At 42.5% G+C, this 94582-nt stretch carries 56 protein-coding genes (1 of these 56 running past the window's edge); 14 read left to right on the top strand and 42 right to left on the bottom strand.

Translation table 11 applies throughout. The annotated features are described in order from the left end of the window. Positions 1-849: 849 nt before the first annotated feature. Entirely contained in the window at positions 850-1338 is a 489-nt protein-coding gene (locus DXB58_RS08535) for a hypothetical protein (protein ID WP_122136534.1), read from the top strand. A gap of 195 nt (positions 1339-1533) precedes the next feature. Beyond that, entirely contained in the window at positions 1534-3243 is a 1710-nt protein-coding gene (locus DXB58_RS08530; protein ID WP_117936519.1) for a DUF5597 domain-containing protein, read from the top strand. A 54-nt stretch (positions 3244-3297) separates the two neighbouring features. Here DXB58_RS08530 and DXB58_RS08525 read toward each other — a convergent pair whose 3' ends face one another. The 4 genes from DXB58_RS08525 to dapB form a co-directional block, all read right to left on the bottom strand. Then, positions 3298-3933 (bottom strand): WbqC family protein, encoded by a 636-nt coding sequence (locus tag DXB58_RS08525; protein ID WP_122136533.1) that lies wholly within the window; start codon positions 3931-3933, stop codon positions 3298-3300. A 66-nt stretch (positions 3934-3999) separates the two neighbouring features. Further along, on the bottom strand, positions 4000-4941 hold the full coding sequence (lepB, locus tag DXB58_RS08520; RefSeq protein WP_117936417.1) for a signal peptidase I: 942 nt from the start codon (positions 4939-4941) through the stop codon (positions 4000-4002). 42 nt (positions 4942-4983) lie between these two features. After that, entirely contained in the window at positions 4984-6468 is a 1485-nt protein-coding gene (lepB, locus tag DXB58_RS08515) for a signal peptidase I (RefSeq protein WP_122136532.1), read from the bottom strand. A gap of 35 nt (positions 6469-6503) precedes the next feature. Next, positions 6504-7268 (bottom strand): 4-hydroxy-tetrahydrodipicolinate reductase, encoded by a 765-nt coding sequence (dapB, locus tag DXB58_RS08510; protein ID WP_122136531.1) that lies wholly within the window; start codon positions 7266-7268, stop codon positions 6504-6506. Positions 7269-7351: 83 nt separating this feature from the next. On the opposite strand from dapB, the gene DXB58_RS08505 reads away from it, so the two are divergent. Both DXB58_RS08505 and DXB58_RS08500 read left to right on the top strand, forming a co-directional pair. Beyond that, on the top strand, positions 7352-8641 hold the full coding sequence (locus DXB58_RS08505) for a DUF2851 family protein (protein ID WP_122136530.1): 1290 nt from the start codon (positions 7352-7354) through the stop codon (positions 8639-8641). Between the two features lie 75 nt (positions 8642-8716). After that, a complete protein-coding gene (locus DXB58_RS08500; protein WP_004313843.1) occupies positions 8717-9277 on the top strand; it encodes a hypothetical protein in 561 nt (186 codons plus the stop codon). A gap of 72 nt (positions 9278-9349) precedes the next feature. Here the strand turns inward: DXB58_RS08500 and DXB58_RS08495 are convergent, their stop codons facing one another. The 5 genes from DXB58_RS08495 to DXB58_RS08475 are packed head-to-tail and all read right to left on the bottom strand — an operon-like array spanning position 9350 to position 17683. Next, on the bottom strand, positions 9350-9865 hold the full coding sequence (locus DXB58_RS08495; RefSeq protein WP_081353364.1) for a DUF1573 domain-containing protein: 516 nt from the start codon (positions 9863-9865) through the stop codon (positions 9350-9352). Positions 9866-9905: 40 nt separating this feature from the next. Next, positions 9906-12059 carry a DUF4838 domain-containing protein gene (locus tag DXB58_RS08490; RefSeq protein ID WP_122136529.1) on the bottom strand — a complete coding sequence of 718 codons (2154 nt, stop codon included), beginning with the start codon at positions 12057-12059 and terminating at the stop codon, positions 9906-9908. Next, a complete protein-coding gene (locus DXB58_RS08485; RefSeq protein ID WP_122136528.1) occupies positions 12034-15003 on the bottom strand; it encodes a hypothetical protein in 2970 nt (989 codons plus the stop codon). Before DXB58_RS08485 ends, DXB58_RS08490 begins: the two co-directional genes overlap by 26 nt. Before the next feature lie 26 nt (positions 15004-15029). Next, the gene (locus DXB58_RS08480) at positions 15030-16505 is read right to left on the bottom strand and encodes a glycosyltransferase family 2 protein (protein ID WP_122136527.1); all 1476 of its coding nucleotides are present in this window, start codon (positions 16503-16505) and stop codon (positions 15030-15032) included. A gap of 11 nt (positions 16506-16516) precedes the next feature. Continuing rightward, the gene (locus DXB58_RS08475) at positions 16517-17683 is read right to left on the bottom strand and encodes a HEAT repeat domain-containing protein (protein ID WP_008649008.1); all 1167 of its coding nucleotides are present in this window, start codon (positions 17681-17683) and stop codon (positions 16517-16519) included. A gap of 325 nt (positions 17684-18008) precedes the next feature. Here DXB58_RS08475 and DXB58_RS08470 point away from each other — a divergent pair, with 325 nt between their 5' ends. The 3 genes from DXB58_RS08470 (at position 18009) to DXB58_RS08460 (ending at position 23294) form a co-directional block, all read left to right on the top strand. Beyond that, positions 18009-19379: an LruC domain-containing protein gene (locus tag DXB58_RS08470; RefSeq protein ID WP_115485242.1), complete on the top strand. Its 1371-nt coding sequence runs from the start codon at positions 18009-18011 to the stop codon at positions 19377-19379. A gap of 115 nt (positions 19380-19494) precedes the next feature. After that, positions 19495-20187, top strand: a complete 693-nt coding sequence (locus DXB58_RS08465) for a DUF6250 domain-containing protein (protein WP_122136526.1) — start codon at positions 19495-19497, stop codon at positions 20185-20187. Positions 20188-20222: 35 nt separating this feature from the next. Next, on the top strand, positions 20223-23294 hold the full coding sequence (locus DXB58_RS08460) for a chondroitinase family polysaccharide lyase (RefSeq protein ID WP_122136525.1): 3072 nt from the start codon (positions 20223-20225) through the stop codon (positions 23292-23294). 417 nt (positions 23295-23711) lie between these two features. Here DXB58_RS08460 and DXB58_RS08455 read toward each other — a convergent pair whose 3' ends face one another. From DXB58_RS08455 to DXB58_RS08345, 23 genes are all read right to left on the bottom strand, one after another. Beyond that, on the bottom strand, positions 23712-24989 hold the full coding sequence (locus tag DXB58_RS08455) for a DcaP family trimeric outer membrane transporter (protein WP_122136524.1): 1278 nt from the start codon (positions 24987-24989) through the stop codon (positions 23712-23714). A gap of 54 nt (positions 24990-25043) precedes the next feature. Continuing rightward, positions 25044-25988 (bottom strand): tRNA-dihydrouridine synthase family protein, encoded by a 945-nt coding sequence (locus tag DXB58_RS08450; protein ID WP_122136523.1) that lies wholly within the window; start codon positions 25986-25988, stop codon positions 25044-25046. Between the two features lie 144 nt (positions 25989-26132). Next, the gene (locus tag DXB58_RS08445) at positions 26133-27233 is read right to left on the bottom strand and encodes a DUF5017 domain-containing protein (RefSeq protein WP_122136522.1); all 1101 of its coding nucleotides are present in this window, start codon (positions 27231-27233) and stop codon (positions 26133-26135) included. 30 nt (positions 27234-27263) lie between these two features. Next, positions 27264-29036 (bottom strand): RagB/SusD family nutrient uptake outer membrane protein, encoded by a 1773-nt coding sequence (locus DXB58_RS08440; RefSeq protein WP_122136521.1) that lies wholly within the window; start codon positions 29034-29036, stop codon positions 27264-27266. 27 nt (positions 29037-29063) lie between these two features. Further along, positions 29064-32222, bottom strand: a complete 3159-nt coding sequence (locus tag DXB58_RS08435; RefSeq protein ID WP_122136520.1) for a TonB-dependent receptor — start codon at positions 32220-32222, stop codon at positions 29064-29066. A 159-nt stretch (positions 32223-32381) separates the two neighbouring features. Next, a complete protein-coding gene (locus tag DXB58_RS08430; RefSeq protein WP_122136519.1) occupies positions 32382-33917 on the bottom strand; it encodes a sulfatase-like hydrolase/transferase in 1536 nt (511 codons plus the stop codon). 292 nt (positions 33918-34209) lie between these two features. Continuing rightward, the gene (locus DXB58_RS08425) at positions 34210-38268 is read right to left on the bottom strand and encodes a two-component regulator propeller domain-containing protein (protein WP_004310358.1); all 4059 of its coding nucleotides are present in this window, start codon (positions 38266-38268) and stop codon (positions 34210-34212) included. A 195-nt stretch (positions 38269-38463) separates the two neighbouring features. Further along, the gene (locus tag DXB58_RS08420; protein ID WP_122136518.1) at positions 38464-39759 is read right to left on the bottom strand and encodes an acetylxylan esterase; all 1296 of its coding nucleotides are present in this window, start codon (positions 39757-39759) and stop codon (positions 38464-38466) included. A 5-nt stretch (positions 39760-39764) separates the two neighbouring features. Further along, positions 39765-40835: an endonuclease/exonuclease/phosphatase family protein gene (locus tag DXB58_RS08415; protein WP_004310360.1), complete on the bottom strand. Its 1071-nt coding sequence runs from the start codon at positions 40833-40835 to the stop codon at positions 39765-39767. 22 nt (positions 40836-40857) lie between these two features. After that, positions 40858-42630 carry a RagB/SusD family nutrient uptake outer membrane protein gene (locus DXB58_RS08410; RefSeq protein ID WP_008776112.1) on the bottom strand — a complete coding sequence of 591 codons (1773 nt, stop codon included), beginning with the start codon at positions 42628-42630 and terminating at the stop codon, positions 40858-40860. A gap of 11 nt (positions 42631-42641) precedes the next feature. Beyond that, complete coding sequence (locus tag DXB58_RS08405; protein ID WP_122136517.1) at positions 42642-45674, bottom strand: SusC/RagA family TonB-linked outer membrane protein; 3033 nt, start codon at positions 45672-45674, stop codon at positions 42642-42644. 12 nt (positions 45675-45686) lie between these two features. Beyond that, positions 45687-47525 (bottom strand): RagB/SusD family nutrient uptake outer membrane protein, encoded by a 1839-nt coding sequence (locus DXB58_RS08400; protein ID WP_122136516.1) that lies wholly within the window; start codon positions 47523-47525, stop codon positions 45687-45689. 19 nt (positions 47526-47544) lie between these two features. Next, complete coding sequence (locus DXB58_RS08395) at positions 47545-50784, bottom strand: TonB-dependent receptor (RefSeq protein ID WP_122136515.1); 3240 nt, start codon at positions 50782-50784, stop codon at positions 47545-47547. 28 nt (positions 50785-50812) lie between these two features. Next, positions 50813-52561, bottom strand: a complete 1749-nt coding sequence (locus DXB58_RS08390; RefSeq protein ID WP_122136514.1) for a hypothetical protein — start codon at positions 52559-52561, stop codon at positions 50813-50815. A gap of 37 nt (positions 52562-52598) precedes the next feature. Then, positions 52599-56108 carry an alpha-galactosidase gene (locus DXB58_RS08385; RefSeq protein ID WP_122136513.1) on the bottom strand — a complete coding sequence of 1170 codons (3510 nt, stop codon included), beginning with the start codon at positions 56106-56108 and terminating at the stop codon, positions 52599-52601. Continuing rightward, entirely contained in the window at positions 56105-58204 is a 2100-nt protein-coding gene (locus DXB58_RS08380) for a glycoside hydrolase family 36 protein (RefSeq protein WP_122136512.1), read from the bottom strand. The genes DXB58_RS08385 and DXB58_RS08380 overlap by 4 nt, the downstream gene beginning before the upstream one ends. A 12-nt stretch (positions 58205-58216) precedes the next feature. After that, the gene (locus tag DXB58_RS08375; RefSeq protein WP_122136511.1) at positions 58217-59371 is read right to left on the bottom strand and encodes a sugar MFS transporter; all 1155 of its coding nucleotides are present in this window, start codon (positions 59369-59371) and stop codon (positions 58217-58219) included. A 136-nt stretch (positions 59372-59507) separates the two neighbouring features. Beyond that, entirely contained in the window at positions 59508-61109 is a 1602-nt protein-coding gene (locus DXB58_RS08370) for a hypothetical protein (protein ID WP_008998210.1), read from the bottom strand. A gap of 22 nt (positions 61110-61131) precedes the next feature. After that, entirely contained in the window at positions 61132-61710 is a 579-nt protein-coding gene (locus DXB58_RS08365; RefSeq protein ID WP_122136510.1) for an SIS domain-containing protein, read from the bottom strand. Between the two features lie 5 nt (positions 61711-61715). Continuing rightward, positions 61716-62684 carry an ROK family protein gene (locus tag DXB58_RS08360; RefSeq protein ID WP_122136509.1) on the bottom strand — a complete coding sequence of 323 codons (969 nt, stop codon included), beginning with the start codon at positions 62682-62684 and terminating at the stop codon, positions 61716-61718. Positions 62685-62689: 5 nt separating this feature from the next. Beyond that, on the bottom strand, positions 62690-65092 hold the full coding sequence (locus tag DXB58_RS08355; protein ID WP_122136508.1) for a glycoside hydrolase family 2 protein: 2403 nt from the start codon (positions 65090-65092) through the stop codon (positions 62690-62692). Between the two features lie 122 nt (positions 65093-65214). Then, complete coding sequence (locus DXB58_RS08350; RefSeq protein ID WP_122136507.1) at positions 65215-67851, bottom strand: family 78 glycoside hydrolase catalytic domain; 2637 nt, start codon at positions 67849-67851, stop codon at positions 65215-65217. A 125-nt stretch (positions 67852-67976) separates the two neighbouring features. Then, entirely contained in the window at positions 67977-68987 is a 1011-nt protein-coding gene (locus DXB58_RS08345; RefSeq protein WP_117936471.1) for a LacI family DNA-binding transcriptional regulator, read from the bottom strand. 187 nt (positions 68988-69174) lie between these two features. On the opposite strand from DXB58_RS08345, the gene DXB58_RS08340 reads away from it, so the two are divergent. Then, on the top strand, positions 69175-69816 hold the full coding sequence (locus DXB58_RS08340; protein WP_122136506.1) for a carbohydrate-binding family 9-like protein: 642 nt from the start codon (positions 69175-69177) through the stop codon (positions 69814-69816). Between the two features lie 84 nt (positions 69817-69900). Here the strand turns inward: DXB58_RS08340 and lpxA are convergent, their stop codons facing one another. The 6 genes from lpxA to DXB58_RS08310 all read right to left on the bottom strand — a co-directional run bounded on the left by lpxA (position 69901) and on the right by DXB58_RS08310 (position 80759). After that, positions 69901-70671 carry an acyl-ACP--UDP-N-acetylglucosamine O-acyltransferase gene (gene lpxA, locus DXB58_RS08335; RefSeq protein ID WP_008641754.1) on the bottom strand — a complete coding sequence of 257 codons (771 nt, stop codon included), beginning with the start codon at positions 70669-70671 and terminating at the stop codon, positions 69901-69903. A gap of 18 nt (positions 70672-70689) precedes the next feature. Then, positions 70690-72081, bottom strand: a complete 1392-nt coding sequence (locus DXB58_RS08330) for a TolC family protein (RefSeq protein WP_122136538.1) — start codon at positions 72079-72081, stop codon at positions 70690-70692. Between the two features lie 11 nt (positions 72082-72092). Continuing rightward, positions 72093-75521: an efflux RND transporter permease subunit gene (locus DXB58_RS08325; RefSeq protein WP_117936475.1), complete on the bottom strand. Its 3429-nt coding sequence runs from the start codon at positions 75519-75521 to the stop codon at positions 72093-72095. Between the two features lie 16 nt (positions 75522-75537). Beyond that, positions 75538-76713 (bottom strand): efflux RND transporter periplasmic adaptor subunit, encoded by a 1176-nt coding sequence (locus tag DXB58_RS08320; RefSeq protein ID WP_122136505.1) that lies wholly within the window; start codon positions 76711-76713, stop codon positions 75538-75540. A gap of 183 nt (positions 76714-76896) precedes the next feature. Beyond that, the gene (locus tag DXB58_RS08315) at positions 76897-80004 is read right to left on the bottom strand and encodes a glycoside hydrolase family 2 TIM barrel-domain containing protein (RefSeq protein WP_122136504.1); all 3108 of its coding nucleotides are present in this window, start codon (positions 80002-80004) and stop codon (positions 76897-76899) included. A 275-nt stretch (positions 80005-80279) separates the two neighbouring features. Next, positions 80280-80759 carry an HU family DNA-binding protein gene (locus DXB58_RS08310; RefSeq protein ID WP_117936481.1) on the bottom strand — a complete coding sequence of 160 codons (480 nt, stop codon included), beginning with the start codon at positions 80757-80759 and terminating at the stop codon, positions 80280-80282. Between the two features lie 363 nt (positions 80760-81122). Between DXB58_RS08310 and DXB58_RS08305 the strand changes: the two genes are divergently transcribed. Next, the gene (locus DXB58_RS08305) at positions 81123-82067 is read left to right on the top strand and encodes an Rpn family recombination-promoting nuclease/putative transposase (protein WP_117936483.1); all 945 of its coding nucleotides are present in this window, start codon (positions 81123-81125) and stop codon (positions 82065-82067) included. Between the two features lie 118 nt (positions 82068-82185). Here DXB58_RS08305 and DXB58_RS08300 read toward each other — a convergent pair whose 3' ends face one another. Next, positions 82186-82797 carry a DsbA family protein gene (locus DXB58_RS08300; RefSeq protein ID WP_122136503.1) on the bottom strand — a complete coding sequence of 204 codons (612 nt, stop codon included), beginning with the start codon at positions 82795-82797 and terminating at the stop codon, positions 82186-82188. 337 nt (positions 82798-83134) lie between these two features. On the opposite strand from DXB58_RS08300, the gene DXB58_RS08295 reads away from it, so the two are divergent. Both DXB58_RS08295 and DXB58_RS08290 read left to right on the top strand, forming a co-directional pair. Next, the gene (locus tag DXB58_RS08295) at positions 83135-85051 is read left to right on the top strand and encodes an Ig-like domain-containing protein (protein ID WP_122136502.1); all 1917 of its coding nucleotides are present in this window, start codon (positions 83135-83137) and stop codon (positions 85049-85051) included. Then, the gene (locus DXB58_RS08290) at positions 84996-85871 is read left to right on the top strand and encodes a DUF3108 domain-containing protein (protein ID WP_122136501.1); all 876 of its coding nucleotides are present in this window, start codon (positions 84996-84998) and stop codon (positions 85869-85871) included. Before DXB58_RS08295 ends, DXB58_RS08290 begins: the two co-directional genes overlap by 56 nt. Before the next feature lie 69 nt (positions 85872-85940). Here DXB58_RS08290 and DXB58_RS08285 read toward each other — a convergent pair whose 3' ends face one another. The 3 genes from DXB58_RS08285 to DXB58_RS08275 form a co-directional block, all read right to left on the bottom strand. Further along, positions 85941-86351, bottom strand: coding sequence for a PaaI family thioesterase (locus DXB58_RS08285; protein ID WP_122136500.1), 411 nt, complete (start codon positions 86349-86351; stop codon positions 85941-85943). A 34-nt stretch (positions 86352-86385) separates the two neighbouring features. Then, positions 86386-87378: a FecR family protein gene (locus DXB58_RS08280; RefSeq protein WP_122136499.1), complete on the bottom strand. Its 993-nt coding sequence runs from the start codon at positions 87376-87378 to the stop codon at positions 86386-86388. A 101-nt stretch (positions 87379-87479) separates the two neighbouring features. Beyond that, the gene (locus DXB58_RS08275) at positions 87480-88076 is read right to left on the bottom strand and encodes an RNA polymerase sigma-70 factor (RefSeq protein ID WP_122136498.1); all 597 of its coding nucleotides are present in this window, start codon (positions 88074-88076) and stop codon (positions 87480-87482) included. A 406-nt stretch (positions 88077-88482) separates the two neighbouring features. On the opposite strand from DXB58_RS08275, the gene DXB58_RS08270 reads away from it, so the two are divergent. The 3 genes in view from DXB58_RS08270 to DXB58_RS08260 are tightly spaced (at most 57 nt apart) and all read left to right on the top strand, a layout consistent with a single transcriptional unit that may run on beyond the window. After that, positions 88483-90207, top strand: a complete 1725-nt coding sequence (locus tag DXB58_RS08270) for a hypothetical protein (protein WP_117936497.1) — start codon at positions 88483-88485, stop codon at positions 90205-90207. Between the two features lie 57 nt (positions 90208-90264). Beyond that, on the top strand, positions 90265-93765 hold the full coding sequence (locus tag DXB58_RS08265; RefSeq protein ID WP_122136497.1) for a TonB-dependent receptor: 3501 nt from the start codon (positions 90265-90267) through the stop codon (positions 93763-93765). 20 nt (positions 93766-93785) lie between these two features. After that, positions 93786-94582, top strand: the beginning of a protein-coding gene (locus DXB58_RS08260) for a RagB/SusD family nutrient uptake outer membrane protein (RefSeq protein ID WP_369907095.1). The gene runs 1036 nt beyond the window's last position; only the first 797 of its 1833 coding nucleotides appear in the window; it begins with the start codon at positions 93786-93788; its stop codon lies beyond the right edge, outside the window.

The raw sequence follows: 94582 nt of genomic DNA, 5'->3' as shown, positions 1-94582 counted from the left end.
ATGAAAAAAGGGCGACAAGATAGAATCGCGGAGACGCTTACTCACACTCTTCACCGTTCTTTTTATATGCTATAAGCTAAAGTAAATATGCTATAAGCAAAAACGAATATGCTATAAGCTAAAATTAATAAGCTCATAGCAAACGCTCCATCAAGTATTAACATTTGAGCTATCGGCTATTAATACTTTATATTTAGGCTATTAATACTTGAGTTGTTGGACATATATACCCAAGACGCAGGATATATATATCCAACATGCTGGCTATATATGCCCAATACATTGGATATATATACCCAACAAATTGGATGTATAGACACTTAATCTATACGATATAAGCATTTCCACGATGCTATATTGTCATTTATTTCTCTGCATTTTATCTTTGTGAAAGAGGTGAAGGATGGTTCTTTATTTTTTTATGTACCTCTTTCACCATAAACATCTGGTCTATAACTATTCAGCTAACGGTGAAACCGGTGAACTTTCCAAATGAATCTTATAGTAACAAGTAGGCTTTAGGAAGTTCTGCTTTAATTTATTACTGTAAACTTCTATTTATACTGATTTTCTTTTCTCTTTTCTGATTTTATATTCTATCTTTGTAATGCATTCCATTTTAAACCACGGCGGAGAACCTGCCGTATCAATGTGACGGGCTTTTTTATGTCCGTCCCATTAATCTTATATGGCGGTTTCGCACCCCCATGTAGGATGTTAGTGCACCTACTGCTGTCGTGGATAGTGGAATGCAATGGGACAGGCGGAACCGCTTCTTTTATTTCTTAAAACTACCCTTCTGTATCGCCCCATTGAACTTAATTTATTCACCATCTAATTAAAATTCTTATGGAAGAAGTTTTAAGCAACCAGCAGGCTCGTCTGGGGGACGCGACGCAACTCATGCACGTTATCTTTTCATCCGATGATGAAATGATGGATTTTTATCTAACCTTCAATCGTTTTATGAATCCTGAAAGCTATCTAGTGGAACGAACAGATCGAAAGAGATTGGAGGATTTAGCTAGTACGCTTTGTAGTAATGTGGCGGCCTTTGAAGCCATCCGTAATTATAAGTCGATAAGTGTGAAAGAGGTGATTAGAGGATTCGGGGCGCACATGATGAATACGCTAATCTCCAATACCAATCGTTTCCAAAGTGCCGATGCCGTGGGAACGTTAATGAATTGCATACTGAATACCACTAAAAACAGTTGGCAGTTTAAGAAAATGGATCGGAATAACGATATACATCTTCAAAATGTACGCTATTTGTTGAATCGGCTGGATGCGGCAGAATCTAATGAAGAGAAGAATTGTGAAGAAGTAGCGATATAAACAGTTTTCTCTAAAAATTACTTAGGAAACGCAAATAGAGGGTATAAGAACCGGAGATAATGTATAGATAAAGGCAGATGTAACGTAACATAAAGCATCTGTAACCTGCCCGATAGAAAAGGAACACAAGACGTTGTGCTCCTTTTTTATATTGTTGTAACTTTGCTTTCAGATAATATGATAAAGCTGATTGTTATGAGAAACACACTTTTTGGGATTCTATTCCTTTTTATTTTGCCTCTTCAGGCACATCAGAAACTTCCGTATTTGCAGAAACAGGGAAGTACCACACAACTTATGGTAGATGGAAAGCCATTCTTAGTGATTGGCGGTGAATTGGGAAATTCTTCAGCTTCCTCTATTGAAGATATTGAACGTATATTCCCGAAATTGCAGCGTATGGGGCTGAATACGGTACTGGTTCCTGCATATTGGGATTTAACAGAACCACAGGAAGGTAAATTTGATTTTACCCTGACGGATAAAGTGATTCAACAGGCCCGTGCGAATGATTTGAAGGTGGTTTTCCTTTGGTTCGGTGCTTGGAAAAACTCAATGAGTTGTTACGCTCCGATCTGGTTTAAGGAAGATTATAAGAAATACCCGCGTGCCTATACGAAAGTAGGGAAGCCCCTCGAAATAGCCAGTTCCTTTTCGGAGAATGTGTTTCAGGCGGATAGCCGTGCTTTTTCCCAATGGATGAAACATATTGCTTCTGTGGATAAGGAAGAGGGAACGGTTATCATGATTCAGATAGAAAACGAAATCGGAATGTTGGAAGATGCCCGCGATTATTCCAAAGAAGCGGATAAACTGTTTTATGCACCAGTTCCGCCCCTTTTCATCGACTATTTGCAGAAGAACAAGAGATCTCTGCATCCCGAAATGCTGGCAAAATGGGAGAGCCAGGGATTCAAGAAGAAAGGTACGTGGCAGGAAGTGTTTGGTGCAGACGTGTATACGGATGAAATTTTTATGGCCTGGTCGTATGCGCAGTACGTAGAACGAATGGCAAAGTTAGCACGTTCTATTTATGATATTCCGTTGTATGTCAATGCAGCAATGAACAGTAGGGGACGGAAACCGGGAGAATATCCGTCGGCAGGACCATTGGCTCATTTGATAGATGTATGGCATTATGCAGCACCCAACATTGATTTTCTGGCTCCGGATTTATATGATAGAGGTTTCGTTGATTGGGTGGCAAAGTATAAACTGCACAATAATCCTCTCTTTATACCTGAAATCCGGTTGGAAGACAATGATGGAGTGCGTGCTTTCTATGTGTTTGGTGAGCATGATGCGATTGGCTTTTGTCCTTTTTCTATTGAAAGCGGTTCGGATAGAGCAGATACACCTTTGGTACAGAGCTATATTAAATTGAAAGAACTGATGCCTTTATTGACAAAATTTCAAGGCAAAGGAGTGATGAACGGTCTTTTGTTTGATGAAGAGAATAAAGAACGAATACTTTCATACGATGATTTGGAGATTACCTGTCGTCATTACTTCACTCTACCATGGGACCCACGTGCCCGGGATGGCAGCGCATGGCCTGAAGGGGGAGGTGTCTTGCTGCGTCTGGCTCCCAATGAGTATATCGTTGCCGGCAGTGGCTTGGTACTTGAATTTAAGAAACAGGGGGAAAAAAAAATGAAAAGTTCACCAGCGTTGGGCGAGGATGGTTTTGTCAGTGTGGGCGGAAAGGCACCAAAAACGGAAAATAGCTGGCAAGGTGGTATGAGAGCCGGTATTGGTTCTGTAGATGAAGTTAATGTGAACAAAGATGGTTCACTGAAATATATCCGGCGCCTGAATGGCGATCAGGACCATCAGGGAAGGCATGTACGTATTCCTGTCGGAGAATTCAGTATTTTACACGTAAAGCTGTACGAGTATAAATAATGTGACGACATGGTTCACCTTTGTTGGCTATATGCGTATAGAAGAGTGGAGTTATTACTTGCCTAGTACCAACAGACTTTCCGGTCCCATATTGAACAACAGGTCTATGATACTCAAATTAGGTAGAAAACCCAGTTTGGACTCGAAAACCTGATAGTAAGGTTGTGGAACAAACTCTGTATCTACTTCCCGGAAATCTTTTTTGGGATGGATGACTTCCCGAAAATCGAATTCTCCGGAAGCAAACTCCATCTTATATTCGCTAGTACGCTCCATAGTGGGGTGAATATCTATCAATTCACAGACCATCCGGCATAGTTCTTCGTTGAAATCGATTAAAAACTCGTATTTCTTTTCGTAGAAGGGACGGAAGTCGTCCTTGTAATATTCAAAGAAAGGAGTACTGTTGTAGGCTGATTCGATGGCATTCCAGTGCAGATGTCTCCAATTGCCGTGGTCGGAAATGCGGATATCCTTCATTGGACATTTCAATGTGTCGGGTTTTACGGTTGGGATAGAAAGAGCTAATTCGCCGGATGGGCCGGCAATGGTGCACCGGTTACGATAGGTTTGTTTGATATAGTGGTCGTGTTGCTCTACAAACACTTTGTCATAAGCCAGAAGTTTGGTATAATATTCGACGGGGGCGAGATAAGCTGAAGATAAATAAGCTATTTTCATTTCTTTCATTTTAATACGTTTAGGAGGCTCTTAATCTATTATTAGGAAGTAGTTATTACTTTTATGATCCGGAGATTATTTCACTGTTCTGAAAAAACGGTTCCATCGGTATCCGTCAAACAGTCCTGTATCTTTTTCTTTGGAGAACCAGATGACGGAGGCTTTTCCGATGACATGGTCTTGTGGGACAAATCCGAAAAGACGCGAGTCGGAGAAGTTGATGGTGTTGTTAGACCCCATCCAATAATAATCTTTTGTGAAATAACAGTGTTTCGTGGGCTTTCCGTCCACGTAGAGGGTATCGTTTTTTATCTCTGCCTGTTTGCCTTCGTGCATCACGAGCGTATTTCGTAGCAGGGTTATGTTCCAGGGATAGACACGTATAAATTGCCCCTTTCCGGGAACAATCAGCGGATTCGGATCAGTGTTTTCCTTGTTCGACAGAGGTTGAACGAAGCACTCTTTTCCATTCATCGCCTGTTCCAGCAGATAGTATTCATAACGGCTGAAACTGCGCACGTGGGTACTGTCATTGCTTCCCATCAATCCGTCGTTGGTGATGGAAAGAGTATGCATCAGTGAGGTTATCAGATTTTCTTTTGAGGCGGGGTACGAATAAAGTCTTTTCTTATCCGGGTTGAACTGTGCCTCGGGAGAAATAACGGAGAAAAGGGAATCAACAAATAAGGTGTCACCCGGCATTCCGAGGCAACGGCTGATATAGATTTCCCGGCGGTCGATGATGGGTTCCCGGATTCCGGCCGGATTATTGAACACTACGATATCTTGTCGCCGTACAGGACTTTCGCACCAACGATGATAGGAAAAGAGCGACATGAAAGGAACTCGCAACCCGTAACTCCATTTATTCACTAAGATACGTTCACCTTGGAAAATGGAGTTTTCCATACCGGTGGAAGGGATAAGGCAGGACGTAAAAGCAAATCCCCGGAGCAGAAGCACTACGACTACTGCTCCGGCAAATGCTAGTATCCATTTGAATTTACGAATGTTCATTAATATTTATCACCTTATCACTCTATTCTATCCGTACACTTATCAGTCTACCCACTTGAAGAGGCGGTTCCAGCGAATCTTACCGTCAAACCATCCACGGTCTTTGTCAAGCGACAGCCATACGACAATCGGTTTGCCCACTACGTGATCTTCGGGTACAAACCCCCAATAACGGGAGTCGGCAGAGTTGTGACGGTTGTCACCCATCATCCAGTAATAATCCATTTTGAAGGTATATTCATTGGTCTTTTCACCGTTGATGTAGATACCGTCCGGTTTCACTTCCAACTTGTTGCCTTCGTAGGCTACGATGCAACGCTCATAGATAGGCAGGTTGTCTTCTGTGAGGGTAATGGTAGCTCCTTTGGCAGGAATCCAGATCGGGCCGTAATTGTTGCGGTTCCATTTGGTATAAAGGTTCAGCGGATACATCTGTCCGGCGTATTCTTCCGGTTCCATTACTATTTTGCTGATTAGCTTTTTATTGCCAAGGAGAGTGTCATACATCTTTTTAGTCAATGGAAGATGATATACCGGATTCAGTTTGCCTTGTGCATTCCGGTTGTCCAGTCCCATATCCAATAATCCGCCTTCCCAGCCAGAGTCTTCTATCAGCATGGTGTCATCTTTGCTGATGCCTAATTCGCGGAGCATATCTTCCGGAATGTACGGACCGGTAGTCTGTACGAAGTAGTTGAATTGCAGGTTTTCGGGGTTCTCAATCGCCTTACCGTCAATCATTACCTGTCCGTCTACAATTTGCAATGTATCACCGGGCAAGCCGACACAACGTTTCACATAATTCTCGCGACGGTCTACCGGACGCCACAGTACTTCACCGTAAGTACGCGGATTGTTTAGAATCTGTTTACGTCCGGCGTCATAGTAGAGGTCATAGATTGCACGTTGCTGTGAACGTGTCAGGCTATCCATTTCAATCTGTTTGGAGTAGATGCGTTGTCCTTCACCATAAGCCAGCGTATAGAAGTCCGTTGTCTGTTGGTAGTTCACTGCCACCGTATCTCCTGCCGGGAAGTTGAAAACCACAATGTCATTCAGCTTCACTTTGCCGAAGCCCGGTACCCGTTTGTATTTCCATTGTGGCCACTCAATATACGATTTAGTATTGAAGACAGGCAGCGTATGTTGTGCCAACGGCATAGAAAGGGGAGTGTTCGGTACGCGGGGACCGTAGCTCATCTTGCTTACATACAGGAAATCGCCTACCAGCAATGATTTTTCCAGCGAAGAGGAAGGAATCTGGTAATTCTGGAAGATGTAGATATTGACGAAGTAGACGGCAACCAACGCAAATACGATGGCATCCACCCAACTCATCACACTGCGGACAGCCGGATTCTTCGACTTCTTCCAAAAAGACCAAGGTATTTTCTTTGTGATATAAATATCGAAAATGAAAGGAACAACAATCAATCCCCACCAACTCCGTACCCAGAGAAGGAAAGTGAGGTAAAGTAGAATAGCAATGGCACATTTGATCCATTGTGCGCGTGTGGCTTGTCTCATAATGTTATATTTGTTTAGAACTAGCTTCTGAAATCTTAGTCGTTCAAGAATGGGAATAAATCACTCATGCCCAAAAAACCTTCGTGTGTGGCAGTATATTCGGCTGCCAGTACGGCTCCCAATACAAATCCGCCACGGCTTTTAGCATCATGCGTGATAGTTATGCTGTCTACATCAGATTCATAGCGAATGGTATGAAGGCCGAATACTTCTCCTTCGCGGATAGAGGCGATAGGAAGTTCATTAGGCGCGCAATCGTTGGTTCCGCTAATGGTTCCGTCCGGTGCAAGGAAAGTTCCTTCCACCCATTTGTCCTTACGGTCCATCTTTTCCAGAATACCTTCTGCCAGTGTGATGGCTGTTCCGCTAGGAGCATCCAATTTATGAATATGATGTGTCTCGCTCATGGTGACATCATAAGTGGGGAACTGGTTCATAATTTTAGCCAGATACTTGTTGACAGCAGAGAAAATGCTGACTCCCAGACTGAAGTTGGACGACCAGAACAGTGTTTTGCCTCCTTCAGTGCAGAGCTTTTTGATTTCTTCGCCATGCTCGGCCATCCATCCGGTACTGCCGGATACCAATTTCACACCTGCTTTGAATGCTCTCATATAATTGCTGTAAGCTACCATCGGATTGGTAAACTCAATGGCTACATCGGCCGATTTGAACGCTTCCGATTCGAAGTCATCCTGATTATTGATGTCAATGATGCAGACGATTTCATGTCCGCGACTACGGGCAACCTTTTCTATCTCTTTGCCCATCTTTCCGTAACCGATCAGTGCTATTTTCATTGTTTTCTGACTTATATTCAAAATAATAGTCGCAAAGATAAGATTTTTATTACATTTGCAGCGCACATTAACGTCTTGTTAACATGGAACATCTTCTCCACTACGTGTGGAAGCATAAATTATTTCCTCTGAAAGTACTGCAAACCACCAACGGCTTACCGGTAGAAGTGATTGATTCCGGTCTGCAAAACCCGAATGCCGGTCCCGACTTTTTTAACGCGAAACTAAAGATTGATGGCGCCTTATGGGTAGGGAATATAGAAATACATACACACTCTTCCGATTGGTTTCGTCACGGGCATAATTGTGACAAAGCCTACGATTCTGTAATTCTCCATGTGGTGAGCGAGGTGGATACGGAAATAACCCGTACCAACGGTGAACAGATACCACAACTATTGCTGACTTGTCCGGAAAATGTGCAATCCCATTATCATGAACTTTGCGTAGCCGATCATTATCCGGCTTGCTATCCCATCCTTGCCTCTCTTCCCAAACTTACCATCCATTCCTGGTTGACCGCTTTGCAAACAGAACGTTTGGAACAGAAGGCACAGTTAATCATGCAGCGTCTCGAACTTTGCAACAGTAATTGGGAAGATGCTTTCTTTATCACCCTTGCCCGTAATTTCGGTTTTGGCTTGAACGGAGATGCTTTTGAAACGTGGGCGGGATTGTTGCCATTTCGTGCGATGGATAAGCACCGGAATGATTTGTTTCAGATAGAGGCTTTCTTCTATGGTTTGGCAGGGTTATTGGAAGAGACATTTCTGAAAAAGGAACAGGAAGACGAGTATAGTCTTCGTCTTTGCAAAGAGTTTCGTTATTTGCAGCGAAAATTTGAAATCGGGCAGGGGATGGATGTTACTTTATGGCGTTTTCTCCGGCTTCGTCCGGAAAACTTTCCTCATATTCGCCTGGCGCAGTTGGCCTATCTCTATCAGAAAGGAGATAAACTGTTTTCACGTTTACTGGAAGCGGATACTCTGACGGATGTGAGAGCTTTACTGGATACACGTACGTCTTCCTATTGGGAGAATCATTATTTATTCGGGCGACTGTCTTCACAAAAGGAAAAGACGATGGGAGAGCGTTCCAAGGATTTGATTATCATTAATACGGTGGTTCCTTTTCTTTATACTTACGGTTTGCACAAGGCGGATGAACGAATGTGTGAACGTGCCGCACGCTTTCTGGAAGAATTGAAGGCGGAGAGTAATCACATCATTCGTTCGTGGAGCGATGCCGGACTTCCGGTAGTTAGTGCGGCGGATAGTCAGGCACTGATACAGTTACAAAAAGAGTATTGTGATAAGCGGAAATGTCTGTACTGCCGCTTCGGTTATGAATATTTGAAACATACAAATATTTAGTTCTTAAAATAACCAAGATGCCAAACTTGTCATTATCTTTGCGCCGTCAATTAAACTCTTAATTTATATAGTGTTATGAGAGCTAAAAAGTTTGTATGCTGCTTGCTGGCTATGATGCTGCTCGCAGGTGTTTCGTTTATCTCCTGCGGTAATAGTTCCAAGGCAAAAGCCGATAGTGAACTGACTACACAAGACGGTGAAGATTTCAAATCCTTTTTGGATAAATTTACTTCCAGTGCAGCCTTCCAGTATACTCGTATCAAGTTCCCATTAAAGACTCCGATCACTTTGTTGGCAGATGACGGAGAAACCGAAAAAACATTCCCTTTCACTCGGGAAAAGTGGCCGTTGCTGGATAGCGAAACAATGAAGGAAGAACGTATCACCCAGGAAGAGGGAGGTATTTATGTTTCCAAGTTTACGTTGAATGAACCGAAGCATAAAATCTTTGAGGCAGGCTATGAAGAATCCGAGGTTGATTTGCGTGTCGAGTTCGAGTTGCAGTCGGACGGGAAATGGTATGTGGTAGATTGCTATACAGGTTGGTATGGATATGACTTGCCGATTGGAGAGTTAAAGCAGACTATTCAGAATGTGAAAGAAGAAAATGCCGCATTCAAAGAAATACATCCTTAGAAAGGAGAAATAAGTATTAAGTATTAACCAGTCATTTGATGTTAATACTTAATACTTAATACATGATATTGATTACGGTTCTCCGACATAATATCCCAGTTCAGATTCTTTTCCATCCACCATCTCTCTGACAATACCATTTTTGGTGTTGAACTCTTGATAGAGTTCTTCATAATCACGTGTATAGTCTGCATCGGGGACTACGTTAACATCAAATTTAAGTTCGGCTCTTCCGTCGGGGAGCATATTACCGAAAATCCGGATGCGGTGAACCACCTCGCCTACATTCTTAATACTATTGTAGGTTGCCTTGAATTGTCTGATTCCGTCTTCGGGAATGATGATATGCGAACTTTTATCCAGAATGATACAGCCACAGGAAGGCTGCATTTCTGAAATGATTAACGGAGCATCTCCTGTATTGGTGATAGTAAACATGATATCGAGCTGCTGACCTTGCTTGATGGGGTAATAGTGCCTGATCGAGTCCTTTATCGTCATACTTGTGGGACGTACTTCCTTCCTGCACCCTGTTAAGCAGAGTGGAAGTGCCGTCAGTAGGAAAATATAGAATATAGATTTATTCATAGTTGCCATTTATTTTTTTGTTATGTCACTTTTCCAGCGTTTAGGGGATGAATGCAATTTCATCGATGCCCATTTGCGTTCCCGGTTTCTTTAAACAACTGATTTTGATGCTTAATTGTTCTGCTCCGTTCAGGTCTGCCGAAACGGTGGCTTTTATCATTTCCCCTTTTTCCGGGGCGTCTTCCGGTTTCAGGCCTATTGTTTTATAAGCTATTCCGTCTTTCAACAGTTGAATTTGCTGTGGAGCATAGATGCGATGCCGGGGAAGATTCAGGAAACTGATATAGAATGTTCCTGATGCGTTGATACCTTTCACCGGCAGGTTGATGGTACATTCTTCTCCCGGAATGATTACCCAACCGCAATGATAGTCTCCGGGTAAACCGTGAGTGCCATCAGTCAGTTTCTTGGAATCAATTTTATTCAGTTTAGGAGTTGCTGAAGGATTGAGCCCTAAAAATAAGCTTTTCTTGATGTCGGAAGCAAGTAGGTATTGTTCCCATTCCTTTATATAATAGTCGATCTCATAGGCTGACTCATTATAATATTCCATTCCGGTAAATGCTTTGTGTTCTTTGAGCTGGGTGATCCATTTTCGGGCTTGGGGAACCGGCTGAATCTCTTTTCCATTCCGTTTGGCATATCCGTAAGCATCAAAGCCGTGGTCACGTCCTAATTCCAGGCGTGTGAAAGACAAAGCAGTCTGAAGTTCGTGCAGTTTTTTACGCTCTTTTCCTTTTGCTTCAGAAACAAAATCTCCCATTTCATCATAGAATTTGATGAATTGATCCGGATAGAGGAATGCTTTTTCTGATTCTCTGATACCGGCATAAAGTCCGAGCCGTTTTCCGGATTGGGCGTTGTTCTCCAATTCAGTGTAGTAATCGTATAGCCATTTTTTTGATACTGGATATTCCTGATTAAAGTAACTTCTGATTAAGTCATCGACCGGGAGTTCCGGGTTGATAAGGAGGGAGGATAGTACAAAAGTCCTCATTTCATCGAAAGAAGAATAGCTATATCCACTTCCGTTGAAGAATATACCACTGGCTCCATGTTGTTTGAAGAATTGGAGTCTTTGTTGGGCTATCTTTAATATGGGAAAAGGAGTGAGGTAGTCGTCAAAGTTGTTGATATAGTCCCATATATAGATGTTATTCGTCACTTTCTTCCAGTTGTCGAGTTGGTCGGCAAATTTCTTGTCTTGCTCATCCTTGCCGTCTGTCCGGCGAAGTGGGTAGTCGATGGCACTGACGATTACTCCGGTGTTGGCGGGGAGCTGTTTGTCGGTGACCTGTTGTGTGGTCAGATAAGAAGTCGTAAAGAAAAAATGCTTGGGAAAACGTTGTGAAAGGCGGATGATAAGTTCCGTAACAGCCGGAGTGGCATTCTTCTCTGTGTTTCCCAGCGCGGTGCAGGTGGTGCACGTGCAGGCATACGGAGCATCATCCGGGGCTATTACAAAACGGGAATTCCCCTTTTCACCGAAGTTATCTACAATATAACTTTCTATCTGGCGGTACATGTTCTCGGAAGAGAAACATAGTTGTGAGTCATCTGTTTTTCCATGAATGGTGGCGTATACTTTTTCCGCTTCTTTCCCCAATACTTTCCGCAGGTTGTGTCCCCATATTCCCCAGCTGTCGTCGAAGTTGTTTAGTCCGATTACCCCTGTCTGATCGGGATTCAGACCGTATGGGGAATAAATGCTTTGGTAGTCAAATGCAAAGGTTCCGCAAGTATCTTTAAGATTGATAAGGGCGGGAGGAAGATCGGAACCGTCTATGCGCGGGTCTTCTTTGCTGATTTTCTTGATTAGTTGGTATTGTAGCCAAAGCATTTGCTTGTCGTCACTTGCTGTCAACCTTATGTCAGAACCTTTGCAGGCTACTTTGAATCCTCTTTCTAATGTTGGGTCTATCTGTATGATGATGCGCCACATGTCCATTTCGGAAACGCCAAAAGCTACCATTTCATCGTCGTTTGCACGCTTCTTGAGATGCTCGTACAGGTATTTTGCCCACCGGGTGTCTCTGTCGGTCGGATCCTCACCAATGGTGACGAGATACCCTTCTTTAGATGGGAACATCTCCGTGCGTGCCTGCATACGGCAGCCGGATAAAAGGCAGCAAATACATATCATTCCTGCCAATACAGGGCCAAGCGTATCAGAATGAAATATAAACTTGTGCATAGATGTTATATAAGTTTTTATAACGTGTCGATATGGATTCTATCTGGTTGGACGGACTTGTCCCTCTCACCGTATTGGTTTGGTTATAATAGGTGTTCCAGGTACCCATCAAGCCTATGGTAATGTTAGGACTGACCATATACTGGCCTCCCAATCCCACCATAGTATTGGTGTGAGAGAAAGAGCCGGGCAGCGCATAGTCCAGTACGGCCGTTTCCGGTGCCGATCCGATGCTTGCCATGGCGTTGATATTTGTCTTTCCGTCATTAGCCGGGAAGTACTTGGCGCCAATCTGAGCATTGTAATAGAAGTTGGAGTTGAAGAAGTGCATATCTATCTTCGTGTTGAGACGAACCACTTCAATGGTCTTGGCTAATTCTCCGCCTACAGTGAGTAGGTTAGTCTTTGACTCATTCCAACCCGTAAACAGATAGCCATTGTCTCCGGTGCCACCTGCAAAGAATTCATCGTTCCATTCATAACGCTTTGTGTAGGCGGCTACCCGTCTATAACCCACATGCGCACCTATTTCCCAATCATTCTTGAGATAATGCCGTAAAGCGACATCAGCCGTTATGTCCGGGAAGTATTTGGTCGCAAAGGCTGCATTGGCCGTGAGGCTCCACTTCGGTGAGAAGTGATGCGTCCACTCACCTTGTACCTGAATGCCGACTCCTCCCGGTGTCTGCTCTTCCGCTTCCATGCTGTCGCTTGCCGAGCCACTTCGCCCTGCATAGTTGAGACGTCCCGTATAGCTGTTCTTCTGGCCTTTTCGGGTATATTCGGCTGTTGCAACAGAGGTAATGATATCTTCTTCTCCGTAGCGTGCACGGAGATAGGTCAAAGCAATCTCATTCTTGAGCATCATGCTTCTAAGACCCGATAAATGTCGTTGGAAAGAGCGATATTCCATGATGGATGGCTCGTAGTACTTTTGGTAATAATAGGCTGAATCCGCTTGACGGTTGGCTTCATATACCACTCCCTTGGTGTACTTCAATGATTTGTTCTGACTGTCATAAAGCAAAGCTGTATCAAGAACAGCGAGAGCCTTTTCCGGTTCTTTGGCCTTTGTCAGTTGCAGGGCACGGTATTCACTGCTCTGTGAGAATGCGCCTATAATCTCTTTGTTGCTCGGGTATTTATTGAGTATCGGCTTCAGGAATTCCAAAGAAGCTTCGTATCTCTTGTCACGTTCAAGCACGGTAGCTCTTTTTGCCTGATAGAATGGTTCTTCAGGATAATAATTGATTCCTTGTGCTGTATATTTCTCGAATTCATCGTATTTTCCGAGTAAACCGGACGAATTGATGGCATACCGTAATCCGAGATCACTCGATGGATTCAGGCTAATTAGCTTAACAGATTCCTCGTATGCTTTCTTCGTAGCTCCGGCTTCCATACATTTCTTGATGTAGGGCACTGCCAGTTCCTCGTATCCGATAACATAGAAAATGCGCATATCCTCATCACTCTGCTCGATGGCAGATAGATACAGTTGCAAAGCCTCTTCGGTTTTATCCATTTTATCGAGAATAAATGCCCTTTTCAACGTGCCGTTTTCGTAATCAGGGAAGTGAAGAGTGATGGTGTCCAATGTTGCAAGTGCTTCATTGTAACGTTTCATATTGATATAGCAACTCAAGGCTTTTTCCCATGCGGCACCGTTCACTTCATTGTCGTCTACATGTTTTTGAGAAACGAACAATACGTGCGGCAATGCTTCTGCGTACAGACCAAGTTCCATCAGTTTTTCAGCTTTCTTCATGTGTTGTGCGCTCATGGCAAGCGTAATATCATAATCATCAGGATACATCTCATACATCTTTTTCAGCGTTGAATAGGCAAGATCATCCTCATTCATCTGGCGATAAAGCATATATTCTTTATAAAGAATTCCTTTATCATTGTTGCCATATTGTTTTTTAGCTTCTCTGATATAGAAGAGTGCGTCATCGGTATATCCCCGGGTGACGGAAGTGTTCAGCAGGTAGTCTAATGCTTCCTTGTTCTTATTACCTCCTTCGTAGGCCATGCCATATAATACATAAGGATCCCGCTGCTTCTCTGCTCGGGCAGCCTCCATTAACAGGTCGTTATACATACGCCGTATGGCAGGGCTGTTGTTTCTTCGCATTTGCTCGCGTATAAACACCAGAGCTTCCGGATAACGTGCCAATTCACTAAGGATACTCGCCCTTTTGACGATAAGCGCACCGCTTCCCGGTATGGCAGCCAAACCGTTGGATGACCAGCCTAGAGCAGCTTCCCGGTTTCCTTCCTGTAAATGCAGGTTAATGATGTCCAGATAATATTCTTCGTTTTGAGGAGATACTTTGATGAGCTCCGTCAGCTTTTCGATAGCCTCTTTTCGGTTACCACCTTTTTTCATTTGCTGGTAGCCTACCTCCATGCTGTAGATATAATCCTTCCTTAGAATCGTATCGTTCGGGTAAATCTGATTGATTCGTTTCAACAGACGGTCTGCTTCCACATCGTTGTTCTGCTTGCGGTACAGTTCAATCTTTCTTCGCCATAAACCTCTCCAATACGGATTCACTTCCAGCAACTCATTAACGTAACAAATAGCACTGGAATAATTCTCGGTGATATCTTCTACGTCTACCAGCAGATGTTTGGCATTGACGTTGTTGTAATTGTCATCTATCGCTTTGACAAGATGATAACGCGACTGGTCATAGTTCTTTTCGTGGAACCAGTATTTTCCCATGAGCCATTCAAGGTCAGAAACATTCGGGTATTTCTGAAGGCCCTCCTCCAACAGCTCTTTCCCTGCTTCCCATTCCTCGTTCGCAAAATGCTCCTGTACAATCTGGGCATATTGCTCCGGTGTCTGGAATCCGTTGTCGGTCCCGGAGGAAGAGGTTATCAGTAAAAACAGACAACCTAATATGGTGATCTTATGGAGAAATTCTCTGTTCATTCTATCTTGTCTTTAATCTTTCTTGTTTAAATCGTAGCAGGTTCGGGCTTCATTGCCGTTATATCAGTACCGTCTGCACTTTCTTCTTTCTGCTTGAATCCTTTCCGTTCCATGTTCTTCCACTTGAAGTCTCTATTGGTCAGATAACTGAGGTATCCTCTCAATGAACAGAAAGTGATGATGGGATGATAGAAGATGGGCTCCAATATGGACGCAATGATAATCCACAGGTATTCATATCCTCTTTTATATAGCATCCCGACATAGTAGTCGTAGGTAATAACAACGATGGAAAGGAACTGGCAGAACGTATAGATCGTCAGGTAAATCATCCATGCCGTGTTCCAGTTGACTGCTCCTGTAAAGGCCAGATAGATAAATACTATCAAACCGACGAGCTCGATGATTGGCGCCAGAAACTCAAAAACGAACATATAAGGCAGAGTTAACAGTCCCATCTGCTTATACGTCTTTTTGAAAATCATCTTACGATGGATATTAAGTGTCTGGAACAATCCCCGTGCCCAACGGGTACGTTGCCGGTAAAGCATTGCCAGGTTGGGAGGTCCTTCCGTCCAACAACAAGTATCAGGAATCTGTACGATCTTATAAGGACGGGAGAAGTCGCACATATATCCTACCATGCGGGTGATGAGGTCCATGTCTTCGGCAAAAGAGGGGGCATCGTATCCTCCGGCTGCAATCGCTACCGAACGGTCGAAAAGACCGAATCCACCGGAAACATTCGGCATACCATTGATTGCGGACCATCCCATCTTACCAATCAGATAGGAACGCATGTATTCCAGATTCTGGAAAAGTGGAATCGGTGTACGGGGAGTTCTAACGTCTATGATTTGTCCGTCTTTCACGACGCATCCGTTAGCCATCAACATCGTTCCGCTGACTGCAATTACTTGTTTTTCTGAAGATATAATGGGCGAGATACAACGATAAAGAGCATACTTTTCCAAAATGCAATCCACATCCGTGCAGATAAAATAAGGATGAGAAGCAACGTTGATACCCGCATTGGATGCATCCGCTTTGGTTCCTCCATTTTCTTTGTCTACAACGATGAGTCGGCTGTATTTCGGGTTGGAGGATTTGAGGAGTCTTCGGAACGGTCTGGTTTTGATTCGCTCGATATAAGCATAGGGCACTTCTACCAGTTCATAATATTCGGTCATCTTTTCCAATGTACTGTCCGTACTTCCATCATTTACAATAACCACCTCGAAAAGCGGATATTCCAATGCAAGCATGGAGTTCACATTATCAATGATTGTCTTTTCTTCATTGAAGGCAGGAGCAATTACCGAAATGCCCGGTGTATAGGGGGATTCCTTGATTGTTTTCCGCATATAGCTTTCCACATAGTAATCCTTTCTCCGTTTTAGAGAAATGAAAGAGAGGAAGGCGAATGTGACGAGGAATATCGCCAGCATGCTCGTATAAAAGAATACGAAATAATTGAAGAATGTAAATATTATATCTCTCATGTTCTCTAGTTTTACTGGTTGATTAACGGATGCTTGGTGTGGGCAAACAATATAGCTGTGTGGGAATCTGCTTTTCTTTCCAATTGATCGAATGTTTTCCTTCCCATTGCACTATACTCATAGAGGGCTTTGAGTATGACTCTCTTGGTTCCCCAGTTATCTGCTTCATCATAAGCATTGTAAAGAAATCCTAAAGCCTTATCGGTCTTTAGATCCGCAATAGCCGAAATGATTTGTCGTTTGACTTCTTCCGGTTGTACATTATACATTTCAATCAGCTTAGGTTCAACCTCTTTGTATTTTAGTTTACCTAAAGTCTTGATCGCTTCACCTCGTATTTCCACAGAACGGGCATTGAGTTGCTTCGCGAGAATTGGGGCACTTTCGGTTTCATTATATAGCCGGATTTCGTTGATAAAGAATATCTTAACGTTTTCTTCAGCTGAAGTATTCACCCATTTAATAAAGGTGGGTGTGTTATATCCCACTTTCTTACGGTGCTCCAAGATAGCGTGTAACTCCATCATGTCCCATTGCCTTAACTTCATGCCGATGTCTTCGTCGAAGAAGCGGAACGGGTCACCCTGGCTTAACCACATATAAGTATAGCGTGCCGAGTTTCTTAGTTCTAGTTCACGATGATAGAGGAAACGCACCAATACCGCTTCAGAGGCATAGCCATTGATGGACTGAATAAGTTTCAGAGCTTGTATCTTTGATCTTTTGGAACCGAATTGAAGTTCGCGTTCAAGGAAACGTGTGATTTGGAATACGGTTTGAATCGTTTGATAGTTTAGTTCATTGATCTCATCTTCATGCACACTCTTGATTTCTGTTAATAGTTGAGTGATAATGCGTAACTCGTTAGGTTTCGGGCGCTTTTTCGTATCATATTCTAATCTGTCAGCTATCTCTTCTTCACTCAATGTGTTGGAATCTAGTGAGATAGATTTCATTTCTTCATAATACTTATCAAATGCTTTATTGTATTTCCGCTTCTCTTTTCGCCTTTTAAATATACCATATATAATATGGAATAGGAGAAATAAGTACGCAATAATACAAAACATTACAGCAATTGAGCATATTCTTATGATTAAAGGATAGCCAATAAACTTGTAATATATCCAATAGAAATAATATTCTATGTAATCTATACCATACAGTACTTGATCCATTTCCCTTGATATATTTATATATAGAACTTGTATATTCGGAATAAAAGCTCTATATTTGTTGTATTGAATGTTCTGTCTAATGCAAATATACGAAATAACTTGTATATATTATCCAGTGTTCATGAACAGGCCTTTTGAGCCCTATTTTAGCTCTTGTGATTATTCTCGATGGAAAGGATTGAAATTACAAATAAAGGCAAGCAAAAAGCTATTAGGAGTTAAATATATTTTTGATAAGTTAACAAATGGAGCCTGGAAATAAGTGTGATAAGCCAGGTTCTCATGCGAAACAAAAACAAACAATAAATTTAAAAATTAAATTAAGATGAAAATTAAAAGTTTGGTGTATGTCCTTATGGGGACAATGTTGGTTACTACTTCCTGCTCTGATAATGAGTTGGAAAAAGGTAACGATGGTTCGGGAACTGTTGACCCGGTAAATGCTTCTGCACTTGTGAATGTATATTCCGATAAAAGTGGTTCTGAAGCGAGCCTGCTTGTGGGAGATGTATTAGTGAAAGATTCCCGTACTCTTACGTTGAATGTTCCTGCTGCTTGCGAGAAAGTGTATATGAAATACAATACAGTTTCGGGAACAGAAGCTACAAAAGAATTTGCTTTGTCTCCTGTTAGTCGTGGTGTAGATCAGAGTACTGGTTTCAATTTTGAAACAAACCGTCTGGCATCGGTAACTCTTGCGCTTCCTGAAGATGCAGTGCAGCCGACAAATGAAACGGACCAAGGCTATCTTTTCTATCATAACACAGGTGTGGTGATGTTCGAAGATGGTTGGCCTATTCAACTGGATTCATGGTATGATGAAGATTTCAACGATGTTGTATTCGAGTATGACTTGAAGGTGACTGAATGTCATAGTCAACAGATGATGGAGACTGTAGGAGGTAAAGAAGAATTGTTGTTGACTTTGGATGTTCGTGCTGTAGGTGGTATATACCCGACTGTGTTAGGTGTTGTACTGGATGGTTTGAAAAGCGAGTATGTTGATCGGATTACTGCAAGCCTTGTACTAAAAGGTGGTCAGGGAACAATGACAGACTTAGCTAAAGAGGAACTTTCTACAAAAAATATAGTGAAAGTTGAAAATAAAAATTGGAATTGGAGTAATGATACTCGCAAAGAACCGCGTTTCGCAATATTGACAGTGGATAAAGCACAAGCGGAAGGAACTGTTATTACACTGGATGGTTTAACTTCTTTGATGGATAATAATCAGGATATGTTTCAGGTAACACAAGGAAAAGTAAGAGAAGGACTACCTATGTTGCGTGCTGAAGTTAGACTGATTGGTAAAGAAGGATTAACTGGAGCTGAAAGAGATGCTCAGCTTGCAGCATTTAGAGAGTTGATTTTAGATACTAATAGACAGAATTTCTTTATTAAGGTGAACGGTGGTAAAGAAATACACATGAGGGGTTATGCACCGACTTCTGCTTACAAAGCAGAATATGAAGCATTGGTTGCGGGTGACACTACACTGGATGCAAATGTTTATTATTCAAATACCAAAGGTTCCACTTGGGGAGTTAAACTTCCGGTTGGCACACGTCATGCTTATGAACGTGTACCATTTAGAGAAGCATATCCTGATTTTACTAAATGGGTAGATAGTAAGGGTGCTTCAAACCAGAAATGGTATGAGAACTTTGTTGATGAAAAAACTATAAGATATTGGTAATGCAAATTATCAGTCAATACGTTATTTGAGATATTTTGTACAATTTGAACCCCTCTTTTTTCGAAAAGAGGGGTTTCTTTGTATTCGGAAGAATAATCTTTAAACTAATACCGTAATGACGAAGCGATTTTTTATAGGCTACAGTTTGATTACTTTTTTTCTCTTAAATAGTGTGGTGCTTTTGGCACAACACAAAGCTTCCTTTGTGCAGCAATGGAAAATAGAAGATGCATCCCATGCTTTGCAGATAATAGAACGTGCAGATACATTAGAATTGATAGTTCCGGACGGACTGACTATGTGGTATCGGCAACGATTGACGGGCGATTATGAAATAAGTTATTGTATTTGTATGGTGATGCAAGGTGGAAAGTATGACCGCTTGAGTGATCTGAACTGCTTCTGGGCTGCCAATGATCCTAAATACCCTGATGATCTTTTTGCCCGTAGTCAGTGGCGTGACGGCATCTTTAAAAACTATAACATATTAAACCTTTTCTACGTTGGATACGGAGGAAATGATAACTCAACGACCCGTTTCCGTCGATACAAAGGAGAATATTATGGAGTGGCAGATGACAAGGTGAAACCTTTATTGAAAGAATATACCGATGCCTCTCATTTACTCGTCCCCAATCAATGGTATGAGATTCGGATTCGAGTGGAAAAGGGAATCACAACTTATTCTGTGAATGATGAAGAGTTGTTCCGCTATACCCTTGCGGGTAGTGAAGGTGACGGACACTTCGGTTTACGTCTTTTGCAGAATCACGTACTCTTTACAGATTTTAGAGCGACTATACTTTGACTTATATACTGAAAACCTAATAAGACTATATTTCCATGATGAAACAACCTTTTACTAAATTTGGAGTGACAACTCTGTTTTCTCTTTTGTGCTCAGCATTCCTTCATGCGCAAGTTGTAACAGATGAGCGGATGTTTTCTTTTGAAGAACCGCAAATACCGGATTGTATCACCGCTACCCATTCCCGCCTGTCGGTATCTGATCTGCATTATAAAGATGGAAAACATTCGTTGGAATGGACATTTGAACCGGGTGGAATATTGGAACTCAAGAAAGACCTGAAGTTTGAGAAGAAAGATCCGACCGGCAAGGATTTATATCTTTCGGCTTTTATTGTGTGGGTTTATAATGAAGTTCCCCAAGATGCGACCATTGAGTTTCAGTTTCTGAAAGACGGCAAACGATGCACATCTTTCCCTTTTGGTATTAATTTCAGTGGTTGGCGTGCCGCATGGGTTTGCTATGAACGTGATATGCAAGGCACACCGGAAGAAGGCATGAATGAACTCCGGATTATTGCTCCAAATTCAAAAGGAAGCCTTTTCATCGATCATTTGATTACGGCTACTAAGGTTGATGCACGTCAACAGACGGCCGATCTGCAAGTTCCTTTTGTCAATGCCGGGACCACCAACCATTGGCTGGTTGTCTATCAACACTCGCTTTTGAAACCGGATATTGAATTGACTCCTGTAGACGATAAGCAAAGAGCAGAAATGCAACTGTTGGAAAAGCGTTTTCGTGATATGATCTACACGAAAGGGAAAACGACAGATAAAGAAGTAGAAACCATCCGCAAGAAATATGATTTCTATCAGATAACTTACAAGAACGGCCAAGTATCGGGAGTACCTATCTACATGGTACGTGCTTCAGAAGCTTATGAACGGATCATACCGAACTGGGATAAAGATATGCTGACTAAAATGGGAGTGGAAATGCGTGCTTATTTCGACCTGATGAAAAGAATTGCCGTTGCATATAATAATGCGGCAAATCCGGTGATTCGGGAAGAAATGAAGAAGAAGTTCTTAGCAATGTACGATCACATAACCGATCAGGGGGTAGCTTATGGTAGTTGTTGGGGAAATATCCATCATTATGGCTATAGTGTTCGCGGTCTGTACCTGGCATATTTTCTGATGAAAGATGTGCTTAGGGAAACCGGGAAACTTCAGGAAGCCGAACGTACGTTACGTTGGTATGCGATTACTAACGAAGTATACCCTAAACCGGAAGTTAATGGAATTGATATGGACTCTTTCAATACACAGACCACAGGACGCATTGCCAGCATTTTAATGATGGAAGATACACCGGAAAAACTACAATATCTCCGGTCTTTCTCCCGTTGGATTGATTTTGGTTGCCGTCCTGCATTGGGATTATCCGGTTCGTTTAAAGTAGACGGAGGTGCTTTCCATCATCGAAATAACTATCCGGCTTATGCTGTGGGCGGACTCGATGGAGCAACCAATATGATTTATCTTTTCAGCCGGACGGAATTTGCTGTTTCCGAGTTAGCTCATGAAACAGTGAAAAATGTACTGTTGACCATGCGTTTCTATTGCAATAAGCTGAACTTCCCTCTTTCCATGTCCGGTCGTCATCCGGATGGAAAAGGTAAACTGGTTCCTATGCATTTTGCTATGATGGCTCTAGCTGGTTCTCCCGATGGAAAGGAGGAATATGATAGTGAAATGGCTTCTTCTTACCTCCGTCTGATTTCAGACCCAAGTATTGAAAATGACTCTCCCGAATATATGCCTAAGGTTTCAAATGCTGAAGAACGTAAGGTGGCAAAACGTCTTGTGGAGAAAGGTTTCCGTCCGGAACCGGATCCGCAGGGAAATATAGCGATGGGATATGGTTGCGTCTCTGTCCAACGTCGTAGCAATTGGTCGGCTGTGGCACGCGGACATTCCCGTTATCTATGGGCGGCAGAGCATTATCTGGGAGCAAATCTATACGGTCGCTACCTGGCACACGGCAGTTTGCAAATATTGACTGCTGCACCGGGACAGACAGTAACTCCCGCCACTAGCGGCTGGCAGCAGGAAGGTTTTGACTGGAACCGTATTCCGGGAGTGACATCTATTCATTTGCCATTGGAGCAATTGCAGGCTAAGGTGCTCAATGTGGATAGTTACTCTGGAATGGAAGAGATGCTTTACTCCGACGAGGCTTTTGCCGGTGGTTTGTCTCAACAGAAGATGAATGGTAATTTCGGAATGAAGTTACATGAGCATGATAAGTACAACGGATCACATCGGGCACGTAAATCTTACCATTTCATCGATGGAATGATTGTCTGTCTTGGTTCGGATATTGAAAATACAAATACGGAGTTCCCGACAGAAACGACTATCTTCCAATTGGCAGTTACTGATAAAGCAGGGCATGATTATTGGAAAAATTATCAAGGAGATAAGAAAGTATGGGTGGACCATTTGGGAACGGGTTATTATGTTCCAACTCCCATCCGGTTTGAGAAGAACTTTCCTCAATACTCGCGAATGCAAAATACAGGAAAGGAAACAAAGGGTGATTGGGTTTCTTTGGTTGTGGATCATGGAAAGGCACCGAAAAACGGAAGTTATGAATACGCTGTTCTGCCTCAGACGAATGAAGCTCTGATGAAGAAATTTGCAAAAAAGCCCACTTATAAGGTATTACAGCAAGACCGGAATGCACATATTGTAGAGTCCGTTTCCGAACAGATCATTTCTTATGTGTTGTTTGAAACTCCTGAAACGACATTGCCGGGTGGTTTATTACAACGTGTGGATACTTCCTGTCTGGTTATGACTCATAAAGAATCTGCTGATAAGATTAAGTTAACGGTGGCACAACCGGATTTGGCTTTGTATCGCGGTCCAAGCGATGAAGCGTTTGATAAAGATGGGAAACGCATCGAACGTAGTATCTATTCACGACCATGGATTGAAAATGCCAGTGGTGAAATACCTGTGACTGTAACGATAAAAGGGCAATGGAATGTAGAAGAAACTCCGTTTTGCAAGGTGATTTCTTCTGATAAGAAGCAAACAGTTTTGCAGTTCAGTTGTAAAGATGGTGCTAGCTTTGAAGTGGGGTTAAGGAGATAGAAGTCAGACAACAGGAGATCATTTGCTTTTCCTGATAGGGGAACAGTAGTTTCTCTTGGAGAAACCATAGTTTCCATGCCGTTGAAACTATTGTTTCTCGGTGCTGAAACTACAGTTTCCCAATGCTGAAACTTTAGTTTCCCGGTACGAAACCTTTGGTTTCAAGCCTTGAAACTAAAAGTTTCCCCACGAGAAACAAAGGTAATGCATTCATGAAATAAATAGGATTGCCTGGAGCTTCCGGAGTGAATACCTCCGCGTTGTGAAATGTAGCTTATCTGTTTCTGGTGACAGCATTATTGTTGTCACACTGCTGTCACCTATTGCTGTCACGGTGTTAATTGTTAATAATCAAACCGTTAAGCTGCAATCGGTGACAGGTGACAGATATATAATTAAAATAATTGTATAGAGAGGTTAGAACATAAACATGGCAACGGCAACAATACGGTTGTTACATACGGCATGGGTATCTTGAATTTTCCCATTGGACGTATTGAGCGAACCATACCACGCAGAGCTTAATGTATATTCCAACCCGAATTTCCAGTGGGGGACATTGTAGGTCAGTTCTGCTCCTGCCGTAACTAATTGGTTAAGGTCTGTTCCTGTTCCATAAAGTTTTGCATCATTTCCTTTGGGAGCATATAGTGCATCACTTGTTCCCAGATTCTTGGCATAACCTACGAAGATTCCCGGCTTCCATTTCTGTCCGTAGACAACGTTGAACCAAGAGCTGGAGAAACGTATCGGAGTATATTCTTGTTCTCCCGTTTGTTCGTTGACAGACTTGATCCCGAATCCACCCAAGCCGGATGCTTGTGTCAGATTGGATCCTAATACACTCTTCGCACCTATAAACCAATCTTTATTCGTATATTTTACATGGGCTTCGTAGGACAGGGTGGTAATGCGTTCGTCCACCTTGAAGGTTGTTTCCATTGAATACATATAGCCGGTATACGGGTCTGTAAAATAATGATGGCGTGTTGCTTCCGTTCTAGGTTTCAGTGAAAGCATTTCGACGCCTACTCCTGCTTGCAATTGTTTACTTTTATAGTCTAATCCTAAGTAAATTTCGGGAATACAGCTTTGCTTCAGATAGTTATGCGTTTTCCCTTCCGGTCCTTGTGAAGTATATTGTGATTGCCACACTGCGGCTCCGGTAAGTTGGAAATTCTTGTTTGTATAGCGATAACGAATTTGTGGCGCACGGCTGAATGGTTGGAACGGTGCTCCTACAGAGAGATTAAGAATCTGCGGAGACACATCTCCGAATAGCGGATGCCAGTTCTGCCCGAGTAATAAAGCTGATTTTCCCCAATCCAGATTCAAATAAGCATGACGAAGGCGAATGACCGAATAAGAAGTGCCTGTGCCGCGGAAGTCGACTTCTACTTTGGCAGATGTCTTGGCTGTTCCCAGTTTTGGACCGGCAACGTCTACTCCAAGGCGCGAATATAAAGTATAGAAGTTACTGTTGGGTGTTGAGTTCAAATCGTTCCCCTCCGGATCACGCACTTTGTCTTTTGGATACATATAAAACAATCCGTCTACGGTTTCTTCGTTAGCACGACTATTATAATAGAAGTCAGTACGAATCTGTCCATAGAATTTGAACTTGAAATCCTGCATTTGTGCGAAACTGCCCGATACGGTTATCAGACAAAGAAAGATTAGAATGTATTTTTTCATAATGTGCATGTTTGTAAACGGGCGCAAAATTACGTAAAATTACTGGTTATCAGTTCATCGTTGATTAAAAAAGGCAAGGATTGCCTGATTATATTTGTTGAGACTTGTGCTTTTATGAATTGCTTTCAGTAATTTTCTGTCTGCTTGCGGCATTAAATATTCCCAGAAAGTTTTCATTTTGTTCAGAAGTTGTTCGTCTCCTCCTTCCAACTGTTCTGCATATTGATTGTATACGCATTTGTGCATAGATTGCAATTTTTCTCTCATTTCATCGAACTCGAGTGCACGGTTTTGTCTATACTCCAAAGCTAATGCCGGGTTGGCAAGTAATCCCCGTCCTATCATAATTCCGGCTAGTCCGGGAAACTGTTCCTGAATGCGGTGAATATCTTCTACACTATTGATATCTCCATTATAGATGAGCGGATGTTTGCAGGCACTCTGAAAAGCCTCAAACGCTTTAAGGTCAACTTCTCCTTTGTATTGCTGTTTTCCCAAGCGGGGGTGCATAACCACTTGTCGCAAGGGTAGCTCATTGATAATCGGAGCCAGTTTCAGACATTCTTCCATATCTTCCCAGCCCAACCTCATTTTGATGGAGAAACTTATTTGCGGATATTCTGTAATCAGGCTAAGTAACGCCTGAACTTCTTCGGGATAAGGAAGAATGCCGGAACCATTGTGACGTTTAGCCAGCATGGGAAAAGGACATCCCATATTGATGTCGACTTCCTTATATCCCTTTTCAATGAATAGGGATAAGATTTTTTCTGCTTTTTCAAAAGAAGGGGCTATCAGTTGGGGAATCAGATGGGCTACCTGATTATTCCCGGGTTCGATTCCTCGCACATCTCTATGGCGGAATCCGCCTTTTTCGAGTCGTACAAATGGGGTATAATAAGTATCTATACCTCCGAAGCAGGCAGCATGAGCATTACGGTAAAACACTTCGGTGTAACCTTGTAATGGGGCAAAATGAATAGGAAGAGTCTTTGGCATTATTTTTATTTTTGTGCAAAGATACAGAAAAAGTAAAAGAGAGGAACCTCGCGGTCCCTCTCTTTCTGATGTTAAATTGATTAAAGTCTGATTTTTATAAACGTTTTCTATGATTGAAGGTTAGAAAAATTGGGGGATATATTTTTATTCTACAACGTTTATAGTCAGTTCACGTACTACTTGACCACCTTGATGGACGTAGTTTGCATTGTTGGCTACGAAGGTAGCGGTATATGTACCGGCCTCTTCATAGGTATGTGAGTATATCTCCAACGACTGCGAGATATTCTTAATCGCTACACCAGCGTCAGGATTGCAGGAACCGTTGAGGAGGATTGGATTGGAGATAAGCCAAGTATCCCCTTTTGTATACCCTGCTGCTCCGCCACTGGTTACGAAATCGCTTGGCTGGTTAATTCTCCAGAAATAAGGAATATTACCGTCTACAGTAGCGTATGCTATTTTGTCTTCATATTCTGCGCTTTTCATCTCTTCAAGTGTGAGGTTTTTATTACCTAATGCTTCCTTTAATTTGGTAAGATGAGTGTTGTTTTTTGAAAGATCGTCTAAATTATAGGTTACATTTAAAGCCGAGAATTCGAAGTTCTTTGCATTAATTGTAGTTGATTTTCCATTGTTGAACTCCAGATTAAGCTGTAAGCCCTTAATATGTATTACAGGCATTGTGCTGCTATTATCAAGAGGGTTAAGACGGAAAGCAATGCTGATCTCTTTACCCAGATAAGATATTAAAGGACAAGAATAGTCTTTAGTATCTTTGGTTGCTTTAGGAAGCTCATCTTGGCTGACAAGTTCTGTCCATTCGCAATTAGTAACTGCTTCTTTGTCTTTTTCCACATTGTTGCCACTAATCCCTCCGAATTGATCGGATATTAATATGTGAGTAGAACCTTCGATGGTTTTCGCACTACCATAGTCATATAATACAGAGAAATTGATTTCACATTTTTCTACGTCTTCCGGTTGCATTTCAATTCTGTTCCGATGTTTGTATTCGTGCCCTATCTCGCCGCTGAAGAAACTGATAAAATCAGGGTCGCCATCGAAGCTGAACGTTACCGGACTTCCTTTCTTTACAGTCACAGTTTTGCCATCGAAGCTGACATTGCTGTCTGTCACCACACCAACTTCCATTGTTGTGTCTTCTTTTAATTCCTTGTCGCATGAAGCGAGACATAGTCCGGCAAAAGCGATAGTCATCAAACTTTTATATATTGTCTTCATATCCTTTTCTTTTTAAAGTTAATAAGGGATTTACCAACCCGGATTATTCGTTTTGATAGCACTGTTCGATCCTATCTCATTGGCAGGAATCGGGAAATAGTTGTAAGACTTCGGAATATTGAAGTAAGTATATACATTGGTTCCGAATTTCCAGGATTCGTCAGCTTGCGCCTTGTCCACTTGTTCCTGCATCAGTTTGTGATAGTCTCCCCAACGGATCAGGTCGAAACGGCGTGTATATTCGAAGCAGAGTTCCATAGCACGTTCGTCTTTGATAGCCTTGCGGAAGCCGGTTTCATCCAGATTTGCTGCAAGCTTGTTGATTCCTGCACGTTCTCTTACTGCATTGATACATTCATAAGCCAGATCATTAGGACCATGGTTGACTTCATTTTCAGCTTCTGCAATCATCAGCAGAATGTCAGAGTAGCGGAGAAGAGGGAAGTTGATGGAAGTATCGTTCTTGCTCTTCTTGTCTGCCTCATATTCTCTACGATATTTGGCAGCAGCTCTATTACGGTTCTTATTGGCATCGTTCTTCGATTCACGATCACCGTAAGTAGACCCCGGCTCTGTTTCACCATAGCTGAAGGACTTATCCCAGTATTGTTGTTTCACTTCATCTCTTTTTCCTTTCACAAATTCACGACCGTCTACCGGAGTGCCTTCTCCTGCTGACTGGGTGTAAGTGAATGGAGCGATATTCCAGTTGCAACGGTCAATATCACCGTTTGCTTCATACAATTCCAGCAGTTTAGGAGTATTCCAGATAAAAGCGTATGCATAACCCGGGTCACCTTTACCGGTGATGGACGCTTTGGAAGAAAGGTCCTTACCCTGAATACCGATAATATTACCAATTCTACCTTCTGCACGTACATCCGTTGAACGGTTACCTGCAAATTCTACCTCCCAGATACTTTCATTAGCCTTGGCACCATCCTTATTGAGAGCAGTGTTATACTTATCAGAACAAATGTCGATAAAGAAATCCCAATATTTAGCAGTCAGTGAATGACCTTCATTCTTAACTAGCTGTGCATAGTAACTCGCTTTTTTGAAATATTCTGTAATCTCGGCACTAGTCGTACTGTTGGCTAAACCCACTTCCTTGTCACGTTTAGGCTCACCAGCTCTGAACATATATACACGTGCCAACATTCCCCAAGCTGCCGATTTGGAAATACGTCCCGGCAAATAGTTCAAATCTTGAGCAGATTTGAGATCTTCGGCAGAACCATACATTTCTTTGATGATAAAATCATAAATCGTCTGTTTGTCCGTACGAGGAATAGAGTGGTTATAAACATCTTCTGTAGAAGTAGTCTTGAAAGGTACATCTCCCCAACATTCTACCAAAGTGAAATAATAGAATGCGCGCAAGAAGCGAGCTTCCGCTTTGTATTGTTTGCGGGTATCATCGTTCATATCGGGCACTGCATCAATATTCTCCAGGAAAATATTGGCTCTGTTGACGCCAGCGTATAATGTAGACCATAGGGCCGCTACAGTAGGATCACTTGTGTTGGCATTGTTACAGATTAAACCGCTCTTATTAGGTCCGCGGTTGGCACCACCATAGTGTCCCAGGTCGTCACCTCCTACAAGGTATAGGAATTCATTTCCGTAAAATGAACTTTGTCCCAGAATAGCATAGGTTCCTGTCAGCCATGAAGTAGCTTCTGCTTCATTTTTGAAGAAGTTTTCGGGAGTAGTATATGTCGGGTCTTTTTCCAGGAAATCGCAGGAAGTCAGGTTTAGTCCGACAAGAAGTGATATGATAATTATTCTTATTGTTTTCATATACGTAATTGTTTGAAGGATGATTGATTAGAAACCTAGGTTTACACCAAAACTAATAGAGTAGGCTCTCGGATAAGCGGAGAAGTCCAGCCCCGGAGTCAGTGCGCCTTCACGGATAGATACTTCCGGGTCGTAACCGGAATATCCTGTACATGTCCATAGATTCTGACCGGCAACGAATACACGTGCATTGTCTATCTTCCATTTCTTGGTCAGTTGCTTCGGCAGTGTATAGCCTAAAGATACTGTTTTCAGACGAAGGAAAGAACCATCCTCGATAATACGTGTAGAGAATACTTTGTTAGAACCGGAGTCGGTAGCTCTCGGAATATTACTTTCCGGGTTTTCTGTTGTCCAACGGTCTGCGTAACTTGCATATTGGTTCAAGTCGCGTGTCTTATTACTGTTCTCGAAGAACAGGCGGTTGGCATTCAATACATCGTTTCCATACGACCATTGGAAGAAGATGCTCAAGTCAAATCCTTTGTATTCGAAATTATTGGTAAATCCACCTGTATGTTTCGGCATACCGTTACCGATCATAGTACGGTCGTTATCGTCGATAATACCGTCACCATTCAAGTCTGCGTATTTGGGCATACCCGGTTGCGTATTACTCTCGGAAGAGAAATATGGAACATTACGTTTCAATGTATAGGTATCACCCACCTTGTCGAAGTCTTCGTACTTGTATGTACCTTCATAGATGAATCCATACATCATCCCCATCGGATAACCCACTTTGGCGATGTAGCTGTATTGTGAGTTATAGTTTTGGTCAAATTTCGCAGCAGTTGGCATGGATACTTGGTTTTCTGCCAATGCCAATACTTTATTCTTGTTAAAGGCTATATTGAAGTTACTGGTCCACGAGAAATTACGGTTTTTAATGTTGGTAGTATTCAAGGTGAACTCAATACCTTGGTTGCGTACCTTACCTATATTTTTCATCGCACTGGTAAAACCGGAAGAAGGAGCTGTTGATGCATTCAGCAGCAGGTCGCGAGTCGTCTTACGATACCAGTCTATGGTCAATCCGATACGTTCGTCAAGGAAGCCCAAGTCCAGACCCAGATTCCACTGTTCGGTAGTTTCCCATTTCAACTTTCTATTTCTTAAAGAAGTAGGTACCATACCTACGCTTGTCAGACTGTTTTCAAATGGATATACGCCACTTGGAGTACTACCGACTGAAATAAAGTCTCCGACTTTATCTTTCAACATTTGATATAGAGCGTATGTATCATACTCGCCTACACGGTTGTTACCGGTCAATCCCCAGCTTGCTCTTAATTTACCTGAAGAAACAACTGGTTTCAATGGTTTCATAAAATCTTCTTCCATGAATCCCCAAGCCAATGAGCTGGAAGGGAAGTAGCCGAAACGGTTATCGCCACGGAACTTGGAAGAACCGTCGGAACGGAAAGAAACCGTTGCATAATACAATGATTTATAGTTGTAGTTTAAACGTCCCAGGAAGGAAAGCATAGACCAGGAACTCTTTAATGATTTGGTCGTACTCGGAGTTCCTTCACTCATTCCTGCCATTCCGAGTGCTTCGTTTGGAATTTGCACTGTCTTGTATGAATAGTATTCATAGTCGGAATTTTGCAGGGTTACACCTACCATACTATTAAAGAAATGTTTCCGTTTGATATTGGTCTGATAGGTCAGAATGTTTTCGTTCAACCATGTTGCACGTTGAGAATGGTAGATTTCTGCATTTACCTTATCGGATGATTTCGGATTACCATAGCGGGTCTTCGAGTTGTTGAATGTTTCCCCTTTGCGGGTATCGAACGTGTAACCGCCGGAAACTTTCAACTTCAATCCTTTGATAAATTCATATTCTGCAAATCCGTTGAACTGGATATAGTTCGCGTACGTCTTGCGATATTCGTTTTTCAAAGACATGATAGGGTTGAAACGATAGTCGTTGGTGTTGTTTATCGCATCGTCCATAATATTATCCATCAACGAATTCAATGGTCTGTTCGGTTCTGTCACGGGGCGATATCCCCATACGCTGTAGAACAGGTTATTCATACCACTGTATGAGTTCTGGGAAGGAGAACCACCGGTGGTTGTAGTACTTGAATAGTTGGTTGTCAGATAGATTTTCAGTTTCTTTTTTTGAATGGTAGTGCCCATACGGCCTTGTATACGCTTGTAGTTTGATTCCAACAAGATACCGTCCTGGTCATAATAAGATAAAGAAGCGTTGTAACGAACTCCTTCCGAACCACCGGTCAGGCTGACATTGTGGCTTTGCATCCATGCGCTGCGGAAGATTTCATCCTGCCAGTTATATTGTGGGATATTTCTATAATCTTCCAATCCCCATTTCTTGCCGTCATAATTCATGAAGTAGGTAGTTTCCATATCTTTGGGACTACGTTCTGCCTGTAGTTTGACGAATTCATAGGCATCCATCATCGGGATTGTTTTGGTGATATGCTGAATACCGAAACTTCCGTCATATTTAATTTTAGGTTGGCCGATTGTTCCTTTCTTGGTTGTAATCATCACGACACCGTTGGCACCACGGGCACCGTAGATAGCAGTAGCAGAGGCATCCTTCAGGAAGTCGAGTGACTCGATATCATTCTGATTGATGGCTGCGGCTATGGAGGGGTCTTCCACCGGGAAACCGTCAATGACATAAAGAGGAGAGTTGTCCTGTGTCAAAGAGTTGTTACCACGGATGACGATGTTCATCTGTCCGCCCGGCATACCTTCGCCCGAACTTACGTTGACACCGGCAATACGTCCGCCTAATGTCTCGCCGAAAGAAGCAGTCGGAGTGCTAAGCAGTTCTGCCATGCTGGCTTTGGCAACAGAACCCGTCAGGTCTCTCTTGCGTATTTCCTGATAGCCGACTACTACCACTTCGTCCAATGTCTTTGTATCTTCCTTCAATGTGATAACCATTGGCTTTTGAGTGTCCGCCTTTATTTCTACAGTGACATAACCAATGAAAGAAATAACCAATATTGAATTCTTATTGGGTACGTTAAAAGCAAATTTACCATCAAGGTCAGTGATTGTTCCTTGTGAAGTACCTTGTACCTGAACACTGGCTCCCGGCACTCCTTCTCCTAAGTTGTCCTTCACTGTACCTTTAACAAGTACCTGTGCAAGTACAAAAGAAACAGAAAATAAGATCAGTCCGATGGAGGAGAGCATCCTTTTTCTAGTTTGAGTGGATAAATGTTTTTTCATATATTAAAAATTAAGTGATTTTATTGAATCTACGCTTGCAAAGATAGACGGATTGAATATTCTAATATGGATAGAATTATTCAAGATTGGTGCAAAATCATACAATTTTTCTGTTCTCATAAACTATTTCTCTTTGATGGATTCTAGTAATTCAGATAACTCTTTCACGATGTCGGGATGTTGTTTTGATACATTCGTTTTCTCCGATGGATCGGAGGATAAATCGTAAAGTTGAGGCTGTTTGTCGTTGCCTAACTCCATTTTCGTCCAATGTTCGATGGCGGGGCCGTCGCTCGGTTCGATGTATTTCCATTGACCTTTTATGATGGCAAGTGTGTTATTGAGATTCTGTTGAACGACATACTCACGGTTTGTATTATTTTTGCCGAGGAGAACGTTCAGATGTTCCTGACTGTCGGGGGCAGCTCCTTTGCGTAAAGGTTGGTCCAAAAGTGAGGCGAGCGATGCATACACATCTATTTGAGAAAAAAGAGCTTGTTGCTTGTTCGGCTTCACCCGGGCAGGCCAACGGACAATAAATGGAACGCGTGTACCCGCTTCGTAAGCACTGTATTTCCCACCACGGTAGATACCCATCGGAGTATGTCCGTTGAGAAGTTCGTAAGCTTGGTCTTGATAGCCGTCGTCGATAACAGGACCGTTATCGCTGGTAAAGATCAGGATAGTGTTGTCTGCGATGTGGAGGCTATCCAGTGTGTGCATGATTTCACCGATGGTCCAGTCCAGTTGCAGGATGACGTCGCCACGAGTGCCGAGTCCGCTTTTGCCTGCGAAGCGTGGGTGGGGGATGCGCGGTACATGTACGTCTTGCGTACCCATATATAAGAAGAAGGGTTCTTCCTGATGGGATGCAATGAAATTCTTAGCCTTATGGGTGATGATATCGGCTATGTCTTCATCTTTCCAAAGGGCGGATTTTCCTCCGGTCATCCAGCCGATACGGGGAATGCCATTGATAATTGTATTGTTGTGTCCCTGACTGGGTTTTAAAGTGACGAGCTCCGGGTTCTCTTCTCCCGTAGGCCAGTCGCCGACTTTGTGGTCGTAACTTACGGTGATAGGATCATTGGGGTCAAGTCCTACGACATGTCCGTTTTCTACAAATACACAAGGTACACGGTCTACGGTAGCCGGAATAATAAATTCGTAGTCAAAACCGATGCTTTGTGCGTTAGGGGTAATCCGGTTGTTAAAGTCGGTTCCACCTTTCGGACCGAGTCCCAGATGCCATTTGCCTACTGCACCGGTTGCGTATCCTGCATCTTTCAGCATATCTGCCATGGTGATGCAGGTAGTGTCGATAATGAGTTCAGAGTTGCCGGGAGCGATTCCTGTGTTTTCTTGTCTCCAGGGGTACATACCTGTCAGGAGTCCGAAACGGGAAGGAGTGCTGGTGGCAGAAGTTGCATAAGCATTGGTGAATTGTACTCCTTGTCCTGCCAACCGGTCGATGTTGGGAGTACTCACTTTCGTTGCTCCATAACAGCTTAAATCACCAATGCCGAGATCATCTGCAAATATATAAATAATGTTAGGCTTTTGGTTGTTCTGCCCATTGCTCTTTTGGGGTGCATGACTGCATCCTGACAGCGTGACGATGCCGGACAATAGGGGAAGTAGACGCGAAACGTTTTTCATAATGCTGAATGTTTTAGGAAATAATGTAATGAACACAAAGATAAGCGAATGGAAGAAAAAGAATGAGTAGGAATGTACAAGTGAAGTACAAAATAGTACACTTAAGAAGTTACCTTCTTTATTAGGGCGAAGATGTCCGGACTAAGAAACCGTTTATATCATAAATTTAGGCACGGATTACACGGATTAACGCTGTTGTTTTCATACTCATCGTTTTTTAATCCGTGAAATCCGTGTGATTCGTGCCTAATAATATAAGATTATTTTGCAAGAGTGCTTGTATAGTTGCCTGCTAATCTGTTTCTTCTCCGTCCCCTTCTTCTTCGCTCTCTTCTCCTTTACGATAAGCCAGCGGACTGACGTGATAAATCTCCTTGAAACATTTACTGAAATAGCGGGAGGAGGAGAACCCAATCCGGTCAGAGATCTCCGTGATATTCAGCTCCGGGTTATTTCTTAACATGACAGCGCCTTTTTTGAGACGTATGCTTAGGATGAAATCATTCGGGGTCTGGCCTGTAACTGCTTTCAGTTTAGTGAATAGGTTCGTACGTGCCATACCCATTTCGCGGGCGAAGATATTAACGTTGAAATCCGTATTGTCCAGATGACGTTCGATAATGGCCATCGCGCGGTCGAGCATCTCCTTATCCATCGGGTTGGTAGCCAACATTTGGGCAAAAGCCTGTGGTTGTTTGCTGAACTTCTCTTGCAATAGCCGGCGGGAATTAACCAGGTTATTGCAGCGGGAAATCAGAAGATTGGTATTAAACGGTTTCGTGATATAATCATCCGCACCAATCTTCAAACCTTCGATATTGTGCTCTATAGCAGTACGTGCGGTTAATAATACCACCGGAATATGGCAAGTGTTAAAGTCCGTCTTGATCTGTTTGCAAAGTTCCGTACCCGACATGCGTGGCATTACGACATCACTTAAAATGATGCTCGGCATATCCTTCTGTATCATCTCTAATGCTTCTACTCCGTCGGAAGCCGTACTGACTTGATAGAATGTTTCGAAAATACCGACTAACATCTGTTTGATAGATTCATTGTCTTCCACTATCAGCATTTTGGCGTCTTCGATGCGCTTGTTATCTTCTTCTTTCCATTCCGAATCAGGGATTATTTCTACTGAAGGAACAATAGTCTCTGTTTGCTGGATGGTTTCCGTATCATCTTTCGCTATTTGCTCTTCTGTGAAGTGTTCCTTGCCTAGTTTGAGGGTGATAATGAAACTGCTTCCTTTGCCCGGTTCGCTTTCTACCCGGATTGTGCCGTGATGAAGTTCCACAATACCTTTTGTCAGTGCCAGTCCGATGCCTGTACCGGCTCCGGTATTCAGCGAGTTGAGATGTTCGGTCTGATAGAAACGGTCGAATATCTTATCAATTTCGGCAGCGGCGATACCTGTCCCGGTATCTTTTATTTCAATGATGACATGGTCTTTCTCCTGCGATACATTAATCGAAATTGTATCTTCGGCCTTGGTATGCTTCACTGCATTAGACAGCAGGTTGTTTATTACTTTCTGCATCTGCTTTTGGTCATACCATACTTCAATGTCATCCTTCTGTTTGTTGAACTTGAAGTTGATTTGTTTACTGCTCGCATATTCGAGGAAGAGCAGATAATTCTCATACAGGAAGTTAACCAGATTGTGCTGGCTAACTTTGATCTTCATGTGACCCTGTTCCTGTTTACGGAAATCAAGTAGTTCCGTAATCAGTTCCCGTAATTGGAGACTGTTCTTGTAGATTCCCAATACCTTATTATATATGTTAGGCGTAAATGTCTGCACCTGCAACAAAGTTTCCACTTGTCCCACGATCAGCGTTAACGGTGTGCGGAATTCGTGCGAGATGTTAGTGAAGAAACGGAGTTTTGACTGGTTCAATGCTTCGAGGTCTTCAATATGCTTCTTTTCGTACTTCAAAGACTCACGGAGTTTGATGCGCGAATTATAGTTCTGAATAAGATACCATAACAGGCTGATAGTGACAATGGTATAAATCAGGTAAGCCCACCATGTCTCATACCATGAAGGGAGTACGATAATCAGCAGTCTGGCCTCTTTTATTCCTTCCCTCTGTGATTTGATGACAAGGGTATATTTACCCGGATTCAGGTTTGTATAAGTAATCAGCGTTTGCTTCCGGTAAGTATGGTTCCATTCGTCTGAGAAACCCTCCAGGCGATAGAGAATTTCATCTCTGTTGGCAGGGATGAAGTTGGAAGTGGCATATTCGATGCTAAACATCGATTGATTCGCTTTCAGACTGATTTCCGGAGTATGACAGATCGACTGTTCCAGGATGCCGCTTTCATCTCCCGGAACTACTTCTTTTCCGTTGACAAACAGGCGGGAAAGAATGATATTATATGATTTGGGAGTGAAATGTAATTTTTTCTCCCAGAAAGAAATCATTCCCTGAATACCGCCAAGGAATACTTCTCCGTCATGTGTCACAAATAGTGCGTTTTCATTGACGGCAGTCAACGGGAATCCATTCTCCGTACCGTAATTATAGAATTTCTTGCTTGGATAGTTGAACTGTGAGAATCCCTGATTGGTAATCAGCAATAAGTCTCCTTTCTGTATGGACGATTCGCATACTTCGTAGATACAGTCGCTGGATAAACCATCTGTCTGTACATCGAAGTTTTCAAAGTCATCACTTGCCTTACGGTAACGGTCGAGACCGCTTCCGGAGGTGCAGAACCACAGATTACCGTTACTGTCCTGCATGATACTGTTGATATTATTGTTGCTAAGACTGTTCGGATTAGCGGGATTGTGTGGATAATTAGTAAGTTTACCGCTGTCGAACCGGTAAGAATAAACACCCTCCCCGGTAGCCGCAATCCACAATGTACCGTCTTTATCAATGCAAAGACTGGCTACCATGCCAATACCTCTTCCTTCTTTAGTCTCTTTGAAGAGCTGTTGGCAAGCGCCTGTTGCCGGATTGAAAAGACAAACACCGTTTTGTGTGGCGACAACCAGCTTGTCCTTATAAGGTACAATGTCTCGGACGATATCCGAAGGTAGTGAGGTTGGGTCTCCGGCTTTCATTCGGTAGACTGTGAAACGGTTAGTACGCAGGTCGAGTTTGTTCAATCCTCCCAAGTGTGTACCTATCCACATGATTTCATTAGTCCGGTCGTAGTAGATTGCTTTGACATTGTTATGGGAAATGCTATTTTTGCCCTCTTCGTGGCGATACCACCGATAGGTGTTATCCTTCCGGTTATACACATTCACGCCGCCGCCTTCGGTACAAATCCACAGGTTTCCGTCCTTATCTTCAGTCATTCTACCGACGATCGGACTACTTAGACCTTCTTTCTCTGTATCTCCGGTTTTGTAACGGGTATAGATTTCATATTCTGGATTGAAATAGTTGACACCTCCGAAATAAGTACCCAGCCAAATTGTTCCTTGTTCATCTTTGACGATGCACCAGATGGAGGAGTGGGTAAGTCCGTCGGGTTTGTTCGCGTTGGCAGTGTAAAGTTGGAATTTACCTGTGCTCTTTTCATAGCGATTTAACCCGTGAAAGGTTCCTATCCACAGATTTCCTGCATTATCTTCACAGCAACTCCTTACGAAATCGGTGCAAATACTGTTTGGATTTTTAGGATCATGACGGAAGTTCTCAATGGTACTATCTGTTTTTATCCGGTAGAGTCCTTCTTCCCAGGTACAGATCCATAATTCTTTAGACGAATCTTCGTAAATACTCGCGATATTACCTCTTGTGACAGGTTGGGAAATCTTTTTGTCTCCCGATAAACAGTAAAGTCCGTTACTGGTAGTTCCCATCCACAGATTTTTCTTTTCGTCCAGGTGGAGGCAGGAGAGGGTGATATCTTTTCCGGCAAGATGATAGTAGAGATCGAAGTTTCCGGTACTTTCATTATATACAAACACTTCTTCTCTTTTCCCGATATATAATTTCTCGTTGAAATAAATAGCATCCACATTGCCTTGCAGCAACGTTTTGAATCTTTGTGTGGTCAGATCGAACTCTGCTACCCCGTCCGTACAGAGCAGGTATACCTTCCCGTTTTTGTTTCCGGTGATACGCAGCACTGTATTGCTGAACAAACTGTTCGGATCGTTTTTATTAAGTTTGAAACTTTTGATATCGTTACCGTTATACCGGTTCAGTCCTTCACGCGTGCCAATCCATATAATCCCCCGTTCATCAATATAAAGGCTATTGACAGAAAATTGGGAGAGTCCGTCGTCCGTGGTCAAGTGGCTAAAAGTGATGTTTTGACCTTGTGTGCGGACTCCAGCTACGCTTAAAAATAGCAGAAATAAAAGAATTACTTTTCTCACTAATTTATTTTTTAAGGTGTTTACATCTATGCAAATATATTGTTTTTATTCGATTTCAGTGAATCTTATTAGAAGAAAGTAACTATAAAACACCGGAAGAGAATTCTATTTAACAGAATTACTCTTCCGGTTTCTAACCTAACTAACCTCTTGTTATAGTGTTTGTGCCTGTTTCGTTTTTATCAGTTCAGATTATTACCACACTACATACTGATTGAAAAAACGAGTACTTTCAGCAATCCATGAGTCCATGTTCTCATAAGCTGCAAAGTGTCCTGATGTAGGGTAACATATCCAGCGTTTAGGTGTACGGATGTGATTGTATGCTGCAAAATTTGTATGTGGTGGTGTAATGTTGTCCTGAAGTCCGAATCCCATTAATACTGGGCATTTGATCCATCCGGTCAGATTCTTCAAGTCAAAGTAAGTTAGTAATGAGAATATTTTATCTTTGTCAATATTCTGCCGGGCAGCTCCTTCGAATACCAAGTTGGCAGGCCAGTGAACCAAACGGAAATAATCGGGATAGTCTGACAGAAAGGGTACGATAGGCGCAGCTGCGGAAATACGATGGTCGAGTGACGCTGCTGCTAATGTGAGCGCTCCACCTTGCGAAATACCTGTAGCAAAAAGGTTTTGTCCGTCAAAGCATGGCTGAGCAAAAATAAAATCAATACTGCGGACTGTATCAGCAAAAGCACCTCTGTAATAGTAATGTTTGGGTGAATCCAGTCCGAAAGCAATCCACTCACCAAAGCGGTTATAAGGTTTGTTGAGGCCTTGTCCACGGGGTGGAATGACCAAGATACACCAACCGGGATAGTCGTCGGGACTGGGAATCCAGGTGACGGCATCATAACCTTGATAAACCACTACGGCCGGATGACTCTGACCATCTGTAGGGACTGCCCAATACCCCCGTAAGATTTCTCCTTCAAGCGAGCGCATTTCTACTTCGTAAACATCACGCTCTGGCTTCGAAGATTCAGGTAGACGTGTCATTTTATAGGCAGGGTGTACACGTTTAAGTTCGGTGATGGTTTTATTCCAAAATCTTTTTAAGTTAGGGGGACCATCCGGTTTGGATAAAATCTGTTCGGCTTCGTATCCAAAGAAGAAATGTTTCAGAGTGTCGGTGTCGGCAATGAAACAAACCTGGTAAAATCTGGGAGTGAGATTCGTGAGAGTGACTGATGCACGACTGCGAAAGCCTCCACCGGGAGCTATCGAATCTGTTCCGAAAGAGTAGGTTATAAAGGTAGACGATACAGCATTGCCGAAATCTGTTGCAATGTCCATGCGTATCCTATCCGAAAAATCTGACTGTGCAGATGTCAATTCCAGCATGAAGCGTACTGGATGTTCGTTATCGAACATCCAGTTTTGCTCAACAGGAATATTGAGATTTATGGTCTCCTGTGTATAACTTCTTATTGAGTATCCGGTCAGGAGTATAATGACGTATATCCACTTTTGCATCCTGTTAATCATTGTAATTACTCTTTGATATAAAACGTAATCAGCACTCCTTTATGATCGCTTGGCCACTGATTGTTTACGGGCGGAATGATTGGATCTTTGGTTTGTTCTTCTATTCTTTGTCCGCGTACAATAGAGCCTGTTGGACCTACTATCTGGGCACTTTTTATTTGTAGATTTTTATTTGGATAATAGTAAACGAAATCAATTCGTTCGCGTTCATCTGCCTCCGGTGCCCATGAGAGATTCTCTGGAATGACTGATTTATTGTCTGCTGGAAAAGTGAATCCCGGACATTTCACCGGATCGGGATGAATTACCCGGTAGGCATCTTTATATCCCCGTTGAACCAACAATTTGGAAGTTCCCCAATTGACGATACATCCGCGATGATCGAATAGATCTTTTGTATCGGCCTGCCAATCCAGATAAGAAGGCTCATTCAGATCTCCGGCAAAAAACACGAGTGCTCCTTGCTCTAGCTCTTTGGCAGCGTTGTTGATAAAAGCTTGGGCGGATTCTATACGGTCTGATTCTTCGCAGACAGCAAGTATCTTGTTTACATCAGTGATAGGAGCCGGAAGTTTATCCCAATTAACGCTACCGTCATTGTATCCCCGGGGATAGTAACAGGTGTAGTAACGATACTCTGAATGTGCCGGGTAAACGGCCACTCGTTTCCCATTGACATCCAGAATCGCTTTGAACATCCATTTGTTGATGCGTTCTGTCTCTTTGATCGGATATTTTGATATGACCGCTCTTCCGTCTATTCGTGCATCGTAATAGATGAGTCCCTTATCTTTAAGCCCTTGCATTAGTTTAGGCATCACGGGATCGTCTTGTGGACCTTTATATAATTCGCAAAATGTAGCAATGTCTGGCTGTAGGGTAGCAATCTGTTCTATCAGATATTCCGGAGCATGCTCCACCTTGGTACACTCCACCCATAAGTTGAGTTGAAGGAACTTAATCTCTGTTTTCTTTCCTGTTTCTTCTTCCGGTACAGATACTTCCGTATCGGTTTTAGAACATGCAGTGATAACAGGAAGTATGGCAATAATAATAGTTAATAACCACTTTTGCATAATCTGTATTTTTTAGATTTGATTACCAGCCCGGATTCTGACAGTTAGTTCCTGAAGCATTCTGTAACCGGATTGCTTCGTCACCCGGTATTGGATATAATAGGAATTTTTCACTATATGCTTTTCGGTTATTATCTACTACAAAACGGGAGTAACTTCCATCTGAGTTTGCTTTCATTCCGGTGATTACTTTATCTGTTTGATCCAGTATCTTCCAACGGCGTACATCAAAGAAGCGGTGTTCTTCAAAAGCAAGTTCTACGCGTCTTTCGTTCCTGATTCGCAGACGAAACTGATCACAGGATAATCCGTAAGGAATGCCTGGCATACCTACTCTGGAACGTACTGCATTGACTGCGTCTACCGCATCATTGGGTACAGTTCCGGTAGTGGATGCTTCATTAGCTGCCTCTGCATAATTCAAATATAATTCAGCCAGGCGGAACTCTTTGAAGTAGCCATCCAGATTGCCGGAACGTCCGGATTTATAATGCGAGAACTTACGTGTATAATAGCCGGTACAGGTGTAACGTGCATTACTGGGATCAAGTGCACAGTTTCCTCCTGTCTTGGTTGAGAGTAGTGCACCGGTTTCCAGGTTTAGTTTGGAACCATCATAATAAATAGAAGCTTTAAGACGCGGATCACGGTTCTCATACGGTTTGGCTTGATTGTAGAGACCTTGAACAGCCGAATTCAAGTTAGGCTGCAGATGATTGGCATCTAGATAAGGGCTCTCTAAATTGAGCAGAGGATAAGATTCTGTCATGTCACCGTTCACAACTTCATAGGCATCAAGTAGCTCTTGCGACGGACACGCACCGGCATCTGTCTGGCCGTCGGTAGTTGGCAGGCCAGCATAATTCCACATATACATTTGTCCAACTTCCATAATGGTTTCTTTGTCATTAACTACCGGCAAGTCAGTGCGCGAATAGAAATACACATCATAAGGAGAATAACCTGCTGTAGCATTCGGCTGTTTCTTATAAAGTTCATAATTGTTCGCCAGACAGTCATCCAGAGACTTTTTAGTAATTTCTGCGGCTTCTGTCCAAGTGATTGTTCCGTCATTGTACAGAGGACTGGCTGCATAGAGTGATATCTGTGAACGGATGGCTGCACAGATGGCTTTTGTCATAACGTGACGGTAGTTCTCCTTATCTAAGGAACGCCATCCCCATTCTTCAACAGTGGGAATATCAATAGCAGCCTGACAATCAGCTAATATTTGGCGGGCACACTCGCCAAATGTACCTCTTTTAACCTTGGTATAATCGTAGTCGGGAGTTGTTATGATGGGAACACCTCCATAACGTTTCACCAATTGAAGATAATAGAAAGCGCGTAATGTAAGTACCTGTGCCTTGAAACTGTTACGGATATCTTCTGAGTAGACACTGGCAGTAGGAATATTGGCAAGAAAGATGTTGCAGGCACGAATCCCTTGATAATAATAATTGTAGTTTTCCGGATTTCCTTCGATGCCCTCCAGCGGATTGCTGAAGGGAGATAATTGTCCTTCATTCCATTTGCGGGTAACTCCGTTCTGTAGTTCCCAGGAATCTTTGGCTTCATCCGTACAACCAGCTAGCATGGTATAGTTATAGTTCATTCCGTAATTCAGAATCCATCCATAACATTGATTCATATAAGTATACGTTTTACGGTTCGTGGTAAACAAATCGCTGTAATCCGTACGGCCGTCCGGATGATCTTCAATTTCAGTACATCCTATGAATGAGGATAATATGAGCAAGGAGAATACTCCTGATATGATTTTATTTATTTTCATAACTTCAGTCTTTAGAAATTCAGGTTAAGTCCTATGTTAAATGTTCTGTAAATGGGGTATACAGAGTAGGAATATTGTTCCGGGTCCAGATTATCGAACTTGAGAGATGAGGTGGTCAACAAATTGGCTCCGCTGATATAGAATCTCATTTTCTCCAGTTTCAGCTTACTGCTCCAACGTTTAGGAAGTGTATAACCTAATACTACATTCTTCAATCTCATATAGTTATTTTTGGAATAGAAGAATTCATTCGATTGGAGACTTGAAGAGCTTCCTGTGGTCAAAGCCGGATAGCTGATTTTTTCATTTGCCGCATAGCGATCTGCTGTCCAGGCATTACGGTGCAGGTCTGTGTACACTCCTTGGTAAGCATTATCGAAGATACCGCATCCACTGTAATAGGCTGCTGTACCTGATACACCTTGTAACTGAACATACAGGTCAAAGTTTTTGTATTCCAGTTGAATAGAACCACCATAAGAAAGTGTAGGTAGTGTCTGGGCTTTGTCCATCGGTGCCTGGTCACGCTCATCTATATTTCCGTCGTTATTTAAGTCTTTGTAAATGAAATCACCTGGGCGTGGAGAAGCACCAGAGAATCGCAGACCGCTTTTATCTATTTCCTCCTGGCTATTATAGTAGCCGTTTCCGTTGGAATAGTCAATCAGATATCCGAACTGTTGTCCTGCAGAATAGCCGGTTTTACGATATGGATAGTAATATCCGCTGGCGGTACGGTTCAACTCTTTTATGTCAGTTACTTCATTTTTATTGTATCCCATATTCCCTCTGATAGTCATTCTTAATCCACATTTCAGATTCTTGATATAAGATAGTTCAATATCAAATCCTTTGTTGTTCATCTTACCCAGATTTTCAAATGGCAGATTTTCACTGGCGATACCTTGTGCAGAAGATACACTGTTATCTTGGATAGCCATTTGGGTCTGTTTCACGTTCCAATAATCAAATGTGATACCTAGTGAGTTGAATAAGGTAACATCTATTCCGTAATTTTGCTGGAAAGATTTTTCATAGTGGATATATGGATTACCTTGCATACCTTCTACAGTGTGAAAGCCATAGTAGTTGCTTAGTAAGTAACCTGCATCTTTATAACGTACATCCGTAGCATACAGGAAGCGGGTGTCAGATATCTGGTCATTACCCAGCCATCCGGCAGATGCGCGTATTTTGAGGAAGGACAACCAATCTGTGTCTTTCAGGAAACTTTCGTTGGATACCACCCAAGCGGCAGATACTGTCGGGAAGAATTTAAAACGGTTACCCGGTCTGAACTGTTCTGTACCATCGTAGGTAAAGTCTCCCTGTATATAGTATCGTGAATCATAACCGTATTTCACATGTCCCATCAATGACAAACGATCGTATGGGAGATCACCGTTTTTCATCATATTCTCATTGAAATAGCTGACAAATGCATCTACTTCATGTCTGCCTCCAAAAATACGATTATAGTTGATGAATCCTTGGAAGTTGATAAAGTAGCGCATATTAGCGGTCTTGCTTAAACTTAGAGGAAGAGTGGTGTGAGTACCGAAAAGTCCGCTGCCATTGGCTGCATAACGTGCGTAGTCGGTAGAACCATAGATTGTTCCGTCATAGTTTGCTTCATAACCTACTATTCCTTTTACGCTCAATCCTTTAGTCAGGAATCCCAGATCCAGATTCATTCCATAAGCGACGTTCAGATTGATACCTGTTTGATGGCTATATCCGGAACGGTTGATAAGTCCGTAAGTAGGATATTCATTGTATTCTGCAGTAATCACTTTTCCGTCTTCGGTGATAGGTCCAGGTACGGTGGGGGCCATCTGATAGATCGAATTCATGATATCTCCTGTCCCGTTGTATCCTTGATTCATCCGGTCGATAGTGACATTTGTGTTAAGGAAACAGTTTAGATAACGATGCAGAGTGACGTCCACATTAGATAAAATGTTGAAGCGATGCAATTTGAGTGCGGGATTATAATTATCATTCTTCTCTGCATCAATCAGGCTGTTTTGGTGAAGATAACCGGCATTAACAAGGTATTTAACCCGGTTGTTACCTCCGCTGATATTGACGTTGTAACGTTGCATACTGGCTGCGTCATTCATAAAAGTGTCATACCAGTCGTGTCCCGGCATAGTTCCATCTGTAAATCCGGCTATTTCATATAAAGAATAGAGTGGAGTGCCACCGTCATTGAGTAAGGCCTGGTTACGCATTTGTGCGTATTCACCGGTACTTACTATTTTAGGACGCTGGGTAGCCTGTTGTATGGAGAAGTCCATGTTCACATTTACTTTAGTACGTCCTATTTCGCCTCTTTTTGTAGTAATAAGAATTACTCCGGAAGAAGCTCGCGGACCATATAATGCTTTAGCTGCGGCATCTTTCAGAATACTGACAGATTCTACAGTGTTGGCATCGAGTGTATTCATATCGAATAATGGAGCCGGAATTCCATCGAGTACAACCAAAGGTGAATTACCGTTTATGGAATTCAGACCACGTATATACATCGTTGTTGCATCATCGGCTGGTGTGCTGGTGGATTGGATAGAAGTCAATCCTGCCAAGCGTCCGGTCAGCGTAGCTGAAAATCCGCTATTAGGTGTTTTAACTAACTCTTCTCCCTGAACGGTAGAGATTGCTCCTGTATAACCTCCTTTTCTCTCTTTTTGCAGCATGGCTACTTCGAGAGATGTATCCTGACCGGCGATGTCTGATATCAGACGAAACTCCACCGGTTTATTCAGAGTGAATTTCATTGTCTGGTTCCGATATCTCGGAATCTTACAAATGACCATACTGGCTCCCGACGGAATCTCCATGATGAATTTTCCGTCTTTGTCACTGCTTGTGGTGTATTCAGGATTGTCCGGAACAGAAATGATTGCGCCGTCTAAAGGTTCGTTGCTCTCATTCCGCACCACACCGGATATAACTTCTTGCACTTGTGCCCGGCATACTTCATTGCCTGTGAACAGGCATACGATGCACAAAAGTGTGATTATTCTGTTTTTCATATACATTCTGTTTTATGATTACCATCCTGCATTTTGCCACGTCTGTCCTGTCGTGCCTTCCAATACGGCTGCTTCACTGGCAGGGATAGGATATACGTGCCATTTCTTTTCATAACTCATTTTACTCGGTTTGCTGCCGTCCGTTCCCAAATTGATTCTTTCATAAGAGAACGAGTTTCCATTTTTGGTGATTCTCATACCTGTGGTAAACTTCTCATTTTCCATATTCTCATTGGCGGGTGTCCAACGGCGGATATCGAAATATCTGTCTTCTTCACAAGCCAGCTCTATCTGGCGTTCGTGGCGTACCAATAAACGAGCTTCGTTCTTGTCGTTTGTCGACAGATCAACCGAAGGATCAAAACCTGCGCGGTGACGGATTTCATTGATCCATTCCAGACCTTCGGTAAGGTGTCCGCTTTCAATAGCGGCTTCGGCAGCATTCAGATAAATTTTGCCTAATCGGTAAAAACGGAAACGGCCATCATATCCAGCCACTCCGGCTGCCTTACAGTTACCGTTTACCATTCTTTTTCTCCAATAATAACCGGTACGTGTGTTCGTATTTCCACTTGTACGGATTTCGCTATTTCCTCCCACGTACGTTTCTACTACTGCCGGTTCCTTTCCTAACAGCACAGGACTGTTATTATAAAAAACTGTAGCCTGGAAACGAGGATCACGTCCCTTATAAGGGTTGGCTGGGTCATAGCCGCTATTGGGGTTATAATTAGGTGACAGATGCTTCTCGTCGTTATAAGGTTTCGATAAATCCAGTACAGGCTTTCCTGTTGCCAGCATATCATAGGCGTCTACTAATTCTTGGGAAGGAACAATGGTTAATTGAGCATTTCCCAATACCGGGGCTCCGATAACGTCATACAAAGGATTGGTATATGGATCGGGCCAATAGCCTTCGGAACTTTGCCAGATTGTTTCTTTATCACTGGGATCTGTTCCGATATAGTTGTTGAGCGTAAAGTACTCCATATAAGCATTGTTATAGTACTTTTCTGTATCCGCACATTTGGTATATAATTCATATCCATTAGCTTTCAGCTGTTCCAGACAGTCTTTGTTGATTGTGTAAGCCCATTCCCAAAGATCCTTGCCACCATTGTTGTAAGTGCTGGCTGCGAATAGAGATGCTTCGGAACGGATAGCCATTGCGATGCCTTTGGTCATTCTGATCTTCTCGTTGAGTGTTGTCAGTCGCCAAGGGAGGTTGCTGGATTGCAAAGCTATTTCGCAATCATCTACAATGAATCGGGCACAGTCTTCGAAAGTAGGACGTGATAGAGTTGAATAATCATAGTCTAACCCGTATGGCTCTTTCTCAATAGGCACAGGACCATACCATTTCAGTAACTCCATATAGAAATAAGCACGGAGTACATGAGCCTCTGCTACCCAACGGTCACGGTCGCTTTCGCTTGGTATGGCGGCGGTGGCTGCCCGTTGAAGGAATGTGTTGATAATACGGATTTGCCCCCAGTATAACTGCCAGTATCCTCCTTCTGAGTAGGTGTCACCCATGTCTCTGCGAACGTCGAGATAGAAGTCGGTGGTGGTACAGTTGCCGGATGCGGCATGTGCAAAGCCGGCACCGGAACCATCCGTGCAATCCCACGCTTCATCACTAAGTGCTACGGGATAGTTGCTCCAAAAATGATATCGCAAACTCTTTTTAGGCAGATAGTCAAAGCAAGTACTGAAATAAGCTTTAGTCAGATCGGGATCCTGGAATACTTCGTCCAGTGATAATCTTCCGTCGGGAGCTACATCCAACGCTTCATTACAAGAACTGAATGTGAGCAGGGAAGCAAACATGCATATATAAATAAATCTTTTTTTCATATCGGTTTTGTTTTAGCCGTTAAAATGTAATATTCAAACCTACATTGTACGTACGCATTGTCGGATAGGCTGCCGGACTGTTTTGTTCGGGATCGAAGCTGTCAGTCTTGAGGTGAGTCCATGTATACAAGTTATTACCGCTTAAATAGAAACGTACATTGGAAGCACCGATTTTCTTGCTGATACTTTCCGGTAATGTATATCCTACTTCTGCATTTTTCAGACGTATATACGAGGCATCCATGATAAAGAAGTCGTTGGGCTGCAAGCTCGGACCACCACTACTGGACAGACGAGGATACGTAATCTTTTCGTGATTATTATAACGTTCTTCGCTCCAACGTTCCATGTGCATCTTGTAAAAGTTGCCGCTACTTTCATAAATACCGGCTCCTGAATAAGTTTTGCTGTATTGGCCTACTCCCTGCAACATGATAGAAACATCGAATCCTTTCCAGTTGGCAGATAAAGAGAAACCGTAGTTGATGCGGGGCAATAGGGAGGAATAGCCAATGGGAGCTTTATCACGGTCATTGATAACACCGTCTCCGTTGAGATCTTTATAAATAAAGTCTCCGGGTTCCGGTGTTCCTACACCTTCGTAAGTCAGTCCGCTCTTGGCAATACTCTCGTCACTATAGAAGAATCCTGTGCCGTCACGCCCTTTTTCAGGATCATAACTGCGGTCGATGATATATCCCCAGTTTTGTCCTAATGAGAAGCCGGTGGTGCGGGTGCGATAAGCATAATCCTTACCTAATAATGGCTCGTCATATTCCAATACTTTGTTTTTGGCATAACTGAAGTTTGCATTAGCAGAAACAGATAGCCCGTTTTTGAATTGTTTCTGATATCCGAGGACCATTTCGAATCCCTGATTCTTTACTTCACCATCGTTCATCAAAGGAAGAGCGGATGAGGGAAGACCTTGAATCATAGGAGTAGTCTGCGGGATAATCAGAATATTTTTTCTTTTCTCAACAAAGTAGTCAAATGAGAAGGAAAGATCATGATACAAGGATATGTCTATACCATAATTCTGTTTTTCAGCTGTTTCCCATGTGATGCTTTTGTTTCCTATGTAGTTTTCGGCTATCTTGTAACCTTGTCCCCAACCGGAACCATTGGAAGCATATCCCAAGCTTGGGGATAACCAATGATCTCCTTTACTGTCGGTGACTACGGAATATTGACTGATATTATCCAGATAAAGGAAACGGGCTGAACCGAAGGCGTCGTTACCAACTTTTCCCCAAGAAGCTCTTAACTTCAGATTGGTCAAAACCGGATTATCCTGAAGGAAGCCCTCATTAGTAATCAGCCAACCGAAAGAGGCAGCCGGGAAGAGACCGAATCGTTTGTCCGGTGAAAATTGTTCAGAGCCGTTATAACCTACGTTGACCTCCGCAAAATAACGTCTGTCATAATCATAAGTTGCACGTCCGGCAATACCGATAACGTTGTAAGGAAGCAGTAGGTCACCGGATGTTTCTTTGGATTCTTTGATGTCCCGTTGAGCTAGAAACATAGCAGTGACATTATGCTTTCCGGCGAAGGTCTGGTTATAGTTGATTTGTCCCTGTAAGTTCATAACCCAATAAGATTCGGAAGACTTTGTGAGTTCAATCGGGCCGTCTTCGTCCTCCAGGCTAGGATGGCGATTGATAAACAAATGCTCTCCTGAAGCTAATGTCTGATACGTATACCAAGTATAGGAACGTTTTCCGATTGTTTTCCCAAATCCTTTGGAGTCGAAAGATACCTGGCCTTTGACAGAGAGCCCTTTAGTGATAAATCCCAAATCTATTTCTACTCCTCCGATAACATTGATTCCCGATCTGGTTTCCAGTTGATAGCCCGAACGGTTGATTAGCGGATATGCACTCAATGAATTGTTGGCGGGATCTTCTACGGATAATCCGGCACCAATAGGGAAAGTACGTATAGCATCGGTAGCGTATGCACCTTCCGGGGTGAGATACATGGATGTAGGGCGTGAGGTCAAAGCGCTGTTGAATACACTTGACATACTTGCGGAAGTTCCGTTGATCCGTTCCAGATAAGAGGAAGCGTTTAGGTTTATTTTTACCGATTTATTGACTTTGTAGTCGATATTTGAGCGGAAGTTGTAGCGGTCTAATGAAGACTGGGCATTGTATCCCAACTTGGATTTAGGTTCTACGTTGAACATACCTCCCTGATGCAGATAGCCTGCACTTACAAAGTATTGAAGTTTGTCCGAACCTCCCGAAACGTTCATGTTGGCTCTGGTCATGGGAGCATAATCTCTGAACAAAATATCTTGCCAGTTATTATTCGGATAAAAATCCGGATCTACAGGATTGCCTGTTTTCCATGAATCGAACTTATCAATGTCCGGTCCGAAGAATTCAGCGGAATTTCCGTCGTTCACGAGTGCTTCATTGCGAAGTCTGACCCAATCCCATGAATCCAGACGTTCGGGTTTGAAAGCGATCTCCTGCATGCTGAACTCTACATTGGCACTGATACGGGCAGTTCCTTTTTCACCTCTACGAGTGGTAATCATTATCACTCCGTTGGCACCACGTACTCCGAATACTGCTGTTGCGGAAGCATCTTTCAATACGGAGATATTAGCAATCTCGTTTGGGTCGATAGATCGCATATCGTCTACAGCTACTCCATCTACCATAATTAACGGGTTTGTTCCGTTTGTAGTGGCAGCACCACGCAGGAACATGGTGACTTCGTCACGTCCCGGTTCACCGGAGGTCTGGATAGTTGTCAATCCTGGGAGTTTTCCGGATAAAGCGGAACTTAGGTTGGGCGATGAGGATTTCATCAAATCTTTTCGATCAATGGAAGCTACGGAACCGATGACGGAAACCTTTTTCTGGGTACCATAAGCTACCACTACAACTTCCTCCAGGTTCGCTACGTCCGGATGCATGATGATACGCATGTCTTTTTTAGCAGGAATGTCCTGTTTTTGATAACCTACATAACTGATTTCCAGTATAGCGTTTGGGGCAACCGATAAAGAGAAACGACCGTCTATGTCTGTAATAGTACCATTCGTTGCTGCTCCTTTTTCCATGACGGAAGCTCCGATCAGGCTTTCACCGGACTCGTCTACGACGACTCCGGAGGCTGTTATTTTAGACTGTTGCTGTGTCAGGGTAGCATCTCCGATATCCGATGCATTTCCTGTAACGGGAATACAGATTCCCAACCCAAGCAACAGGCACATTTTGTATAGCCAATAACTTCTTTTCATAACTATAACGTTTAAGATTGTTTTCTGTCTAATTAAATGAACTCAACATTTTATCCTTGTCGTATCCTATGTATTCATAGCGTTCTATCCGGACACCTTGATTCTTTGCGGTAATACATGGACTTGTGCCGTTCCATGGGCTATCCATCCACCATTCTTCTACTAATAGCTTTCTTTGAGTTGAAGAGCTGTTGGTAAATGAGAACTGAACCTTTGAGGCATCTACAGCTCCACCGGAGTAACCTAGTACGGAATAAGTACCTGCCAGATTACGCAGATCGACATAAGTGAGCGGACAACCGGATGCATTTAGTGATGTGATGGATTTGCACCGGTTTATATCCAGATATGCTAATCCCGGATTGTTGCTCACATCTATAGAGGTTATCATATACTGATCGCCAGAAATGAATTTGGTTAATCCTGCATTCTTGGCACTGAAAGTCTGAATTCCTTTCTCATCTACCGGACCTGCCGTGTAGCTGGTACTGATTGCGTATTTACTAAGATCGATTTCTCCCAGATTATTTCCATCCAGAATGAGGTTTTTGTATCCGCAGAAGTATTGTAGTCCTTCCAGATTAGTGATTCCCTTATTGCTAAGATCAAGGGTCGTGTTATTCTTGAAGTATTCAGTATTCAGAGCAGCCACTGTCAGAACTTTATCTCCATCGAATACATCCGGAACCAATGCTTTGAGTGCGTTTCGCAGATTGGTATCAGGAATTTCTCCGTACTTTTTCATTGTCTTCTGATATTTTCCGTAACTGTAATAATAGTTGTTGTTTCCATCGGGATAGTCGTGCATCCAGTCGTACCCTTCCACTGTCACTCCATTATTGATGGCATCTACGATAGAACCGCTATTGCTGTAGTATGAGTCCATCCACCAGGATTCCATTTTCAGGAGTCGTTCTTTACTTGCGTCATCGCTGAAAGTAAATTTGAAGTCTGTGCTGTTGTAGTTCAGACATCCGCCATAGATACTGTGGTAATTGCGTACATCCAGATATACCAGTTTGCAGTTTAGGGCAGAGAACTTCTCAATGTTATAACAATAATACAGGTCGACAGATTCTAGTTTGGTACTTCCATCTATGTTGAGAGATACCAATGTCGTGTTCGGCTGTTCCGAAGTGGCTAGTTCCAGTTTGGTCAGACCAGTGTTTTGTGCAGTCAGTTCAGACAGTCTGGATAGTACTTCTGCAGGAATTTCACTGATATCATTATTGTTGCAGATCAGTTTCCGAATGTTGCTGAAATGTTCGAGTCCCTCCAGAGAAGTGATATTTTTATCGCTGATATTTAATGTGCCATCAGTGAAAGTGACATATTTAGCACTGGAAGATATCTTTTCTCCTTTAAATATATCAGGGAAAAGAGCAGACAAGGCATTACGCAGGTTTTCGTCGGGCATAACTCCAACAGTACTGTTGATGACGCCTAATGTTCGCATTTTGCTACCGCGTACCAATACAAGTCCATAAGAATCTTTGGTGGCCGTAGAGGGGTAAAGTACCGTGATATGATCGGATGCTACTTCTCTGGTTTCCATGTAGATGGGCTGTTCAGTACCTCCTGAAAGGGGAGAAAGAGCCAGTACATCACAGTCGATAAAGCCATTTCCCTGAATGGTAATCTCTGTGCCCAGGGATTCTTCCGAAATATCCGGAAGCACTACATTGGTTACTCCTAGGTCTGTGCCTAACTTTTCGTCTTCACATCCCAAAAGGAATACCATTCCAAGCATTAATAAAATGTAGAAATGTGTTTTCATAAATACTATTTGTTTAATGAATAAATAGAGTACATAGTTATTCTTGTTTTAAGACGATCACAGAATGAGCCGGAAGTAAACATAGAATTTTATCGTTCACTTTGAGAGGCTGGGCGTCCGGAGCCAACATTTGGTCTGTGGTAGGTAAACCGTCTTTGATATAACGGTAAACCTGATAATTCCCTTTGGCTTGCGTATGTTCGTTGATGAGGCTTATTGTTTTCTCCTGGTCCATTCCATTGGCGAAAACATATACCCATTTGCCATTTGTGTTTCGAACAGCAGTTCCTGCATACCATTCTTCCGGTGTTGCTATCGGATGGATTTCAGCTCCCGGGCGTATGAAACGTGTCAACAGAGAATAGGCATAGTACTGCGGGCGTACCTCGTAATCACTTTTGATATCGTTGTAGTATGGCTCCGAAGCGTATGTTTTCTTTACATACTTCCATAAACCCAGTTGCTGCATTGCTCCGTAGTCTGCATCCTTACCATAGTATTGGTCTATCAGGCTCCAATAGCTAACACCGCTTGCTCCTGCATTGAGTAGATTGATGACTATGCGTGTCATGAGTACTCCTCGTTCATACAAGTCGATATCTTTTTGTCTGGTGGCACCTACGCATTGATTACCTCCGAATTCACCGATGAAATGGGCTTTTCCAACTGAAGAGGCCAATTGAGAGTTTTGTTTTTCCCAATCCAGAATTGTGGAGTTCGGAGTTTCGTAGCCGAAGATATAGGTGTGGGAGTTGAATACGTCAGCAACGTTCGCCAGTCCTTTCGTGCAGGCTGCCAGATATTTATGCGTTCCTGTACCTCCGTCTGAATTGTCAGAAAGACTGAAATGTATTTTATTTCGTATTCCATCCTCTTTGAAACGTCTGTCGAGTACTTTACACATTTCAATATAGTCGGCGGTGGGAGCAGCTTTACCTTTGATGATATATGACCAATCTGGTTCGTTGATCGGAGTAATCTCTTTGACGCACGTGTATTTTTTGTTGTTGAGCAGGTGTTGTACAAGTGCGGAAAAGTTCTCGCTCCATTCTTCATAGTTAGTCGGGGCTACTACCCAGTTACCATAATTCCCTTCGGCCAGGAAATGTCCCGGAGGGGCTCCCCAAAGTACAAGGGTGACTTCCATTTTCTGTTCTTGTGCCATATCCAATACTTTGTAGAGTGATTGCATTTCTACAGAGTTGAAAGTGAAATTATGCCAGTCGATTTTGGATGCATCCGGATTGTCATTCTTTGGCTCATACCATTGTGGCATTACCATCACCCGTAAGCTTTGCAGTCCCATTTCTTTGACACGTTTCACAACGATGCGCTCCCAGTCTTCAGCTTTGGCTCCATCATTGCGGGTCACATTTTGTGAGAGGAAGTGGGGATCTAGTTCTGCACCTATAGCACGGAGCTTTACACCGGTTTTCTTTCCTACAGAAAGTTTCTGTATGGCAGTTGTTGAACTTTGGTATTTGATTATCAGACTACTTTGCGGGTTATCCAGTGTCAGCGTGAAGCCGTTAGCCAGTTCTTTACCGGTTTTCTTTATAGCCTCTCCTGTATCTTTATTGGTGAGTATATAAGTGTGGTCAGGGTGTAGTCCTGATAAATTGACAGTATAGCTCTTGTCCGGATTGTCTTTGCGGCGGAAAGCTACGATGTATCCGCTGTCATCCGACGGACGATAAAGTTGGTATGCTAGCCAGATATTTTCCGAAGTAATGTTGTTTATTCCACTCAACGGATAGTAATCTTCATAGAAATAGGGACGGAGTTCTTTGAACTCTGCCTGGCGGTCGCGCATATCATAGATGGATTGTCCGGCTTCGGTTATTTTCCAGTTGTAGATAATAGAGGTTCCGAGGCTGGAACGGAAAGTGAATTTATCGGCACTCACAGTTCCTGTACCATGCAGGGGAAGGTATAAGTTCAATCCGTAAGTATGGCATTGATAACCGATTGGTTCTCCATAACTGTAGTCTGTTCTCCACATCGGTGCACTGCGTGAGATACTTTCGAGGTCAATACGGCGTCCGCCACTGGCACAATTATCAACCAGCAAGCCCGGAAAGCGGTTCAGCAGATATTCCCAGAAAGAATAAAGTCCTTCAATGTATCGGATTTCGCAGATACCTTGTCTGCCAGGTTCATCATTGGCAGCCCAGAAACCTTCCGGCTCTATATTGAAATCCTGGCGGTAGTAGTCTATGCCATTTTCTTCGAGGAAGTCTCCGATATATTTACTCATCCATCGACATGCCTCCGGATTTCCGAGATTGAATAGATAAGAGTCGTGCTCACCATCTTTTGTCCAGTCTTCCTGTTTGGCTTTTCCTCTGGCATCCAACATCCATTGAGGGTGTTGCAGTGCCCAAGCTGAGCCTTTCATAACACGCTCCGGTTCAAACCATACCATGAACTTGGAACCAACTCTATGCACTTCGTCGGCGATGGGGCGTAACCCTTCGGGGAAACGAATAGAGTCGACGGTCCAGTTTCCTACGGTGTTCGCCCAATTCTTATGATTGGCTACATCTGCAGAGTGATTGTACCATCCGGCATCCAGCCAGAATACTTCGGGTACTAATTTGAATTGTTCATACCGTTTCACCATAGCAATGGCATAATCTGTAGTCAGGCAGGTATATTCATTACAGGGAGTAGGATCACCGTAGTTGAAACTGGTCGATATTGGATATACGGTCGGTTTACCATCTACTTTCCAAGTGTGGTGGGCTTGCACGAAACGGCGGAACTGGTTGTGTCCTTTCATCCGGTCGGAACCGTTCCAGAATGACAGGCATACACTGGAAGTGCGGATGCTCTCTTCCGGATACAGATAGGTTTTCAAACGTTCAATTCCGGAGGTAAGCGCTACGCTTTGCTGGTCTGCACAGCGCACATCGGCAAACCAGGTTCCTGTCCATCCGATGGCTACGATAACTCCTTGATTGGCCGGAGATTCAATATTGAAGAATGGCATACGCATTTGTGAAGAGCGTCCACCTTCCGGTCTCATATAAAGATTATCACCCGGAGACAAGATTGTAAGTTGCTGGCTGAAATCTGATTTGGATGCATGGCTGCCTTCGGAATGATGAAGGTTGAATGCTCCCGGATGCTGGTAGCGGAATGTGATATCAGACACTTTTACGTTGGCAATCTCCGGCGTATTTTTCTTTCCCTGGTTGGTGAAACGGAGTACCCATTCCACCGTATTGAAGTCGGTAAAGCCTTTCACTTCACATTCTACTTTTAATCCTCCGGATGGTTCACGATAAGTATAAAGGTATTTCAGAACCTTGGGATCGTCACTTTTCTGACGCGTAGCCGTATAAGACCAGCTTTTGATAAATTCCTGTGAAGGTTTACCTCCATATTCGAAAGAGAAAGGGGGGACCACACCGCGGGTAAAGTGGGTGGTTATCCATTGGCTGGTGTTTACCGGGCGGTCGCTCATGCGGGCTACCGTCTGTCCTGTTCCATTATGAGGAAACAGAAGCAGAATGAATAGATAATATAGTATTCTTTTTTTCATTCTTTATTCGGTTTTTCGTTGGTAACTTTATATTTTAGTAATAAGGAACTGTGTGGCTTTTCGAGGATCAGTGGCAACTGACTGGCCAGTTCTTTTCCCTGATAGATTTTGCTCTGTCGGCTATCCATGTCTGTCACTGTATAGTATTTTTCCGGATCCACTCCTGAAAGTCTGACGGTGATTTGTTTGTCTTTGGAGGCGGTTCTGCGGAAAGCAACGATAATACCACTGTCGTCCGACGGACGATGCATTTGATAGGCTAGCCAGATATCATCCCGCGTCATGTCTTCTGTACCCGTCAGTGGGTAATAATCTTCGTAATAGTAAGGTCTGATTTCGTGGAATTCTTTCAGACAACGTTGCATTTCGTAAACGGAGGCATTTTTATCGGTTATTTTCCAGTTATAAATCAAAGCAGTACTGATGCTTGAGCGGAAAGAATACGGATCGGTCTGTAAACTACCTGTTCCATGTAAAGGTAGGAAGAAATTCAGGCCATACGTGTGACATTGGTAGCCGTCCGGATCGTCGTAATGATAATAATCACTCCTCCATAGTGGTGCGCTTCGGCCGATTGTTTCCCAGTCAATACGTCGTCCCCCACTGGCACAGTTGTCTATGAGCAGGTTCGGGAATCGGTTCAGCAGATAATCCCAGAAGTAGTATAGTCCTTCGATGTGTCGTATCTCTTTCATTCCTGTACGTCCGGGCTCATCGTTGGCTGCCCAGTAGATATCCGGCTGCATATTGAAATCCTGACGGTAATAGTCTATGCCGTTTTCTTCGAGCATATCGCCTATATATTTACTCATCCAGTGGCAGGCTTCCGGATTTCCCAGATCGAACAGTAGATAGGTGTCATTGTTGTGTTCGGGAATGTCGAGCATCCAGTCGGGGTGTTCTACTGCCCATTGGGTACCACGGATGACACGCTCGGGTTCGAACCAGACCATGAATTTAGCTCCTACTTTGTGTATTTCGTCGGCTACAGGACGAAGTCCTTTGGGGAAGCGCAATGTATCTACAGTCCAGTTACCGGCTGTGTTGGCCCAGGTCTTGCCATGTTCGAAGTCTGCAGCATCGGTGTTCCATCCGGCATCCAGCCAGAATACTTCGGGCTTCAATCCGAACTGTATGTAACGTTTCACCATGGCAATGGCATAATCGGCTGTCAGGCATGAGTATTCCGTACAAGGTGCGGGGTCCCGATAGTTGAATCCGCTGGAAAGAGGATATTCGGCAAATTTTCCGTTGATTTTCCGTGACTTGTGCGCCAGGACAAAACGGCGGAATTTATTGTGTCCTGCCATCCGGTCGATATTTTCCCAAAACATCAGACTGATACTTGGGGTACGAATTGTTTCCTGTGGACGTAAGTATAATTTCATGGTTTTCATTCCCGAAGCCATGGATATTGTACGATTATCTTGTGCGCATACATCTGCGTACCAGGTGCCCGACCAGCCTACTCCTAATATGACTCCCTGTCCGGCGGGTGATTCAATGTTGAAGAAAGGAAGATAGTCCCCTTCTGAAGAGCGTCCTCCTTGTGGAGACATCTGTTTGGTTTCACCCGTTGCCAGAGTAACCGAACGTGGATGGAAATCATATTTGGAGATATGGTTTCCGTCTGCATAGTGTAACTTGAATTCTCCTTTAGAAGCGTATTGCATGGCAAGGTCCACCACTTTCACTTGTTCCAGAGTGGGAGAGTTGCTCGTACCTTTGTTGGTGAAGTTCAATACCCATTCGGCAGCTTGATAACTGGGATAGCCTTTTACGGTACATTCTACTTTCAGTCCGTTGGTAGGATTGTAGTAGGTAAAGAGATACTTTATCACATCCGCTTCTTCGGATTCTATCTTTTGCTGGGAATAGTCCCATTGGCGGATAAATTCTGCGGAAGGTTTCCCGTCACATATAAACGAGAATGGAGGTGTTTTTCCTTTAGCGAATTGTTTCTGAATCCATTTTTCGATTTCAGGAATGTGTTTGGAGATTTTAGCCGTCGTCTGACCCACGGCTATAATGCTCCACACACTCATAATCAGTAATGAGAACAGGAATTTCGATTCGATTTTCTTGAAATGTTTCATTAGAATATAGGTTTATGTGGTTTTTACTTTTCTCATTATTCCGATCAGATAGCACCATACAATGGCAAGTACTATAATTGCAGATAACTGACTGTGGAATGAATCAGTGATTATTCCTAAAATAGGCGGGAGGACGGCACCGCCGGATACACCGACGATAAGAAGTGCAGATACTTCGTTCGCTTTCTCGGGAACACGTTTCAAAGACAGAGAGAAGATGATGGAAAACAGATTGGCATATCCTATCCCGAAAACTGCTACACATCCGAGGATAAACCAGAGATTAGTGCTAATGGTCATCAGTATCAATCCTGCGAGAGCTATCCAGACGCTATAAATATAGAATTTACTTTCTGAATATTTCATCAGTAGGATACCACCCAAAAAGGCTCCTACAGTGCGGGCGAAGAAATACACACTATTTCCCATTCCTGCATCTGTCAGTGGTAGATCGCAACGTTCCATCAGGAATTTAGGGAAAGTCATATTGATACCTACGTCTACACCTACCAGCACGAGAATACCGATAAAGAAAGCAAGAATGTATTTGTCTTTGAATAATTCAAGAGTGACTTTAAAAGAAATGTTCTTCCGTTCCTGTTGTTTTTCTTGTATAGGGGTAAGCCATAGCCATATCAAAGCGAGCAGTGACAGTCCGGCATAAATGGGGAATATCATTTTCCATCCGAAAAAACTACCAGTCACCCAAGCTGCCAGGATAGGACCCAGGAATGAACTGACTGCTTTGACAAATTGTCCTAGGGTTAATGTACCTGTCAACTTATCGTTTGCAACGACATCCGTTACTAATGGATTGAGTGAAACTTGCAATAGAGTGTTACCGATACCTATCAAGGCAAATGCGATTAATATGGCGGTAAAGTCGTATGCAACGAGTGGAAGGCACATAGCTAATACATGGAATGCGAAGCTAAGTAATACGGTTTTCTTGCGTCCGATGCGATTCATTAACATTCCGGTGGGAATAGAAAGCACCAGGAACCACAAGAAACAGGATAGAGAGATGAGATTAACCATCGTATCGGTGAGATGGCTGAAATCATTCTTCACATAGCTCGTGGTTATTCCGACAATGTCAACAAATCCCATAACGAAGAATCCGAACATGACGGAGAGCATTTTTACTATGGATATTTCTTTTTTCATTCGTGTACTTTTGATGATAAATTACTTGGTTGGTGGGCATATATATCCAGCACGGTGGATATATATGGCTAACATGGTGAATATATATACCCAATACGGTGTATATATATCCCCACTAAATGGGGTATATATACTTCTATTTTTGTACTAATACCCTGATTGATGAACGAGATAATTTAAGTTTTAGGTTATTCTCTTGCGTGTTGACCGTTTCTGTTGATTCTATCAGATTATCACCTTCCGGTAGGCGTCCTTCCATATATTTGTAGACATTGTATTCTCCATTGGCACCTTCTTTATCATTTTCCAACTGTATCATCTTGTCTTTGTCTGTAGCGTTGGAAAGTACATACGTCCATTTTCCCTCTGTGTTGAGAAAAGCACTTCCGGCTATCAACTCGTCGCCGAGATCCAATGGATATACTTCGTCGCCCTGGCGGACAAAACGTGTCAACAGACTATATGCATAGTATTGAGGACGTACCTCGTAGTCTTCCTTGATTTTGGAATATACATCTGGGTCTTCGGTATAAGCGGATTTTAGATATTTCCATAAACCGAGTTGCTGCATTTCCGAATAGGAGGCATTGCGGTTATAATATTGATCGATCAGGCTCCAGTAGCTTACTCCGCAGGCACCGGCATTCAGATAGTTCAGAGCAACGCGGATTAGCTGTACCCCTCGTGTATATGTGTCTATACCATATTGACGGGCACTTCCGTATCCAGGGAAACCGAATTCTCCAACAAAATGTCTTTTACCTCCTGCAGAAGCTATATTTTGACGTTCCCAATTTACGAGAGTCGAATTAGGGGTGTTGTAGTCAAACTTGTATACATGAGAGTTATACAGGTCGGCTTCATCGTTTGTGAAAGCGGAAACACAGGCAGCGATATATCCGGGTGTACCGTCTGTATTGTCAGAAAGGTTGAAGTGTACCTTACTGCGTATTCCATCTGCTTTAAACTTGGCATCCAGTGCTTTCACCATGGGGGCGTAGGTGTCCTGCCAACCCATGGTTTCAAAATCACCTTGCCACATGATGCGGCCGTAACCTGCTATATGACTGTCAGGTTCATTGAATGGAGTAATTTGATTGATACAGGTATAATGCTTTTCTTCAATCAGGTATTTCACCATTGTGGAGAAGTTTTCAGCAAATTCTTCATAGTTATCTATACCGGCAATCCAACCCGGATTAACGTTATAACTTCGTGCATCACACAAGAAATGCTTTTGACCATTGTTAATGCCTGATAGTAAGTCGATATTGGTAATGGCTCCCCATACGACTAATGTCACTCCGATATTATTTTCCTGGGCCAGATCCAATACTTTGTATACAGACTGCATTTCTTCCGAATCAAAAGTGAATTTGCTCATATCCGCGACATTAGGATCGTTGTTGTCATTGGAGGGTTCCCACCATTGTGGCTGCATCATGATTCGGAATTGTTGTACTTTCATTTTCTTTACCCGTTGTACAACTATATTTTCCCAATCTTCAGCCTTTGAACCATCATTGCGGGTGATGTTTTGTGAGAAGAAGTGCGGATCCATCTCGACACCGATAGCATGAACCGGAGTTCCTGTTGAATTCCCTACTGCAACAGGATAATAGTTGCAAGCCGGGCAATCGTCATATTTGTTATAATCATCCGAGCAGGCGGACATTCCCCAAAGTGTGCAAACAATACTCAATAGAGTTTTACTGATATGTGTCATTTTCATTGCCATATTGATTAAATTTAGTAGGTTATTATTCAAAGCCTAATTCTGCCTCAATTGCCTGAATCAGAATGTGGATAACTTTGATATGAATTTCTTGTATTCTGTCGGAATGTGCTGCTCGTGGGGCGCAGACTGCAATGTCTGCCAGTCGTGACAGTTCATTCTCTCCTTTTGAAGTCAGCGCTATCACTTTCATTCCATTGTTGTGTGCTTGTACGGCAGCTTTCAGTATGTTCTCGGAATGTCCGCTTGTGCTGATGGCCAATAATACATCTCCCTTACATCCCATAGCTTCTACATAGCGGGAGAAGATCTCGTTGAACGAAAAATCATTTCCCACACAGGTCATGTAAGCCGGGTCATTGATTGCAATTGCCGGTAGCGGGATGCGGTTGTTGCGGTAACGTCCGGTTAGTTCTTCTGCAAAGTGGGTGGCGTCACATAAAGAACCTCCATTACCACAGCTGATAATCTTATTTCCGGCTTTTAATGCTTCGGCGCAGGTAGAGGCTGCCTGTGAAATAACCCCGACTGTTGTTGTTTCCTCAAGAAAGCTCTCCAACGTTTGCCGAGCCTCTTCCAGTGTTGTTTCAATAAGCTCTTTCATAATAGTTAATCGGTTAAGTTAGCGGCTACAGAAAGAGCTGCATAATCTCCTATCTGCTCTCCCAAAGCGGCTGGTTTCACTTTACATACTCTGTTTGCACAGGATAATGCCTCCTGGTCGATTATCTTTTGCATGATGGGTTCCATCATATTTTTATTCCGGGTATAGATGCCACCTATCACAATGACTTCCGGATTCAAGATATCGATCACCATGGATAATCCTTTTCCCAGATAAATGGCAGACGTCTCATATATGCTTTGGGCTAATTTATCACCTTTGGCAGCTTCTTCAGCCACTTTTCGGGCAGTAAGCTGATCTAGTTCCTGTAAGGTACACCATTCAACTTTCTGTCCGGTCTGCAATTTCTCCATCACATACATTTTGGAGAGTTGAGCAATACCTCCACCGCTGGCAAATCCCTCAAAAGAGCCCTTTTTACCGTAACCTACCGGACCGAAATCCGACAGGCGGATGTGTCCCAGTTCTCCGGCATTGTCATTGGTGCCCGTATACAGTTTGCCATTTAATATTAATCCAGCTCCCAGTCCCGTACCGAATGTGAGAAAGACCATATTCTTAGTACCTTTTCCTGCCCCGAACTTCCATTCGGCCAAAGCACAGGCATTGGCATCATTGTGTAGACTGGTTTTAATGCCCGTCTTTTTTTCCACCATTGCCACAATGGGGATGTTGTCCCATCCCGGTAGGTTAGGGGGAGAAATCACGATGCCTGTTTCACTGTTGAGAGGGCCTCCGCAACAGATTCCAATCGCTTTTGTATTAGTAGGGGTTAGCTGGTGGAGATTCATCATCTTTTCGGTTTCACAAAGAATTCTGGCTATTGTTTCGTCGACTGTGGTCGTATCAAATTTCTTTTTGTCGATGATATGTAGCTCGTCGTTTTCTTTGATACCGTAGATGATGGCGCATTTGGTGCCTCCTACGTCAATTCCTAACAAGTTCTCTTTCATAACTATTATTTTTTAGCGTATAATCCGGTTTTTTGTAACAGCCGCTTGTATTCTTTCAAGTTGAAAGGTGCCTTGCCGTATAGGTAATGATTCATGAATTTCTGATTACCGATCTGGTATTGGATCAGATAGATTCCTTGACCGCTTTCTTCCGGTAGTGAGGCTATTCTGACCTTTTGATTGGCTGGAATACGGAAAGTGCTCTCATAGATTTTACGTCCCGAGGATGCATCTGTTACCGTTACATTACCACTTTGTACGTTGCGTGTGTCATTCGTTCCTATCAGTGGGTAATTTCCGCCTTCTGCATCATTGATTAGTACACAAACATCCTGTTGAACATTCTTGATGAAATAATATGCCATCTTCTTTGAATTGTAGTAGTCAACAATCGCATCAGAGATCACTGGCCATCCATCCCGCAGGTTCCACCAGATAATACCAGTCTTGTCGTCAAACTTCTTTCCACGCCACATTTCTATGAAATATTTCATAGCTTCTGCCTGTACGGATTGAGAAGCGAATATAAAATCATCCAGTTTGGAGGGAACTTCACCAAAAAGTAAACGTACCTGATTAATCATAAGATTATTGCGATCGAATGTCTTTCCCCATTCTGGGAATCTACGAACAGATTTGGTAACCCATTCATCATTCCATTCATGATTTTTTGTCCAGGGATATACGGCATCTTTCGTCATCATTTTCTGGAGACTTTCTAAATTAGGGCAGCCGTGATAGCCGATTTCACTGACAAAGCAGCAGGTAGCATCCGTATAGAATTTGTCTTTGTAATATCCTCTGGGACCCCATAAATGGTTTTCTGGTAAATATTGGTCAGCACTTCCTCTTTCATATACCGCTTGGCTGTAGTAAGGAGAGCTGGGAAGATAAGGGCGAGTAGGGTCAAACTCATAAATAACTGCTGGAAGGACCTTGCGGCTAACTACATCCTGATTTGGATTAATATTAAATGGTTGCAAAGACCAGCGCAGTGCACAATCGTCTTCATTATTTCCTGACCATAAAACGAGTGATGGATGATTACGTAACTTGCATACAACAGAAATGGCCTCTTCTTCCAATGCTTGTGTAAATGAGCTGCGTTGAGGATAGAAAGTGCATCCCATCGTAAAATCCTGCCATACCATAATGCCGTTTTCATCGCATAAATCAAAGAAATGATGATCTTCATACACGTTGCCACCCCAACAACGTATCATATTACAGTTTAATTCTACAGCCATGTGGATAGATTCGTCTACGAAAGAATGATCCCGGCTATGGAGTGCATCCAAGGGTACCCAATTGGTTCCGTGAATAAAAATAGGTTCTCCATTGACTATGAAACAGAATTTACCCGGATGATCCGGTGGGAGGTTGATGTCTGTAATGTCTAGTTGAATCGTGCGGAGGCCTACCCGTTTATTATCTGTTGATAAAATAGTGCCGTCAGAATCTACTAACTCTACTTTTGCATCATATAAAGCCGGTTCTCCATATCCTCTTGGCCACCATAAATCAGCATTCTTGATTTCCATTATATATCGGAATGCTGGGGAAACGACAACAGAGCTTCCTTTATATATTTCTTTCCCATGGCGGCTTAATGTATATACGGCTTTCACTTTGTCGAACTTTTCGAAAGGTAGTTTTACTTGTATATCAGTATACAAACGTACATTTCTGGTAGCAGTGTCTACATTGGCGACCATATAGTGAACATCTGTGAGACGTGCCGGATTCAATACGCGTAATTCTACATCTCTCCACAAACCTGCACTGACTAATCGTGGCAGAATGTCCCATCCATAGGTGTGCGGAGCTTTTCTGATGAATACGGATTCTTCAGACGGGAAGTTTCCAATACTGAATGTCCCTAACAGATGTTTTTGTCCTTCAATAACAGATGAACGGAGTATCACTTGGAGTTGATTGCTTTCTCCTGCTTTTATTTCTTTAGTTACATCAAAAGCATGTTCAATCATCATATTTTCTGCTTTGCCAATGTGCTTTCCATTCAGCCATATATCGGCCAGACAGTCTATTCCGGCAAAGAAGAGTTGATATTGTTGTCCTGGTTTTAGTTGTGGCGCTACGAATGATTTGGAATAACACCATTGATAGCCTTCCCATTTGCGTAATTCATTTACATTACTGCCAATCATCGGATCTTTAATTAAGCTGGCAGCCATTAGGTCTAGTTCTACATTACCGGGGACTTGGGCTGATAGATGTTTCACTTCAGCTAGTTGTATGTCCTTGGGCGAAGTTATAGGTTCTTCAGGTTGCATCCAATAAGAGAGTTCCCATGTTCCATTTAAGGAGATGGAACTACCGGAATCGGCAAAAACACCACTTGTACAAGTGAGAAATATCAAAAATAGCAGTGTACTGATTTTATTCATTGTTAATAGATTTGATTGATGGTGTGACAAAGTAACTAGTGTTATATTTTTATAGTATTACATAACGGTCTCATTTTTGCTTCTTTATATACCTCTATTAAACCTCCTTTCTTTTGTTTCAATTAAAATGTGAGTTGATGTTTTCCTGACCTTAAATCTATCTTTTTACCATTATATTCTACTGTTGCATTCGTATTGACTGGGATCGTGACTTTGAGAATCACTTGTTCTCCTTTACGTTCCCATTCAGAACGAATGATTCCGTTTACAGATTTATATTCTGCTTTTACCCAGTCAAGACCTTTTACGAAATGAGGTTGGATAAGAATATGTTTGAATCCGGGTTTCTGTTCATCATAATTAATGCCTGCCAATACATTGTACATCCATGCGTTAATGTCTCCAAGAAACATATGATTTACAGAGGCATCTCTAAATTCAGGTGAAAGTATCCATGTTTCTGCCAGTGTAGTGAAACCTTGTTTTATCCAGTTACCCCAAGATGGAGCTTCTTCTTGTGCGGCCATCTGATATGCCAAGTCAGCATATCCATATTTGGAAAGCATCCGCAGGACTGTTTTACTGCCTAAAACTCCAAAATCGAGCAGGTTTTTATTGGCTTTTATCATCGTAGAAAGATTATCTGCAACCTGCTGTTCGTATTCTTTAGGAACGATTCCAAGGTATAAGGCAACTCCTTGTGCTGCTTGCGAACCATTGGCATAAATAGCTTTGGATGTGTCGAAGTATTTGTGATTGATAAGCAATTTCAATTCTTCTGCTTTCTTAGCATAACTACTACCATCTTTTCCAATGAGTTCTGCAAATTTAGCCATATACAGATTGTCTAAATAATAATAGCAGGTAGTGGTGAATTCTGTAGGGGTTTGTGTTTTATGGAATACCCAGTCACCAATTCCGTAAGTTACGGTTCCTTCCGCGTCCTCGCGTCCTGCGAGGTAGGCAAGGTATTTGGTGCATACAGGCCATAGTTTTTCGATGCTTCTTGTATCTCCATAGTAGTGGTAAATTGCCATTGGCACGATAAACATGGCAGCATCCCATACAGGACCTATCCAGTCATCATAGCCCCATCCGGAACTAGGAATGATTCCCGATATACGTCCTTCTTCATTTTGATTATCAATCATATCATCCAGCCATTTTTCATAGAAAGTAATACCATCGAAGTTTAATAATCCTAAATCCATTGTTATGTGTGCATCGGCAGTCCATCCATTTTTCTCTCGTTGGGGACAGTCAGTCGGGATACTCATCAGATTTGATAAGTATGATTGATTAGCAGCTTTCCATATTTTATTTAATAGTTCATTTGAACAACTGAATTTACCAACAGGAGGAACAGCCGTATGTATGAATTGAGCGGTTAAGCTCTCTTTAGTAAGTTTTACAGGACGATCTGAACGAACTTCTACATATTGAAATCCATGATATGTAAAATCTGGAGTGAATGTACCTTGTTTTCCGTCCAATATATAAGTGTCTGTTTGAAAAGCGAGGCCAGGTAATGGTTTGTAGTAAATATCTAAGTTGCGCATTTCCAAGCGTCCGTTATCTTTTAGCAATTCGCCGTGTTGCATACTGACTTTAGTGCCTTTCTTGCCATTGATAGAAAGAGTACAGACCCCTGACATATTAACTCCAAAATCGTATACATAGACTGTATCACCAAAAGAACGCATATTGATTGGAGTGATAAATTGTTCCGTTTCAATAGCAGGCATGTTTTGTGATACTAGTAGGGGAGAAGGGGCAGCCACCTGAATTGCATTTGTCCATTTAGAGTCATCAAAACCCGGTTTGTCCCATCCGGTAATTGCAAGACATGCATCATAGGTATCACCACTATAAATATTGTTTTGTATATAAGGACCGGTACTCGTTTTCCAAGTAGAATCTGAATGGATGGTTTGCTTTTCTCCATTTTTATATAATATCTCCATTTCGCAGATCATTCTTGGGCGGTTACGCCAGCGGGCTTGCTCATAGCTCCATGTTGCTACAGGGGCCGATTCGTTGTAGAATCCGTTCCCAAGTATTGCAGATAGTACGTTCTCTCCTTTGAGCAGTTGTGAAGTGACGTCGTATGTGTTATACAGATTTCTTTTATCATAATGAGTAAAACCCGGATTGAGATGTGATGATGTTATTGATTTACCATTTAATGTCATTTTATAATATGCAGCGGCACTTACATATAATCTTGCTTGCTGTATATCATCTTGAACGATAAACGACTTGCGCAGCATGGGGGCTGGTGTATAATCTTTATCATGATTATCAGTAATCCATACTCCTGTCCAGTCACTTTGGTTGAGTTGAGCTGTTTCAAAACTGGATATAGGAGAGATAATCTTATGTTCCTTTGTTTTATCCCATGCTATTACTTGCCAGTAATAACGAGTTCTGGATTTCAATTTTTCTGATCCTTGATAGGTCGCATGAGGAGTGTCAGAGTAAATAGTGTCAGATTGCCAGCTATTATCGGGTGAGTTTCTCAAATCTTGTTCCCGGGTGGCGATATATAGCTGATAGCTGTCTTGAGAAAACTCTGTTGCATCTTCATTATTGGTTGTGTAATTCCAAGTAAAACGCGGTGCTGGTGAATCAATACCAATCGGAGAAATTTGATATTCACATCGCATATTTTCAATATCAATGTTGTTACTGCTACATGCCCATACTAGAAGTCCTAATAGAGCCAGCATGTATTTTTCATTTTTAATTTGGAACTTCATAATTCTGTATCTTTATGTTAATAATTAGAGGGCTATTTTCTTTATTATTACATCTGTTAATTTGATATTATTATTTATTCTCACTAAACCGGTTAAGTAAATGAAGAAAAAATATAAAATCACGACTAGGGTAATGAACATGGCAGGACAAGTGTTTCTACTTCTCTCTTTTCGGTCGAATTTTCCAAGCGATATTTGATATCGCCAAGTAGAATCCTTACGGCATTCTTACCGATCTCTTCTATCGGCATTCTTGCGATGTTCATATTAGGTGCTAAGACACGAAATGCTGATACTCCATGAATACAAGCCAATTCATATCCTTTATTTATATTGATTCCTTTTTCATAAAAGTAACGGAATGCTTCCAGAGCCAAAATATGTGTTGTGAAGAAGAACCCATCTACATCAGGTACTTTGCTGAATATTTGATCAAGAGTCTTGAAAACATTCTTCTCATAATCAACAAAGGTCACCTCTCCATATAGATCAGGATCAACGGGTAGGTTGGCTTCAATTAAAGCTCTGGCATACCCTTCTCGTCTCATATTCATTGTGCGGAGATGAGGATTCGTAGTAATAATAGCTATTTTAGATGATCCGTTATCGATCATTTTCTTTACTAACTCGTAGCTACTGCCTTCATTGTCAATAATGATGTAGTTTGTCTGCATCTCAGGAAAGTAGCGGTCAAATAAGACTAATGGATAGCCTTCTTTGACTAGATTCTGTATTTCAATTTTAGAAACTTTTGTGGGGGCTACTATAATTCCATCCACCTGTTTCGCTTTGAATAACCGAATCATTCTGTTTTCTCTTTCTATTTCAGATTCAGAGCTACAAATCATTAATGAATAGCCTTGCGCTTCCGCTTCCATTTCTATAGAGCGGGCAACTTTGGAGTAAAAAGAGTCTGTAATATCCGGTATGATTAATCCGATCGTGCCCGATATACCCGTATTTAGGCTTCTGGCTAATAAATTAGGCTGGTAATTCAACTGTTTGGCGCATTGAAAGACTTTTTCTTGTGTAGCGAGACTAATGCCTTTTTCATCCCCCTTACCAGAAAGTACCCAAGAGACTGTTGTCTTGGATAATTTTAAGGTTTCTGCTATGTCTTTAAGGGATGTTTTCATAAACAGTATCTATTTAATCGGTTAAGTGATGGCAAATATATGAAAAAATATCTCATTATATAATAGTTGAGCAATATTTAACTAAATATTATTTTTTGATATAATAATTTGCAATTTAAAAATAACATAGAAATAAGGTGTAAACCAAAGAAAGTAACTATATTTGTATCATTCAAACGAAAGATATATGAAAGTAAAGAAAATTAGTGCGGCTAACGTGGAGGCTTGTTCGCTTCCTAAACTATTCGATGAAGAAAAAATAGATTTTCAGCCGATCCAGTGTGTCAATTGGGCTGAATATCCTTACAAACCTAAAGTGAATTTTCGAATTGCTCACACACAGAACTCGATTTTGCTACATTTTAAAGTGAAAGAGGAGAGTGTACGTGCCAAGTATGGAGAAGATAACGGTTCTGTATGGACTGACTCCTGCGTGGAATTCTTTTCCATACCTGCAGGCGACGGGATCTATTATAATATAGAATGCAATTGCATCGGAACAATCTTGGTGGGTGCCGGTTCTGTCCGTAACAACCGGGAACATGCACCGAAAGAAGTGACTGCTCACGTACAACGCTGGTCTAGTTTGGGTAATCAGCCTTTTGCTGAACGCATCGGTGAAACCGACTGGGAAGTGGCTCTTATTATTCCGTATTCTGTGTTCTTTAAGCACCAGATTGATTCGCTCGACGGAAAGGAGATAAAAGCTAATTTCTATAAGTGTGGCGATGAATTGCAGACCCCTCATTTCCTTTCATGGAATCCGATACAGATTGAACAGCCGGATTTCCACCGCCCCGATTTCTTCGGAACATTGGAGTTTGAATAATGAATTGAATCTCTGAATTTGAAGATAAAAAAGAAGGTTGATACTTGAAAAAGTATCAACCTTCTTTATATGAAGTCACTTTGTTTATTTCACAATCCCTCTTTCCGAGTTCTTCACGAAATTTACAATATTCTCGATCTCCTCACTCATAGGAACCTGATCGATGATCTTCTGTACAGCATCCTGAACGCTAAAATTACCCTGATAAATCAAACGGTATGCGTTGGCGATGTGACGGAGGACTCTTTCCGATGTATTGCGATGTTGCGAGAGAACCACAGCGTTTACACCGTGATATGCCACCGGATTTCCTGACATGATAACGTATGGAGGTACATCCTTAGATATACGGCATCCACTTTGTACCAGTGTCCAGCTACCTATATGACAGTATTGGTGTAGGGTAACATTGCCACTTAGAATAGCGCAGTCATCCAGCATACACTCTCCTGCAATGGTAGTACCTATACCTACTACACAGTTATTGCTGATTTGTACATCATGGCAAAGATGCACCTTATCCATCAGGTAGTTTCCATTTCCGATTTTGGTAGCATTGCCGGCAAATGTAGCGCGGCTGATTACCACATTCTCACGAATATCGTTGTTATCTCCGATAATCAGGTTACTTTCTTCTCCTGTGTAGTGGAAATCTTGTGGTTCCGCTCCGAGGACGGCATTCTGATGTACCTTATTTCCTTTTCCCATTTTAGTACCTTGCAAGATACTAGCATAGGACATGATGACGCAGTCATCTCCGATCTCTACATTCTTTTCAATGTAGGCAAAAGGCAGAACAGTTACATTCTTGCCCAGCTTTGCTTCGGGATCTACGTAAGCTAACGGACTAATCATAATAGTATATGTTTAAAGTTATTCTTCTCTTCCACCACCCAGTGCCTGGTAAAGGCTTACTACTGCCTGCATTCGATCAAAGCAATCAGAAACCTGAGAGATTTGTGCGCTCAGGTAAGACTGTTGTGCAGACAATACTTCCAGGTAGGTTGAGGTCCCTAAGTTAAACAATTCTTTTGTATCTTCCGAAGCTTTTTTAGCAGATTCTACCTGCATTTGGCGAGATTCTACCTTTTCACTGGTCTTTTGGTATAAACTTAGCGCATTGCTAACCTCACTACCTGCATTCAATAAGGCTTGTTGGAAAGATAATTTCGCTTGTTCTTCCTGCGCTTTAGCAGCTTTCAGGCGAGCGATGTTCTGTCCGCGGTAAAACAATGGCTGTGTCAGTGAACCGACAACAGAAGCCAACAATTTGCCGGGATTAACGATTCCGGCTCCTGAATTGTTTGTCCATCCTGCTGAACCGCTAAGTGTGATTTGCGGATAGAAAGCGGCACGGGCCGAGTTGGTATTATAATAGCAACTAGCCAATGACATTTCGGCTGCTTTTACGTCCGGACGATTGGATAATAACTGGATAGGTACACCGGCGGAAAGTTCGGTTGGAAGTACTTGTGCTTCCAATTCACCACGCTTGATGGCATGGGGAGCTTCTCCCAAAAGAGTAGACAGGGCATTTTCCGTTTCGCGGATACTCTGCTCGATATCAGGAATACTGGCAAGTACTTGCGCGTAAGCGGCCTTGCTTTGTTCTACACCGGCTGAATTGATGTTGTATATAGCTCCATCTTTCATAGCTTCCATCGCTTCGGCATTCTGTTTCAGTATTTCTGCTGTAGCCTTGGTTATTTCCAACTGGCGGTCCAACATCATTAATGTATAATACATATTGGCGACGTTAGAGATAACCTGCGTCTGTACTGCCTGGCGGTAAGCCTTCGTTTGCTTCAGAGTAACCTGGGCATTCCGTTTTGCATTCAGTAGCTGACCAAACAAATCAATTTGCCAACTGGCTGTGACAGGTAATGAATAAGTTTTTGTGGCTGCATTCTTGTCGAAGCTGCTAATCGTTCCTTGCGGAGACAATCCCAGTGACGGAGCATAAGCCAAACGTGCCGACATCAGGGATGCTTCTGCCGCTTTCACATTCTGTGCAGCAGACAAGAGGTCCGTATTTTGTTTCAGTCCCGCTTCGATGAGAGACTGGAGTTGCGGGTCGGTGAAGACTTCTCTCCACGGCAGATTACCGAAGTTGGCCGTGTCCGAAACCAGTGTATCATTATCCGCTACCGGATCACGATACAGGCCGGAAGTTGTGATATCTTCGGGTCTGTCATACGACTTATAGATGTGGCAGCTGCTCAAGAGAGCAGTTGCACACAACATATATAGAATCTGTTTCTTCATATCGAATTTCATTATTTAGCGTATTGTTCAATCTCTGTTACGGCATCTGTATTGTCGATATCTTCCCATTCCATCGGTTTAACTTTCTCTTGCAGGTACTGGAAAATAACGAACAAGGCAGGAACGATAAAGATCTGGCAAATCATACCGATTAACATACCGCCGATAGAAGCAGTACCCAGTGTACGGTTACCGTGTGCACCTACACCGAAAGCAAACATCAACGGAAGCAAACCGACTACCATAGCCAATGATGTCATCAAAATCGGGCGGAGACGGGCACCGGCACCTAATACGGCTGCCCAAGTGATGCTCATACCCATTTTACGACGGTCGAGGGCAAACTCTACAATCAAGATAGCATTCTTGGCCAACAGACCCATCAACATAATCAATGCAATCTGCATATAGATATTGTTGGACATCGTACCGAGAATCATCTTCAATGCTGAGATATTACCGATAGCACTAACACCGTTGACAAACAAGAAGCTACCTAACAGACCGAACGGAACGGACAACAATACGGCCAATGGGAGTATGTAACTTTCGTACTGTGCACTCAACAATAAGTAAACGAATACGAAACAGAGCACAAAAATCAGTCCCGTAGCACTTCCGCTACTCTGCGCCTCTTCACGTGCCATACCTCCTAATTCATACGTATAACCGGTAGGCAGGTTTTCTTGAGCAACTTCTGCAAGAGCAGTCAGTGCCTGACCGGATGTGTAACCACTGGCAGGGGCTACCATCACCTTCATAGAAGTGTAAAGGTTGAAACGGCTGATAATATCCGGACCATATACCTTCTCTACAGAGATGAACTGGGCAATCGGAGCCATTTCACCTGCACTGTTGCGTACCTTGATATTCTTCAGCGATTCCAGGTTTTTGCGTGACAATGGATCAGACTGGATCATAACACGATACATCTTACCAAAACGGTTGAAGTTGGATGCATACAGACCTCCATAATATCCTTGCATAGTCGTCAGAATGTCGCTTGGGCTGATACCAGCTTTCTTACAAGCCGCCGCATCAATATCGATCATATATTGCGGGAAATTCGGGTTGAAAGATGTTTTTGCAGAGTTGATTTCCGGACGTGCTTCCAAGGCTGCTGTGTAATCATTCACCACATCGAAGAATTTGTTCAACTCACCACCGGTCTTGTCCTGCATATTCACTTCAATATCCGTAGATGCCGAGTAACCCGGGATCATAGGTGGAGCGAAGAACAATACTTGTGCTTCTTTGATAATCTTCTGTGCACGCATATATAAGGAGCCGACTACAACGTCCGAATTCTGTATCATGGAACGTTCGTCCCAATCTTTCAGTTTGATGATGAAAGAACCGTAGGAAGGTCCCTGACCACCGATAAAGCTGAATCCGGAAATCATGGTTCGTGACAATACAGCAGGGTCAGAAGCGATCAGACTGTCTACACGTGCCAAAATCGCTTCGGAGCGGTCCTGTGATGTACCCGGAGGCAGTGTTACTGCTCCCATCAAGGTTCCGGTATCTTCGTTAGGAACCATACCTGTCGGGGTGGTGTTCATGAAGAATATAAGTATTACAATAGAAGCGGTGACTAATCCCATAGACAGCCATTTCTTCTGAATAAAGAATAATACACGTTTCTTGTAACGTTTCAGGATGGACTCGTAGGTATCGTTGAATCTGGTTTTGAACTTCTTCGTGCTCATTCCGATCAGTGCCAGAATACTAAGAAGTACGAAAATAACCGTAACTACCGGATTGAGGCTGAAGAAACCGAAGATCATACCCAGGATGGCAATTATTGTGAAAGTAAGTGTAATGCCCGGATGCAGCATTTTTCCGATAGCTTCGGTGTATCTGTTAATCATGGTTGTATGAGCTGCCGTATAAGCTACTTTCATGCGTTCCTTCAATGTAGAGTCTTCCGTTCCATCTTCTTTCTTATGCGGTTTTAGAAGAACAGCACACAAAGCCGGACTCAATGTCAGAGCGTTCAATGCGGACAAACCGATAGCGATAGCCATAGTCATACCGAACTGACGATAGAATGTTCCTGCCGTACCTCCCATGAAACTTACCGGAACGAACACGGCCATCATGACTAATGTAATAGATACGATAGCACCACCCAGTTCATTCATGGCGTCGATAGAAGCCAGACGGGCGGAAGTATAACCCTGGTCGAGCTTGGCATGCACACCCTCGACGACCACAATAGCATCATCGACCACAATCGCAATGGCTAAGACGAGCGCACATAATGTCAGCAAGTTCAAACTGAATCCTACCAAAGACAGAATGAAGAAAGTACCGATAAGAGCTACCGGAATGGCAATGGTCGGAATCAACGTAGAACGTAAATCCTGCAAGAAGATATATACCACAATAAACACCAGAATAAATGCCTCGATCAACGTCTTCAACACTTCGTGGATAGAAGCAAACAAGAAGTCATTGGCATTCATGGAGATGTTAAGCTTCAATCCGGTAGGTAAGGTTTTTGATGCTTCATCCAGCAGTTGCTCAATATCACTGATGGTCTGTGTTGCATTGGTTCCTGCCATCTGGTATACGATACAGGTTACTGACTTATGACCGTCTACACGGTTTGTAAAGTTATAACCCAAACGATCCAATTGAATTTCTGCTATATCTTTCAAGCGGAGTACCTCACCGTCAGGCAGAGATTTGATAACGATGTTTTCAAACTCTTCCGGTTGTTGCAGACGTCCTTTGTAGCGGATGGTATATTGGAATGTCTGATTACTACGTTCACCGAATTGCCCGGGAGCAGCTTCGACATTCTGTTCTGCCAAGGCTGCAGATACATCACCGGGAACAAGTTTATACTGTGCCATGACATCTGGTCTCAGCCAGATACGCATAGAATAATCCTGTCCCAAAACGTTTGCATCACCTACACCTTGTACACGTTGAACTTGAGGAATCAAGTTGATCTTAGCGTAGTTTTCAATAAATGATTCACTATATGTATCTGTCTCGTCATAGAGAGAGAATACTACCAACATGGAAGTCTGACGTTTCTGCGTGGTTACACCGACTTTGGTTACTTCGGCAGGCAACAGACCTTGTGCCATGGAAACACGGTTTTGTACATTGACGGCAGCCATGTCCGGGTCTGTTCCTTGTTTAAAATAGATGGAAATATCACCGGAACCCGTGTTGGATGCAGTTGACGTCATGTACATCATGTTTTCTACACCGTTGATCTGTTCCTCCAATGGGGCGATGACGGAGTTCAATACGGTTGATGCACTGGCACCCGTATATGTGGCCCTTACCGACACGGTAGGGGGCGCAATGTCCGGATACTGGGTGATAGGCAATGTTGCCAATCCGATAGCACCCAGGATGACTATCAAAATGGAAATAACCGTTGATAGTACCGGACGGTTAATAAATTTATCTAACTTCATACGATTATCTAAATTTTTAATTGAAAGCTGTAGCTAAATTACCATCGTGTTGGTCTTTCAAATGCTGTTGATAGTTTGCTTCTTTTTGAGCAGGTGTGATCGGTTGTATACTCTGACCATCTTTCAGACTCTGCACGCCTTCGATTACGATTTTATCTCCAGGATTCAGACCCGAAGTAACGAGGTATTCTTTTCCGTTGTCCAGGTTGAAGATTTTGATTTCTGTATATTTCACCGTGTTATCCGGTTGCAGAACATAAACGAACTTCTTATCCTGAATTTCCACTGTTGCTGATTGTGGTATAGTAATCACATTTTCCATAGTGTAAGGAATCAGTACATTTGCTGTTCCACCACTGCGCAAGATGTGTTCTTTGTTCGGGAAGAGGGCACGCATGCTTACAGAGCCGGTTGATTGGTCGATCACTCCTGTGATTGCGTCTACCTTACCTTCGATGCTGTACTCTGTACCATCAATCAACTGAAGTTTGATAGACGGAATTTTGCTGATTTCTTCTTTGATAGTACCTCCTGTTTTAGTCATAGCCAACAGTTCTTTTTCTGTCATGGAGAAATATACATATACTTCTTCAATTTCAGAAACAGTAGTCATCGGAGTAGCGATAGAAGGACTAACCAATGCTCCCAGACGATACGGGATATCATTGATAACACCGTCAGAAGGACTCTTCACTTGGGTGAAAGAGAGATTCTGTTGAGCTGTGGTAAGCTGTGCTTTTGCTTGTGCCAACTGTGCCTGGGTCTGTGCCAATGAGTTTTCTGCCATCGACAAGTCATAGTCACTGATGATGTTCTTCTTGTTAAGTTCACGCTTATTGTCCACTGTCATTTGTTGAGTGCGTACAGCAGCCTCGGCTGTAGCAACGGCAGCTTTTGCTGTGCGTACTGCAGCTTCGTATTGTGTAGGATCAACAATGAACAGTACTTGTCCTTTACGAACTGTTGCTCCTTCGTCTACGCATAGTTTCGTAATGAATCCCGATACCTGCGGACGGATTTCTACGTCTTGTTTACCTTTGATGGTAGCCGGATAGGCAGTTGTTAAATTAGCGGTTGTCTTTTGTAACTCTTGTACTGCATATTCAGGAACTTTTCCTGTGCCATTGCCCTTATTGCCACAACTAGACAAGAGGGCTACGCAAAATGCAAATAAAACAATTCTACTTTTCATACTTATAAATATCTGTTTTTTAATTTAATGCGTTTGTTGCCAGTGTGCTGTTCGTCCATATAGATTAAGGGGGTTAAGGAAGAAAAAGCCGGAAACTAATTTGATCGAATTAGTTTCCGGCTGCAAAAGTACTTTAAATTCGGTATTCTTGTTCTCTGATACCGTGTTTTTTAACTATGTTTTTTACTTTATTTTATGATATACAGGAGTCATAATAAAACTTAACTCATAATCTTGGTAAGGAAGACGGTATTTTTCCAGTGGTATAGCTCCCCAACTGTTCACACAAGCAAGCCCCGCTTGTGCCTTATCGATACAGAAATTGGTGAAGTCTGCCTTTTCTACTTCCGGTGAGTGACGTTGATCTTTACCGTCACCGTCATCCAATGACTCGATGGTATAATTCAGGGCGGAAGCAGAGAAAGGAGCATCCGATATGAATTGCAATCCGTTACCACTAATGTTCAGAAGTCTCCACCAACGGATATCCGTTTTGGTTCCGGTTTCCTGCGGGCGGATGTAAGGATAGAATTGTTCTTCTACCGTCTGGCGGTATTTGCCTAACATGGCTCCGTGGTTACGGTCAGCATAGTTCTCTCCCGGGCCACGGCCGTAGTACTCTACCTCGTTGAAGTTGACAGGCATACGCATTTGCATACCGAAGCGGAACATTTCAGAAACCTTCTTACTCTTGTCTGCCACCATCTTCTGCGTAACCTTCACTGCACCTTTATTATTAATAGTATAAGTCAGTGACAATGTTCCACCTATCGACTTCATGTCATATTCTGCACGAACCACTGCCTGATCGTTTTCAATAGCATGTTTCAGAGAAGTCAGTTTCAGTTCAGGATTCTTCCATGCAGCGTATTTATGTTGCAGTCCGGCTCCGAAATCATTGTCGGTCGGTGCACGCCAGAAATTAGGAGTCAGTGCGCTGCCGTCTTCCATCATTTGCATGCCGTTGACGTCGTAGCGACAAAGGTAACCATTGTGCTTATTGAAGTCCATAGAGAAGTTTTCACCTTTCACAATCAGGTAATTGCGGTCGTTGTCCAAAATACTGGGCACGATAACCGGAATGTTGGAAGCCTGTTGATTTTCCAGTTTCAGTTCCGGTGCTTTGTAGTCGCGGATGCTTAACTGGTCGTAAGCGATAGTCGTTCCTGCCGGCAGCAACGTTTCGGCGGCTTTCAGTTTATAGCTCACATTCAGCAACAATTCCTTGCAAGGACAGATATTCTTCACGTCAAACGGAATTTGCACTTTCACAGTTTGCTGGGGCGCAACTTTCAGGTCGGACACGATGCCTGTTTGCACTACTTCCCCGTTTGCCAGTAATTGCCATTCCATATAATATGCAGAGAGGTCGCGGAAGAAATATTCGTTGAAGATATTGATCTCACCTTTGGCAAGATCCGCAGGAGTAGTCCATATATCCTGATAGAAATAAGCCACTTCATAAGCATGCGGATTAGGCACGCGGTCGGGGCTGATTAAACCGTTATCGTTGAAGTTGTTGTCCGAAGCGTCGTATTTGTTGAAATCGCCGCCATAACCATAGATATTTACTCCGTCTTTGTTTTTCCAGTGGCAGGATTGATCTACAAAGTCCCAGATAAATCCACCCTGATATTTCGGATATTTACGGATGATATCCCAGTATTCTTTGAATCCTCCTTGTGAGTTACCCATTGCGTGTGCATATTCGCATTGGATTAACGGTTTCTGGATATTACCTTCACAATATTTGATACAAGCGTCGTAGTCATAATACATCGGGCAGAAAATATCGGTGAATTCGCTGGTTCCTGCTTGTTCGTACTGTACGGCACGTGTCTTGTCTTCGTTCTTAATCCAAGTGTAGCATTTCTCAAAGTTCGGTCCCATGCCGGCTTCGTTACCCAGTGACCAGAAGATGATGGACGGATGGTTGTATCCGCGTTGTACATTGCGTTGGTTACGTTCCATGTGAGCTTTAGCATAACTCGGGTTCTTTGCCAGTGTCTGATCGCCGTAACCCATTCCGTGAGATTCTACGTTGGCTTCGGCCACTACATACAGACCATATTGGTCACAAAGGTCATACCAACGGTTGTCGTCCGGATAATGGCAGGTACGCACAGCGTTGATATTCAATTCTTTCATCACTTTGATATCCTGCAACATACGTTCGAGAGAAACGACATAACCGCCGTCCGGGTCCATTTCGTGACGGTCGGCTCCTTTGAAGAGTACCGGTTGTCCGTTGACGAGTATCTGTCCGCCTTTCAGCTCAATCTTGCGGAATCCTACTTTAACGGGAATTACTTCTACTACGTTGTTACCGTTTTTCAGTGTAGCGGTCAGCGTGTAGAGATTAGGCGTTTCGGCAGTCCATTTAGCCGGGTTGGAGATGGATAGGGTAGTGTTTAATTTGCCAGAGCCTTTCAGGTCGGCAGTTGCTACACTGTTACCTTGCATATCTGTCAAGTCCAAAGCTACTGTGCCGCTTCCTTTCAGGTCGACGGCTATGTTCAGCGTACCGTCTTTATATTGGCTGTCCAAATCTGGAGTGAGGCGAATATCCTGGATGTATTTCTTGTCGCGTGCGTAAAGATAACAGTCACGTCCTACGCCAGAGTAGCGGAAGAAGTCCTGATCTTCCAGATAACTGCCGTCGCACCAGCGGAATACCTGGAAAGCAATCACGTTTTTACCCGGTTTCAGGTAGTTGGTCAGGTTGAATTCGGCTTCCAGTTTGCTGTCTTCGCTATATCCTACGTAACGTCCGTTCACCCAAAGGTACATGTTGGAAGTTACCGAGCCGAAATGTGCAAAAATCTCTTTGCCTTTCCAGTTGGCGGGAAGGATGATTTCTTTCCGGTAAGAGCCTACATGATTGTTTTCTGTCGGCACTAGCGGAGGATTGTTTTTGAATTGGCTTCTCCAGGCGTATCCTACGTTGACGTAGATAGGATCACCGTAACCGTTCAATTCCCAAACGCCGGGCACCTGAAGGTCGTCCCAACCTTTGTCGTTGAAATTAGTTTGATAGAAGTCAGTCGGGCGTGCATCTGCATGTCTCACCCAGTTGAATTTCCACGGACCGTTCAAGGTCATGAAGTTCGTTGAATTTTCTTTAATGCCGGCTTTAGCTTCATCAGCCGATGCGTAAGCAAAGTAATTAGTGTGCATAGCGGAGCGGTTTACGGAATTCACTTCCGGGTCTTTCCACTCATTGAAGCTTTGTGCTTGAATTGCTGTCAGTCCCAATGCAGCCAAGCAGCAAGAGAGTAGTTGTTTCTTCATGGGTTTTTTGTATTAGGTTTGAATTTCGGGAGTCAAAGATAGGGAATATTTTATTCAGTGGAGGGCTAATTATCATTCAATTAGGGTTCGTTTTTAATAAATTAGCTAGAAAATAGAGTATTTTACTGACTTTGGTGCGTAAAAAAACGTGAGACACCATTTCCCCCCCAGGGTGGAAAAGGTATCTCACGTTAATAAAAACAGGTTGTTACATTAGTCAGCTCTTATACGCTGTTTATACGTACATATAACTCATGTCTTGTATAGCTCATACGCTATGCTGCGGGATCCGGAGCCTCACCGCTACCGCCTTCATCCGGATTTTCCGGTTTATTGCTTCCTCCATTTCCGGAAGAGGTGCTGCCGCCGTTTCCTTCTGTTTTGTAAATACTTACATTATCCAGCATATCCTTAAATTTATATCCTGGAGTAAATATAATTTTCACTCGCCGTACAGTATCGGCATCCACATCTTTTTCTTCCTTCTGACTTTTGCAGCTCATACCCGGACGGAAACATCCGAAATCACCTAATTGTACAGATAATCCTTTGTTAAGGTTCGTGTTTAATGTGTCAATCAGTGCATCAATCACGTGTTTCACTGCACCTTCCGGAATCATACCGAACATGGATACTTCCTTGCATAAGTCTCTGAAATTTACCGTATTGGTAATTACATTCTGTGCTACATACTTTTCGGTCTTTGTTTTGTCAAAACCGAAAACTCTTTTCTTGACAACATACTTTAGTGCCATAATCTTTCTTTTTTAATAGTTAGTTAATCTGTTTTATTGTTGTTTTGTGATCACGACGCAAAGGTATGGTTTCCGAAATTCATGGCCAAGCTAAAAAAGAATTGTGCGTTCATAAATTAATTAATAGGTAGGATATTGCTTTACTGGGGATTTTATGTAAAAAGATTTGGTGGAAAGATAGAAGAAGAGGATGCCGATTGAGATATTGGGATATCAGGGGTAGGGAAGGCATCCTATTTGAATTACTAAAAGTTTGTATAAATATGATTAGCTATCAAAGATAAATAGCTAGATATAATACTTTTGACTAAAATTTATCCCGTTTACCAATATAATGCTTACCTTTGCTAAAAACGTATTCTTATGGAACAGAAAGATAAATATATTCGTTTTGATTGGGCAATCAAAAGGCTTTTACGCAATAAGGCTAACTTTGGTGTGCTCGAAGGTTTCCTTACGGTATTACTAGGCGAGAATATTCATATTATTGAAATCCTTGAGAGCGAAGGGAATCAGCAACGGGAAGATGATAAATTTAATCGTGTAGATATTAAAGCTCGTAATAGTAAAGATGAAATTATTCTTGTTGAGGTTCAGAACACTCGTGAACTTTATTATTTGGAACGAATTCTATATGGAGTAGCTAAAACTATTACAGAGCATATTGATTTGGGTGAAATATACTCTAATGTGAAGAAGGTATATTCTATCAGTATCCTTTATTTCGACATTGGGCAAGGGAGTGACTATCTTTATCATGGTCAGAATACATTCTTGGGTGTACACACCGGCGATCATCTGAAAGTTACTACCAAAGAACAGGGAGCTATCGTTCGTAAGTTGCCTGCTGAGATCTTTCCAGAGTACTTTCTTATCCGTGTGAATGAATTTAATAAAGTGGCTGTTACTCCTCTGGAAGAATGGATTGAATATTTAAAGACAGGATGTATACGTCCTGATACAAAGGCTCCTGGACTTGAAGAGGCTCGTAAGAAACTCGTTTATTATAATATGGATACGGCTGAAAAACTAGCATATGATCGCCATATAGATGCAGTTATGATACAGAATGATGTGTTGAGCACTGCTAAATTAGAAGGACAAGAAGAAGGACGACAACTTGGACTTGAAGAAGGGAGAGATATTGGACTTAAACAAGGACTTAAACAAGGAATAGAACAAGGAATTGAAAAAGGTATTGAAAAAGAAAAAATGATTACTGCTCGTAAACTGAAATCTCTCAATATTTCTGTCGGTACTATTATGGAAGCTACTGGTTTGTCATCAGAAGAGATAGAACGACTCTAGTTACTGCTTTTACTATTAAGCTTCCCTATCCTTGTGGGTATATAAGAGAATCCTATACTGAACAATTATCTTTTATTCAGTATAGGATTTTTGCCAATTTCACTAAATGATGATATTTTTACTCTTCTGTTTTCTTTGCATAAACCACCAGTTTCCCGGCTCCGTAGCGTATTAACAATCCGCGTTCGATGAAAGTATTCAGCTCATTAAGTGCCCGTTGCTTATCATGTCCTGTCAATCGGCAATAATCTGCACGGGTCAGACAGGGAAAGCGTTGGAGATGTTCGTTGATGATGGCTAGACACTCTTTTTCACTGTGCCCTTTTCCGTTAGGACGGGTGAATGATTTGCCGCGCTCCGGTCTCATTTGCTGGCCTACTTCTCTTTTGAACTGTTTACCTGCCCGGAAATTGATATTTTTCAAGCTGATAGATTGTGCGTGCACATCTTTCTTTTTCATCACTGGAGGTCCTTGCAGAGAGATGGAAAAGTATCCGATATCGCCTAGCTCCACAATCCATCCGTTTGCAAGCAGATCTCTTAATTCATTTTGAAAAGATTGCATGGCACCAACCAATAAGCTACGGCTTATTCCGGTGAATTTGTGAACACGATCCAGAAATTCTTCCTGATCGATTGTTCCGTTGAAAACAACACGGGGGTGAAGCGGCTGTTCTTCGCCTTTCTTCTGAATGTCGGGCGTGTCGTAAAGGTCATAATGTATACTCATAATCAGAATTGTTTTATACCGGTACTTTTATTTATCCGATTGCCTGTGAGGATTTGTTTCATTAGCTATTCTTACTTCGTATGACTATAGTCTCCCTTTCGTATAACTATAGTCATACGAAAGGGAGACTATAGTTATCTTTGCGAATAACTATAGTTATACGAAAAGATGTCAGGCAACAAAGGTAATCTCTTTAGGTAATAAAACGAAATCTATTAGTGAGAAAGAAATAAAAACGTCGCAAATATTGTTTATTACCTTATGTCACCCTTTCCTTTTTTAATAAATTAGCTAGAAAGTGTGGTGTTTATTGAATAAGAACCCTTATTTTTGCAGCATGTTACAATTTGAGAATCAAAAGATAAAGCAAATAGTTCGCAAGGTGCTTCCGGTAGTAACGCTGGGAGTTATGTTATATTCCTGCGCCAGTATTGGACGGCCGGACGGAGGCCCTTATGATGAGACGCCACCCCGTTTCATCGGTAGTACTCCTGCTGCGGGTGCTCTGAATAATGAAAGGACTAAAATTTCTTTGGTATTTGATGAGTTTATTAAGTTGGAGAAAGCAACCGAGAAAGTCGTTGTTTCTCCTCCCCAGATACAACAACCGGAGATAAAGGCTTCCGGCAAGAGAATACAAGTGAACCTACTCGACTCTTTGAAGCCGAATACTACTTACACGATTGACTTCTCGGATGCGATTGTCGACAATAATGAAGGTAATCCGCTAGGGAATTTTGCATTTACGTTCTCTACCGGTACGGAAATCGATACGATGGAGGTGTCGGGAACAATGCTCGATGCTTCTAATTTGGAACCTATTAAAGGTATGCTCGTCGGACTGCATTCCAACCTGAACGATTCGGCTTTCAATAAATTGCCTTTCGACCGTGTGGCGCGTACAGACAGCCGTGGACGTTTCTCTATCCGGGGTATAGCTCCCGGCAAGTATCGTATCTACGGTTTGATGGATGCCGACCAGAACTTCACTTTTAATCAGAAGAGCGAGATGATCGCTTTCCATGATTCGTTGATTATTCCTCGTATGGAAGAACGTATCCGCATGGATACGGCTTGGGTGGATTCATTGACTTACGACACGATTGTTGAGAAGAAATATATGCATTATTTGCCGGATGATGTTATCCTCCGTGCCTTTAAAGAACTCAACTATTCGCAATACCTTATCAAGTCGGAAAGATTGGTTCCGCAGAAGTTTACGTTCTATTTTGCTGGTAAGGCGGATACTTTGCCTGTATTGAAGGGCTTGAACTTCGATGAAAAGGATGCTTTTGTTATCGAAAAGAATCAGCGGAACGACACCATCCATTATTGGGTAAAAGACTCCCTGCTCTTTAAACAAGATACGCTGGCCATGAGCCTGACTTATCTTTATACGGATACATTGAATCAGTTAGTGCCCCGTACAGATACACTCAACCTCGTTTCGAAGCAGAAATATAAGAAAGAGGAGCCGGATAAGGACAAAAAGAAAAAGAAGAAAAAGAAAGGTGAAGAGGATGAACCCGAACCGACAAAATTCTTGCCGGTAAATGTCGGTGCTCCTTCGTCAATGGATGTATATGGTTCTATCTCTTTGAGTTTTGAGGAACCGATAGCCAGTTTCGATACTGCGGCCATCCATCTGCGGCAAAAGGTAGATACGCTCTGGAAAGATATACCATTCGATTTTGAACAGGACTCTGTGAATCTAAAGAGGTTTAATCTGTATTATGATTGGGAGCCGACGCTGGAATATGAATTTTCGGTAGACTCGACTGCGTTCCATGGTATATACGGACTGTTTACAGACAAAATAAAACAAGGGTTCAAGGTGCGTAGTTTGGAAGAGTATGCCAAAATCACGTTTGTGGTGACGGGAGCTGAACCTAATGCTTTCGTTGAACTGTTGGATGCGCAGGATAAAGTGGTACGCCGAAGAAGAGTAGAGGAAGGAGGTTATGCCGACTTTTATTACTTAAATCCCGGTAAGTACTCCGCCCGGTTGATTAACGACCGGAATGGAAATGGTGAATGGGATACCGGTAATTTTGAAAAAGGGGTGCAGCCCGAAGAGGTGTATTATTATAATCAGATTTTAGAGCCGAAAGCCAACTGGGATCTAGAACAAAGTTGGGATATTCATGCAGTTCCGCTGGATAAGCAAAAGCTGGATGAACTTAAAAAACAAAAACCAGATGAAGACAAGAAGAAAAAGGATCGGGAACGAAATAGTCAGAACCGCCGTCGTTAGCGTTCGACGCAATTTTATTATCGGATTAGTGGCCTTACTGATGGGAGCTTTCGCCCTCCCTGCCAGTGCCCAATGTGAAGCGAAGAATGATGCGTTTCAATCCGGCGAACACGTAATGTATGATTTATATTTTAACTGGAAGTTTGTCTGGGTGAAAGCCGGACTTGCCAGTCTGACGACGAATGCTACTACTTATCATTCACAACCAGCTTATCGGGTTAACCTGCTTGCTTTGGGCAGTAAACGGGCGGACTTCTTTTTCAAGATGCGCGATACGCTGACTTGTGTGATTGGAGAAAAACTGGAACCGCGCTATTTCCGTAAAGGTGCCGAAGAGGGAAAACGTTATACGGTTGATGAGGCTTGGTTTTCTTATAAGAACGGTCTTTGCCTGGTAAATCAGAAGCGTACTTACCGGGATGGAGCGTTTGATGAATCTGAAGCTAGCGATAGCCGCTGTATATACGATATGTTGAGCATTCTGGCACAGGCACGTTCTTACGACCCTGCAGATTATAAGGTGGGAGATAAGATAAAGTTCCCCATGGCTACAGGCCGCAAAGTGGAAGAACAGACGCTTATTTATCGCGGTAAAGAAAATGTAAAAGCAGAAAATGGAGTGACTTACCGTTGCCTGATTTTCTCATTAGTTGAATATGATAAGAAAGGAAAAGAGAAGGAAGTGATTACTTTCTTTGTGACGGACGATTTGAACCATCTTCCTATCCGTCTGGACTTGTTCCTGAATTTCGGTTCGGCAAAAGCATTCTTGAATAATGTAACCGGCAACCGGCATCCGCTGACTTCTATCGTTAAATAGAGATAAAGAGAAAAAACAGATAGGGCTGAAAGTACACCCGCAAAGGTAGCTTTCAGCCCTATCTGTTTTTTATTCCTGAACTTCGAAAGGCACTTTCTGATCTTTCCGGAATACACTGGATTCAAAAGTGGCAATCAAATCTCCGTTCTGATTCGTTACGTCTACCTGATAGCAGCCTGTACTTCGACCGATGTAGCGTTCGCGTGCTTCGGCAAAAAGAGTGTCGCCAGGTCCGCTTGCGCGTAGAAAAGTGATGCTGGACGAGAGAGAGAAAGACAATGTACCGTGCGAGTTGGCTGCTGCGGCCAGTGCCAGGTCTGCCAATGTGAAAATAGCCCCTCCTTGTGTACGGGCGCCTGCATTAAGATGTTCTGGTTTTATTTCTAACTTGGCTTTACTATATCCTTGGCGTACTTCCAATAGTACTACTCCTGCATTTTCGGCAAACAGGTCGTGCTTAAAAAACTCTTGTGGGGTCATAATTCTTATTTTTGAAGATTCTTCATTTAGCTTCTTACTTTTTCAATGAATAGATATATACCTTATCTTTTTCAATTGAGTAGCTAAATTTATTTGTTTCGGCCATAATATCCAAAATTTTCTCCAGATTATTTGTTTCAATAATGAAACTTCCATGGAAAATCAAATTCTTGAGTTGCTCTGACTCAAATACGAATATCACATCAAACTGGCGTTCCAACTCTTTAGAAATGATCGACATGGGAACCTCATCCCAAAAAACTCTGCAGTTGATCCACTGTTCTGCATAGTCAGCACTCTCGGTCAGTTTATAAGTTTGGTCAAGTTTGTTAACTATCATTGTTTGATTAGGCTCCATTATAAACTCTTTGTTGATGCATGATAAGGCAATAGAACCTTCTAAGAGTGATACCTTTACATAATTTTCATCGCTATAATTTTTTATGTCAAACTTAGTACCTAGTACCTTGATCTGTGCAGAGTCTGTTTGTACAACAAATGGATGCTTTCCATGCTCTACCTCAAAATACCCTTCGCCTTCCAGTCGGACATTGCGATTTTCCCGACCAAAACTCTCGGAGTAAGAAAGTTTGGAATCTGCATTTAGCCACACTGTGGAGCCGTCAGGAAGCTTCATTCTTAACTTCGATTTTCTTGGAGCGTATACTTCAGAAATCAAAGAATCATCAGATGTTGTAAAATTATTAATTATAAGAGGGGTGGTGAACAGTAATATAATGATTGCTGCTGCGTAACCCACATACCTCACAAATAAGTCTTTTTTTACCTTTCTTGTCGTGGCAATCTTATGTTTACGGATTCGTTTCGCAAATCTGTTATAGGCTCGTTCTTCATGTACAGATACATCTTCATATTCGGCGGACAGAAGCCAGATTCGTTTCTGCTGTTCAAAATATTTCTGATTCTCCGGATCGGAGCATACCCATTCGTTCAACTTATGCAAGTCCTCTTTGGCGATACTTCCCGAGAGGAAATCATCTATCAGTTTATCAAATTCTTCTTTCATACCATCTTAAACTTAATATCTATTGAGAATTACATACCTGCGCTATCATCAGGACAGTTTGTCAATAGAAGAAGTATAGTGAATTACTTTGCTTTTTAATATTAATTAAATATATTCGTAATAAACATCATGATCAGGGCAAGATAAGATTTTGCTGCTTCCTTCAGTTTATCTAGTGCACTTCGCATATGATATTTCACTGTATGGATAGTGATTCCCATGATCTCGGCAATTTCTTCTTGTCTTTTGTTCTCAAAACGGCTTAATAAAAATACCTTCCGGGTTTCCGGAGATAAGCCGTCAATCGTTTTCTGGATAATAGAATGTAGCTCTTTACCCTCTAAATGTTCAACCGGACTTTCGCCTAAAGACCATAAATCGCTGTAAATGGTCAGATCTTTAGACGAGCAGGTTGTTTCCCTTCTCACATATTCAAGCTGAAGATAATTGATGCACTTATTGGCCACACTTCTGAAAAGGTAGTTTTTCAATGAGGTGTTAATTGCTATTTTAGAGCGGTTTTCCCATAGGCTATACACCAAATCTTCTACTATAGATTCTGATAGATAAGAGTCTGTCAAATACCCTCTCGCTATCCGGCAAAGATCTATATAGTAAGTTTTATAGATGTATCGGAATGCCTCCTCTTTACCCGATTTCAGGGCCTCGATAATCTCTGTTTCCAGGTTCTTTTCCATTATGTCTTTCAGAAATCGTATATTTGATTTATTAGTTAATATATTCAGGTGAATACTCACAGGTTGTGTTTCTCCGATGGATAATTCGGGGGCAAGGTATTGAAAAAATGTAAGATGACCAAACTCACTAATAAAAAGATGAGTTGGAGGGCTGAACGAATAAAAAAATCATTTCTCACTATACTTTTTATTAATCTGGCTGTCATATTAATGAATAGGCCAATAAAGCATATTTTAACCTGAATCTCTATGAATGGTAAAAAGAAGAATTGTAAAAGAGCATAGCGCGACACTCTTTTTTGAAGTTATAAGGTATACAAACAGCTGTTTTAGTTTAGTCATACAGGATAAAGATTGCTTTCAGGAATAACAGAAAATAAGCTATTTCTTATTTAAATAATATTGTATGAAGAAACTACATTTTCTATTAAGCACATTCCTTGTGTTTATATTCACGTCATGCGGAGAAGATGAACTAAAAGGTGTTGTCTTATCCGAAGACCCGGGGTACGTAAAAGAGCCATTGGTAGCCATACAGGCAGAAGATGGCACAGGGAACTGGATAAATGGTCTTATTGACCAGAACAGTAGAGTCATAGCCTTAGATTTTCGCATTTTGGATGACCAAAGTGCGGTGAATGTGAAACTCAAACTGGCGGATGAATGGGCAAGGCCTATTGATCCGCTCACTACTGACGCTGTACTGGATTTAAGCAGCGGTATTACCCGTATTAAAGTGAATGATGGAGCAGATGATATCGAATATACCATTTTCAGCACTTCTACCCAGTTGCTTCGAGGTGTAACGGCTACTTGTAATACAGAGCAGGTTAGTGGCAGTTTTATGAATGGTGTCGCTTCGTTACGTTTCAAACAAAACACTACATTTGCAGATGTAGTGTTGATGCCGACTTTGGCAGATAACGCAGAAATCATCTCTACGGATCCCTCCAGTCAAAAAGATGAAAATGGGAACCTGATTGTTGACCTAAATAGCACACTTACTATTACTGTAAAAGACAATACGAACAACATGACTAAAAAATATCAGTTGAGTGCTGTAAATGGAATTATTGACGCAGGGGTAAACTGGAAAAATATTACTGCTGATTTAAAGAGTCAACACAGTAGTATTCGTATTCCTGATTTCATGATTGTCTATGAAAATAAAAACTTGCATGGAAGGAGCGGTAATACGGGATGGTTGATAACTATTCCTGCCGGTAGAATAAATATGAAGGTTAGCTGGGATATGAATAAAGACAATGTAACATGGGCTGAACCCACTACTCAACATCGTACAACAGCTATCATGAATGATAATATGGATTATTCATTGTTTGTTCCGGGATTGTCCGGGCAATTCTGGGTACCGATATTTTATAGCCTCGGGTGGAATGATAGTGGGCTGCTATCCGCACCGCGTCTCGGATATAACCTATCTACTTCTTTGAAGTATTGTCCGGGAACTCTGGGAATTACAGCTGATGGAAAAGCGGAGATTTCGTATGCAGAAGTGATAGATAATAACTTGTATAAGTTTACCAGCGGCGGAGCCGGCAAACAAGCTGCCAATGGGGTACAGTGGTCTCCAACCAGTGCTGTCAGTGGATATTCCTATCCGTTGCAAAAAGGGCAGATCATGATTGCCGGAGAAAATGCAGAACTTTACAAGACATTTGCCACTAATGAAGGAAGAAATACTTCGACCCGTAACAGAGGAATGGATGGTGCATTGTCAGGAAGTAATTCATGGGCTGCTAATCCGGTAAGCATTTGGACTTTTGATGGCAAGCCTGTAGGACGCCGGGCTGTCGGTATCACGGAAGAAGGAGACTTGGTCATTTTTGTAAGTAATCGTTTTACGAATTCTTATAACTCGGTAAAAGCAGCTTGGAATGTCTTTAGTGATGGCTCTTCTTTACGGGAAGTTGCTGTGGCATTGCAGGAAGTGGGTTGTACGGATGCCATTGTGTTTGGTGAGAACTATCATAGTCCTGTTGTTATTCGGGATGATAGTAGAGGGGTGCCTTTAGGAAAGGTAGCCGGTAGATACGATTGGGAAACGAACGGCAATGTGAAAAATGCGGATAATGAAGCTAGTTCGCAATCCTGGATAATGTTTAAATAAGAACATTGTAAGACAATGAGTTAGTAACAAAAGATATACATATAAAAACTTAAATCAATGAGTAAAATCATCAAATGCATGTTCTTCGTGCTATTAGCCGCAGTTCTTCCACTGTCGGTTCACGCACAGCAGGTGACCTTACATTTGCAGGACGTAACGGTGCGCAAAGCGTTCCGGGAGTTGGAGGTCAAAGGAAATGTATCCTTAGTATATGAGAAAAATGATGTGGACCTGACCCGTAAAGTAACCGTGAAGGTAGATAATCAACCAATAAGCAAGGCACTGGATCAGATTCTGAAAGGGCAGGAATTAATTTATAAAATAAAAGATAATCATATTATCATCACCCGGCCTGTCATTCAGAAATCAGATAAGAAACGGCGTATCAATGGTATCGTCAGTGATGTCAATGATGAATTGTTAATTGGAGTATCGGTATCAATTCCCAGTACTAATATTGGCACGGTGAGTAATATGGAAGGGAAATTTGAACTGGAAATACCGGAGGACGCTAAGAAATTGCAAGTGTCTTATATCGGTTTTGACACGCAGGAAATTTCATTGTCGCCTGGCAAGACGACATTCAACATTGTAATGGGAGAGAATGTGAAAATGCTTTCAGAAGTAGTAGTGGTTGGTTATGGCACGCAAAAGAAGGTGAACCTGACCGGTTCGGTTGCTACGGTAAATTTGGAAAAGGAATCACTTTCCCGTCCTTTGGTCAGTGCTTCGCAGGCGTTGAGCGGTATGACAGCCGGTTTGCAGGTGATGCAAAGCTCCGGGACTCCATATAATGAAGGCTTTTCTTTCAATATTCGGGGAGTAGGTACCCTGAACAGTTCTTCACCACTCGTGTTGGTGGATGGGATGGAACAAAGTCTGAATAATGTAGATCCCAACGATATTGCTTCTATTTCCATCCTGAAAGATGCGGCCTCGTGTGCTATTTATGGTAACCGAGGGGCAAATGGGGTTATTCTAGTTACTACCAAAACCGGACAAACAGGAAAGGTCAGCGTGTCCTACAATGCTACTTTTTCACTGAATCAACCTACCAAACTGATAAAAACGGTATCTAACTACGCCAAGTATATGGAATTGATGAACGAAGCTGCTACTAATATAGGAGAATCTGCTCCTTTCAGCGACATTACCATCAATCAATGGCGTGAGGCGGAAAAAGATCCGAATGGCATTTCGGCTTCCGGCTATCCTAATTATGTAGCTTATCCTAATACAGATTGGTACGATGAGATATATAGTAACGACTGGATGATGAAACATTCGCTTTCCGTCACTGGACAGGAGGGACGTACCGGATATAATCTTTCTATATCTTATACTGACAATCCGGGATTAATCAAGGATACCGGATACCAACGCTATTTTTTGCGTGCCAATGTTTATTCGGATATTACTAAGTGGTTACGTATTGGTACTCGCGTATGGGGGTATCACACTGACCAGAAGAAAAGCGATACCGGTTCACTCACCAATATCAATACCCAAAAAATGATACCGGGCGTATATCCATATTATGACGGAAAATATGGTGCGCCGGAAGCGAACGAGGAAGATCCGCAATCTCACAATCCTCTGTGGGACATGGCACAATCGGAAGGGCATATCAAAAACACGCAGTTCTTTACTACTTTCTATGCCAACGTGAAGTTTCTGAAACACTTTTCATACGATGTTAATCTGAACTATAAAGATTACCGTTATGAATCGATGTCCGTAAATACGGATTATGGGAAATATAGTTTTAGTACAGATCAGTGGATAGCTGCCCCCAAAGATCCTGCCGATTTGTATACCCGTATGGCGTATGTCCGTGAAAACCATTGGAAATTAACGCACTTGCTCAACTATAACCAGACTTTTTATAAGCATGATATTGGTATGTTATTGGGCTTTGAAGAAGAACGTTTTGTCAAACGGACTACCGACACTGCCAAACTTGGATTAATAGATTCGTCTGTGGGTGATTCAAGTTCTGCTACTACTCCTTCTTCCATAGGTGGTACAGGTGAGGAATTTACATCCCGTTCTTACTTCGGTCGTATTAACTATGCTTTCGACAGCCGTTATTTATTCGAGGTTAATATGCGTTATGACGGTTCCTCCCGTTTTGCTCCGGATAATCGCTGGGGGCTTTTTCCATCTTTCTCTGCCGGGTGGAGAATCAGTGAAGAGAGATTTATGAAAGGACTTCCTATCGACAATCTGAAATTACGTGCTTCGTGGGGTAAGTTAGGGAACAATGCGATTGGTAACTACGAATGGCAGGCTGTGTACAACTCGGCAAAGTACGCGTTTGGAGGTAGCCTTAATAATGGTTTGGCAATTACTTCTATTTCCAACAACCTGTTGGAGTGGGAAAGTACTGCCATTACGAATATTGGTATCGACTTTGCAACTTTAAGAAACCGTCTGACGTTTGAGGCTGAATTTTATAATAAAGTAACGGATGGAATCTTATATCGCCCTGATATGTATATGTCTCTCGGGACAGCCAGTGGCCCTCGTCAGAACATTGCGGAAGTGACTAACCGCGGTATTGAAATGACCCTGAATTGGCAAGACCGTATCGGTAAAGTAGAATATCGTGTATCCGGTAACTTTGCCTATAACCAGAACAAGGTCAGTAAATACAAAGGAGAGTTGCAGCGTGGCTGGGTGACAGATGAAAACGGGAACCGTGTTTATCAAACCAATATCGGCGATGTCTCTACCGGAGGATCTACCCGTGTAATAGAGGGTAAAATGATTAATGAATACTATATGTTGCAACCATATAAAGGCAGTGGAAACGGTTTTAACGCAGATGGAACAGTCAATATCAACGGTGGTCCGAGAGACGGAATGATCCGTACAGTAGACGACATGAAATGGCTGAATGCTATGGTAGGGGCAGGGTATAAGTTCTATCCGCGTCAGAACGTCAGTAAGAGTGGCATTTGGTATGGTGATTACATCTATGCTGACTTAAATGGCGACGGTGTATATGGTAATGACGCTGATAATGAGTTTCAGGGATGCTCCAATGTGCCCAAGTATAACTTCGGTCTGCAGGCAAGCGCTAATTGGAAAGGCTTCGATTTCTCCATGAACTGGTCCGGTGCGGCAGGTTTCAAGATTTACTACTATCGTTTGGCATTGAACAGCAGTGCTACCATCAAAGGATATGCTATTGGAGAAGCAATAGCAAACGATCACTATTTCTTTGATCCCAAAAATCCCAATGATCCGCGCACGAACTTGAGTTCAAAGAATCCTCGCTTGACAAATAACTCCGGTAACGACCAAAGTGGTATGACACAGTCATCAGTACATTTGCAAAAAGGGGATTATATTAAACTGAAGAACCTGACTATCGGATATACATTGCCTGCTGTCCTGTCGAAAAAAGTATATGCACAGAATATCCGTTTCTTTGCTTCCGGTGAAAATTTATTTACCATTACCGGGTATGAAGGAATGGACCCGGAAATGCGTACCGCAGTGGGATATTCTACTATGAGACAATATGCATTCGGTGTAAATATCACTTTCTAAACTTACTCTAAAACGATTTTATGATGAAAAACAAAATAAAAATATTTCGGAAATTAGTAAGATGTGCATCTATTGCCTTGCTGTCTTTCTCTATGGCTGGATGCGGTGCGGACTTTTTAGATACTACTCCTACCAATAACATAAGCGGTAGTAGTATCTGGACGAAAGCAACTTTGGCCGAACAGGCTGTTATCGGCGTATATAATGTCTTTCTGGATCAATATTGTCCTAACTCCGGCATTTTGGATTCGCACCGGATTCCATGGGATGCTTATTCTTCTGTGATGGATACAGACAAGAACTGGATTAAGCGAATGCCTAATTGTACAGGAGCAGCTACTCCCTCAAGTGGCCTGTTCAGTGATATTTATAAACGTTTTTATACTTTTATCTATCGTGCTAATGATGTGATAGATAATATTGGTCAGGTTCCTGATATGTCGACCGGAGAGAAGCAACGGGCTATCGCCGAATGTAAATTCTTGCGTGCATTTGCTTATATGCGCTTGAATATCTTGTATAAAGGAGTGCCGTTATATATGAATGCAATCACGAGTCCTGAAAACGGTAACAAAGCCCGTTCTTCAGAAGCGGATGTTTGGGCGGCTATACTCCAGGATCTGACAGATTGTGTGAATGAACCCAATCTACCGGGTAAATATAATTCGGGTGACTCTAACTATGGACGGGTAACCAAAGGAGCTGCTTATGCATTACGCGGACAAGTATATATGTGGCAGAAGAATTGGGAGGCGGCGGTTGATGATTTTAATTCTGTGGCTGACTGTGGCTTCGGGTTATATACTAAGGCCGGTGC

The sequence above is a fragment of the Bacteroides sp. OM05-10AA genome, from assembly GCF_003439055.1.
In the GTDB taxonomy this organism is placed as follows: domain Bacteria; phylum Bacteroidota; class Bacteroidia; order Bacteroidales; family Bacteroidaceae; genus Bacteroides; species Bacteroides intestinigallinarum.
The sequence above is the reverse complement of the archived record's forward strand: the minus strand, read 5'-3'. Positions and strand labels throughout refer to the sequence as shown.

Excerpts from the sequence above, each read along its gene's own strand:
- DXB58_RS08535 (WP_122136534.1), top strand. The coding sequence starts at position 850 with ATGGAAGAAGTTTTAAGCAACCAGCAGGCTCGTCTGGGGGACGCGACG.
- DXB58_RS08530 (WP_117936519.1), top strand. The coding sequence starts at position 1,534 with ATGAGAAACACACTTTTTGGGATTCTATTCCTTTTTATTTTGCCTCTT.
- DXB58_RS08525 (WP_122136533.1), bottom strand. The coding sequence starts at position 3,933 with ATGAAAGAAATGAAAATAGCTTATTTATCTTCAGCTTATCTCGCCCCC.
- lepB (WP_117936417.1), bottom strand. The coding sequence starts at position 4,941 with ATGAACATTCGTAAATTCAAATGGATACTAGCATTTGCCGGAGCAGTA.
- lepB (WP_122136532.1), bottom strand. The coding sequence starts at position 6,468 with ATGAGACAAGCCACACGCGCACAATGGATCAAATGTGCCATTGCTATT.
- dapB (WP_122136531.1), bottom strand. The coding sequence starts at position 7,268 with ATGAAAATAGCACTGATCGGTTACGGAAAGATGGGCAAAGAGATAGAA.
- DXB58_RS08505 (WP_122136530.1), top strand. The coding sequence starts at position 7,352 with ATGGAACATCTTCTCCACTACGTGTGGAAGCATAAATTATTTCCTCTG.
- DXB58_RS08500 (WP_004313843.1), top strand. The coding sequence starts at position 8,717 with ATGAGAGCTAAAAAGTTTGTATGCTGCTTGCTGGCTATGATGCTGCTC.
- DXB58_RS08495 (WP_081353364.1), bottom strand. The coding sequence starts at position 9,865 with ATGAATAAATCTATATTCTATATTTTCCTACTGACGGCACTTCCACTC.
- DXB58_RS08490 (WP_122136529.1), bottom strand. The coding sequence starts at position 12,059 with ATGCACAAGTTTATATTTCATTCTGATACGCTTGGCCCTGTATTGGCA.
- DXB58_RS08485 (WP_122136528.1), bottom strand. The coding sequence starts at position 15,003 with ATGAACAGAGAATTTCTCCATAAGATCACCATATTAGGTTGTCTGTTT.
- DXB58_RS08480 (WP_122136527.1), bottom strand. The coding sequence starts at position 16,505 with ATGAGAGATATAATATTTACATTCTTCAATTATTTCGTATTCTTTTAT.
- DXB58_RS08475 (WP_008649008.1), bottom strand. The coding sequence starts at position 17,683 with ATGGATCAAGTACTGTATGGTATAGATTACATAGAATATTATTTCTAT.
- DXB58_RS08470 (WP_115485242.1), top strand. The coding sequence starts at position 18,009 with ATGAAAATTAAAAGTTTGGTGTATGTCCTTATGGGGACAATGTTGGTT.
- DXB58_RS08465 (WP_122136526.1), top strand. The coding sequence starts at position 19,495 with ATGACGAAGCGATTTTTTATAGGCTACAGTTTGATTACTTTTTTTCTC.
- DXB58_RS08460 (WP_122136525.1), top strand. The coding sequence starts at position 20,223 with ATGATGAAACAACCTTTTACTAAATTTGGAGTGACAACTCTGTTTTCT.
- DXB58_RS08455 (WP_122136524.1), bottom strand. The coding sequence starts at position 24,989 with ATGAAAAAATACATTCTAATCTTTCTTTGTCTGATAACCGTATCGGGC.
- DXB58_RS08450 (WP_122136523.1), bottom strand. The coding sequence starts at position 25,988 with ATGCCAAAGACTCTTCCTATTCATTTTGCCCCATTACAAGGTTACACC.
- DXB58_RS08445 (WP_122136522.1), bottom strand. The coding sequence starts at position 27,233 with ATGAAGACAATATATAAAAGTTTGATGACTATCGCTTTTGCCGGACTA.
- DXB58_RS08440 (WP_122136521.1), bottom strand. The coding sequence starts at position 29,036 with ATGAAAACAATAAGAATAATTATCATATCACTTCTTGTCGGACTAAAC.
- DXB58_RS08435 (WP_122136520.1), bottom strand. The coding sequence starts at position 32,222 with ATGCTCTCCTCCATCGGACTGATCTTATTTTCTGTTTCTTTTGTACTT.
- DXB58_RS08430 (WP_122136519.1), bottom strand. The coding sequence starts at position 33,917 with ATGAAAAACGTTTCGCGTCTACTTCCCCTATTGTCCGGCATCGTCACG.
- DXB58_RS08420 (WP_122136518.1), bottom strand. The coding sequence starts at position 39,759 with ATGATTAACAGGATGCAAAAGTGGATATACGTCATTATACTCCTGACC.
- DXB58_RS08415 (WP_004310360.1), bottom strand. The coding sequence starts at position 40,835 with ATGCAAAAGTGGTTATTAACTATTATTATTGCCATACTTCCTGTTATC.
- DXB58_RS08410 (WP_008776112.1), bottom strand. The coding sequence starts at position 42,630 with ATGAAAATAAATAAAATCATATCAGGAGTATTCTCCTTGCTCATATTA.
- DXB58_RS08405 (WP_122136517.1), bottom strand. The coding sequence starts at position 45,674 with ATGTATATGAAAAACAGAATAATCACACTTTTGTGCATCGTATGCCTG.
- DXB58_RS08400 (WP_122136516.1), bottom strand. The coding sequence starts at position 47,525 with ATGAAAAAAAGATTTATTTATATATGCATGTTTGCTTCCCTGCTCACA.
- DXB58_RS08395 (WP_122136515.1), bottom strand. The coding sequence starts at position 50,784 with ATGAAAAGAAGTTATTGGCTATACAAAATGTGCCTGTTGCTTGGGTTG.
- DXB58_RS08390 (WP_122136514.1), bottom strand. The coding sequence starts at position 52,561 with ATGAAAACACATTTCTACATTTTATTAATGCTTGGAATGGTATTCCTT.
- DXB58_RS08385 (WP_122136513.1), bottom strand. The coding sequence starts at position 56,108 with ATGAAAAAAAGAATACTATATTATCTATTCATTCTGCTTCTGTTTCCT.
- DXB58_RS08380 (WP_122136512.1), bottom strand. The coding sequence starts at position 58,204 with ATGAAACATTTCAAGAAAATCGAATCGAAATTCCTGTTCTCATTACTG.
- DXB58_RS08375 (WP_122136511.1), bottom strand. The coding sequence starts at position 59,371 with ATGAAAAAAGAAATATCCATAGTAAAAATGCTCTCCGTCATGTTCGGA.
- DXB58_RS08370 (WP_008998210.1), bottom strand. The coding sequence starts at position 61,109 with ATGGCAATGAAAATGACACATATCAGTAAAACTCTATTGAGTATTGTT.
- DXB58_RS08365 (WP_122136510.1), bottom strand. The coding sequence starts at position 61,710 with ATGAAAGAGCTTATTGAAACAACACTGGAAGAGGCTCGGCAAACGTTG.
- DXB58_RS08360 (WP_122136509.1), bottom strand. The coding sequence starts at position 62,684 with ATGAAAGAGAACTTGTTAGGAATTGACGTAGGAGGCACCAAATGCGCC.
- DXB58_RS08355 (WP_122136508.1), bottom strand. The coding sequence starts at position 65,092 with ATGAATAAAATCAGTACACTGCTATTTTTGATATTTCTCACTTGTACA.
- DXB58_RS08350 (WP_122136507.1), bottom strand. The coding sequence starts at position 67,851 with ATGAAGTTCCAAATTAAAAATGAAAAATACATGCTGGCTCTATTAGGA.
- DXB58_RS08345 (WP_117936471.1), bottom strand. The coding sequence starts at position 68,987 with ATGAAAACATCCCTTAAAGACATAGCAGAAACCTTAAAATTATCCAAG.
- DXB58_RS08340 (WP_122136506.1), top strand. The coding sequence starts at position 69,175 with ATGAAAGTAAAGAAAATTAGTGCGGCTAACGTGGAGGCTTGTTCGCTT.
- lpxA (WP_008641754.1), bottom strand. The coding sequence starts at position 70,671 with ATGATTAGTCCGTTAGCTTACGTAGATCCCGAAGCAAAGCTGGGCAAG.
- DXB58_RS08330 (WP_122136538.1), bottom strand. The coding sequence starts at position 72,081 with ATGAAGAAACAGATTCTATATATGTTGTGTGCAACTGCTCTCTTGAGC.
- DXB58_RS08325 (WP_117936475.1), bottom strand. The coding sequence starts at position 75,521 with ATGAAGTTAGATAAATTTATTAACCGTCCGGTACTATCAACGGTTATT.
- DXB58_RS08320 (WP_122136505.1), bottom strand. The coding sequence starts at position 76,713 with ATGAAAAGTAGAATTGTTTTATTTGCATTTTGCGTAGCCCTCTTGTCT.
- DXB58_RS08315 (WP_122136504.1), bottom strand. The coding sequence starts at position 80,004 with ATGAAGAAACAACTACTCTCTTGCTGCTTGGCTGCATTGGGACTGACA.
- DXB58_RS08310 (WP_117936481.1), bottom strand. The coding sequence starts at position 80,759 with ATGGCACTAAAGTATGTTGTCAAGAAAAGAGTTTTCGGTTTTGACAAA.
- DXB58_RS08305 (WP_117936483.1), top strand. The coding sequence starts at position 81,123 with ATGGAACAGAAAGATAAATATATTCGTTTTGATTGGGCAATCAAAAGG.
- DXB58_RS08300 (WP_122136503.1), bottom strand. The coding sequence starts at position 82,797 with ATGAGTATACATTATGACCTTTACGACACGCCCGACATTCAGAAGAAA.
- DXB58_RS08295 (WP_122136502.1), top strand. The coding sequence starts at position 83,135 with ATGTTACAATTTGAGAATCAAAAGATAAAGCAAATAGTTCGCAAGGTG.
- DXB58_RS08290 (WP_122136501.1), top strand. The coding sequence starts at position 84,996 with ATGAAGACAAGAAGAAAAAGGATCGGGAACGAAATAGTCAGAACCGCC.
- DXB58_RS08285 (WP_122136500.1), bottom strand. The coding sequence starts at position 86,351 with ATGACCCCACAAGAGTTTTTTAAGCACGACCTGTTTGCCGAAAATGCA.
- DXB58_RS08280 (WP_122136499.1), bottom strand. The coding sequence starts at position 87,378 with ATGAAAGAAGAATTTGATAAACTGATAGATGATTTCCTCTCGGGAAGT.
- DXB58_RS08275 (WP_122136498.1), bottom strand. The coding sequence starts at position 88,076 with ATGGAAAAGAACCTGGAAACAGAGATTATCGAGGCCCTGAAATCGGGT.
- DXB58_RS08270 (WP_117936497.1), top strand. The coding sequence starts at position 88,483 with ATGAAGAAACTACATTTTCTATTAAGCACATTCCTTGTGTTTATATTC.
- DXB58_RS08265 (WP_122136497.1), top strand. The coding sequence starts at position 90,265 with ATGAGTAAAATCATCAAATGCATGTTCTTCGTGCTATTAGCCGCAGTT.